The 115,343-nt window shown below is 40.9% G+C and carries 101 protein-coding genes and 2 tRNA genes (2 of these 103 cut by a window edge); 70 read left to right on the top strand and 33 right to left on the bottom strand.

Going from position 1 to position 115,343, the window contains the following annotated elements:
- A protein-coding gene (locus HUS61_RS02765; RefSeq protein WP_175082236.1) for an OsmC domain/YcaO domain-containing protein crosses the window boundary here: on the bottom strand, nt 1-75 show its 5' end (the start). The gene continues 2,112 nt to the left of window position 1, outside the view; only the first 75 of its 2,187 coding nucleotides appear in the window; the start codon lies at nt 73-75; the stop codon falls past the left edge of the window.
- A gap of 193 nt (nt 76-268) precedes the next feature.
- Nucleotides 269-1,288 carry a LacI family DNA-binding transcriptional regulator gene (locus HUS61_RS02760; protein ID WP_055198756.1) on the bottom strand — a complete coding sequence of 340 codons (1,020 nt, stop codon included), beginning with the start codon at nt 1,286-1,288 and terminating at the stop codon, nt 269-271.
- 415 nt (nt 1,289-1,703) lie between these two features.
- Here HUS61_RS02760 and glk point away from each other — a divergent pair, with 415 nt between their 5' ends.
- From glk to HUS61_RS02725, 7 genes are all read left to right on the top strand, one after another.
- A complete protein-coding gene (glk, locus tag HUS61_RS02755) occupies nt 1,704-2,702 on the top strand; it encodes a glucokinase (RefSeq protein ID WP_062564510.1) in 999 nt (332 codons plus the stop codon).
- A 22-nt stretch (nt 2,703-2,724) separates the two neighbouring features.
- Nucleotides 2,725-3,738 (top strand): LacI family DNA-binding transcriptional regulator, encoded by a 1,014-nt coding sequence (locus HUS61_RS02750; RefSeq protein WP_175082237.1) that lies wholly within the window; start codon nt 2,725-2,727, stop codon nt 3,736-3,738.
- A 431-nt stretch (nt 3,739-4,169) separates the two neighbouring features.
- Nucleotides 4,170-6,020: a phosphogluconate dehydratase gene (gene edd / locus HUS61_RS02745; RefSeq protein WP_062564509.1), complete on the top strand. Its 1,851-nt coding sequence runs from the start codon at nt 4,170-4,172 to the stop codon at nt 6,018-6,020.
- A 34-nt stretch (nt 6,021-6,054) separates the two neighbouring features.
- The gene (locus HUS61_RS02740; RefSeq protein WP_054551439.1) at nt 6,055-6,675 is read left to right on the top strand and encodes a bifunctional 4-hydroxy-2-oxoglutarate aldolase/2-dehydro-3-deoxy-phosphogluconate aldolase; all 621 of its coding nucleotides are present in this window, start codon (nt 6,055-6,057) and stop codon (nt 6,673-6,675) included.
- 18 nt (nt 6,676-6,693) lie between these two features.
- Nucleotides 6,694-7,698, top strand: coding sequence for a type I glyceraldehyde-3-phosphate dehydrogenase (gap, locus tag HUS61_RS02735; RefSeq protein ID WP_062564508.1), 1,005 nt, complete (start codon nt 6,694-6,696; stop codon nt 7,696-7,698).
- A gap of 122 nt (nt 7,699-7,820) precedes the next feature.
- Nucleotides 7,821-8,165: a hypothetical protein gene (locus HUS61_RS02730; protein ID WP_138600582.1), complete on the top strand. Its 345-nt coding sequence runs from the start codon at nt 7,821-7,823 to the stop codon at nt 8,163-8,165.
- Nucleotides 8,166-8,186: 21 nt separating this feature from the next.
- Nucleotides 8,187-8,630 carry a hypothetical protein gene (locus tag HUS61_RS02725; RefSeq protein ID WP_062564507.1) on the top strand — a complete coding sequence of 148 codons (444 nt, stop codon included), beginning with the start codon at nt 8,187-8,189 and terminating at the stop codon, nt 8,628-8,630.
- 317 nt (nt 8,631-8,947) lie between these two features.
- Here the strand turns inward: HUS61_RS02725 and HUS61_RS02720 are convergent, their stop codons facing one another.
- The 3 genes from HUS61_RS02720 to HUS61_RS02710 form a co-directional block, all read right to left on the bottom strand.
- Nucleotides 8,948-10,222, bottom strand: coding sequence for a protein kinase (locus HUS61_RS02720; RefSeq protein ID WP_175082238.1), 1,275 nt, complete (start codon nt 10,220-10,222; stop codon nt 8,948-8,950).
- A gap of 53 nt (nt 10,223-10,275) precedes the next feature.
- On the bottom strand, nt 10,276-10,989 hold the full coding sequence (locus tag HUS61_RS02715) for a YebC/PmpR family DNA-binding transcriptional regulator (RefSeq protein ID WP_054561631.1): 714 nt from the start codon (nt 10,987-10,989) through the stop codon (nt 10,276-10,278).
- Nucleotides 10,990-11,063: 74 nt separating this feature from the next.
- A complete protein-coding gene (locus HUS61_RS02710) occupies nt 11,064-12,806 on the bottom strand; it encodes an ABC transporter ATP-binding protein/permease (RefSeq protein WP_175082274.1) in 1,743 nt (580 codons plus the stop codon).
- Between the two features lie 211 nt (nt 12,807-13,017).
- Between HUS61_RS02710 and HUS61_RS02705 the strand changes: the two genes are divergently transcribed.
- The 9 genes from HUS61_RS02705 to HUS61_RS02665 all read left to right on the top strand — a co-directional run bounded on the left by HUS61_RS02705 (nt 13,018) and on the right by HUS61_RS02665 (nt 22,049).
- Entirely contained in the window at nt 13,018-14,064 is a 1,047-nt protein-coding gene (locus HUS61_RS02705) for an NAD(P)-dependent alcohol dehydrogenase (RefSeq protein WP_058585149.1), read from the top strand.
- A gap of 198 nt (nt 14,065-14,262) precedes the next feature.
- Nucleotides 14,263-14,634, top strand: coding sequence for a hypothetical protein (locus HUS61_RS02700; protein ID WP_175082239.1), 372 nt, complete (start codon nt 14,263-14,265; stop codon nt 14,632-14,634).
- Nucleotides 14,635-14,708: 74 nt separating this feature from the next.
- Nucleotides 14,709-16,520, top strand: a complete 1,812-nt coding sequence (gene secD / locus HUS61_RS02695) for a protein translocase subunit SecD (protein ID WP_175082240.1) — start codon at nt 14,709-14,711, stop codon at nt 16,518-16,520.
- Nucleotides 16,517-17,437, top strand: a complete 921-nt coding sequence (gene secF, locus HUS61_RS02690) for a protein translocase subunit SecF (RefSeq protein WP_175082241.1) — start codon at nt 16,517-16,519, stop codon at nt 17,435-17,437. The genes secD and secF overlap by 4 nt, the downstream gene beginning before the upstream one ends.
- A gap of 76 nt (nt 17,438-17,513) precedes the next feature.
- Complete coding sequence (locus HUS61_RS02685) at nt 17,514-17,990, top strand: transcription elongation factor GreAB (RefSeq protein ID WP_175082242.1); 477 nt, start codon at nt 17,514-17,516, stop codon at nt 17,988-17,990.
- A gap of 239 nt (nt 17,991-18,229) precedes the next feature.
- Nucleotides 18,230-19,624, top strand: coding sequence for a RimK family protein (locus HUS61_RS02680; protein WP_175082243.1), 1,395 nt, complete (start codon nt 18,230-18,232; stop codon nt 19,622-19,624).
- Nucleotides 19,624-20,727, top strand: a complete 1,104-nt coding sequence (locus HUS61_RS02675; protein WP_175082244.1) for a GNAT family N-acetyltransferase/peptidase C39 family protein — start codon at nt 19,624-19,626, stop codon at nt 20,725-20,727. The genes HUS61_RS02680 and HUS61_RS02675 overlap by 1 nt, the downstream gene beginning before the upstream one ends.
- Before the next feature lie 30 nt (nt 20,728-20,757).
- Nucleotides 20,758-21,252 (top strand): MgtC/SapB family protein, encoded by a 495-nt coding sequence (locus HUS61_RS02670; protein ID WP_054551426.1) that lies wholly within the window; start codon nt 20,758-20,760, stop codon nt 21,250-21,252.
- A 356-nt stretch (nt 21,253-21,608) separates the two neighbouring features.
- Nucleotides 21,609-22,049, top strand: a complete 441-nt coding sequence (locus tag HUS61_RS02665; RefSeq protein WP_175082245.1) for a GNAT family N-acetyltransferase — start codon at nt 21,609-21,611, stop codon at nt 22,047-22,049.
- A gap of 10 nt (nt 22,050-22,059) precedes the next feature.
- On the opposite strand, the gene HUS61_RS02660 is transcribed toward HUS61_RS02665, so the two are convergent.
- Complete coding sequence (locus tag HUS61_RS02660) at nt 22,060-23,271, bottom strand: ATP-binding protein (protein ID WP_175082246.1); 1,212 nt, start codon at nt 23,269-23,271, stop codon at nt 22,060-22,062.
- Between the two features lie 105 nt (nt 23,272-23,376).
- On the bottom strand, nt 23,377-24,387 hold the full coding sequence (locus tag HUS61_RS02655; RefSeq protein ID WP_175082247.1) for a GlxA family transcriptional regulator: 1,011 nt from the start codon (nt 24,385-24,387) through the stop codon (nt 23,377-23,379).
- A 127-nt stretch (nt 24,388-24,514) separates the two neighbouring features.
- Here HUS61_RS02655 and HUS61_RS02650 point away from each other — a divergent pair, with 127 nt between their 5' ends.
- Both HUS61_RS02650 and HUS61_RS02645 read left to right on the top strand, forming a co-directional pair.
- Nucleotides 24,515-26,413 (top strand): beta-ketoacyl synthase, encoded by a 1,899-nt coding sequence (locus HUS61_RS02650; protein ID WP_175082248.1) that lies wholly within the window; start codon nt 24,515-24,517, stop codon nt 26,411-26,413.
- Between the two features lie 101 nt (nt 26,414-26,514).
- The gene (locus tag HUS61_RS02645) at nt 26,515-27,591 is read left to right on the top strand and encodes an energy transducer TonB (RefSeq protein WP_175082249.1); all 1,077 of its coding nucleotides are present in this window, start codon (nt 26,515-26,517) and stop codon (nt 27,589-27,591) included.
- Between the two features lie 4 nt (nt 27,592-27,595).
- Here the strand turns inward: HUS61_RS02645 and HUS61_RS02640 are convergent, their stop codons facing one another.
- Nucleotides 27,596-28,012 (bottom strand): MgtC/SapB family protein, encoded by a 417-nt coding sequence (locus HUS61_RS02640; RefSeq protein WP_054561617.1) that lies wholly within the window; start codon nt 28,010-28,012, stop codon nt 27,596-27,598.
- A 227-nt stretch (nt 28,013-28,239) separates the two neighbouring features.
- On the opposite strand from HUS61_RS02640, the gene HUS61_RS02635 reads away from it, so the two are divergent.
- From HUS61_RS02635 to HUS61_RS02625, 3 genes are all read left to right on the top strand, one after another.
- Nucleotides 28,240-29,733 (top strand): BCCT family transporter, encoded by a 1,494-nt coding sequence (locus HUS61_RS02635; RefSeq protein WP_258535974.1) that lies wholly within the window; start codon nt 28,240-28,242, stop codon nt 29,731-29,733.
- 75 nt (nt 29,734-29,808) lie between these two features.
- Nucleotides 29,809-30,153 carry a hypothetical protein gene (locus tag HUS61_RS02630; RefSeq protein ID WP_175082250.1) on the top strand — a complete coding sequence of 115 codons (345 nt, stop codon included), beginning with the start codon at nt 29,809-29,811 and terminating at the stop codon, nt 30,151-30,153.
- The gene (locus HUS61_RS02625; protein ID WP_175092367.1) at nt 30,143-30,451 is read left to right on the top strand and encodes a hypothetical protein; all 309 of its coding nucleotides are present in this window, start codon (nt 30,143-30,145) and stop codon (nt 30,449-30,451) included. Before HUS61_RS02630 ends, HUS61_RS02625 begins: the two co-directional genes overlap by 11 nt.
- Before the next feature lie 14 nt (nt 30,452-30,465).
- Here HUS61_RS02625 and fghA read toward each other — a convergent pair whose 3' ends face one another.
- Nucleotides 30,466-31,302, bottom strand: coding sequence for an S-formylglutathione hydrolase (gene fghA / locus HUS61_RS02620; protein WP_175082252.1), 837 nt, complete (start codon nt 31,300-31,302; stop codon nt 30,466-30,468).
- Between the two features lie 54 nt (nt 31,303-31,356).
- On the bottom strand, nt 31,357-32,478 hold the full coding sequence (locus tag HUS61_RS02615; protein ID WP_135924871.1) for an S-(hydroxymethyl)glutathione dehydrogenase/class III alcohol dehydrogenase: 1,122 nt from the start codon (nt 32,476-32,478) through the stop codon (nt 31,357-31,359).
- Between the two features lie 110 nt (nt 32,479-32,588).
- Between HUS61_RS02615 and HUS61_RS02610 the strand changes: the two genes are divergently transcribed.
- The 6 genes from HUS61_RS02610 (at nt 32,589) to HUS61_RS02585 (ending at nt 37,802) form a co-directional block, all read left to right on the top strand.
- On the top strand, nt 32,589-33,470 hold the full coding sequence (locus HUS61_RS02610; protein WP_175082253.1) for a LysR family transcriptional regulator: 882 nt from the start codon (nt 32,589-32,591) through the stop codon (nt 33,468-33,470).
- An 89-nt stretch (nt 33,471-33,559) separates the two neighbouring features.
- Nucleotides 33,560-34,777, top strand: a complete 1,218-nt coding sequence (locus tag HUS61_RS02605) for a lipoprotein-releasing ABC transporter permease subunit (protein WP_062564488.1) — start codon at nt 33,560-33,562, stop codon at nt 34,775-34,777.
- Nucleotides 34,770-35,468 (top strand): lipoprotein-releasing ABC transporter ATP-binding protein LolD, encoded by a 699-nt coding sequence (lolD, locus tag HUS61_RS02600; protein WP_175079576.1) that lies wholly within the window; start codon nt 34,770-34,772, stop codon nt 35,466-35,468. The genes HUS61_RS02605 and lolD overlap by 8 nt, the downstream gene beginning before the upstream one ends.
- Nucleotides 35,458-36,702 carry a lipoprotein-releasing ABC transporter permease subunit gene (locus HUS61_RS02595; RefSeq protein WP_175082254.1) on the top strand — a complete coding sequence of 415 codons (1,245 nt, stop codon included), beginning with the start codon at nt 35,458-35,460 and terminating at the stop codon, nt 36,700-36,702. Before lolD ends, HUS61_RS02595 begins: the two co-directional genes overlap by 11 nt.
- Before the next feature lie 9 nt (nt 36,703-36,711).
- Nucleotides 36,712-37,242: a DUF924 family protein gene (locus tag HUS61_RS02590; protein WP_175082255.1), complete on the top strand. Its 531-nt coding sequence runs from the start codon at nt 36,712-36,714 to the stop codon at nt 37,240-37,242.
- A gap of 113 nt (nt 37,243-37,355) precedes the next feature.
- A complete protein-coding gene (locus HUS61_RS02585) occupies nt 37,356-37,802 on the top strand; it encodes a DUF4826 family protein (RefSeq protein ID WP_054561606.1) in 447 nt (148 codons plus the stop codon).
- A gap of 54 nt (nt 37,803-37,856) precedes the next feature.
- On the opposite strand, the gene HUS61_RS02580 is transcribed toward HUS61_RS02585, so the two are convergent.
- The 12 genes from HUS61_RS02580 to HUS61_RS02525 all read right to left on the bottom strand — a co-directional run bounded on the left by HUS61_RS02580 (nt 37,857) and on the right by HUS61_RS02525 (nt 45,928).
- Nucleotides 37,857-38,315 (bottom strand): GNAT family N-acetyltransferase, encoded by a 459-nt coding sequence (locus HUS61_RS02580; RefSeq protein WP_054561605.1) that lies wholly within the window; start codon nt 38,313-38,315, stop codon nt 37,857-37,859.
- 12 nt (nt 38,316-38,327) lie between these two features.
- Nucleotides 38,328-39,473, bottom strand: coding sequence for a cupin domain-containing protein (locus tag HUS61_RS02575; protein WP_175082256.1), 1,146 nt, complete (start codon nt 39,471-39,473; stop codon nt 38,328-38,330).
- Between the two features lie 73 nt (nt 39,474-39,546).
- The gene (gene purB / locus HUS61_RS02570) at nt 39,547-40,917 is read right to left on the bottom strand and encodes an adenylosuccinate lyase (protein ID WP_054561603.1); all 1,371 of its coding nucleotides are present in this window, start codon (nt 40,915-40,917) and stop codon (nt 39,547-39,549) included.
- 33 nt (nt 40,918-40,950) lie between these two features.
- Entirely contained in the window at nt 40,951-41,553 is a 603-nt protein-coding gene (gene hflD / locus HUS61_RS02565; RefSeq protein ID WP_054561602.1) for a high frequency lysogenization protein HflD, read from the bottom strand.
- Nucleotides 41,553-42,653, bottom strand: coding sequence for a tRNA 2-thiouridine(34) synthase MnmA (mnmA, locus tag HUS61_RS02560; protein ID WP_175082276.1), 1,101 nt, complete (start codon nt 42,651-42,653; stop codon nt 41,553-41,555). The genes hflD and mnmA overlap by 1 nt, the downstream gene beginning before the upstream one ends.
- Before the next feature lie 177 nt (nt 42,654-42,830).
- On the bottom strand, nt 42,831-43,265 hold the full coding sequence (locus HUS61_RS02555) for an NUDIX hydrolase (RefSeq protein WP_175082257.1): 435 nt from the start codon (nt 43,263-43,265) through the stop codon (nt 42,831-42,833).
- A complete protein-coding gene (locus tag HUS61_RS02550) occupies nt 43,258-43,905 on the bottom strand; it encodes an rRNA large subunit pseudouridine synthase E (protein WP_175079583.1) in 648 nt (215 codons plus the stop codon). Before HUS61_RS02550 ends, HUS61_RS02555 begins: the two co-directional genes overlap by 8 nt.
- Nucleotides 43,905-44,234, bottom strand: coding sequence for a TusE/DsrC/DsvC family sulfur relay protein (locus HUS61_RS02545; RefSeq protein WP_175079584.1), 330 nt, complete (start codon nt 44,232-44,234; stop codon nt 43,905-43,907). The genes HUS61_RS02550 and HUS61_RS02545 overlap by 1 nt, the downstream gene beginning before the upstream one ends.
- 3 nt (nt 44,235-44,237) lie before the next feature.
- Nucleotides 44,238-44,453 carry a DsrH/TusB family sulfur relay protein gene (locus tag HUS61_RS02540; RefSeq protein WP_258535975.1) on the bottom strand — a complete coding sequence of 72 codons (216 nt, stop codon included), beginning with the start codon at nt 44,451-44,453 and terminating at the stop codon, nt 44,238-44,240.
- Between the two features lie 47 nt (nt 44,454-44,500).
- Nucleotides 44,501-44,857: a sulfurtransferase complex subunit TusC gene (tusC, locus tag HUS61_RS02535; RefSeq protein WP_058585115.1), complete on the bottom strand. Its 357-nt coding sequence runs from the start codon at nt 44,855-44,857 to the stop codon at nt 44,501-44,503.
- Nucleotides 44,854-45,207, bottom strand: coding sequence for a sulfurtransferase complex subunit TusD (gene tusD / locus HUS61_RS02530; protein ID WP_175082259.1), 354 nt, complete (start codon nt 45,205-45,207; stop codon nt 44,854-44,856). The genes tusC and tusD overlap by 4 nt, the downstream gene beginning before the upstream one ends.
- A gap of 55 nt (nt 45,208-45,262) precedes the next feature.
- Nucleotides 45,263-45,928, bottom strand: a complete 666-nt coding sequence (locus HUS61_RS02525; RefSeq protein WP_175082260.1) for a Bax inhibitor-1/YccA family protein — start codon at nt 45,926-45,928, stop codon at nt 45,263-45,265.
- Nucleotides 45,929-46,187: 259 nt separating this feature from the next.
- Here HUS61_RS02525 and HUS61_RS02520 point away from each other — a divergent pair.
- The 21 genes from HUS61_RS02520 (at nt 46,188) to HUS61_RS02420 (ending at nt 75,286) form a co-directional block, all read left to right on the top strand.
- Nucleotides 46,188-46,278 (top strand) — tRNA-Ser (locus HUS61_RS02520).
- 41 nt (nt 46,279-46,319) lie between these two features.
- A tRNA-Ser gene (locus tag HUS61_RS02515) sits at nt 46,320-46,410 on the top strand.
- A gap of 153 nt (nt 46,411-46,563) precedes the next feature.
- Nucleotides 46,564-46,959: a hypothetical protein gene (locus tag HUS61_RS02510; RefSeq protein ID WP_054561595.1), complete on the top strand. Its 396-nt coding sequence runs from the start codon at nt 46,564-46,566 to the stop codon at nt 46,957-46,959.
- A 125-nt stretch (nt 46,960-47,084) separates the two neighbouring features.
- Nucleotides 47,085-47,546, top strand: a complete 462-nt coding sequence (locus HUS61_RS02505) for a GAF domain-containing protein (protein WP_054561594.1) — start codon at nt 47,085-47,087, stop codon at nt 47,544-47,546.
- Nucleotides 47,543-47,821 carry a hypothetical protein gene (locus tag HUS61_RS02500; RefSeq protein WP_054561593.1) on the top strand — a complete coding sequence of 93 codons (279 nt, stop codon included), beginning with the start codon at nt 47,543-47,545 and terminating at the stop codon, nt 47,819-47,821. Before HUS61_RS02505 ends, HUS61_RS02500 begins: the two co-directional genes overlap by 4 nt.
- A 14-nt stretch (nt 47,822-47,835) precedes the next feature.
- Complete coding sequence (gene proQ, locus HUS61_RS02495; RefSeq protein WP_054551396.1) at nt 47,836-48,486, top strand: RNA chaperone ProQ; 651 nt, start codon at nt 47,836-47,838, stop codon at nt 48,484-48,486.
- Nucleotides 48,487-48,513: 27 nt separating this feature from the next.
- Nucleotides 48,514-50,538, top strand: coding sequence for a carboxy terminal-processing peptidase (gene prc / locus HUS61_RS02490; protein ID WP_058585112.1), 2,025 nt, complete (start codon nt 48,514-48,516; stop codon nt 50,536-50,538).
- A 178-nt stretch (nt 50,539-50,716) separates the two neighbouring features.
- Nucleotides 50,717-52,198, top strand: coding sequence for a Na+/H+ antiporter NhaC (gene nhaC, locus HUS61_RS02485; protein WP_175082025.1), 1,482 nt, complete (start codon nt 50,717-50,719; stop codon nt 52,196-52,198).
- 41 nt (nt 52,199-52,239) lie between these two features.
- Complete coding sequence (pepN, locus tag HUS61_RS02480) at nt 52,240-54,834, top strand: aminopeptidase N (protein ID WP_175082024.1); 2,595 nt, start codon at nt 52,240-52,242, stop codon at nt 54,832-54,834.
- Nucleotides 54,834-55,055 (top strand): DUF2835 domain-containing protein, encoded by a 222-nt coding sequence (locus HUS61_RS02475; protein ID WP_082401568.1) that lies wholly within the window; start codon nt 54,834-54,836, stop codon nt 55,053-55,055. The genes pepN and HUS61_RS02475 overlap by 1 nt, the downstream gene beginning before the upstream one ends.
- 298 nt (nt 55,056-55,353) lie before the next feature.
- Nucleotides 55,354-57,438 carry a DUF1302 domain-containing protein gene (locus HUS61_RS02470; RefSeq protein WP_175082023.1) on the top strand — a complete coding sequence of 695 codons (2,085 nt, stop codon included), beginning with the start codon at nt 55,354-55,356 and terminating at the stop codon, nt 57,436-57,438.
- A gap of 12 nt (nt 57,439-57,450) precedes the next feature.
- Nucleotides 57,451-58,815, top strand: coding sequence for a DUF1329 domain-containing protein (locus HUS61_RS02465; protein WP_175078403.1), 1,365 nt, complete (start codon nt 57,451-57,453; stop codon nt 58,813-58,815).
- Nucleotides 58,816-58,938: 123 nt separating this feature from the next.
- Nucleotides 58,939-59,943 (top strand): YCF48-related protein, encoded by a 1,005-nt coding sequence (locus tag HUS61_RS02460; protein ID WP_175082022.1) that lies wholly within the window; start codon nt 58,939-58,941, stop codon nt 59,941-59,943.
- Nucleotides 59,943-62,267 (top strand): RND family transporter, encoded by a 2,325-nt coding sequence (locus HUS61_RS02455; protein WP_175082021.1) that lies wholly within the window; start codon nt 59,943-59,945, stop codon nt 62,265-62,267. The genes HUS61_RS02460 and HUS61_RS02455 overlap by 1 nt, the downstream gene beginning before the upstream one ends.
- 212 nt (nt 62,268-62,479) lie before the next feature.
- Nucleotides 62,480-67,318, top strand: a complete 4,839-nt coding sequence (locus HUS61_RS02450; protein ID WP_175082020.1) for an NAD-glutamate dehydrogenase — start codon at nt 62,480-62,482, stop codon at nt 67,316-67,318.
- Nucleotides 67,319-67,432: 114 nt separating this feature from the next.
- A complete protein-coding gene (gene pyrD, locus HUS61_RS02445; RefSeq protein ID WP_054561585.1) occupies nt 67,433-68,443 on the top strand; it encodes a quinone-dependent dihydroorotate dehydrogenase in 1,011 nt (336 codons plus the stop codon).
- Nucleotides 68,444-68,563: 120 nt separating this feature from the next.
- On the top strand, nt 68,564-69,094 hold the full coding sequence (locus HUS61_RS02440) for a cell division protein ZapC domain-containing protein (RefSeq protein ID WP_055022164.1): 531 nt from the start codon (nt 68,564-68,566) through the stop codon (nt 69,092-69,094).
- A 178-nt stretch (nt 69,095-69,272) separates the two neighbouring features.
- Complete coding sequence (rlmKL, locus tag HUS61_RS02435) at nt 69,273-71,390, top strand: bifunctional 23S rRNA (guanine(2069)-N(7))-methyltransferase RlmK/23S rRNA (guanine(2445)-N(2))-methyltransferase RlmL (protein WP_062564474.1); 2,118 nt, start codon at nt 69,273-69,275, stop codon at nt 71,388-71,390.
- Nucleotides 71,383-71,616 (top strand): glutaredoxin family protein, encoded by a 234-nt coding sequence (locus HUS61_RS02430; protein WP_175082019.1) that lies wholly within the window; start codon nt 71,383-71,385, stop codon nt 71,614-71,616. The genes rlmKL and HUS61_RS02430 overlap by 8 nt, the downstream gene beginning before the upstream one ends.
- A 14-nt stretch (nt 71,617-71,630) precedes the next feature.
- On the top strand, nt 71,631-73,541 hold the full coding sequence (locus HUS61_RS02425; protein ID WP_175082018.1) for an ABC transporter ATP-binding protein: 1,911 nt from the start codon (nt 71,631-71,633) through the stop codon (nt 73,539-73,541).
- 11 nt (nt 73,542-73,552) lie between these two features.
- Nucleotides 73,553-75,286 (top strand): DUF3466 family protein, encoded by a 1,734-nt coding sequence (locus HUS61_RS02420; protein ID WP_175082017.1) that lies wholly within the window; start codon nt 73,553-73,555, stop codon nt 75,284-75,286.
- A gap of 79 nt (nt 75,287-75,365) precedes the next feature.
- Here the strand turns inward: HUS61_RS02420 and HUS61_RS02415 are convergent, their stop codons facing one another.
- Complete coding sequence (locus tag HUS61_RS02415; RefSeq protein WP_054561579.1) at nt 75,366-75,875, bottom strand: DUF2062 domain-containing protein; 510 nt, start codon at nt 75,873-75,875, stop codon at nt 75,366-75,368.
- Nucleotides 75,876-75,971: 96 nt separating this feature from the next.
- Between HUS61_RS02415 and HUS61_RS02410 the strand changes: the two genes are divergently transcribed.
- The 7 genes from HUS61_RS02410 to tcdA are packed head-to-tail and all read left to right on the top strand — an operon-like array spanning nt 75,972 to nt 83,306.
- Nucleotides 75,972-78,125 carry a DNA internalization-related competence protein ComEC/Rec2 gene (locus HUS61_RS02410; RefSeq protein ID WP_175082016.1) on the top strand — a complete coding sequence of 718 codons (2,154 nt, stop codon included), beginning with the start codon at nt 75,972-75,974 and terminating at the stop codon, nt 78,123-78,125.
- A 59-nt stretch (nt 78,126-78,184) separates the two neighbouring features.
- Nucleotides 78,185-79,927, top strand: coding sequence for a lipid A export permease/ATP-binding protein MsbA (gene msbA, locus HUS61_RS02405; RefSeq protein ID WP_175082015.1), 1,743 nt, complete (start codon nt 78,185-78,187; stop codon nt 79,925-79,927).
- A complete protein-coding gene (gene lpxK / locus HUS61_RS02400; RefSeq protein WP_175082014.1) occupies nt 79,927-80,904 on the top strand; it encodes a tetraacyldisaccharide 4'-kinase in 978 nt (325 codons plus the stop codon). Before msbA ends, lpxK begins: the two co-directional genes overlap by 1 nt.
- Complete coding sequence (locus HUS61_RS02395; RefSeq protein WP_036968654.1) at nt 80,894-81,091, top strand: Trm112 family protein; 198 nt, start codon at nt 80,894-80,896, stop codon at nt 81,089-81,091. The genes lpxK and HUS61_RS02395 overlap by 11 nt, the downstream gene beginning before the upstream one ends.
- The gene (gene kdsB, locus HUS61_RS02390) at nt 81,079-81,834 is read left to right on the top strand and encodes a 3-deoxy-manno-octulosonate cytidylyltransferase (protein WP_175082013.1); all 756 of its coding nucleotides are present in this window, start codon (nt 81,079-81,081) and stop codon (nt 81,832-81,834) included. The genes HUS61_RS02395 and kdsB overlap by 13 nt, the downstream gene beginning before the upstream one ends.
- Nucleotides 81,835-81,836: 2 nt before the next feature.
- Nucleotides 81,837-82,511: a TIGR01621 family pseudouridine synthase gene (locus tag HUS61_RS02385; RefSeq protein ID WP_063529407.1), complete on the top strand. Its 675-nt coding sequence runs from the start codon at nt 81,837-81,839 to the stop codon at nt 82,509-82,511.
- Nucleotides 82,512-83,306, top strand: a complete 795-nt coding sequence (gene tcdA, locus HUS61_RS02380; protein ID WP_054561573.1) for a tRNA cyclic N6-threonylcarbamoyladenosine(37) synthase TcdA — start codon at nt 82,512-82,514, stop codon at nt 83,304-83,306.
- A gap of 3 nt (nt 83,307-83,309) precedes the next feature.
- Here the strand turns inward: tcdA and HUS61_RS02375 are convergent, their stop codons facing one another.
- From HUS61_RS02375 to HUS61_RS02365, 3 genes are all read right to left on the bottom strand, one after another.
- On the bottom strand, nt 83,310-83,723 hold the full coding sequence (locus HUS61_RS02375) for a SufE family protein (RefSeq protein WP_175082012.1): 414 nt from the start codon (nt 83,721-83,723) through the stop codon (nt 83,310-83,312).
- A gap of 13 nt (nt 83,724-83,736) precedes the next feature.
- Nucleotides 83,737-84,951, bottom strand: coding sequence for an aminotransferase class V-fold PLP-dependent enzyme (locus HUS61_RS02370; RefSeq protein WP_175082011.1), 1,215 nt, complete (start codon nt 84,949-84,951; stop codon nt 83,737-83,739).
- 111 nt (nt 84,952-85,062) lie between these two features.
- Nucleotides 85,063-86,349, bottom strand: coding sequence for a citrate synthase (locus HUS61_RS02365; RefSeq protein ID WP_054551373.1), 1,287 nt, complete (start codon nt 86,347-86,349; stop codon nt 85,063-85,065).
- Nucleotides 86,350-86,758: 409 nt separating this feature from the next.
- Here HUS61_RS02365 and sdhC point away from each other — a divergent pair, with 409 nt between their 5' ends.
- From sdhC to argA, 9 genes are all read left to right on the top strand, one after another.
- A complete protein-coding gene (sdhC, locus tag HUS61_RS02360) occupies nt 86,759-87,136 on the top strand; it encodes a succinate dehydrogenase, cytochrome b556 subunit (protein WP_082401567.1) in 378 nt (125 codons plus the stop codon).
- Nucleotides 87,127-87,474, top strand: a complete 348-nt coding sequence (gene sdhD / locus HUS61_RS02355) for a succinate dehydrogenase, hydrophobic membrane anchor protein (RefSeq protein ID WP_054551371.1) — start codon at nt 87,127-87,129, stop codon at nt 87,472-87,474. Before sdhC ends, sdhD begins: the two co-directional genes overlap by 10 nt.
- The gene (gene sdhA / locus HUS61_RS02350; RefSeq protein ID WP_054561569.1) at nt 87,475-89,247 is read left to right on the top strand and encodes a succinate dehydrogenase flavoprotein subunit; all 1,773 of its coding nucleotides are present in this window, start codon (nt 87,475-87,477) and stop codon (nt 89,245-89,247) included.
- Nucleotides 89,248-89,257: 10 nt separating this feature from the next.
- Nucleotides 89,258-89,974 carry a succinate dehydrogenase iron-sulfur subunit gene (locus tag HUS61_RS02345; RefSeq protein ID WP_054551369.1) on the top strand — a complete coding sequence of 239 codons (717 nt, stop codon included), beginning with the start codon at nt 89,258-89,260 and terminating at the stop codon, nt 89,972-89,974.
- A gap of 84 nt (nt 89,975-90,058) precedes the next feature.
- Nucleotides 90,059-92,878, top strand: coding sequence for a 2-oxoglutarate dehydrogenase E1 component (locus tag HUS61_RS02340; RefSeq protein ID WP_175082010.1), 2,820 nt, complete (start codon nt 90,059-90,061; stop codon nt 92,876-92,878).
- A 3-nt stretch (nt 92,879-92,881) separates the two neighbouring features.
- Nucleotides 92,882-94,378, top strand: coding sequence for a 2-oxoglutarate dehydrogenase complex dihydrolipoyllysine-residue succinyltransferase (odhB, locus tag HUS61_RS02335; RefSeq protein ID WP_175082009.1), 1,497 nt, complete (start codon nt 92,882-92,884; stop codon nt 94,376-94,378).
- A gap of 177 nt (nt 94,379-94,555) precedes the next feature.
- Nucleotides 94,556-95,722 (top strand): ADP-forming succinate--CoA ligase subunit beta, encoded by a 1,167-nt coding sequence (gene sucC, locus HUS61_RS02330; RefSeq protein ID WP_175082008.1) that lies wholly within the window; start codon nt 94,556-94,558, stop codon nt 95,720-95,722.
- Nucleotides 95,722-96,594, top strand: coding sequence for a succinate--CoA ligase subunit alpha (gene sucD, locus HUS61_RS02325; protein WP_175082007.1), 873 nt, complete (start codon nt 95,722-95,724; stop codon nt 96,592-96,594). Before sucC ends, sucD begins: the two co-directional genes overlap by 1 nt.
- Nucleotides 96,595-96,787: 193 nt before the next feature.
- Complete coding sequence (argA, locus tag HUS61_RS02320) at nt 96,788-98,128, top strand: amino-acid N-acetyltransferase (protein WP_054561564.1); 1,341 nt, start codon at nt 96,788-96,790, stop codon at nt 98,126-98,128.
- Between the two features lie 25 nt (nt 98,129-98,153).
- On the opposite strand, the gene HUS61_RS02315 is transcribed toward argA, so the two are convergent.
- A complete protein-coding gene (locus HUS61_RS02315) occupies nt 98,154-99,224 on the bottom strand; it encodes a DUF3083 family protein (protein WP_175082006.1) in 1,071 nt (356 codons plus the stop codon).
- A 228-nt stretch (nt 99,225-99,452) separates the two neighbouring features.
- On the opposite strand from HUS61_RS02315, the gene glnS reads away from it, so the two are divergent.
- Nucleotides 99,453-101,120, top strand: coding sequence for a glutamine--tRNA ligase (gene glnS, locus HUS61_RS02310; RefSeq protein WP_175082005.1), 1,668 nt, complete (start codon nt 99,453-99,455; stop codon nt 101,118-101,120).
- Between the two features lie 85 nt (nt 101,121-101,205).
- On the opposite strand, the gene HUS61_RS02305 is transcribed toward glnS, so the two are convergent.
- The gene (locus tag HUS61_RS02305; protein WP_175082035.1) at nt 101,206-103,620 is read right to left on the bottom strand and encodes a TonB-dependent receptor domain-containing protein; all 2,415 of its coding nucleotides are present in this window, start codon (nt 103,618-103,620) and stop codon (nt 101,206-101,208) included.
- A 154-nt stretch (nt 103,621-103,774) separates the two neighbouring features.
- Between HUS61_RS02305 and HUS61_RS02300 the strand changes: the two genes are divergently transcribed.
- Nucleotides 103,775-104,302 carry a YaeQ family protein gene (locus tag HUS61_RS02300; RefSeq protein ID WP_175082004.1) on the top strand — a complete coding sequence of 176 codons (528 nt, stop codon included), beginning with the start codon at nt 103,775-103,777 and terminating at the stop codon, nt 104,300-104,302.
- Here the strand turns inward: HUS61_RS02300 and yfaE are convergent.
- The 5 genes from yfaE to ubiG all read right to left on the bottom strand — a co-directional run bounded on the left by yfaE (nt 104,299) and on the right by ubiG (nt 109,834).
- The gene (yfaE, locus tag HUS61_RS02295; RefSeq protein WP_055021952.1) at nt 104,299-104,571 is read right to left on the bottom strand and encodes a class I ribonucleotide reductase maintenance protein YfaE; all 273 of its coding nucleotides are present in this window, start codon (nt 104,569-104,571) and stop codon (nt 104,299-104,301) included. The two genes, HUS61_RS02300 and yfaE, sit on opposite strands and share 4 nt — an antisense overlap.
- The gene (gene nrdB, locus HUS61_RS02290) at nt 104,571-105,701 is read right to left on the bottom strand and encodes a class Ia ribonucleoside-diphosphate reductase subunit beta (protein ID WP_175082003.1); all 1,131 of its coding nucleotides are present in this window, start codon (nt 105,699-105,701) and stop codon (nt 104,571-104,573) included. Before nrdB ends, yfaE begins: the two co-directional genes overlap by 1 nt.
- 70 nt (nt 105,702-105,771) lie before the next feature.
- Nucleotides 105,772-108,057, bottom strand: coding sequence for a class 1a ribonucleoside-diphosphate reductase subunit alpha (gene nrdA, locus HUS61_RS02285; protein ID WP_054561557.1), 2,286 nt, complete (start codon nt 108,055-108,057; stop codon nt 105,772-105,774).
- Between the two features lie 392 nt (nt 108,058-108,449).
- Nucleotides 108,450-109,124 (bottom strand): HAD family hydrolase, encoded by a 675-nt coding sequence (locus HUS61_RS02280; RefSeq protein ID WP_175082002.1) that lies wholly within the window; start codon nt 109,122-109,124, stop codon nt 108,450-108,452.
- Nucleotides 109,124-109,834 (bottom strand): bifunctional 2-polyprenyl-6-hydroxyphenol methylase/3-demethylubiquinol 3-O-methyltransferase UbiG, encoded by a 711-nt coding sequence (gene ubiG, locus HUS61_RS02275; RefSeq protein ID WP_175082001.1) that lies wholly within the window; start codon nt 109,832-109,834, stop codon nt 109,124-109,126. The genes HUS61_RS02280 and ubiG overlap by 1 nt, the downstream gene beginning before the upstream one ends.
- A gap of 176 nt (nt 109,835-110,010) precedes the next feature.
- On the opposite strand from ubiG, the gene gyrA reads away from it, so the two are divergent.
- The 4 genes from gyrA to cmk all read left to right on the top strand — a co-directional run.
- A complete protein-coding gene (gene gyrA / locus HUS61_RS02270; RefSeq protein ID WP_175082000.1) occupies nt 110,011-112,707 on the top strand; it encodes a DNA topoisomerase (ATP-hydrolyzing) subunit A in 2,697 nt (898 codons plus the stop codon).
- Between the two features lie 69 nt (nt 112,708-112,776).
- Complete coding sequence (gene serC / locus HUS61_RS02265) at nt 112,777-113,865, top strand: 3-phosphoserine/phosphohydroxythreonine transaminase (protein WP_054561553.1); 1,089 nt, start codon at nt 112,777-112,779, stop codon at nt 113,863-113,865.
- Between the two features lie 2 nt (nt 113,866-113,867).
- Nucleotides 113,868-115,148: a 3-phosphoshikimate 1-carboxyvinyltransferase gene (gene aroA / locus HUS61_RS02260; protein ID WP_175081999.1), complete on the top strand. Its 1,281-nt coding sequence runs from the start codon at nt 113,868-113,870 to the stop codon at nt 115,146-115,148.
- Between the two features lie 104 nt (nt 115,149-115,252).
- Nucleotides 115,253-115,343, top strand: partial view of a (d)CMP kinase gene (gene cmk / locus HUS61_RS02255; protein WP_175081998.1) — the beginning only. The gene runs 617 nt beyond the window's last position; the window shows 91 of its 708 coding nt (coding positions 1-91); it begins with the start codon at nt 115,253-115,255; the stop codon falls past the right edge of the window.

The following is a 115,343-nucleotide window of genomic DNA, read 5'->3' as shown; positions in this document are numbered from 1 at the left end:
GTCTGCAATGACAGAAAAATCATCAAACTTGGCTTCAAGTCTGAGGTTGTCGAGAAAATTAACTTTAATTTCCATTAAAAAATTCCACCTTTGTGCGCGTTGTTATCTAAAGCTTTGTTTGCCAGATAAGCGTTTTCAACATAATAGGTGTAATTATCTGCTTTTTCGAAGTAATAGTCTTGGGTAAATCGAAAAAAAACTAATTTTAATGCAATAAGTTTCTGTTTGGGTAAGGAGTAGGCGATAACAAAGCTGTTATCGCTAAAAATTAAACACTCGAACCGCGAATAATTAAACGCGGTGGTAAAAGGGTATTCTCTACATCTTCACCACGAATGAGTTTGAGCAGGTTATCGACCAACATTTGTCCGGCGAGTGTGGTGTCTTGCTGTACGGTGGTAAGTGGTGGGTTTACAAAGCTGGCAACCGCAATGTTATCAAAGCCAACAACGTGTACATCATCAGGGACCTTGATTTTTGCTTCTTTCAAGGCGCGAATAGCACCAATAGCAATAAGGTCGCTGGCGGCAAACAATGAGTTAAAACGAATGTTATTTGCTATGAGGGAACGAGTCGCGTGATAGCCAGATTCTTCAGTTGAAATCGCATTTGCCATTTTACGTTCGTTTAAAGCCACGCCTTTGGCTAAGAATGCATCTTTAAAACCTTGGTAGCGAGCAAAAAACTCAGGGCTATGATCAGAAGCATCACCAATAAATGCACAGTCGGTTCTACCGGTTGCAAGTAAATGCTCAGCTGCTAATTTACCACCGCCGTAGTTATCGCAGCTGACCGTTAAGTCTGGGCGGTTATCTACGCTGGCACCCCAACAGACAAACTTAGTATGTTGGTCAATTAAGGTTTTAAATTTAGGTTGGTAATCGAGGTAATCACCATAACCAAGCAGTATTAAGCCATCTGCACGGTGGCTGTCCTCGTAATCGGCTTGCCAATCAGAGCTGCTCGACTGAAACGATACCAGTAAGTCGTAGCCTTCTTTTGCACAAGCTCTTGTAATACTGCCTAGCATCGCCAAAAAGAAAGGGTTTATTTGTGATTCATCCGAAGTGGGATCTTCAAATAATAACAGGGCGAGGGTGCTACTTTGTTGAGTTCTTAGGTTGCTGGCATTTTTATCAACTTTATAGTTGAGCTGTTTTGCTACCTCATGAACACGTCGACGCGTTTCTTCGTTGACCAAAGGGCTATTTCGAAGCGCGCGAGACACGGTTGACTGCGACACACCCGCATAATGTGCAATGTCAAAAGATGTCGCCTTACCTTTCATATGGTTACCAAATAACAGAAGTAGTAATTGCCATTTTCGGCTATTTAATATTTTTTTCAAGCTATTTGTGACAAGCGGCGTGTGTGTGGCTGTTCTGTACACAGCTAGGCATTTTTTATGCGTATATAAATGCTTTTTCGATACTTAATACGCAGGTTTTCTCATTAAATACGTATGCATGCACAAATAATGAAAATTTTTATTGATCCTAATCTGACACCGGTGTCATAATATCACTGTTTTATCATTTTGTTGTCAAAACGTATTTGGCTGCCCATTCATTTGGGCAGCATTTTTTTAATACCAAAGATAGCTTCTTTGTGGCAATGACCCAAAGTTTAGCAGACACAGTGGCTTTGCCATTGAAAACTAGAACAATAAGCGGCAACTAGCTTAGACAAATAGAGAAAACATCATGAACACACAGACAACTACAGAATTCGCTCCTATTCTTGTTGCCGATATTGGCGGCACTAACGCTCGTTTCGCTTTAATCACTGACTTTAATGCACAAACTAACCAGTTTGTTATCGAGCACAATTTAACTTTTCCAAGTGCTGACTTTGGCTCTTTAGAAAGTGCGATTAACCAGTACTTTAGTCAAATTTCGTTTCCAAAGCCAAGCCGCGCATGTTTAGCGGTAGCAGGCCCGATTAAAGCAGGCCAAGTTCACTTAACAAACCTTGGCTGGCACTTTAACGTTGCAGATTTAAAAGCAGAGTTTTCATTTGAGCAACTTGAAGTAATCAACGACTTTGCAGCATTTGCTTATGCGGCGCCTTATTTAGATGATTCGCAAAATATGGCTGTTAAAGCAGGCCAGGCTGATGAAAATGCGAATATCGCAGTTATGGGGCCAGGTACAGGTTTTGGTGCTGCGTGTTTAGTTCGTACATCACAAGGCAGTGCTGTACTTAGCTGCGAAGCAGGGCACATTACCCTTGCGGCAGTGACAGAGTTAGACCGCCAGTTAATCACTGAGCTTAAAAAGCAGTTAAATCATGTATCTGTTGAAACCGTGTTTTCGGGCCCTGGTATCGCGCATTTATACCGCGCTATGGCAGCGGTAAAAGGTGTTGAAGCAAAGAATCTAGATGCTGCACAAATCAGTGAGCTTGCAACCACTGGTCAGTGTGAAGTCTGTGATGCAACACTTAATCAATTTTGTGATTGGATTGGCAGCGTAGCAGGTGACTTAGCCCTGACATTTGGCGCATTAGGTGGCGTATTTATTGGCGGTGGTATTTTACCTCGCATGCAACAACGTCTATTATCTAGTCGATTTGTTGAGCGTTTTGCAGACAAAGGCATTATGTCGCAATATACTTCACAGATCCCCGTTACGCTTGTAACACAAGACAACATTCCATTCATTGGTGCTGCTGCGTGTATACATGTTAAAAGTAACGCGTAATTAGCAGTTGGATGTAGAGCGGATGAAGAAAGTTACCATCAACAGTGTCGCCAGCTATGCCGGTGTATCGAAAAAAACAGTATCTCGCGTGCTCAACAATGAGCCTAACGTGAGTGATGCAACGCGTGAAAAAGTACTTAAAGTATTTAAAGAGCTTGATTACACACCAAACCCAATCGCTCGTGGCTTGGCACAAAACCGCAGTTTTATTATTGGTTGCTTGTACGACAATCCGAGTAAAAGCTATATTACCCGTGTGCAAACTGGTGCTTTAGCGGCATGTCATGAGCTTAACTACAACTTATTGATCCACCCATGTGAATTACGCGGCGAAGAATTAATTGGTAACATTGAGCAATTAATTCAAACCTCACGTTTAGACGGCATTGTACTGACCCCACCATTTTCTGATTTTCCTGAACTTGTAAGCTTTTTAAAGTCGAAAAAGATCCCGTATGCTCGCGTCGCATCTGCGGTACTTGAAGACGATTCTATTTCGGTGAGAAGTAACGACGAGCAGGGGGCTTTTGAAATAACAGAGCATCTTATTAAGCTGGGTCATAAAGAAATTGCCTTCATTAAAGGTCACCCTGATCACAGTGCCACAGAGCAGCGTTTTAAAGGTTATCGAAGAGCGCTTGCGTCAAATGGTATTGAGTTTGATGAACGCTTAGTTGAAGAAGGTAACTTCAGTTATCACTCTGGTGTTGATAGTGCCCGTACAATTTTAGATTTAAACCCTCGCCCAACAGCGGTATTTGCTTCAAATGACTACATGGCAGCAGCAGTATTAAAGCTTGCTACGCAAATGCAGTTAAGAGTGCCAGATGATATTTCTATTGCTGGGTTTGATAACGCACCAATTGCACGCCATATCTGGCCAGGGTTAACGACCATTGCGCAACCGGTTGAAGAGATGACTCAGCAAGCAGTTAAGCAATTGATCACTCATATTGGTGATCCACAAGAGTCGCCTTATCAAGTAACCCTTGAAGCAAAACTCATTACTCGAGAGTCGACAGCAGCAATTAAATAAATTTCATCTTGTTTTTTCACAGTAGCCCGAGAATGAGTGACGCGTTCTCGGGCTTTTTTATTTATGACTTAAAAATTTCATAAAAGCGCTATAAGTTTCTGTTTTTAATTAAAACAAACCTCAAAGCTTGTCTTATCTATAGGCCTTTGATAGTGGTACTTCACATGAATTCTACTCATATTCTACTAAAATTAAATTGTTCATTATTTGGTCATTTAAAAAAATTAAACTAAATTTAACAGATAAGGTTGACACCGGTGTCACAGTCATGAGTTAATACAGTGACACCGGTGTCAGGTTGGTTGTGAGAGACAGCCTGTCAGCGTACCTTTGAACGGGTAAATCAAAGTTGCTCAGTACAATTATTTTCGTGGAGTCTGTAATTGTTACTGAGCCTTTATCCTCTAACTATAGAGATGAGTCGAATTTATATGTTGCATCCTCGTATCCAAGAAGTCACCGAACGCGTTATCGAACGCAGTAAAGAGACCCGCCAAGCTTATTTAGAGCGAATCGCGCACGCAAAAAAACAAACAAGAGTTCGTGCTGGTTTAGGCTGTGGTAATATTGCACACGTTATGGCTGCTTGTAGCAGCGATGACAAAGCTCGTTTAAAATCAGACGAGCAACCAAATCTAGCTATCATCAACGCTTATAACGACATGCTTTCTGCGCATGTACCTTACAAAGACTATCCAGAAATTATCAAAAGCCTTGCCACTAAGTTTGATGCTACAGCACAGGTTGCTGGTGGTGTACCTGCTATGTGTGACGGTGTTACACAAGGCCGTGATGGCATGGAGCTTTCATTGTTCTCGCGTGACGTGATTGCAATGTCTACTGCGGTTTCTTTATCGCATGACGTGTTCGACGGTGTTTTTTGTTTAGGTGTATGTGACAAGATTGTCCCTGGACTTTTAATTGGTGCCTTATCATTTGGTCATTTACCAACGTATTTCTTACCAGCCGGTCCAATGCAGTCGGGTATCCCGAATAAAGAAAAAGCCCGTGTTCGTCAAAAATTTGCACAAGGCTTAGTAAGTCGCGAAGAGCTTTTAGAAGCAGAAAGCGCATCATATCACAGTGCAGGTACTTGTACTTTCTACGGTACCGCAAACTCGAATCAAATGTTAATGGAAATCATGGGTCTACATTTACCAGGTAGCTCTTTCATTAACCCTTACACAGAACTACGTGATGGTTTAACAGGTCATGCTGTAGAAACCATGTTAAAGCAGTTAATCGAAACAAAAGATGCTAACTGCCTTGCAGACGTAGTAAGTGAAAAAACAATTATTAATGGTTTAGTTGGCTTGTTATCAACAGGCGGCTCAACAAACCACGCAATCCACCTAGTAGCTATCGCGAAAGCAGCGGGTGTAATCCTTACTTGGAAAGACATGGCTGACTTATCAGAAGTTGTGCCACTTCTTACACGTATCTACCCGAACGGCTCAGCAGATGTGAACCACTTCCAAGCTGCCGGCGGTATGGGCTTCTTAATGAAGCAACTACTAAGCAAGGGTTACTTACATAACGACGTGAAAACGATTGTGGGTGATGGCTTAGAAGCATACACAACAGAGCCAATGCTAGATAAAGATTCATCAGTGATCATGACTAACAGCACTGGCCCAAGCAAAGTTAAATGGGTAGCGTGTCCAGAAAAATCACACGATGAAGAAGTGTTACGTCCGATTGATAACCCGTTTAGCAAGCAGGGTGGTTTACAGCTTCTTACAGGTAACCTTGGTAAAGCAGTTATCAAAGTATCCGCAGTGGCTGAGTCACACCAAGTTGTTTCTGCGCCAGCTAAAGTATTTAGCTCACAAGGTGAGTTACAAGAAGCGTATAGCCGTGGTGAATTAAACACAGACTTTATTGCTGTAATTAAAGAGCAAGGTCCAAAAGCGAAAGGCATGCCTGAGCTTCACAAATTAACGCCAGTAATGGCAACACTACAAGACCAAGGTTACAAAGTGGCGATTGTGACTGACGGCCGTATGTCGGGTGCATCAGGTAAAGTTCCTGCTGCAATCCACTTAGCACCAGAAGCGGTTGAAGGTGGTGTAATCGCAAAAATTCACGAAGGTGATTTAGTGACGCTTGATGCACCAGCGGGTGTATTGAAAGTACACGTAAGCGATGAAGAATTAGCAAAACGTGAATTACAACTTAGCCAACCAAGCCAAACATATGGTACAGGCCGAGAGTTATTCGCAGGTTTCAGAAATATAGTAAGTAGTGCAGACCTAGGCGCAAGTGCCTTTGGTTTAGAATAATAATACGCCGTTACTGGGCTATGAGGAACAAACAATGAGCATTGAGAAAATTTTATCATCGGCACCTGTGGTACCGGTTGTTGTTATCGAAAAACTTGAAGATGCAGCACCCCTTGCACGTGCGCTTTATAACGGTGGCTTAAAAGCACTAGAAATTACTTTACGTACGCCGATTGCGGCAGAAGCTGTAAAGCTAATGAAAGAAGCCGTACCAGAAGCATACGTTGGCACAGGCACAGTGGTTGATAAAGCGACATTTAATGCATCTGTTGAAGCCGGTGCTGACTTTATGGTTAGCCCAGGTGTAAACGACGAATTATTAGCACTGGCTAAAGACACTGATATTCCATTTTTACCAGGTGCAGCAACACCAAGTGAAGTAATGAAATTAGCAAGCCATGGCTTTAAGTTCTTAAAGTTTTTCCCTGCAGAAGCAGCAGGTGGCACAGCAATGCTGAAATCAATTGGTGGCCCTTTACCACAAGTAACTTTTTGCCCTACAGGCGGCATTAGCCTTGAAACAGCACCTAACTACCTGGCACTTAAAAACGTAATTTGTGTAGGTGGTACTTGGATGTTAGATAAACAACTTATTGAAAACAAAGACTGGCAAGCCATTGAAGCGCTTGCTCGCCAAGCAAGTGAAGTAAAATAATTAACGGGAGATATTAGAATGATTAATGTTGCAATTAATGGCTATGGACGTATCGGTCGTAACGTATTACGTGCCCTTTATGAGTCAGCTCAAAACAACGAAATCAAAATCGTTGCAATCAACGATTTAGCACCAGCAAATGTTAACGCGCATTTAACTCAATTTGACTCAGTACACGGTCAATTTTCTCAAAAAGTAACACTTGCTGAAAACACTATGCTAATTGGTAATGACGAAATTACCCTTACACAAGAGCGTGATCCAGCAAACCTTCCTTGGAAAGCACTAAACGTAGATATCGTTTTAGAATGTACTGGTTTATTCACTTCACGTGACGCAGCGGCTAAACACATTGAAGCGGGTGCTAAAAAAGTAATCGTTTCTGCACCTGGTACTGACATGGATGCAACTGTTGTTCATGGTGTTAACAGCGAAGTATTAAACGCTGACAGCAACATCATTTCAAATGCATCTTGTACAACAAACTGTTTAGCGCCAATTGCAAAAGCAATCAACGATACAGTAGGTATCGAGCAAGGTAGCATGACGACAATTCATGCTTACACAAACGATCAAAACTTATCTGACGTTTATCACCCAGACTTATACCGTGCACGTAGCGCAACTCAATCTATGATCCCAACGAAAACAGGCGCAGCTAAAGCAGTTGGTTTAGTACTTCCTGAACTTGCGGGTAAACTTGACGGCATGGCAGTTCGTGTTCCAACAATCAACGTATCTTTAGTAGACTTAACGTTCGTTGCTAAGCGTGAAACATCTGCAGCAGAAATTAATGAAGTCGTTAAAGCTGCATCAGAAGGTGCAATGCAAGGTATTCTTGAATACAACGAACTACCGCTTGTTTCTATCGACTTTAACCACAACCCTGCGTCTTCAATCTTCGATTCTACCCAAACTAAAGTAGATGGTAAGCTTGTTAAAGTGATGGCTTGGTACGATAACGAGTGGGGTTTCTCAAACCGCATGTTAGACCAAGTTAAAGCGCTAGGTCAGTTCTTATAATAGAACAGTAAAAGTTTAAGCTTTATCCAACAAAGCCACGTTTATCGTGGCTTTTTTGGTTTTTGCTGGATAAAAGCATTTATTCACAGTATCTTGTCTTTAAACATTTTTAGGGACAGATGATGAATAAATTTTTAATACCTTTATGCCTCTTGTTAGTGTCTTGCTCATCAACACAAGATAAAAACCTACCCGATTTTAATATTCCCAAAGATGTGATAACAAAAGCAAAAGACGACTTCAGACGATCTGATGATAAAATTTTATTTATGATGATGGTTAATCAAGCGGGTGATGTAGTCAAAGTCAGTGTATTGGATAATAAGCTGCAAAATAAGCAATTCTTAAATATGTTTAAAAAGAATATGTATAACCTTAAATATCCAAAAGCTCAGCAAGGGGACCCTGAATTTAGAGAATTCATTTTACCATTTGGTGTAAAAACTGAAGTAGAATTCTATGGTTAATCCCAGTTTATGAGGAAAATAATGAAAAAAATCTTATTAACTACTTCACTCTTTGTAATGTCGTTACTGCCTAGTTATGCTTCAGCATCAGAAGAAGCTCAGCAACTTGCAGTGTGTTTAACTGATTCACTAAATGGCAAAGAACGGAAAAATCTCGCTAAGTGGATTTATCTGGGTATGTCGACGCATAGTATAATTAAGCCTTTCGCGAACGTGACAGAGCAAGATATGGATGACACTAATCGCTATGTTGGTGCGTTAGTTACGCGTTTATTAACTGAAGACTGTCCAAAGCAAGCTAAGGCGGCGATAGAAGTCGGCGGTCAGGGAGCAATGGAAAACGCATTCGGTATTGTCGGTGAAGTTGCAATGCAAGAGTTAATGGCTGAGCCAAGTGTGGGTAATGCTTTAGGTGCATTTGATAAATACCTTGATCAAGATAAGTTTGATAAAGCATTTCAGTAATAGTTAAGGGCTTATTCTTTTATAAGCCTAAATCGTTTTATAAGGATATGGATGTTCAATAATATTAGACAGTTCTTCGCTATTAATTCTTTATTTACACATTTTCGTGATGACTCAGCGTATATTTGTTCCTAAATTCTTCTATGTTAAGCTGCAAAAAATTGATAAATGGATTTTTATAGCATGGCACGTCTTTATCATCGGCTATTTAGGGCTGAGCAGTTTCAAGTGGCTGAAGGGATGTTAAAGCAGCAGGTGTTTCCGTTTAACAAGCAAAAATAAAGCCTCACTGAGGCTTTATTTATAATTACCTACACTCATAATCGCGAAACTAGCTCAGAAAAGCGAGGGCGTTTGTCTGAGTTGAGTCCTAAGCATTCTTGAGCTATGTCAGCAAGCATGTTGGTAATGTCGTTCTGTTCTGTGACTACAGTCAGTAAATCATCGATGAAATAACCAAGGGCACGTACTTCAATGCCTTCTAATAGCAGCTGTTGATTAGGCGGCAGTATTGATAAGTCAGTTGCAGCACCAAAGTCACCAAATAATAACTCGCCATGTGAATTGATCATGCTGTTATGGGCATAAATGTCACCATGGCTTACTTGTTTTTGATGCAAATGGGCGAGGGTACTTGCCATTTGCTTGACGATTTTTAGCACCATTTCTGGCGCGTACTGACAGTTGTCTTCGAATGTGTCTCGGGTACAAGTTGCAAGGGAGGGCGGCAAACCAAGATTTGTGAACTCTTTACTGATAAGCTCCATCACTAAACCAAGTTGTGATTTTTCTTCGACATAGCCTAATGCTTTTATGAGATTTGGATGCTCACTGGCTTTTAAACAGCAATTTAGCTCATCAAGTGGATAGCCATCACTGGTGATCTCGCCTTTAAATAACTTAAGGGCAACAGGACGTTGATGCCAGTTGGCCAAATGAATAACCCCAGATGCGCCTTGGCCAATCTGCTTTTTAACTTCGATTTCATCCAGTGCGATTTTGCTAAACTGCTCACAGTGTAAACTAGTTGAGCGATTTAAATCGTTACCAGAGAAGGCAAGCCAAGCAAGTTTCGGTAAAGCTAAAAGCCAATCTTCAACTTTTGTAAGCTTATTGGCACTTAAACGTATTAGCTCAAGCTCTTTACAATTAGCCATTGAGACTGGCAAATGTGTTAACTGATTACCTGCCAGTGCGAGCTTTTTAAGCTTACTGTACTCACCAAATGTATCAGGTAAAGCGGGGATTTGATTATCCGTTAAGATCAACCATTCAATCTGCGTTGGCAAACAGTGCGCTTTAAATTCAGTAATTTGATTACCTTTAAATGCCACCATGATTAAGTTTGGGCATTCTCTTAGCACGTCTGGAATATGTTTAAACTGATTAAATGATAAAAACAGCCGTTTGAGATTTTTTAGTTTGTAAAAATCGTCAGGTAAATCACTTAGCTGATTATTAGATAAATCGAGGATTTCTAACGTATCGGCTAGGGTATAAATTTCTTTTGGGAATTCGGTTAGTTTTGCAACAAGCTGAAGCCGTGTACAACCTTGTAGAGAACCGGCTTTTAACTCTTCGAGGGTATTCAATGTTGATTCCTTTGGGCTAAAAGGTAAAAGGCCAACTTGGTTGGCCTTTTTAATTAAAACTGTGCGTTGTGGTAAACGTTTTGTACGTCGTCACAGTCTTCTAGCATGGCTAAAAAGCGCTCCATGACTTCAACGTCTTCACCTTCAATGGGTGCTTCTACTTGCGGCACAAAAGCAATTAGATCTTCGTGGAAATCAGTAATTCCCATTTCTTCAAGTGCTGTACGGGTATTGTTGTACTCAGTATGTGGAGCGAATACAGTCACTTTACCGTCTTCAACTTCTACATCTGTTACATCAACATCAGCCATCATTAGTGCTTCTAAAACAGCCTCGTCATCATCACCATCAAATACAAAAATAGCGAGGTGATCAAATAAGTGTGATACTGAGTTTTGCGCACCAATTTTTGCATTCGCTTTTGTAAAACAAACACGTACGTCAGCAAAGGTACGTTTGTTGTTGTCGGTTAAACAGTCAACAATGATCATACAGTTGCCCGGGCCGTAACCTTCGTAGCGAGTTGCTACGTAATCTTCGCCGCCACCGCCTTTGGCTTTATCGATTGCACGCTCGATTACATGCGTAGGTACTTGGTCTTTTTTAGCTCGCTCAATTAAGCGACGAAGCGCTAAGTTGCCATCGGGATCAACACCACCATTCTTAGCGCAGATATAAATTTCTTTTCCGTACTTTGAATAAACTTTGGTTTTTGCACCCGCAGTTTTTGCCATTGAGTCTTTTTTGTTTTGATAAGCTCTGCCCATCTGCGTGTTGCCTTTTTGTTATAGATAAAAATAAAGCGGTTATTCTAATCATTTAAACTACTAGTTAACAGTGTTTATTCTTCGCTTTGCTGTAACTGCCACATTCGTGCGTATTCACTATTCGCTGCAAGCAGTTGATGGTGCTGACCTTGCTCAACAACCTGTCCTTGTTTCATAACAATAATTTTGTCTGCGTCAGTAATTGTTGATAAACGATGCGCAATGACTAAGCTGGTATGTCTTTGTGCAACTTCACGCATCGCGCTGAGAATGGCTTGTTCTGAATGCGAATCTAGCGCCGATGTTGCCTCATCAAATAATAAAATGGGTGAACCCTTTAAAATGGCTCTGGCAATTGCAATGCGTTGTTTTTCACCGCCTGATACTTTTAAACCGCGTTCACCAACAAGGGTTTTATCGCCTTTATCTAGGCTGGCAATAAATCCATCTAAATGGGCAAGGCTTATGGCTTGATCAATTTCATCTTCGCTTGCCGCTGGATTTCCGTAAGCGATGTTTTCGCGAATGCTGGTATTAAATAGCACGGTATCCTGCGGTACGATGGCAATTGCTTGGCGCAAACTTTCAAGTGTCACTGTGTTGATTGCTTGCTCATCGATATAAATTTTACCTGCATCAACATCATAAAAACGGTAGAGCAGGCGGCTTAGAGTACTTTTACCTGCGCCACTGGCACCCACAATCGCCACTTTGCTGCCAGAAGTAACCTCAAAGCTTAAGTTATTTAAAATTGGCCTTTGTTTGTCGTAACTAAATGACACATTTTCAAATCGAATAGCAGCTTTGGTTGCATTTAATGGTTTTGCATCTTTGTCATTGCTAATGGCGGCTTTTCGATTTAACAGCCCCAGCATATTTTCAAGGTCAGTCAGCGCACGGCGTATCTCGCGATAAACAAAACCTAAAAAGTTAAGTGGTAAAAATAACTGGATCATATAAGCATTGATCATCACAAGCTCACCTATTGTCAGCTCTTTATTGACCACTGAGCTGGCACCAAGCCACATTAGCGCTGTTATAGCCGTGGCTATAATAAGTGCTTGTCCTGAATTAAGCGCAAGTAATGATAAACGATTTTTAAGCCTTGCTTGCTCCCATTTAGCTAAAAAGCCGTCGTAGGTTCTCGCTTCATAGTGTTCATTGTTGAAGTACTTAACGGTTTCGTAATTTAGTAAGCTGTCGATTGCACGGGTGTTTGAGTTGTTATCGGCAGCATTTGCTTCACGAATAAATCGGTTACGCCACTGAGTTACAATCACAGTAAAAGCAATGTAACTAGCAACCGCAATTAATGTGACCAGTGCAAACCAAGGTGAAAACAAGGTTGCAAAAATAATGGCTACTGTGATTATTTCAAATAGGGTAGGTACGATATTAAACATCAAAAAGCGCATTAAAAAGCTGAGGCCACTTGTGCCACGCTCTATATCGCGACTGATACCGCCTGTTTGCCTGTCAAGATGAAAGGCAAGTTCTAAACTATGCAAGTGTTTAAATACTTTTAAGCCAATATGGCGCATTGCGTGCTCAGTAACACGGCCAAATAACGCATCGCGTACTTCACCAAAAAATACACTGGCAAAGCGCAGCAAACCATAAGCGATCAGCAAGGCAATAGGAACGCTTAATAGCGGGTTGATACTCGCATCAACCGCGTCAATTATTTCTTTTAGTGCCCAAGGCATCAGCAATGTGGCGCCTTTTGCAGCAATAAGCGCTAAGACGGCTAAAATAACCCGGCCTTTAAAGGTCATTAAATAGGGCCAGAGTGTTTTTATGCTTTGTGATAGGGTCATTGCATCAGGCGATCTCGTCACCTGTTCTTTGCGGCTCATTCCACGCATGGGGGTCTCTTAAAAATCAATTTGATAAAAATAGGCAAAAGCTTTCGTGTTTTAGGCAAGTGTAATTTGTTAATTTACCTCTATACTGAATGCATTATACACAAGCGCATTAGCAAATTAGTTAAATGCATGAGTAAAACACGAAGAAAACTAAGGAGTAAGCATGAAAACCGTCGGTTATGCAGCACATGATTCTGAAAAACCATTAGAGCCGTATCATTTTGAACGCCGTGCACTTCGTGATGAAGATGTATCAATTGAAATTCTATATTGTGGCGTGTGCCATTCAGACTTACACACCGCAGAAAACGACTGGGGCTGGACTCAGTACCCAGTGGTACCAGGCCACGAAATCGTTGGTCGCGTCCTTGAAGTAGGCAGCGGCGTTACTAAATATAAAGTGGGCGATAATGTTGCTGTGGGTTGTATGGTTGATAGCTGTTTAAGCTGTGATCAGTGTCATAACGGTGAAGAGCAGTTTTGTCGCGAAGGTATGGTAGGAACTTACTCAGGACAAGACCGCATTAGTGGTGAACTCACTCAAGGTGGTTATTCAAAACACATTGTGGTGCGTGAAGAGTTTGTACTAAGTGTGCCTGAAGGCTTAGACCTTGCTAAATGTGCACCAATTTTATGTGCGGGTATCACAACGTATTCGCCACTACGTACGTGGAATGTGGGCCCTGGTAGCCGTGTTGGTGTGATTGGTTTAGGTGGTTTAGGGCACATGGCAATTAAAATCGCAGCTGCAATGGGTGCACATGTTACGGCGATTAGCCGTAGTGATAAGAAAAAACAGCAGGTTTTATCTTATGGCGCAAAAGATTTATTGGTATCGAGCGATGAAGATGCCATGCAAGCGCATGCAAATCAATTTGATGTGATCATTAACACTATTCCGGTAAAACACGACTTTACGCCGTATATTCCGCTTTTAGATATTGATGGTACGCAAGTATTGGTTGGTCAAGTAGGTGAGCTTGAAGAGACTAACTCAGTGCCATTATTAATGGGGCGTCGCCGTGTTGCAGGCTCATTGATTGGTGGTATAGCGCAAACTCAAGAAATCTTAGATTTCTGCGCGTTACATAATATTTTACCTGAAGTTGAAATGATCAAAATGGACCAAATTAATGACGCTTTTGATAAGTTAAAGCAAGGTGATATGGCCTCACGCTTTGTTATCGATATGTCATCATTAGAAGTTTAACAAAGTTAAATTACTAAGCGGGCCTAATTAGGCCCGCTTTTGTTTTAGTCACTTTTATTTTAGTAATACCTTGTGTTTTATTTTTTTACCCCCATTATACCCACGGTATCTACTTAATTTATTGGTCAATTCTTGTTACGGTTTTTCTCAGTCATTATCTTGCTATTTACTGTGTTCTTTAGCGCACAGAGCATGGCTATGCCTGACACTCACTCACACTTTGCTGCGACAAAATTGTTCCAAGTCGAGCTGACTAAAACCCCAGTTATTTCACAAACTCATACAGTTGAACATCCTAAACCGGTAGAGCCGTCGGGGTTTGATACCCTAGTGCCGCGTTTAACTGCCAGTAATTCATCATTATTTCTTTATCACAGTCAGGTTGATCCTGATTACGAGCTATTAATTGAATTCTTTGCTGAAGACTGGAGAAAAGAGAACTTTTTAGCGCCGCCAGGTGCTGTGCGTGTGATCCCATGGTTTGCATTAGCCACTCAACGTAAATCCCGCATTAGTGGTTGGAAAGACGCTAATCTTTTGTACAAAGCCAATACGACCTACCATAGCTAAACGACTTCCTTCGTTACTTTTTATTTTTTGGAATTAAATTTTTACCGGCTGACAATGCCGGAAGGAAGTCATGTATGTCACATAAATCTAAGCCGGCGCTATGGCGTCGACTAAAAATGAGTTATGTCGCAATGATAGCGGCGTGTATTTTATTAGCGGTTAGCGCACTACCTAACCTTTACCCTAACAAATCTTGGTTGCACATTAGCTTGCCAGATCAAACAGTGACGCTGCAAAGTGTGACAACGTCACTAAATCAACACGGTTTTGAAGTGACTGAAGCCAATGATAGCCAAGCAAAACTGGCTATTTTATTAGCTGAGCCGACTCAAAGTGCTAATGCGCTGAGTTTTATAAAAACGCAATACCCTCAGCTAGAGGCTAAAATTGTTGAGCATGCGACAAGCCCTCAATGGCTTCAGCAGCTGGGTCTCTCACCGATTAAGTTGGGACTCGACCTAAATGGTGGGGTGTTATTTGTGCTTGATGTTGACCTAGATAAAGCAATGCAAGAGCACTTAAACAGTGTGTATCAACAAACTAAATTGACGCTTCGTAAAGACAAAATTCGTGGGATCCGTGCAAGTGAAGTAAAAGAAGGGGTTGAACTACAAATTTTACCAAGTGGCGAGGAGCAACTTGCAGGGCTCGTCTCAACGTTACAAGGTCAATTCAAAGGCCTGATGGAAACTAAATCAACAACGAATAACCTAACCACGGTATTACTACATTTTAACGAGCAAAGCCAAAACGAATTCAATAAACAAGTTATGGCGCAAAGCCTAACAACCCTGCGTGGTCGCATTGAAGAGCTTGGTATCACAGAAGCGGTAACGCAAAGACAAGGTAAGCAGCGCATTCGCATTGAGTTACCTGGTGTGCAGGACCCATCAGAAGCGAAACGTATTATTGGTGCAACTGCGACCCTCGATTTTTATCAGGTCGTCGAAGTAGGTGGTAAAGCGTTTAATGTACAAGGCGGTGGCGTTGTTAATTTAAATCCGATGGCTATTTTTTCAGGTGATCACATTAATAATGCCAGTGTTGGCAAAGATGAGTGGGGCAAGCCTTTAGTTCAGCTCAGTTTAGATTCGCAAGGTGGCGATGCGATGTCTACTTTTTCGAAGCACAACATAGGTAAGCCAATGGCCACGGTGTACTCAGAATACTCACGGGATGCAAATGGCGACGTTGTTAAAAAAAGCGAAGTGATCAATGTGGCAAACATTGCCCAGCATTTAAGTTCTCGTTTTAGCATTACTAATATGAAAAGCCCGCAAGCAGCCTACGATTTAGCGCTTTTACTACGCGCAGGGTCGCTCACAGCGCCAGTGACAATCGTTCAAGAACAAACCATAGGTCCAAGCTTAGGCAGTGAAAACATTGAACACGGTTTAGCTGCGTTAATGCTGGGTATCGGAATTACTCTTGCCTTTATGGCGCTTTGGTATCGTCGCTTAGGGCTGATAGCCAATATTGCTTTACTGCTTAATTTAACGGCTTTAGTTGGTTTAATGTCGTTATTACCGGGTGTTGTGCTGACCTTACCGGGTATTGCAGGGCTTGTACTGACCATAGGTATGGCAGTTGATACCAATGTGATTATCTTTGAGCGAATAAAAGAAGAGAAACGTAAAGGTCGACCTACTTACCAAGCGATTGAGCAAGGCTATAACCAAGCATTTACGACCATTTTGGATGCCAATGTAACAACCATGATCACAGCAATTATCCTATATGCCATTGGTTATGGGCCGGTGAAAGGCTTTGCAATCACCTTAGCACTTGGGCTATTAACCAGCGTCTTTACTGGCGTTTATATTTCGAAAGCGCTTAGCCAAACACTTTACATTAAACTAACCAATTTAACGGGGGCTAAAGCATGAGTTGGTCAACATTAACTGCAGCGAGTAAAGCACGCGTTTTAGGGCTAGTGCTAAGCTGTGTTTTAGTCATCGCGAGCCTAGTTGTTTTATCTGTAAAAGGACTAAATTTTGGCCTTGATTTTACAGGTGGCTACATCAGTGAAATTAACACAACGTCAGTCAAGACAATTGCTGATTTAAAGGCAAAGTTAAGCCCTGAGGTTGCGAGCAAATTAACCATCACTAAAGCGGGTGAATATCACTTTGTTTTAAGAGAAGCGCCAGAGGCTAGCAAAGCCAGTACTTGGCAAGCAGAGCTGAATGAGCAAGGTGTAGACTATAGCGTATTATCTAGCTCATTTTTAGGCTCACAAGTGGGTGATGAGCTTTTTGAACAAGGTTGTTTAGCTTTATTTGCGGCGCTGATTGCAATTATGGTTTATCTTGCCGTGCGCTTTGAATGGCGACTCGCAGTAGGTTCAGTGGTTGCACTGTTACATGATTTAACTTTAGTGCTGGGCTTGTTTTCCTTACTTGGGCTTGAGTTTAATTTAACCGTGCTGGCGAGTTTACTGGCTATTATTGGCTATTCATTAAATGACTCAATTATTGTTGGCGACAGAGTCAGAGAGCTTTTACGTATTCAGCCAGACAATCAACGCATTAACACCCATGTTGTGATTAACGATGCAATTGGTTCTACCTTAACACGTACGTTGATCACCTCAGGCACAACACTTGCGACCATTGCCTGTATTTGGTTGCTTGCTGGTGCTGCATTAACGGGCTTTGCCATTGCGTTATTTGCAGGCATTGTGGTGGGAACCTTCTCATCGATTTGTATCGCCGCTACCTTGCCGCAGTTATTGGGGTTAAGTTCAGAAAATTACACACAAACACTGGATGATAAAACCAAAGCCTATATGGATATGCCGTAAGTCAGTTTTATAACTTACTTTCATCAGCCGCTATTTTTCCATAGAATAGCGGCTTTTCTGTTTTAACTGCTTTGATATGAATAAAACACACGTAATTGAACATTTACGCTTTGCGCTAGAGGCACAACTGCAAAACGCCAAAGCAGCGGCAAAAGCGGCTCATGACGCTGCAACCCACGAAGAAAGTGTTGCTGAAACTCAATACGATACCTTGGGTTTAGAAGCCGCTTATTTAGCGCAAGGGCAAGCTGAGCGAGTTAATGAATGCTACCGTGACATACAAGCATTCAATACAGTGTTTAAAGAAAGCGAGTTTAATAAGGTTCGTGAAGGTGCATTAGTGTGTCTTATCGATGAGCAAGATAACGCAAAGTGGTTTTTTATGGGCCCAAGTGCTGGTGGCTTAGTGGTCACCGTAAAAGAGCAGCCTATTTATGTTGTAACCCGAGAAGCACCGTTAGGTAAGCAATTGATTGGAAAGAGCCTTGATGATGAAGTTGAACTCTCTATTGCTGGCAATATACAGTTGTACATCATAGATCATTTAATTTAATTAATGGTATTTTTAATCAGTAAATTTCATCTTCAAGTAAAAAATATCTCGTTGGTCACAAAGCAAAAAAACCTCTATAAATCACATCAAGCTTAAGGCTTATACCAATACGCTTAATTCCCAATTAATGCGTATTGGTATTTCAAGCACCCATCTAGTTAAGTGAAGTTTAGCCTCATGCGTTCACTTAATTGGTTGGGTGTTTTTCATTTTATTTATGGCTTCATTTAGGAAAAGTCGTGTTTAAAACCTTGATTGTGGTTGATAACAATGAGCAACGTATTGCTCAAAATTTCGAAAATGTCATTACCTTTGACACCTACTTACGTGATTACCCAAAACATAATGAGCCAAAAACACGCATTTTAAACTTGTGTGATACAGGGCAGTATTTAAGTAAAGGTTATTATTGTTCTTTGCTTGCTGAAGCAAGAAAGCACCAGGTATTACCAAGTGTAAAAACAATTAATGCGCTACGTAGCGATGAATACAGCACGCGTCATAAAGCGCTTGCTGGTGGCACTGTATTTTTTGGTCACACAGATAAAGAGCAGCAAAGTAAAGCAACCAAAGCGTTATTCTCGCAATATCCTGCGCCTATTTTGGTGTGTGATGAGCAAGGTGTTGTAAAACAAGGCACAATTGCATCATTAGATGACACTGGCTTTACAGAGTTTGTAAAACAACTCAGCAGCTTTACAGAGTCAGTGTGGCGTATTCACGATAAAAAACGTCGTTATCGTTGGGATATGGCTATATTGGTTGATCACCAAGAAAAAGTGCCGCCAAGTGATAAAGATGCCATTGCTAAATTTATAAAAGCAGCCGCTAAGCACGGTATTTATGCTCAAGCACTGACATTTGATGAAATTACCAATATTGCACAATTTGATGCGTTGTTTATTCGTCAAACCACAGCCATCGACCATCCAACCTATCGTTTAGCGAGTAAAGCGCAAAGCTTAGGGTTAGTGGTCATAGATGATGCAGAATCGATACTGCGCTGTTGTAATAAAGTGTATTTGCACGATGCCTTTAATTATCAAAAAGTGCCGAGTTTAAAAACTCACGTTGTCGCTGATACAAGTGAAGAGACAATTGAAAGTTTAGAAGCAAACTTCAGCTACCCACTGGTATTAAAAATGCCAGAAGGCTCTTTCTCAAAAGGCGTATTTAAAGTCGCTAATCGTGATGAGTTAGTTGCTAAGTTAACTGAGCTGTTTGAGTTCAGTGCACTTGTGCTTGCACAAGAGTACATGTACACCGAATACGACTGGCGTGTCGGGGTGTTAAATGGCCGTGCAATTTATGCGTGTCGTTATTTGATGGCCCGTAATCACTGGCAAATTTATAACCATGATGCAAAACGCTTCTTCTCAGGTGGCTTTGAGACCTTGCCAACCTTTGAGCTACCTAAAGTGGTACTTGATGCAGCATTAAAAGCCTGTAAAACAGTGGGTAAAGGTTTGTATGGTGTTGATGTTAAAGAGCATCAAGGTAAAGCATACGTGTTAGAAGTGAATGACAACCCAAGTATCGACCATAAAGTCGAAGATGCCTATTTAGGTGATGAGCTTTATATGATCATTATGGATGAGTTTAAACAACGCCTAGAAGCACGAGGCCGCGGTTAATGAACGCATCTGTTTGTCAAATCCGCTTTGCACAGGCTGCGGATTTGACAGCTCTTGTAGCCATTGAAGAGCAAAGCTTTAGCCAAGATAGATTAAGTAGCCGTAGTTTAAAACGCTGGATCAGCGCAACTCACGGCTTATTGATGGTGGCTGAAGTAGATAATCAACTAGTTGGTTATGGTTTAGTGTGGTGTCACAAAGGGACGCGCCTTGCCCGGTTATATTCACTGGCGGTTTTGCAATCGCAGCAAGGCAAAGGGATTGCTTCACAGATACTTCTTGCGCTTGAAAATGAAACGGCTAAACGGGGCCGTTTATACATGCGCTTAGAAGTTGCGGTAAACAACCAATCAGCAATTCGCTTATATGAAAAACTGGGTTATCAGGTGTTTGGTCATTACAGTGATTATTATGATGACCATAGTGATGCCCATCGAATGCAAAAAAACATTCGTCGTAATATCGAATTTAATGCTGATAAACACACGCCTTGGTACCAGCAAACTACCGAATTTACCTGTGGCCCAGCGGCGTTATTAATGGCAATGTCATCATTGAATGATACCGCAATGAGCCAACTCAAAGAGCTGGATATCTGGCGTGAAGCCACGACTATTTTCATGACTTCAGGGCATGGCGGTTGTCACCCTCTAGGGTTAGCACTTGCAGCAATGAAACGTGGTTTTAAAGCCGATGTTGTTTTAAATACCCGTGATACCTTGTTTATTGATGGTGTAAGAAGTGAAAAGAAAAAAGCCATTTTGCATACCGTACACAATCAGTTTGTAGCCGAAGCGATAGCTGCAAAACTGCCAGTACGCTATCAAGAGTTAACCTTGGCTACCATTGAAGATTGGCTTGCTGAGGGTAAAGCGGTGGTGTTATTGATCAGCACTTATCGATTTGATGGTAAAAAGTCACCCCATTGGGTGTGTGTAACGCATATTGATGAGCATTGCTTGTATGTGCATGACCCGTTTTGTGAAAACGAAAAACAATTGGCGATTGATTGTCAGCATGTACCAATAGCCAAAGCCGACTTTAGCAAAATGGCTAGTTTTGGCTCATCACGGCTCAGTACAGCGATGGCCTTTTATTTATAATTTTGATTGTTAGTTTGATTTGGAAGTGCAGTGACACTGAGTAGTTTATTTGATATTGCCCCTTATTCTTGGTCAGCAATTGGTAGCGCCGCTTTTTGCGGCGCAATTATTGGTATGGAGCGTCAATTACGCGGTAAACCTGTGGGTATTCGAACTTCAGCGCTCATTGTGTTGGGTACTTATTTGTTTCTATCAACAGCGTTTATGTTGCATGGGGAAGATATTGATCATTCACGTGTAGTTGGCCAGATCATTACTGGTATCGGCTTTTTAGGTGCAGGGGTGATGCTTGCAAAAGATGGTGCGGTAGTTGGTGTAACATCTGCTGCAACGATATGGGTATTAGCATCAATTGGTGTTGTTATTGCCACCGACAACTTACTAGCTGCAATAAAACTATCGGTGCTGGTGGTGGGTATTTTATATGGCGTAGATGTACTTGAAGCTAAGTTTAAGAGCTTAGGGCGCGGTGTACATGCTCGTGTAAAACGCTATTCAAAGTTGTATTATCGAAAAGAAAAGTGAAGTTAGAAGGTAATAGAGGTTAGAATTTAGAAGTTAGAAGTGAGTTTCTAACCATAGTATTTAAATGCTTTTTGGTATTGATATACTTTGTTTCATAAGGCATAAAAAAGGGACTTATATATATGAAATTATTCTTGTTTATTCTGACTTCACTCTGTTTTGTTATAAGTCATACGGTTAATGCGATTGTACCAAACACTGAATATTATCAATCAGCGCTAGTGTATATTACTAAGTTAAATGAACAGCTTTCTAAAGTTGAAATTGCATTAATCCAAAAGCGAGTTGCTCTATACAAACAAATAGAGCAACAAAATTTGATCATGTATTCAAGCACTCATACAACAAAGTAGCAAATGGAAAAAAGTTACATAATAAAGCCAGCTAGTTTAGACGATTTGTTACTTGTCGATAGTCAAATTCCTGAGTTTGATGGCCGAAATACCCTCAGTAAATTACAAACAAAGTGTGCGGATGTTGAGCATCTAGCTTTAGTGGCTTATATCGATAATGAGCCTGTGGCCTATAAGCTGGGTTATGCGTTAGATTCAAACACTTTCTATAGCTGGCTTGGGGCGGTTGCACCAAAATGTAGAGGGCAGGGCATTGCACAGGCTTTATTAAATGCGCAAGAAGCATGGGTTAAAGTCAACAATTACCGAGCCATAAAGGTTAAGTCTATGAACCGTTTTCCTGCAATGCTGAGTCTGCTTATCAAAAATGGTTATGCCATAGCGGGTTATGAAGACAGAGACAGCCCACAAACTAGCAAGATTTTATTTACGAAAGACATTTAAAGTTATTAGCTTACTTAGGCAAGCTAATTAAAAAGTGGGCGCCTACATCACTTTCTTGTACGCAAATATCGCCTTGCAGTTGTTGGCTAACTATTTTCTTCGCTATGCTGAGGCCAAGCCCTATACCTGATTGGTTGTTTTTACCTTTATAAAATGGGGTGAAAATTGAGCTTAGTTCAGTGCTGCTGATACCGGTGCCGTTATCTGTGTAGTGAATTTTTAACACCTCATCAAAATCAAAAATATCAATTTCTATTAAAGGGTCTGTAATATTGTTGAATGCATGCTCAATTGAGTTTTGTAATAAAATAAACAGCACTTGCTTGAGTAAGTCTATATCAACTTCAATTTGGCTATGAGGTTTTTGATAATTAATATCTAATTTGATACCGCGATGTTTTATTTGCTCATCTAAGTGCTTATACAATGACTCAGAGAGTTGCTCTAACGTCATGATTGTTTTACTTGATTGTGACTTGGTATAAAGCAAATCTTGTAAAATACGTATTTTATAAGCAGATGAAGTTAAGTTTCTGTCTAGGAGTTCGTTGGTATTTAATAAAGTCTCTAAAGTATTTTGCAGCGTTTGTTGGCTAAGTCGTTTTTTTATAAGTCTGGTTTGTGTTTCTTTGACAGCAAGCCGGGTAACATCAACTGCTGTAATACAGTTACCAAGTGGTGTGTTGAGCTCGTGGGCTATTCCTCTAATTAAAGTGGCCAGTTCAGCAAATTGTTGTTGTTCAAACGCTTGTTTTTGCTGATGCAATAATTTCAGTTGGGTTTCGAAGCTTTGCTTAATGGTTTCGAGTAGCTTTATCACGGGCTCGTTGTATTCATGGGGTTTGCTATCAAGGATACAGATTGTGCCAAATGGGGTGGTGTCTCCTGCACATATTGGTAAACCTAAATAAGAAATCATATTAAGCTTGATATCTGGATTTTCTTTCCAGTCTTCATCAATAAGTGCGTTGGGAATATTCAGTAAGTTTTGTGTTTTTACGACATGCTCACAATAAAGGCCTGAATCTTCTAACTCTTCACTATCACCAATTTCATAAGGGTTATCTTGGTTATTGTTTTTTGAAAACACACTAATAATATTATTTTCTACCTTCATTACTAAGGCGACGGGCACATCAGCAAAAAGGGCTAAAACTTCGAGGGTTTTATTCCAACTTTGCACTAACTCATCATAATCAAGCTGATACATTTTTAGACTCAAACAAATACCTATACAACTAACTAAAAGCTTAGTAATAATTTTTAATTCAGCAACTTAAATATGATTAATCTGACCTTGGCTTAGAACATTTCCGGCATTTTAGCTTTATCCAAATAGTTTTCGTCTAACGACTGTGCGATATTCACTAGGTGTTTGTGAAAGCACTTTCTTGAATACCCGTGTTAAGTGACCTTGGTCGTTATAACCAACTTCCAGTGCAACTTCTTGAATAGACAAATTTGAAGAGGCTAATAACTCTTTTGCAGTTTGTACCCGCAACTGTTGCCAATACTCCACAGGAGTTTGGCTGGTGGCTTGGCGAAAACGGCGAGTAAAAGTACGGTAGCTTAAACTAAATTGTGCTGCAATTTCTTGCAGAGTCAGTTCAGATGTTAAATTGTTTTTTAGCCAAAATTGAATTTGTGCGATGAGTTCATCTGGGTGTTTATCGACGGCACCCTCAAGGTAGCGCTGATCTTCATAGGGCTTACGAATTTCATGGGAGAAATTACGCTCAACATGTTGTGCCGCTTCTCGTCCGTAATATTGACTAATAATATGCACAATAACATCGGCAAGGGCATTTAAACTCGCAACTGTATACATGCGCTCAGATTGTGTGATGAAAAAATCAGGCTTAAGCTGCACTTTAGGGTAGTCACGTTTAAATTGTTCTGCGTAATGCCAGTGGGTGGTAGCCGGGTGGCCATCTAATAAGCCTGCTTCTGCAACTAAACAATTACCTGTGCCTACACCAATGATATGACTGCCTTGTTGCCAAGAATCACCAAGCCATTTCACCAAACTTTGCTGTTTGCTCACCACAGGACGCGGGTTTCGCCAAATCCCAGGCACAATAATCAAGTCACTAGCAGGCGCGGTGACGGTTTCGCAATCGGGCATAATTGAAAGCCCAGTACGATTAGGGATCGCTTTTAAACTACTTGCCACTAAATTGATGCTTAGAGGTTTAAATTCGTTCTGCTGACGATGGCTTTTTGCAAAGGCCTCACCAGCTCTGAGCATTTCGATAGGCAAGGTTAAACTGGTTATTAGTAAGTGGGGATAAACCAAAATACTAATTTCAATGGCTTTTACTTGTTGAAGTTTCGTCACTCAAATTGCTCCGACCAGTTGTTTTTGGCCTATTGTGCATGTTATTTGGCTATTTAAGCATAAAGCGTATTAATTAATCCATTTAAACTTGGCTTAATTCTCATAACACGTTTTTTCAAGGTTTTTTATGACAGCATTACCCGTTATTGTTGGTATGGGTGGTATTAATGCCGCTGGCCGCACTTCTTTTCATCAAGGTTATCGTCGTATCGTGTTAGACAGCTTGGACGCTAAAGCCCGTCAGGAGACATTTTTAGGCTTAGCGACATTAATGAACTTAGTCACTCTTACTGAAGGTGTACTTAAAGATGCCCAAGGCAATACCATTGCCGAATCAGACATCGAAGCTAAGTTCGGTGAAGAAATTTTAGCTGGCACACTTATTCGTAAAATTGAAAAAAACCACTTCGATGTGGATGCGACTCCATGGCAGCAAAAAATGACGTTAACAGCGTCAGGTGAACAGCAGATTGTTTTTGAAACGCGCCGCCGTGATTTACCAACTCCAGTACCAAGTGCTTGGCAGGTTGAAGAATTAAATGATAAAAAAGTTAAAGTCACAATTAGTGCTGATCTTGCTATTAAACATGACAGTACGCGCGATAATCCAATTAAAGCGGCCGGTCAATTACCAACAGGTTTTGAACCTTCGGCTATGTATAACAGCCGTTATCAACCAAGAGGCTTGCAAGCGACTATCTTTGCCGCAACCGATGCGATTCGTTCGACAGGTCTGCCATGGCAGCAGGTAATGAATAGCGTTGAGCCTGATCAAATTGGCACTTACTCAGCTTCTGTGGCTGGTCAAGTTGATAATGAAGGATTTGGTGGACTTATTCGTGCGCGTCAGCAGGGCGACCGTGTGAGTACAAAACAGCTTGCACTTGGCTTAAACACCATGTCGACTGACTTTATCAATGCTTATGTAACAGGCAATGTGGGCACAACCTTTACTACATCAGGTGCATGTGCAACGTTTTTATATAACCTGCGTGCAGCTGTAAACGATATTCAAGCGGGTCGTACGCGTGTAGCCATAGTGGCGTCTGTTGAGTGTGCAATTACACCCGAAATCGTTGAAGGTTTTGGCAATATGAGCGCACTTGCTAATGAAGAGGGCCTAAAGCGCCTTGATAATACAGATGTGGTTGATCATCGCCGTACCAGCCGTCCATTTGGTGAAAACTGTGGTTTTACAATTGGTGAAGGCGCACAAGTTGCTATATTAATGGATGATGCATTGGCATTAGAGTTAGGCGCTGATGTGTTAGGCAGCGTTGCAGATGTGTTCGTCAATGCCGATGGTATTAAAAAATCAATTACAGCCCCGGGCCCAGGTAACTACATCACGATGGCAAAATCTGTTGCACTAGCAAACAGTATTGTTGGCCAAGAGGCGGTACAAAAGCGTAGCTTTATTTTGGCACATGGCTCAAGTACACCACAAAACCGCGTAACAGAATCACTGATCTATCATAAAGTGGCAGAAACATTTGCAATTGATAATTGGAAGGTTGCTGCGCCTAAAGCGTATGTTGGCCATACCATTGCTCCAGCTAGTGGTGACCAATTAGCTATGGCATTAGGTGTGTTTAGTCACAACATTATGCCGGGTATTACGACAATCGATAAAGTGGCAGATGATGTGTATAGCGAGCATTTAGACATTCGTACTGAACATTATCAATGTGATGCAATGGATATTGCCTTCATTAACTCAAAAGGCTTTGGTGGTAATAACGCAACGGCGACTGTGTTATCACCAGCAATTACATTAAAGATGCTTGCAAAGCGTCATGGTGATGAGGTTATGGCGCAATATCAAGACCGTCATACTCAGGTAGCCAAAGCGCAAGCTGACTATCAACAACACGCTGATTTAGGTCATTATGAGCTAATTTATCGTTTTGGTGATGGCTTAATTGATGAAAATGGTATTGAAATTAGTGAAGATTCAATGACAATCCCAGGTTTTGATAAAAAAGTTTTATTATCTAAACCAAACCCTTACCAGGATATGTTTTAAGATCAAGGCATGTTTAAGCACATTCTTGACAGCAAGGCGCTTTTAAAGCGCCTTTTTTAGTGCTATAAATGTTCCTATCAAAGGGATTTGGAGCCATTATCATGATTAAATTCACTAAACTCGCAGCACTTTGTTCACTTATCGAATTACCAACACACGCCTTAGCACGAGACGTCAATGACTTAGGTGTTGATGTTCAAGCTGCTACCTCTGCCTATATTGTTAAAAATTCAAACAAACGTTACCCAGGTAGTTATAACGGCTCTCGTCTAGAAGGCTGGGCATTAATGTCTTATGTGGTTGATACACAAGGTAAGGCAAAAGACATTGAAGTGATCATGGCATCTGATACTCGGGGTAGTGAAGAAAATGCAGAGAAATACTTAACCAACTTAGAGTTTGCACCTGCCACAAAAGAAGGCAAAACCGTAGAAGGGGGTTACCTGTTTTCATTTGAAGTAGGTAAGTATTTTAATGGTTACTCAAATGATAAAGCGAGCCGTGGTTTTATTAATGAATACGATGAAATCAATAAAATGCTGCAAGCAAAAGAGTTTAAAAAAGCTGAGCAAGCATTGGTTGAATTATATAAAGACCATACTAAAAACACTTCAGAACAAGCATTATTTGCATGGTTGAAAAGCCAATATTATTATCATCAACAGCAATGGTTTGGCTTTGATGAGCAGTTGTCTGTAGCCTATTTACTGCGAGCTAAGTTACCAACAGATATACAATATCTAGTCGCTAAAAGTGCTCTACAATGGTACAGCTTCAAGGGCGATTTTAATCTTGCTTACAATGCTATTTATGCGTTAGATAATATCGAGGGTAAACAGTTTTCAGAAGAAAACAAACTTGCCACTATCAAGCAAATTGATGACCTATTGGCGCGAACACCGCAGATTAATTCACAAATCAATGTTTCAAAAGATAAGCTGTCATATTTATCTTTATCTCGCGGTTCAATCAAAATTGAAGGCGCGAGCGATGTTTCTAAATTACAGATCCGCTGTGCAGATCAAGTCATTGACCTTGAAGCAAGTGAATCGGTTAATTATGTCATTGATGAGCAAAGCAGACGTTGCGGTTTATTAGTAAAATCTGCAAACCCAGCTGAGATTAAAGTTAAACAAACTGGCTATGCTATCGTTAACTCAAAATATGACGCGAGTTAATTATTTACTTTAAGCGCTTAACATATCTTAGTGTTACGAAATTAATCAACGCCATTAAAAAGGCGATTTCGTAACGACTAAATGCCACAGCAATACCAATAAGTCCCATGTTCCAAATACTGGCTGCTGTGGCTGTTCCATAGGTAGAGTTTTTGTTCTTCAAAATGGCACCACCGCCAATAAAGCCAATACCTGTGATAATCCCTTCGAGTACTTTTGATTCTGCCTCTGAACTTGTTAAAACAGACATGCCCACTAATGCATAACCACATGATGCAACAGCGACTAATGGAAATGTTCGTAGACCTGCACCATTACTGGTTTTTTCTCGATCAAAAGCCATTGGAAGAGCAAGTAAATAGGCAATACCTAGATGAATTAAATTATCGAGAATTTCATACCAATCAATATTAAAGTCCATGCTTTGCTCCTTGCTATAAAGATTATGATAGCTTTGCAATTTCAATACCCGATCAACAAATTAAATAAAATGAGGAAACTAGGGACATGTAGCCGGGTTTTTAAAAGCATGCCTTGCTATAATTTGCGATTTTTACGCAGTGCTATGTCATTTTTTCAGCCTTTTGGCTGTTTGAATTTCAGCCATGCTAACAGTATGCTAAACACGCTGACAAAATAGGCTTCACATTGAAACATTCCATCTCCTCTGTTGAAAAAACCGCGCTTGTACTGTGTATGTTTGGTGCACTGATTGCTGTGATTTTGCCTGATGTTATCACTGAGCAAGTTCAGCCGTTTGTACAAATGCTGTTAAAATGGACTGGTAGTAGCTTTTTCTTATTGGTGAATTTTTTATTGTTTGCCATCATTATTTTAGCCATTAGCCCACTCGGTAGCCGTAAAGTAGGTGGTGAGCAGGCTGTTGTTGAGTATTCAAACTTTGGCTGGTTTGCCATGTTGTTTGCAGCAGGAATGGGCTCTGGCTTGGTTTTTTGGGGCGTAGCAGAGCCTGCGTTACATTCTCTTGACCCACCACTTAAACAAAGCTTATATCCAGATAGACTAGCCAGTAGCCTCGCTTTAACCCTAGTGAATTGGGGGGCTCATGCTTGGGCACTTTATGCTGTATTTGCGCTAGTGCTTGGGGGATTAACGCAATACAGTGGGAAGTCAGGAGATATTTGTGCCCCTGTTTTAACGGCGCTTGGTAATCGCATTGATAAGTCTGCAAAATTTACTGTGTCGTTTATTGTAAAGTTAATTGCGGTAATCGCTATTTTTTTTGGTGTCGTCGGCACCATAGCTAATTCCACTTTACTGATCAGTAAAGGCGTTGAAATAGAGTTGGGGGTTACTTCAACTTTATTAGTGGGTTCATTAATCGTTTGTTTGTTAGCAGTTATTTATTCGCTGTCGGTTAAATTTGGATTACGACGCGGGGTACAATCACTAAGTATATTTAACGTACTTCTGGCATTAAGTCTGCTTTTTTGGTTGCTACTAGTGGTGCCAATTGAGCCTATTACAAAGATTGCTTTAGATGGAACAGGCTACTATTTACAGTTGCTTGCAACTGGCACTTGGCAATTCGATAGCCAATTAAAAGCGCCGGACTGGGCGGCTCATTGGACATATAACTATTATTTTTGGTGGTTAGCGTGGGGGCCATTTGTTGGTGTGTTCCTAGCCAAAATTAGCCAGGGGCGTAAAGTTTGGCAATTTATTTTGGCGGTTGTGTGTATTCCAACTTTAGTGACTATTATTTGGTTTGCGACCTTTTCGGGGGCAGCAATTGAATGGGATAGACTTAACCAAGCGGGCATTTTAGTTGCTATAAAACAAGATTACAGCCAAGGCTTATTTGTATTTTTTAATCAACTAGACTGGCAAGGAACCGTGTTTATTTGGTTAAGCTTATTACTTCTGTTGATATTTGTTGCTACATCCGCAGACTCTGCAATTTTAGTCATAAGAGAGCTGGTTGGCTCTGAGCAAAATAACCGTGTGACACTCTACGCATGGTGTTTAGCATTATTTATATGTAGCTTTGCATTATTGCTGCTACAAGATGAGCCATTAAATCGTAGCGTTGCAATTTTAGGCGCTTTACCTTTCTTGTTAATATTCCTATTGCAGTTAGTTGGGTTTCTAAAAGAGTTTATTCGCGATATTTGTGATTAATCTACAGTTTTTTACAGTTAAATTACGCGTTTGTTATTATGCTTAGAAAATAAGCTTAAGTGTATTGGAGGACCGATGCTTAAATCTTTGTACGTAATACTATCAGTTAGTTTACTCAGTGGCTGTACTGCAGTTGGCTTAGTTGCAGATGGAATTGGCGGGCGCACGAGTCAAGCACAGCCGGCAAGCGCTTATTCAGATAAAAAAGATAATGACCGAATTAACTATGGTATGACCATGACGATGCTAGGTTATGAAATCGACAAAGCGATTATTGAAGGCCTAGAGAGCGATAGTAAAGACAAAGACGTTGAGCTTAAATGTCGTCAAATTAGTCGCGCAGTAAAAGAATGTGTTGAGGTTAAAGCTGAGCCAAAAAAAAGACCTACATTAATGGGTAGTTTTAACAATGAAGATTAGCTTTTCAAAACTTGTTATTTGCTTAGTTAGCTACCAATTAGTGGGGTGTACAGTGGCGGGGTCAATAGTTGATGGCTATGCAAAAAACTCACAACCAACAAATCTTGCAACTACAAATGCAAATCAAACTAACAATACTGTAACCGATGCTGAAGGCTTTTCATTCGCAAAGTTAGGCTTTGAAATTGATAGCGCTGTTATTGGTTTACTCAAACCAAAAGAACAACAACCGCAATTAGTTTGCAGGCAAATTACACGCAGTATTAAAGAGTGTGAGGAAGTTAAGCCCCCACACTAAAAATTAAGTATTAATCACAGATACTTTTGATGAAACATCAGGTGTTCGTCAATAAAGCTGCTGATAAAGAAGTAACTATGATCATAACCCGCGTGCATGTTGATCTCAGCTGGGTAATCTTTTTCGTTTACGACAGCAAATAAGTTCTCAGTTTTGAGTTGCTCAGTTAAGAAGTTATCGGCCTCACCTTGATCAATACGCATCGGTAAATAATCATCAGCGACGGCATTTTTCATTAATTCACAGCTGTCGTATTCAAGCCAACTTGCTTTATCACTACCTAGGTAATTACTGAACGCTTTTTCACCCCAAGGGCAATTAATCGGGTTCACAATCGGGCTAAAAGCACTGGCGCTGACGTATTGTTTAGGGTTTTTAAGTGCAATCATCAATGCGCCGTGACCACCCATAGAATGACCAGCAATGGCTTTTTTGGTCGTCACAGGGAAGTGCGCTTCGATAAGTGCAGGTAACTCAGAAACCACATAGTCGTACATGTTGTAGTGCACATTGTAAGGCGCTTGAGTCGCATTGACATAAAAACCAGCACCTTGACCAAAATCGTAATTTTCGTCGTCAGGCACATTTTCACCGCGCGGGCTAGTATCTGGAGCGACAATCGCAATACCTAGTTCAGCCGCTTTTTTAAATGCTCCGGCTTTTTGCATAAAGTTTTCATCTGTACAGGTTAAACCTGACAACCAATACATCACTGGCACTTTATTCGTTTCGCTGGCACCTGGCGGTAAAAAAATCGCAAAGCGCATAGCACAATGTGTGCTGCTAGCGTGGTGGGTATATTGTTTATGCCAGCCACCGCTGACTTTTGTTGAGCTTATGTTTTCTAGCATAACCAAATCCTTGAAACAAAGGCGCTAGGTATCAACCTAGCGCTAAATTAAAGATTAATAATGAATAACTGAGCGGATGCTCTTACCTTCGTGCATTAAGTCGAAAGCTTCATTGATATCTTCAAGTTTCATGGTGTGTGTGATGAAATCGTTTAACGCAAACTCACCGTTCATATAGCGCTCAACAATCTCTGGTAATTCAGAGCGACCTTTAACGCCACCAAATGCACTACCGCGCCATACACGACCTGTTACTAGTTGGAAAGGACGAGTAGAGATCTCTTGGCCTGCACCTGCAACACCAATGATTACTGATTCACCCCAACCTTTGTGACAACATTCAAGAGCAGAGCGCATTACATTAACGTTACCGATACATTCAAATGAGAAATCAACACCGCCGTCAGTCATTTCAACGATAACTTCTTGGATTGGTTTGTCGAAGTCATTTGGATTGATTAAATCAGTTGCACCTAGTTTAGTAGCAAGATCAAACTTACTGGTGTTGATATCAACACCAATGATACGGCTTGCACCCGCCATTTTTGCACCGATAATCGCCGATAAACCGATACCACCTAAGCCAAAAATAGCGACTGTATCGCCTTTTTGAACTTTTGCTGTTTTAGTAACAGCACCCATGCCGGTTGTTACACCACAACCAAGTAAACAAATTTCTTCAAGAGGCGCTTCTTTGCTTACTTTAGCAAGTGAAATCTCTGGTAATACAGTGTACTCAGAGAAGGTAGAGCAACCCATGTAGTGATAAATTGGTTGACCATCTTTATAGAAACGCGTTGTGCCATCTGGCATTAAACCTTTACCTTGCGTTTCACGTACCGCAGAGCATAAATTTGTTTTGCCCGATTTACACATTTTACACTCGCCACATTCAGCAGTGTAAAGAGGAATAACATGATCGCCTACTTCAACATGTGTTACACCTTCACCTACGGCTTCAACAATACCGCCACCTTCATGGCCAAGGATTGCTGGGAAAATACCTTCAGGGTCTTCACCAGATAAAGTAAATGCATCGGTATGACAAACACCTGTAGCAACAATCTTTACAAGCACTTCGCCTTTTTTAGGCATCATTACATCCACTTCTTCAATTGATAGTGGTTGATTTGGACCCCAAGCGATAGCCGCTTTTGATTTGATAAAATCAGTCATAACGTTCCCTTATAGTTGTTGGAAGTAAGTATTAAACTTAGTCTATTTTATTTGTTTCTCAATGAATGATAATCTTCGTTTTATTAAAACACTTTTACAGTATGGTAATAATGAATCGTTGGCACGGAATTGATGAGTTTTTAGCGGTAGCAGAAACAGGCAGTTTTACAAAAGCAAGTAAACTACTGGGTATGTCAGTGGCCCATGTAAGCCGGTATGTGAGTCAATTAGAAGAGCGATTAAACACACAATTGTTAACCCGAACAACCCGTAAAGTGGTGCTAACGCAAGAAGGGCAGGTGTTTGCGCATCAAACTAAACAATTACAGCATGCCATGGATGATGCCACGGCACTGCTTGCAGAGCAGCAACTGACACCAAAAGGTAGTATAAAACTAACAGCTCCTGTGATGTATGGTGAAAGTTTCATCATGCCTGCGGTACATTCGTTTATGCAAAAGCACCCAGATATTGAAGTGATCAGCCATTTAAGCAATGAACAAGTCAATCTACTAGAAGATGGGTATGATCTCGCTATTCGCCTTGGTCATTTAAAAGATTCATCTTTAAAAGCACGGCGCATTAGTCAGCGCAGGCTTGTTATTTGTTGTAGCCCTGAATATATCAATAAATTCGGCCAACCACACAGTGTGAGTGAATTACATCAGCACAATTGCCTGATTGGTAATAACAGTTACTGGCGGGTAAAAGAGCAGGGCCAAGATAAGCACATCAAAGTGGCTGGACGTTTAGCCTGTAACAGTGGTTGGGCATTGGTTGACGCTGCAATAAAAGGGTTAGGCATCGTGCAATTACCAGATTACTATGTCAATGATCACCTAGCCGATGGCAGGTTGACTGCTGTACTTTCGAATGTTGCACCGGCACCTGAAGGGGTATGGGGGGTGTATCCACCAAGGCAGTTTATCGCAACCAATGTAAAAGCATTACTTGACCATTTGGTTGCTACTGTTCAAGTATCAGATTTATAATTATTTTTTACAATTTCGCGCATCCCATGCTAGCTAAATCTATGCTAATATGAGCGCATATTTAGCCCTTGGAATACCCATAATTTATTATGTTTCAACCTGTTAGCCTTTTTATAGGGCTGAGATATAGTCGCTCCTCAAAGGGCAATGCCTTTATCTCATTTATTTCATTTTTCTCTATCGCGGGCATTGCTATTGGTTTAATGGCCTTGTTTACAGTCAGTTCAGTAATGAATGGCTTTGAAAATAACCTTAAAACCAACATGCTTGGTTTAATTCCCCATATTGAAGTATCAGCCGAAGATAATTCGAAAGAAACCATGTTGCAGTTAAAGCAGCAACTAGCAAATTCTCAAGATGTTAAACAAGTTAACCTATACCGCCATGGCGAAGCCATTTTACAAACTAACCAAGATTTGCACGGCGTATTGTTACAAGGCCTTTATGATGAAGGAAGCTCCATCTATAACGTAAAAGATAAAATTGTTGCCGGCAATTGGTCACAAGTAATGGACAGCAACTACCATATTGCAATTAGCCGCTACTTGAGTCGAAAATTGGGTATTTCGCTTGGGGATAAAGTACGGGTGATCATGCCTAATGCCAGTTCGTATACCCCACTTGGTCGAGTACCGAGTCAGCGCTTGTTTACCGTTGCTGCACTGTATGAAACACAGTCAGAAATTGATATGTCATTGGCATTTACCAGTGGCTATTCGTTAGGCAGAGTTTTAAAACTAGCAAAATCAGCAGCACCCAATTTGAGTGTATCGCTGTATGAACCATTTGCTGTTGAGCAAGTATTGCAATCTCAGTTAGCTATTTTAAACGATTACACAGTGACTGACTGGCGAGCTAGCCAAGGCACACTATTTGCCGCTGTGGCAATGGAAAAGCGCATTATGTCGATGTTACTTGGCTTAATTGTGCTCGTTGCGGTGTTTAATATCGTTTCAGCATTAACCATGATGGTCAGTGAGAAGCAAAGTGAAGTCGCTATTTTACAAACACTTGGCTTAACTCCGTTACAAGTACAGCATGTGTTTATGATCCAAGGCTTATATAACGGCCTTATCGGTACCAGTATTGGTGCGTTACTTGGTGTGCTATTAAGTAGCAACATTAATGAATTATTGAATATGTTAGGCATTAATTTACTAGCGGGCGTGAGTTTACCCGTTAAATTTGATGTTATGAGTTTGAGTTTTATTGCCGCAGGGAGTATTGCGATGAGCTTTTTAGCTACCTTGTATCCTGCCAGAAAAGCTGCAAAAGTGAATCCAGCAGAGGTATTACGTTATGAGTGATTTAGTTATCAATTGTCAGCAGTTAAATAAAGTATATCAAGATGGCGATAACGAGGTTGCGGTATTAAAAGGGGTTGATTTAGCACTTAATCAAGGCGAAATGTTAGCTGTTGTAGGGAGCTCTGGCTCAGGAAAAAGTACCTTATTGCATATATTAGGCACCTTAGATAACGAAAGCTCAGGCAAGGTTGAAATTAAAGGTCAGCAGGTTTCTAAATTAAACCGTAAACAACAAGCCAGTTTCAGAAATGAAAATTTAGGCTTTATTTATCAATTCCATCATCTATTAATGGAATTTACTGCCATCGAAAATGTTGCAATGCCATTATTAATTAAAGGCTTAAGCGCAAAAGCGGCAACCGAAAAAGCCCGTCACATGTTAGATAAAGTAGGGTTATCTCATCGCAGTGAACATAAACCTTCGGCGTTATCAGGTGGTGAGAGGCAGCGAGTTGCAATAGCACGTGCATTAGTAACCGAGCCTGCTTTGGTGCTTGCCGATGAACCAACCGGTAACTTAGATAAACAAAACGCAATTAAGATTTACGATTTAATTAAAGAATTAAATACTAGCTTAAAAACCAGTTTTGTTGTGGTAACCCATGATTTAGAACTTGCAGATAAACTAGGCAAAATTGCCTATTTAGATGATGGTAAACTCGCAATTAAAGAGTCTCAGCATGTTGCTTAGTGCCTTTATTTCAAAACGCTTTCGTGCCCATAGTGGCCAAAAAGACGGACAAAACGGTTTTGTTAGTTTTATCGCTAAAGCATCGACAATCGGCATACTTTTAGGTGTCGCTGTGCTAATTGTTGCTTTATCAGTTATTAATGGTTTTGAGCAGCAGCTAGTACATCGCCTTTTATCGGTTGTACCTCAGGTTGAATATGTTGCCCCTAACAAACCAATCAATAATTGGCAGTCAAAAGTTGCTCTACTACGCTCTCAAGCCGGTGTAACAGGTGCTGCGCCGTTTATTAGTGTCAACGGCATGGCGCAATATAAAAGTGAGTTAAAAGCAGTTGAAGTGCGTGGTGTAAGCCCTGAATTTGAAAACCAAGTGTCGGCGTTAAACCAATTCACAGAAGGGCGCTTAGTTAGCCAGCTACAACAAGAAGATGTGCTTTTAGGCCAACAAATCGTTACCCGATTGGGCCTTAAAATTGGCGACCCAGTTACCTTATTAATCCCACAGATAAACCAGCAAAGTAACACTTTATTGGCTCCAAAGCGTGTTAGCTTGAATCTTGCGGGTATTATAAAAATGGGTGGCCCAATTGATGAAACAGCGGCTTTCATTCGCCTTGATAAAGCGCAAAGCGTGTTGAGTTTTGAGCAAAACCAAGTAACCGGTTTACGATTACAAGTAGCTGATGTGTTCGCGGCCCATCAAACAGCGATGCGTGTTGGGCAAGTTATACCAGATTATGTCTATGTATCGAGTTGGTTTAGAACTCAGGGTAGCTTATATCAAGATATTCAAATGGTTCGCACTATTGTGTATATCGTGGTGTTTTTAATAATTGCGGTAGCGAGTTTTAATATTGTTTCGTCTTTAGTGATGGAAGTACGTGAAAAACAGGCAAACATCGCAATTTTAAAAACCATGGGCGCACAAGATAGCACCATTTTAGCAACCTTTGTGATGCAAGGTTTTACACAAGCTTTAATTGGTGTGATCTTAGGCACAGTTATCGGTGTAATGCTTGCGTTAAACATCAGTGAACTGTTCACTTGGGCAAGTAACTTATTTGGCGATAACCCGTTACAAGGGGTTTATTTTATTGAGTTTTTACCCAGTAAATTAGTTTGGCAAGATATTGTTATCACGGTGATTGTTACCTTTGTTCTCGCTATTTTGGCTACCTTATATCCTGCGTGGCAAGCAACCCGAGTTGACCCTGCAAAAGTACTGGGTAATTAAGGAGTGTTTATGGATAAGCAAAGGATTATCGATTTCTGGTTTAATGAATTAGGACCAGAAGCTTGGTATCAGCAATCAGATGAAGTTGATGCATTAATTACGGTTAAGTTTTCAGAATGCCTTTTGCAGGTTATCGCTGGCGAGCATGCTGCCTGGCGAGTTGATGCTCTAGGCACTTTAGCTGAAATTATCGTGTTAGATCAGTTTTCGCGCAATATTTACCGTAATACGGTGAAAGCGTTTAGCCAAGACCCACAAGCACTAAGCTTAGCGCAAAGAGCAATTGAACTTGGCTTTGATAAAAAATTACCTAGCTCTCAAGCTGCGTTTATTTATATGCCGTTTATGCACAGTGAATCGAAAGTCATTCATCAGCAAGCTGAGCAATTGTTTAAAGGCATGAGTAATTATGAATTTGAACTAAAGCACAAAGTGATTATTGATAGGTTTGGTCGCTACCCACATCGCAATAAAGTTTTAGGTCGTGAATCAACCTCTGAAGAGCTGCAATTCTTAACTGAGCCTAACTCTTCTTTCTGAGTTGACTGAATAGTACGCAAGTGAATTAAAATGCTCTTTGATTGCCCGTAAACACTTGCACAGCGCCATTTTAAACCTTAAAGTGTCAGAAATGTTGTAAAAGAGTAACCACCATGGAACAAAAACAAGCAAGACCATTAACACCAGAAGAACAAGCCGAAGCGCAAAAACAAAGTGTTATTTGGCAAAGAGAATGTTTCCAAAATGCACAAAAGCATTTAGCTGAAAAAGGCGTTATTCCGCAAACTGTTGTAGAAAAAGAAAGCCGTTTTATCGCGCCATTAGTAGCGATTTGGAAATTTAAAGCACAAAACGGTAAGAGCTATTGGGTGATCACCGGTCGTTTACCTACCGATCACGCTGAAGCAAGTGCAGCAAATAATGCACGTGAAGTATTACGTTATTTCTCAATGCAGTGGCAAATGAAGGCTGATCAGCTAATGCAATCAGGTGCGGTAGATAAAACCAAAGTTGATTTTGCTAACCTGTTAATCAACCGTGCTCATGGTTTATATGAGCTATTTGAAAAAGAAGAAATGTGGCAAAACGAGCCAGCATAACTTCTAATAAAAAAGCTGAATAATGTTATTCAGCTTTTTTATTTAACATATACCTTAATGCACCAAAGTGAATGGCCGCGTATCAAATTGCTTAATAGGGCAGAGCATTCGCTGCCTTGGAATACCAGCCTCCATAAATACTAAGCCATCAGCCGAAAAGCCATTTCGTTTAAATCTATCTACTTCGTTCAATATGCAATTAATGCTGACGCAATCACAGCCTTGCTTTTCAGCCATGCCTACTAAGTAATTCAATAATGATTTGTAAACCGAACGGTTACGATGTTCAGGTAAAACTGCAATTCGCCCAATGAGACCATCATTACATAAACGCCCAGTAGCAACTGGGCATTTACACTCGTCGGTCACGAGTACGTGATGTGCTGTTTTATCTAAATGATCAAACTCAATGTCTTTAGGAATATGTAGTTCGCATACAAATACTCGCTCTCTGATCTGTTGTAAGAGTTCCTTGTCGATACTCCATTCAACTTCATCTATTTGATAGCTCATAAACACACGCTCCTAACAAAACCAAATACCCTCATTTAAAAGTGTAGTAAAGGTTTTCAAGAAAATGTGATTATTTTTTGAACTATTTATGTCAGCAGAGGTCAAGCAGGTTTGATCTGTGAGCTTTGTTATTAATTCAAGGTCAGTTAAATCATGCATATAATTAACACCATTAATACTTAAAAGTATTTTATCGTCAATTACTTGATAAATGGCACGGGTACCACCTAAACGCTCAAAAACAACGTCTTCATCATTGAGTAAGTCATTTACGTCATCTAGTGTATATGGCTCCTCTAAAGGCGCTAAATCCATGTCATGTTTTGGCTGACTCATACTGTTACCAAGCCAAGTCTTGAATACTGCGTCATCATTAATCGCAGCAATCATAAGTTGCTTTACTTTTTCTGCTTCAGTTTGGTTAAGTTCACCTTTAGATGAACGCAACTTAAGCTCTGCATCACCATATCGTTGATTACCAAGCTCAGTATCGATGAGGTGATCGGCAAATTGTGATAATAAATCGCGTTGATTTGGCGCTCTAAAACCTACAGAGTAATTAAGTGCATTTTCAACTGCGTAACCTTCATGTGGGCAACCTGGTGGAATATAGAGAATATCACCCGGCTCTAACACACAGTCGATCACGGCAGGAAATTGCTCAACTTGTAACAGGCTCTTATTTTGTGCAAATTGCTTTAAGTTCGCATCAGGTAAACCAACTCGCCAGTGGCGCTTTCCTTCACCTTGAATAATAAACACGTCGTATTGATCTAAATGCGGACCCACGCCACCACCCGGGGTAGAGTAGCTGATCATTAAATCATCGATACGCCAGTTTGGAATAAAGCGAAATGGCTCCAGTAGTTGTGCTGCATCGCTATGCCAATGGTCAACTGCTTGCACCAGTAATGTTGAGTGCTTTTCAGTTAGCAAGTTAAAGTCTTCAAAAGGACCATGGTATGCTTGCCAATCATCTGAATGATTGGTCACAATACGTGATTCAATACTTTCTTCCATAGCAAGACCGGCCAATTCTTCGGCCTCAATCGGATCTGCAAAATCCTTGAAGCCTTGCTTTATAAGTAATGGTTTTTTCTGCCAATACTCAGCTAAAAATTGCTCTTGGGTTAATGAATTGATGGTTAATTGATACATAACGTGACCTAAGCGAATTGATATAAAAAAAGCGAAAGGAAGGCCTTTCGCTTTTTTAAGTCTTAATTTGAATTTAAGCTAAGTTGTCGATGAACTCAACAGCACGACCAATGTAATTAGCCGGAGTTAATTTTTTCATTTCTACTTTTGCTTCTTCAGGTAACTCAAGACCATCGATGAAATCAGCCATGATTTCTTGGTTTACGCGCTTACCACGAGTAAGGTCTTTAAGTTTTTCATATGGCTTTTCGATACCATATTTACGCATAACCGTTTGGATTGGCTCTGCTAGTAATTCCCAGTTTTGGTCTAGTTCTGCTAATAAACGCTCTTCGTTTACTTCAAGCTTGCTAACACCTTTTAATGTCGCTTGGTAAGCGATAAGTGTGTAGCCCATACCAACACCTAGGTTACGTAACACTGTTGAGTCAGTTAAGTCACGTTGCCAGCGAGAAACAGGTAGTTTTTGCGCAAGGTGAGTAAAGATAGCGTTAGCAATACCTAAGTTACCTTCAGAGTTTTCAAAATCAATCGGGTTTACTTTGTGAGGCATAGTTGATGAACCAATCTCACCTGCGATTGTTTTTTGTTTGAAGTGGTTAAGTGCAATGTAGCCCCAAACGTCACGGTCAAAATCAAGTAATACAGTGTTGAAACGTGCAACTGCATCGAATAACTCAGCAATGTAATCGTGTGGCTCGATTTGTGTTGTGAACGGGTTGAACGTTAGACCTAGGCTCGTTACGAACTGCTCAGCGTGGCTGTGCCAATCGTAATCTGGGTATGCACTTAGGTGAGCGTTGTAGTTACCTACAGCACCGTTGATTTTACCTAACATTTCTACGTTAGCAATTTGGTCACGTTGACGCTTTAAGCGCATGTAGACGTTTGCAAACTCTTTACCCATTGTAGAAGGAGTAGCTGGTTGACCGTGGGTACGTGTCATCATTGCAACTGACTTGTACTCAACTGCTTTTTCTTTTAATGCATTTAGAAGTTGGTCACAGTATGGAAGTAATACTTTGTCACGCGCTTCGGTAAGCATTAAACCGTGAGACAGGTTATTGATGTCTTCTGAAGTACATGCAAAGTGAATGAATTCGTTAACTGCGTTAAGCTCTGCGTTATCAGCTACTTTTTCTTTAAGTAGGTATTCAACTGCTTTTACGTCATGGTTAGTTGTGCGCTCGATCTCTTTAACGCGTGCTGCATCAGCTTCGCTAAAGTTATCAACAATGGCATTAAGTAAAGCATTAGCCTCGTCGCTAAATGCCGGTACTTCTTTGATTGCGCTAGCTGCAGATAAAGCTTGTAACCAACGAACTTCAACAGTTACACGGTATTTGATTAAACCAAATTCGCTGAAAATACTGCGTAGTTCCGTGGTCTTGCTGCCATAGCGACCATCTACCGGAGAGATAGCGGTTAACGCTGAAAGCTCCATAATGACTCCTAAATTGTCTAGTTTGAACGATAATTAAATTGATTGTTTAGCAATGGCGAGGATTTTTCTTTTTGCAAAGAAAAAGTGACGGCGTTTACCGCCCATTTGTCGCCATAACACGGCACTACGAATTCCGGCCAATAATAGGGCACGAATTTTGTTTTGCGTGAGCTGCTGTTTTAATAACTCTGGCTTGCCATACACTTGAATACGATGCCCAAGGGGGCTTAGCACCGATGAGTAAATATCAGCAAGCGCTGCTACTACAGTATCATCTGTGATAGCAAAGTGGTCGAGGCGACGTTTAACATCATCAATGCGACGACCTAATTCATTTAAGCTGTTTTGTTTTGAACTTAATGCACGTTCTAATTGCATTAAACCACCCACATATTTTACGATTTCGACGTCTTTGTCTGCGCCAGCAGAAAGCTGTGCAATCAAAATGCGATAGCCTTCACGTAAATTATGTTTACCCTGATACACGTCTTCAGGGCTATTTGGTGATGTTTCGACAATACAGTTTAGTAATTTTTCTAATTCGTGATCACTGCCTTGGCCATATTGCGCAACTTTTTGTACTTGTTTAGCAACTTGACACATGGCAGCTAAAGCCATGACTTGGTGCTCTGTCATTATTTGATCACCGAATCAATAATACCACCACCTAAACAGACTTCGTCAGCGTAGAATACGGCTGATTGGCCCGGTGTCACTGCTTTTTGTGGCTCATCAAATAATACGCGTGCCATACCATCTTCACCAACAAGTAAAGTACAGCTGATATCTTCTTGGCGATAACGAGTTTTAACAGTACAGCGTGTGGTCCCTTTAGGGCCTTCGCGGTCAACCCAGTGAAGCTGGTTTGCATTTAAACCATTGCTGTACAGGCGAGGGTGGTCTTTACCTTGACCAACCACTAATACGTTACGATCAACGTCTTTATCAACTACATACCAAGGTTCACCCGAACCTTCTTTCATGCCGCCAATTAATAGACCTTTACGTTGACCAAGTGTGTGGTACATCAAGCCTTCGTGCTCACCCACTTCGTTGCCATCGGTATCTTCAATTTTACCTGGCTGTGCTGGTAAGAATTTTTGTAAGAAGTCTTTAAATTTACGCTCACCAATAAAACAGATACCGGTACTGTCTTTTTTATCGTGAGTGATTAAGTCTTGCTCTTCAGCGATGCGGCGTACTTCAGGCTTAGCAATATCGCCAACAGGGAAAAGTGTTTGCGCAATATGCTCATGGCTTAGAGTGTATAAAAAATAGCTTTGATCTTTGTTGTCATCAAGGCCACGACACATTACAAATTTTTCACCGCGCTTTTCACGGCGAACATAGTGGCCAGTAGCGATGTAATCAGCACCAAGTGCTTGTGCTGCAAATTCTAAAAATGCTTTGAATTTGATTTCTTTATTACACATGATGTCTGGGTTTGGTGTACGACCTGCCTTGTACTCTGCTAAAAAGTATTCAAACACGTTGTCCCAGTATTCGGCTGCAAAATTTACAGTGTGAAGCTCAATACCTAGCTTATCGCACACAGCTTGTGCGTCTTGTAGGTCTTCAGCTGCAGCGCAATATTCATCATTATCGTCTTCTTCCCAGTTTTTCATGAACAGGCCTTCAACTTGATAGCCTTGTTGCTTTAATAAATACGCTGATACAGAAGAATCAACACCGCCGGACATACCCACGATGACTTTAATGTGACTATTTTCGCTCATAATATTCGCTGTCATTTTTTAACTGCTATGGAAAGGCCGATATTATATACCCAAACCACCTCAAGATGCGAGTTTCAGTTGGAATTAAAAGCGATTTAGGCAAGGCATTGATTGCAAGTAATAGTGGTTTGGGCATAGCAAACCTTTAGACACCCAAACCAGCCAAAATCACAGTGGTTATTGGTAAATCAAACTAAGTGGGTAGGCTTTACCAGCTAAATAATCTTCAATGCATTTTAAAACCAGAGGGCTTCTAAGCGGCAGGCTTTTAATTTGCTCAAGGCTAAACCAATTTGCGCTAAGAATGTCATCATCTTGGGGAGATGGTTCAAATAGCTCTGGGCTATTAAAAGCAAAGCTAAAACGCATATAGTGAACGCCATTTGCGGCATGCAAATTATAAATGCCAACAAGGTGACTGGCATTAAGGCTAATGCCTGTTTCTTCAATAAGTTCGCGATGAGCTGCTTCTGCTAAGGTTTCATTGGCTTCTAGATGACCCGCAGGCTGGTTATAGCAAATATCACCTGTGTGTTTATCGCGCTCTTTAACAAGTAAAAATTTGTCTTGGCATGTGACGATGGCGGCCACTGTGACATTGGGTTTATGCATCAGGGTTGTTCACTACTTTAAACTGGCCATTCTCTAATCCATCAAGGGTATAGTTACCAATGCTGTAACGAATTAATCGCAAAGTAGGGAAGCCAACATGCGCTGTCATACGGCGAACTTGGCGATTACGGCCCTCAGTGATAGATATTTCTAACCAACTGGTTGGTATGTTTTTACGCTCGCGAACGGGCGGGGTACGTGGCCAAATTGACGGCTCGTCAATACGCCTAACCTTGGCAGGCTTGGTCATTCCATCTTTGAGCTCTACGCCTTTGTTAAGTGCAAAGATAGCCTCATCAGTAACATCACCTTCTACTTGCACCCAATAAGTTTTAGCTGTTTTTTTATTGGGTTCAGTGAGTGTGTGTTGTAATTTACCGCAGTTGGTAAGTAGCAACAGTCCTTCGCTATCTCTATCTAAGCGTCCTGCTGCATACACGTCTTTAATAGTAATAAAGTCGGCAAGCGTTTTTCGGTTTTGGTCATCGGTAAATTGGCAAAGCACATCAAATGGTTTGTTAAATAGCACCACTTTTCGCTGCTCAGGGCTAATTGCTTTTTTAACTTGGCGTTTTTGAGTCGGCCTTGAATAAGTTCGACCGCTGCTGCGACGTGGTTTGCTATTGGCTTTATTAACCATTAAATACACCTAGCCGGTTTAGGTAAACCTGCAATTTTAGTCGCTTGCTTTGCTGGGCCTTTCGGGAATAGCTTATACAAATACATGCTATTACCTTTTTCTTCACCTAGCTTTTGGGCCATTGCTTTGACCAGCATGCGTATTGCAGGGCTGGTGTTGTACTCTACGTAAAAATCACGCACAAAATGCACAACTTCCCAGTGCTGCTCACTTAAGGTAATGTTCTCTTGCTCAGCAATAATGGGTGCAAGATCTTCACACCAATCGTTTGAATCAAGTAAATACCCTTGTTTGTCTGTTTCTATCTGTTTGTTATTAAATTCAAGCATGGTTTACCAAGTAATCGTGTTTTTTGCGTTTAAAGTCATTTCTACAAACTGCGCGTAGTTTATTGCGATATCGCCTTGATTAAATGAAATATCACGGGTTGCAGCATCTTCTTCAAGTAGATGAATTGCTGAAGAGAACTGCTTAAACTGCATGTTGTTATAACAAGCGTCACTAACAAGTAGCACTGTATCTTCTGAAGAAATTAAATTTGCCAACATATTATTGCAATAGTGAGCTAAGGGTTTTGAAAAAATATGCAAGGTACTCATAAGGTCACCACTTGATGCTGTTGGCTAATTAAGTCTCGCTGTTGCTCAAAGTTAGCTACTTTAACATCGATAATCAGACTATCTTCTGAAAGGTTAAAATCCATCAACGACTTTTCACATACATATATGTTTTCAACATCGTATAACTCAAGGGTTTTAATGGTTTTAAAATAGTTTTTAATGCCAAGTTGCTCTGGTTGTTGATTTTTTTTCAAAGCTAAAACTGCCTCACCACTTAGAAGCCAACTAATATTTTGTTCAATAGCGGCAAAAATTAGTGTCGTGTCGAGTGATTCACGAATATGTTGATCGTCAAATGGGCTATGTTGGCTTATTACTAAAATGTTTTTCATTTAAATTGCACCCATTTATCCGCTTCACTGACAAGCATCGCAAATTCTGCAAGCCCAGCGACGGTAAACACGCCTGTGTTATCGATATCTAAGCCACGCTTTTCAGCAGCAGTGACACATAGCAGTAGAGGGATCTCTTGCTCACTTAACGACTGCCACAAACGATTAATTGGAAGCTCGTCGCTGGCAAGTTCTAAATGGTTACTTGCGTGGTAAACACCAGCTTGATAAAGAAAGATAGCTGCAATTGAGTGACCAGATTCAAGACAGGCCTGTGCAAATTTAATTAGCCGTTGAGTTGTGTCGTGATCGGTCGGCGCGGTATGAAGAGAAAGTACAAATTGTGCCAAAACGCATCCAATAAAAAAGCCCCTAGAAAGGGGCTATTTTAGCAGAACTATTTAATTAGTCATCACTTGCACCAAGTAGGTGAAGAAGAGACGTAAATAAATTATATACGTTAAGGTATAAAGCAACTGTTGCGCGGATGTAATTAGTCTCGCCGCCATTAATGATACGGCTAGTGTCAAATAAGATTAATCCAGACATAATTAGTACAACAGCGGCATTGATAACCATAAAGGTAATTGAGCTGCCAATAAATAAGTTAACTAGGCTTGCAATAATAACCACGATTAAACCCACAGTTAAAAAGCCACCCATAAATGAGAAGTCTTTTTTAGTGGTAAGCGCATAAGCCGACAAACCAAAGAAGATTAACGCAGTAGAGCCTAACGCTTGCATAATAAGCATAGGGCCATTTGGCATTGCAGCGTAGTAGTTAAGCATAGGACCAAGTCCTGCGCCCATTAAACCTGTGAAAACAAATACCCAAGCAACACCTGAAGCACTGTCAGCCTTTTTGTGAACAACAAAAAGCACACCAAGTGAAATCAAGCTAAATACTAACCCCATAAAATAAGGTAGATTCATTGCCATTGATATACCTGCTGTCACTGCGCTAAATGCCAGTGTCATCGCCAGTAAGAAATAGGTATTCTTTAAAACTTTATTGGTTTCAATAGTCGACATTACTGGTCTTGCAGTATTGTACGATTGATTAAACGCCATTGTTAGAGCTCCTTTAAATGAACTTATACGTTCGTTAGTTCCAATTATTAAACTGAACTAAGCCTATCAAGAGTTATATATTTGGGCAAACTATTGTGGATCAATAGACAAGATAAATAATCGAAAAGTTCAATGTTGCGCACAATCTAAACGCTGTTGTACTAATGCTGAGCAAATTAATTGTTTTTTAATCACTTAAACAGTTTTTTGAAAAAAAAGCTTCACAAGCACGGCCGCTTTATCTATTATGCACGCCGTCGGAGAGATGGCAGAGTGGTCGAATGCACCGGTCTTGAAAACCGGCAGGGGTTTGTAGCCCCTCTAGGGTTCAAATCCCTATCTCTCCACCATTATTTTTACTACTGGCGCAAGCGGGTAGGTTTTTGCATTCGGAGAGATGGCAGAGTGGTCGAATGCACCGGTCTTGAAAACCGGCAGGGGTTTGTAGCCCCTCTAGGGTTCAAATCCCTATCTCTCCACCATCATTGAAGCCGCTGAATTTATTCAGCGGCTTTTTTGTTTCTTTTGCTTTTCCATTTGTTCTGCAAATTACGACTATTGTCGATATTTCGCATTTTAACTAGTTAGTCCATGCTTAACACTTCTCGTATTATCTTTGTGACATTAGGGAATTTATGAAACATCGTTTAGCAAAGAGTGTAGGACTTTCTTTATTATCGCCTGTGATCATCGGTTGTATCTTAGGCCTTTATTATGCGTTTACACTTGAAGGAAATGGTTTAAACATTTTCTTTAACTTATTCGTTAGCGCAATCGCCAATGCCCACATTGTAGGTCTTACTATGGCAGCGTTTGTGGTACCTGGTTATTTACTTATGTATAAGTATGCAAAGGTTAATTATTCAGGTGTTCTGACACTTGGCTTACTAGGTGGCGCTATTTTCAGCTACTTACTTAGCGCTACAACAGGTATGGCTTTTATAGTCAATGCTGTGATGTCTGCTCTGGCAGCTGGACTGTTTTTATTTGGTTTAAGACAGGGCCTTACAACACAATCTTCTCATCAATAGCAGAATATTTAATCAAGCTGACTGAAATTGAGGGCAAAATGTTTTTTTTTGCCCTTAAAAGGTTTCATTTGTCGTCTACAAAGAGTACCTTTAGCTACTGTATGTTTAATAAGAAGTAGTTTGGTATGCAAAAGCAAGATTTTTACCAGTCATTAGTTAAACAAACTGAGTCGCTAATCACTGGTGAATCAAATGTTATTGCCAACATGGCAAATATTAGTGCGCTGTTATTTACCTCTTTAGAGGATATCAATTGGGCGGGCTTTTATTTAATGGATTCACCTGAAGAATTAGTGCTAGGGCCGTTTCAAGGTAATCCTGCATGTATCCGTATTCCAGTAGGTAAAGGGGTATGTGGAACTGCCGCGCAAACACAACAAACACAACTCATTGAAGACGTGCATGCATTTGCTGGTCATATTGCCTGTGATGCTGCATCTAACTCAGAAGTAGTTGTGCCGATTTTCAAAGACGGTAAAGTATTTGCTGTACTTGATATCGACAGCCCAAGCATTGCGCGATTCGATGCTGATGATCAAGCTGGTTTAGAAGCATTGGTAAAATGCTTTGAGGCAAATCTAAAATGAAAGATCTGCTAAATGTGCAAGATTACCTCTTTGCAATCCAAGATGTTGGTGATTGGGAAGGGGAAGAAGAAGTTGTTGCCGAAAGGCTCAACGACTTGATTCATATGGCATGGGAACGTCTACCAGATGACCTTGACTGTGAATCAATTGATGAAATTATAAATGGTATTTGGGAACACCTTCGTGGTGATTTAGCGCTTATTGAAGCGGACTTCGAAGAGTTGACCGACTGGGTAACACACTATGTCGATTCATCACTTGATGAAAAGATGTAATAAAAGGTTCTAACATGGAAACCACAAACAAGCTAAAAGATATTAATGAAGTACTGGATTTCTTATACCAAGAATTTCCACAATGTTTTAAACAAAAAGACGGTATTCAGCCGCTTAAAGTAGGTATTTTTAAAGATATCGCTGAGCGTATTGAAGGTTCTGAGAAAGTAAGTAAGACTCAGGTTCGTCAAGCACTAAGAAAGTACACCTCAAACTGGCGCTATTTAGAAGCTGTGACTAAGTCTGAGTTCCGTATCGATCTTGATGGTAATCAAGACGAAAAAGTAGAACAAGAGCACATTGAGCACGCACAAAAAGCGTTAGAAGAAAGCCGCGCAAAAATGGCGAAGCGTAAGAAGCCACAACGTCCACGTAAAGACGGTGACACAAAATCTTACAAAAAGAATAGTGGCCACCACGCTAAATCTGGCGAAAAAGGCGCTAAAGTAAATAATAAGCCTGCTAAAGCTGCTCCTGCAAAACGTTCAGGAAAAGTTGAACCTTTACCTGCCTCAGAGGTCAAGGTTAATAGCAAAGTTAAAGTTAAACTTGGTCAAGCACTTGTAAACGCGGTTATTACTGAAGTGAATAAAGATGAAGTTCACGTTGAGTTAGTAACAGGGATGCAAGTTAAGACCAAAGCAGACAGCCTGTATATCATTTAATAGCTGTAAAAAATAAAGGAGTTGTGTATGAGTAAAAAGTTTACGCTCATTCCGTTAGTCGCTGCCCTGTTTTCAGGTTCATTATTGGCATCTTCAGACAATCTGACTGAAAAAGACCTGCCAGTACTCAAGCAAGAAAGCCAACATAGTACGGCAAGCAAACGGGTGACAAACTTATTTACTCGTGCACACTACAAACCAATTAAATTTAACGATGAATTATCTGAGAAGGTTTTTGATCGTTACATTGAATCTCTCGACTACAATAAAAATGTGTTTTTAGCCTCTGACATTGCCTCGTTTGAGCAATATAAAGACCAATTTGATAATGCATTGTCGACAGGTAAATTGGGATTTGCCTTTGATATTTTTAACTTAAGTTTAAAACGTCGTTTTGAACGCTATGACTATTCTTTATCGTTACTTGAAAACGAAATGAAGTTCGATAAAGAAGATGAGTATCTGTTTGACCGCGAAGACGCTAATTGGGCAACAAGCCAAGCTGAGCTTGATGAACTTTGGCGTCAGCGCGTTAAATACGATGCTTTACGATTAAAAATGACTGGTAAAGATTGGCAAGGCATTAAAGAAGTCTTGACCAAACGTTACCACAATGCGCAAAAGCGTTTAGTACAAACCAACAGTGAAGATGCTTTCCAAATCGTGATGAACTCATTTGCACGAAGCATTGAAGCGCATACCTCTTATTTATCACCTCGTCGCGCTGAGCAATTCAAGATGGACATGGATCTTGAATTAGAAGGTATTGGTGCGGTACTTAGCTATGATGAAGATTACACGGTAATCCGTAGCTTAGTACCTGGCGGCCCGGCTGATAAGTCTGAACAAATTAAAGCAGATGACCGCATTATTGGTGTTGCCCAAGAAGGTGAAGAATTTGTTGATGTGATTGGCTGGCGTTTAGATGACGTCGTTGATTTGATTAAAGGCCCGAAAGGGACAAAAGTTCGCCTGCAATATCTAAAAGGGGCAGATGCTCACGGCACACCAAAAGTGGTTGAAATTACGCGTGATAAAATTCGCTTAGAAGACCGCGCTGCAAAATCTGAAGTATTTGAAGCAAAATATTCAGACTTAACCAGCAAAATTGGTGTGATTGAAATCCCAGGGTTCTATAACAACCTATCACAAGACGTTAAAGTTGAAATTGCAAAATTAAAAGAAGCCAAAGTAGACGGTATAATCATCGACTTACGTCAAAACGGCGGCGGTTCACTTTACGAAGCGACGCAGCTTTCTGGCTTATTTATCGATCAAGGTCCTGTAGTACAAATTCATACGCTAAATAATCGTATTGAAGAGCAAAAAGACCGTGACGGCGTCACTTTTTATGATGGCCCACTTACTGTGTTGGTTGATCGCTACAGTGCATCTGCCTCAGAGATTTTTGCAGCAGCGATGCAAGATTACGGCCGTGCTATTGTGATTGGTGAGCAAACCTTTGGCAAGGGTACTGTACAGCAGCACAAACCACTTGGCCGTGCTTATGACTTATATGACCATCCATTAGGTAGCGTGCAGTACACCATTGCAAAATTCTACCGAATTAATGGCGGAAGCACACAACACAAAGGCGTGATCCCAGATGTATCGTTCCCATCGGCAATTGAGCCATCAGAGTGGGGCGAGAGTCAACAAGACAACGCGCTACCTTGGGATAGCATCATACGTGCTAAGTACAACTCTGTTGATAACCTAAAACCAGCGATTGCTTACGTTAATAAGCTTCATGATGCGCGTATTGCAGATGAGCCTGAATTTGGTTATGTGTTTGCTGACATTGAGCGCTATCAAGAAGAGAAAGACCGTAAGACTATCTCATTGGTTGAAGCGACCCGTCTAAAAGAGAAAGACGAAGGTGAAGAACGTGCGTTAGAACGTGCTAATGAACGACTTGTTCGCCTTGGTGAAAAGCCAGTAGAGAAGCTTGACGATTTACCTGATAGCCTTGACGAGCTAGACCCTTTCTTAGAAGAAGCGGCATTAATCACCCAAGATTATATAAAATATGGTCGTATCGCTAAGAAATAATTAGCAATTAAATAGCAATATCGATTAATAAAAAGGCGCTTAAGCGCCTTTTTTGCTACCTAAAACAGGTTAGATTGGTATAATCACAAAATCTGCCTGCATAAGGCCACTGAAGTTTTGCGTCAAAGCTTACAATAATAATTAAACACGCCACATAAGACGTGTAGGAGACTATCTTTTGAATTCAATTGAAGAGAAGCCAATTAAACAGGCCAGTTTTTTAGATGCCTTAATCCCAATTACTGTGCTCGTGTGCCTACTAGGCGCTGCTGTTTATTTATTCGGTGATAACTCATCATCGGGTCCTAACCAAATCGCTTTATTATTCGCTACATTTACCGCGGCATTAATTGGCTTAAAAAATGGTTACACCTGGAAGAAACTAGAACAAGCCATGATTGAGGGGATCACCTTATCCCTTGGAGCAATCATTATACTGTTAATGGTGGGTGCCTTAATCGGTACTTGGCTGTTATCAGGAACTGTACCCACTCTAATTTACTATGGCTTACAAATTATCAATCCTAGCTGGTTCTATGCCGCTAGCTGCTTGATTTGTGGCATTGTCGCGATGAGTATCGGTAGCTCTTGGACAACGGCTGCGACTATTGGTGTGGCGCTATTAGGTGTTGCAACTGGTCTTGGTCTTGAACAAGTTGTCACGGCGGGTGCGGTTATCTCAGGTGCCTACTTTGGTGATAAATTAAGCCCGCTTTCTGAAACAACGAATTTAGCGCCGGCAGTGGCAGGGGCTGATTTATTTGACCATATTCATCACATGCTTTGGACAACGGTACCAAGCTTCATTATTGCGTTAATTATTTTTATCTTTATGGGTTTTAATGCCGGTGGTTCTGCTGAAGCTGGCCGTATTGATGAAATCGTTAATTTATTAGAGCAAAACTTTAATATTGGTTTTGAAATGCTAGTACCACTGGTGGTGTTATTGTTTTTAGCAATTCGTAAAATGCCAGCTTTCCCTGCTATTTCGATTGGTGCGGTGCTAGGTGCGATTTGGGCTATGTTATTTCAATCAGATTTAATAAATACCCAAATTGATGCATCACAAGGCCATGCAATTGGTTACTTTAAATTAGTTTGGACAACGTTCTTTGATGGTTTCAGCATTGACACTGGTGATGAAAAAATGGATTCATTATTGAGCGGTGGTGGCATGGCTGGCATGCTAACAACCACTTGGCTGATTATGACGGCCTTGATGTTTGGCGCTATCATGGAAAAAACTGGCTTACTTGATATGTTCGTTAAGAGCATCTTAAAGATTGCTAAAAGCACGGGTTCTCTTATCACTGCAACGATTGCAACGTGTATTGGTACCAATGCGGTTGCAGCTGACCAATATATCGCGATTGTTGTTCCTGGTCGTATGTTTAAAGACGAATATGAAAAACGCGGTTTAAAGCCTGTAAATTTATCTCGCACATTAGAAGATGGTGGCACAATTACTAGCCCACTTATTCCTTGGAATACCTGTGGTGCCTATATGCAAAGTGTTTTACTAATCAATCCATTTGACTATGCAATGTACGCGTTCTTTAATTTAATTAATCCATTCTTAGCGGTTGTTTATGCCTATTTGGGTATTAAAATTTTACGTATTACCCCAAAACATCTTAAACAAGAAGCTAACGCCGAATAAACTATTTAGGCCCTGCTAAGCAGGGCCATTTGGAGTCAGTAATGTCTGCTACGAGTAAACCTCAAGCTCAATATTTAAAAGATTACCAAGCCCCACAATTCTCAATCCAACACATCGATTTACGCTTCGAATTAGCCCCTTTAAAAACATCAGTGCAGTCAACAATGACAATCAATCGTACCGATGAAAGCAATGCTGATCTTGCGCTAGATGGTGTTGATTTAACTCTTATCTCAGTAAAGGTTGATGACAAAGCGTATGATGATTACACGCTTGAAGATGAAAAGCTGATCATTCATAACTTACCTGAAAGCTTTATTCTGAAAATTGAAAACCATATTGATCCGCAAACGAATACCTCGTTAGAAGGTTTATACTTGTCGGGTGGTGCTTACTGTACGCAATGTGAAGCTGAAGGTTTTAGAAAGATTACCTATTACCTTGACCGCCCAGACGTACTTGCCAGCTTTTATGTCACAATTATTGCCGACAAAAAGTACACTCACTTGCTGTCTAATGGTAACCAAATTGAATCAGGTAACTTAGATGACGGTCGTCATTTTGTAAAATGGCAAGACCCATTTAAAAAGCCTAGCTACTTATTTGCATTAGTCGCCGGTGATTTTGACGTATTACGTGACCATTACACGACGCAGTCTGGACGAAAAGTTGAATTAGCTTTGTTTGTTGATAAAGGTAATTTATCAAAAACGCCTCATGCCATGACTTCTTTAAAGAAATCAATGCAATGGGATGAAGAGCGCTTTAACCTTGAATACGATTTAGATATTTACATGATTGTTGCCGTTGATTTCTTCAACATGGGCGCAATGGAAAATAAAGGCCTGAATATCTTTAACTCTAAATGTGTTCTGGCGAATCAAGAAACAGCCACAGACAAAGATTACCATACGATTGAATCTATTGTAGGGCACGAGTACTTCCATAACTGGACCGGTAACCGTGTGACTTGCCGTGACTGGTTCCAACTGTCGTTAAAAGAAGGCTTAACAGTTTTCCGTGACCAAGAGTTTAGTAGTGATTTAGGCTCACGTGCACTTAATCGAATTGATGCGGTTAAAGTCATGCGTACTCACCAATTTAGTGAAGATGCAGGGCCGATGGCTCACCCAATTCGCCCGGAAAAAGTTATTGAAATGAATAACTTTTATACAGTGACTGTGTATGACAAAGGGGCTGAAGTTATTCGTATGATGCACACCTTACTGGGAGAAGAGAAGTTCCAACAAGGTATGGCATTGTATTTCGAGCGCCATGACGGACAAGCAGTTACTTGTGATGATTTTGTCGCTGCCATGAGTGATGCGTCTGGCATTGATTTAACGCAATTTAAGCGCTGGTATAGTCAAGCGGGTACACCTAAGCTCAATGTAGAACAAGCGTATGATGAACAAAACCAGACTTTCACATTAAATATTGAGCAGTTTGCGCCAGATAATCAGCCTAACAATGCCTTACTGCATATTCCTTTTGCTATTGAACTTTTAGATAGTGAAGGGCAGTCGCTACCACTTGTGATTGATAATCAGCCACAAGATTCGGTATTGAATGTCACAGAAAAAACACAGCAGTTTGTTTTCGAGGGCATTAAACAGCGCCCAGTCGCAGTGCTACTAGAAGATTTCTCTGCGCCATGCATCGTTAATCAAAATACATCTGCCGCTGAGCTGTTACATATTATGCGTTTTGCTCGCAGTGACTTTTCACGTTGGGATGCTCAACAGCGCTTATTTACTAATGAAATGAAAGCGGCGATTGCCAGTGGTGAAGCTTGCTTATCGGATGATATCTTGTCGGCATTAAAGCTACTAGTTGATAATCGTGAAGGTGACCTCGCACTGATTGCTGAGCTGTTAAAACTACCTAGCTACGATACTCTTGCAGCAGAATATGCCGTCATCCCTGTTGACGACATTATTGCTGTTCAAAATGCATTTGAATCGCAAATTGCCAACTTCCTAACAGAATCATTGGTTAATTGTTATAACGCGCTTGAAGATGATGGTTCAACATCTGCTACAGCCGTTGCAGTGCGTGCTCTTAAGCAACTTTGTTTACACTATTTAGCGAAAACAAATCACAGCGACGTTAATAGCCTTATCGAAGAGTCTGCCCACAGTAATAATATGACCAATGCACTTGCTGCATTAAGTGCTGTTGTAAAAGCAAATCACTCACTATGTGATACGCTTTTAACAGAGTTTGATGCTAAATGGCGTCATGATGTGCTCGTTATGGATAAATGGTTTGCACTGCAAGCGATGAAAGATTCAGCAACGAGTATCAGCGATATTAAAGCGCTTTATGATCACCCCAGTTTTGACTTTGGTAACCCTAACCGTGTGCGTGCTTTGGTTGGTAGCTTTAGTCACTTTAATATCACTCAGTTCCACCGTGCTGATGGTAAAGGGTATCAGCTATTAGGTGACTTATTAGTGAAGCTTAACGATATTAATCCGCAAAATGCATCACGCATGCTAACGCCATTTATGTCATGGAAACGCTATGATGAAAATCGTTCTGCGGCAATGAAAGCACAACTTCAACGTTTAGCTGATTTAGACGGTCTTAGTGATGATCTGTTTGAAAAAGTAGAGAAAGCACTCGAAAGTTAATGACAGAGTACTATTTTGCCTTGTATCTGAGTTACTCAGAGTGTCTTGATTACTATCATGGTAAATATAAATCTGTGCAAGTTACAGAGGATGGTGGCAAGACAGTTCGCTTTGACGCTCACCATTTGCGTCCTTTTATTTCTTCACTAGGAATAAGAGGGCGCTTTAGGTTGACATTAACGGCTGAAAATCAGTTTTTAAAACTCGAGAAAATTAGTTAAAAAAGCAGCATTAGCTGCTTTTTTTGTAATATTTGTCGTCCAAAATGCTAAATTTCACTGTCCCCAATTCGCTAAATTTATTATATTTTTGTTAATTCGATTTGTTCTATTGTTAATTTACGTGTATAAAATATCTGGTATGACGTCTTACCAATACGTAAACGTCACATTTTTAAATAAATATTAACCGATTGAACGCGTTCTATATTGTAATTTTACTGTTTCGCTTCTATCGTTAGAAAGATACTAAAAACAACAATTTGATCACAAAACAACCCGTTACAGGGGGATGAACACAATGATAAAACGATCGCTTTTTGTTAAAAACAAAATAGCTTTGGGACTCGCGGCGGCTACACTCGGACTCTCAAGCACATCTTTGCATGCGGCAAACTTTGAGTTAGGTGACTTCGATATACGTTTTGACTCTAACTTCTCTTATGGCCAAAGCATTCGTGTTGAAGACCGAGATTTTCAACATATAGGTAAGAGTAATAATCCTTCATTTGACTGGACGGGTTATCATTCTGCTTTAAATCCAATTTATTCTTCTGCTGATGTATGGAACCAACCAGGTGCATACTCAAATAATGGTGATGCAGGTAACCTCAATTTTGATAGTGGTGATTCATTCTCAAAATTATTAAAAGGTAACCATGAGTTATCAATCAGCAAAGATAATTTTGGTTTCTTCACTCGCTTTATGTACTTTTACGACTTTGCCTTGATGGATGGTGATTACGCTTATAGCAACCCAACATCAGGTAACAAAGTAGACCCATGTGACGATGACGACACAAAAGAACAAGTGTGTGCTGATTTACGTTTACTAGACGCTTATGTATGGGCAAACTTTGATTTAAATGAAGGCCGTAACCCGCTGTCTATTCGTTTAGGCCAACAAGTTGTGAACTGGGGTGAGAGTACCTTGATTTCTCATGGTATTAACGTTAACCCAGTTGATATCGATCGTTTAAAAGCGCCAGGTGCAGAGTTAAAAGAAGCTTTCATACCTGTTGGTATGCTTTGGGCATCATTAGGCATCACAGATAATTTAACGCTAGAAGGTTTCTACCAATATGAATGGCATGAAACACGTCTTCCAGCGGCTGGTACATACTTCTCGACGAACGATTTCGCGTCAGAAAATGGTTATCAGCAAAATATCCAATTGGGCTTCACGTCTAACCCGGATATCGATTTAGCATTCTTAACTGAAAGCTTAAATAATTTAGATGACATTGTTCGCTCGCAAGGTGTTGATCCTACATCAGCACAAGGCCAAGCAATGATGGCGCAAATGTACTTAGCTTACCCAACCAAAGTGGCGTTAAAAGGCAAAGGTGGTGCAGGTAAAAACGAGCCAGACGATGGTGGCCAGTATGGTTTACGTTTAGGTATGTACTTACCTGAATTAAACGACACTGAAGTGGCGTTATACCACATTAACTATCATAGCCGTCGTCCGGTAATTTCTGGTCAGGTATCAAACTTCACTGATGCGGCAATCGCTGCTGATATCGGTATGTTATTAACAACAGATATCACAGAAGATAATGTAACTAATCTTCAAGCATTCACTAAAGGCCAGTTACAATACCCAGAAGATATTAAACTGTACGGTCTTAGCTTCAATACATCAGTAGGCGAAACCGCACTTGCTGGTGAATTTGCATTTCGCCAAGATGAGCCTCTGCAAATTGATGACGTAGAGCTTTTATATGCGGGTATGCCAGAGCAATTAGCAGTTGCAGGTATTCGTCCTGACTTTGCTGGTATTTCACAAATGAGCCCAGGCGATGCTACAAGCGTTGTAGGCCCTGGTGAAGTAGCACAAGGGTTTATCCTACGTAACACTGCACAATTACAATTTACAGCTACACACCTATTTGGCCCTTCACTTGGAGCTGATAGCTGGGCGGTAGTTGGTGAAATTGGTGGTGTACGCATTAACGATATGCCAGATTACGATGAGCTTCGTTTAAATGTTGCTGGTACTGGTCGAAGCGGTATTATGCAAGGCCCATTAAGTGATGATTATTCAACACTACACTTAGGTCTTTCTAATGGTCCTGAAACGAATCCGTTCCCAACGGCTTCTGCGTGGGGTTATCGTTTAATTGCGAAAGGTGATTATTATAACTTCTTCAGTGGTGTTAACTTCTCACCACGTTTTGTGTTCTCGCACGATGTGAATGGTATTACACCTGACCCAATGTTCTTATTTGTTGAAGACCGTAAATCGCTCGGTGTTACCATGAACTTCAACTATCAAAATGCGTGGTCGTTCGACTTTAGCTACAACTCATTCTGGGGTGGTGGCGCAACGAATACTTTCTCTGACCGCGATTATGTATCTTTCAATATTAAATATTCAATCTAAGGGTAAATTATGATTATTAGAAAACCTACCCTCATTGCTGCAGCATTTTGTGGCGTTTTCGCAAGCTCAAGCGTACTTGCAAAAATTACCGCTGATGAAGCGGCACGTTTAGGTAAAGATTTAACACCTATTGGCGCAGAAAAAGCTGCGAATAAAGACGGTTCTATCCCAGCTTGGGATGGTGGTATCACAACACCACCTGCTGGTTATAAACCGGGAATGCATCATCCTGATCCGTATGCTGATGATAAAATCTTATTCACGATTGATAAATCGAATGTAGCTGAGTACAAAGATTTCTTAAGCCCAGGTCAAATTGAATTATTCAATACTTATCCTGATACGTTTAAGATGAACATCTATCCAACACGTCGTAGCGCGTCTTATCCTCAGTTTGTATATGATGCAACTAAAAAGTATGCAACGACAGCTGAGTTAGTAGAAGGCGGTAACGGTATTAAAAACACTGCTGTGGGTGTTCCGTTCCCAATCCCTAAAGATGGCTTAGAAGCTATTTGGAACCACTTATTACGTTTCCGTGGTTTATCAATTGAGCGTTCTGGTGGTCAAGCAGCACCAACAGCATCTGGTTCATATAACTATGTAGGTTTTGATGAGCAACTGTTAGTTGAGTATTCATCACCTGAAGCAACGCCTGAAAAGCTACAAGAATCTAATATCTTGTTTAAGTTTAAGCAAAAAGTAACTGAGCCAGCGCGTCTTGCCGGCACTGCGTTATTAGTTCATGAAACAATGGACCAAATCTTAACGCCACGCCAAGCATGGACATACAACTCAGGTCAGCGTCGTGTTCGTCGTGCACCTAATGTTGCCTATGATGCACCGGGAACAGCTGCAGATAGCTTACGTACAACTGATGACTTTGATATGTTCAACGGTTCTCCAAATCGTTACAACTGGACATTAAAAGGTAAGCAAGAGCTTTATATTCCTTATAACAGTTATAAGCTTCACAGTGACAAACTTAGCTACGATGATATTCTGCAAGCAGGTCATATCAATCCTGAACATGTTCGTTATGAAAAACACCGTGTTTGGGTAGTTGAAGCGAACCTGAAAGAGGGCACGCGTCATATCTATAAAAAACGTGTTTTCTATATTGATGAAGATAGCTGGCAAGTACATGTAACGGATATCTATGATAACCGTGATCAAATGTATCGTGTAGCGATGGCGCATGGTCTTAACTACTATGAAGTACCAACTCATTGGAGTACATTAGAAGTTTACCATGACCTTAACTCTCGTCGTTATTTAGCAATTGGTTTAGACAACCAAGAAAAAATGTATGATTTCTCACAATCATTCAACGATAACGAGTTTACTTCAAGCGCATTACGCCGCGAAGGTCGTTAATCAAATTAAGGCACCTGACCCCAGGTGCCTTTTGCAATTCGCGTAAGTCATCAGTACACGCAATAGATTTCTCAGTGGCTTTTTTGACTTCTCTTTTTATTTTTTCGAAGGCGATTTATCTTTATGAAGTATTTGCTTTATGCCTGTCTTGCTTATAGTGCTTCATGTTTTGCTCAAGACATGCCTATGCCGCAACAAGCGATTAGCGCTGTTAACGCAAACAAAACTCTTCTCACCGACATTGAACTAGCTGGCCCAAATCTCATTGCAGTTGGCAAACACGGTGTGGTTATCACAAGTACAGACGCTCAAACCTGGCAACAAGCCAGTGTGCCTACTCAAGTGCTGCTAACAGCCGTTGATTTTTATAATAACGATTTAGGCTGGGCATGTGGTCATGATGCAACCATCATTAATACTGTAGATGCAGGAAAAACCTGGCAGTTACAGCAATCTTTACCAAACATGGATAAGCCATGTTTAGACATTTTATTTACTACTGAAAAACATGGCTATGCAGTTGGTGCATATGGAATGTTTTTTGAAACTAACGATGGTGGCCAAACTTGGCAGAAGCGTTTTTTAGATAGTCTGTTATTTGAAGAAGACCGTGAATACCTCAATGATTTAAAAGACAGTGACCCAGAAGGCTATGAAATTGAAACTGCTTCAATACTGCCGCATTTTAATCGCATCGTTAAAACCGAGAAGAGTCTATTTCTAGCCGGTGAAATGGGTTTAATGGCACAAAGTTTCGACAATGGTCAAACATGGCAGCGTCTTGAAGAGATCTATATGGGCTCTTTCTTTACGTTTGCGTCAACTGCAGATCAAGGTGGTGAAGATCTAGTTGCAGGCCTTCGAGGCAATATTTTCACTCGCCAAGCTGGCAGTGATCAATGGCAACAACTACCACACGACAATTATGCAACCGTGAATAGCGCGATTAAATACAACAACCAGTGGTTATTATTTGCCAACAGCGGGGTGATTTTCCAAATTGAGGATGGCCAATTATCAGAACAACAAATGGCCGATGGTAAATCGTTACTTGATGGTGTTGTGTTTCAAGACAAACTAGTTATGGCTTCAGAAAATGGCATTAAAGTGAAGGAGTTGAATCCGTAATGCGTGGTTTTTTAGATATTTTAGAAAGAGCGGTGTTTCGTCATCGCTTATTCGCAATTATTTCCTTTGCTTTGATCAGTTGTTTCTTATTATTCAAAGCAACACAAATTCAATTAGACGCGTCGTTTAATAAAAATATTCCGCTTAATCATGACTACATGAAAGTTTACACCAAACATGAAAAACAGTTTGGTGGAGCAAACAGCATTTTGATTTCTGTCTGTGATGCAGATGGTGATATTTTTAATGAGGAATTTTTCACCCAACTTAAAGCAGTTCATGATCAGCTTTACTTTATTCCGGGTGTAAATCGCCCATTGGTAAATTCAATCTTCGCACCGAGTGCGCGTTTTGTTGAAGTGGTTGAAGATGGTTTTGCTGGCGGTCCAATTATTCCAGCAAACTTTACCGCTGATAAACGTGGTCTTGCGGTTGTAAAAGAAAACATCGAAAAAGCAAAAGTCGTTGGCCGTATGATTGCCAGTGACTACTCATGTGCGATGGTGACAGCCCAGCTACTCGAAACTGATCCACAAACGCAAGAAAAACTAGATACTTTAGCGTTTGCAGAAAAGCTAGAAACACAAGTTCGTGAACCGCTAAGTACTGACAAGGTCAGTATTCATATTATTGGTTTTGCGAAAATGGCAGGGGATGTAGCAGAGGGTGCTAAAGGCGTACTGTTATTTTTTGCTATTGCCATTGCTTTCACATTCGTAATGGTTTGGCTGTTCTGCCATTCATTAAAACTGACTATTTTACCAATTGCCTGTTCAATCATTGCTGTTGTTTGGCAGTTAGGCTTGCTTTCAAGCTTAGGCTTTGGTTTAGACCCTATGTCAATTTTAGTGCCGTTTTTAGTGTTTGCGATTGGTGTAAGCCATGGCGTGCAAATGATTAATGACATCGGTAAAAAAGTGTCTACGGGTAGTTCAACTCGGGTTTGTTGTCAGGCAAGCTTTAGAGCACTTCTGATCCCAGGTGGTATTGCACTGCTATCAGACACAATTGGTTTCTTAACTTTACTCACCATTGATATTGGTATTATTCGTGAACTTGCTATCACAGCAAGTTTAGGTGTGGCGGTAATTATTTTTACTAACTTAATTTTATTACCTGTATGGGCATCGTACATGCGCTTTGAAGGCTCTGTGCATATTCAAGCAGGGACCCACACAGACAAACCAAATCTACTAGACAAGTTACGCGAGCTATTAGTAAAAGCGACTGATCGTAAAACAGCGGGTTTTATTATCGTCTTTACGGCTTTGTTATTTGCAGTGGGTTACTGGCAAGCTGACAAAATGCGTATTGGTGACTTGCATGCTGGTGCGCCATCTTTGCACCAAGATGCCCGCTATAACCAAGACACCTTTTTGATTTCTGATAAATACACCATTTCATCAGATATCCTAAAAGTGATTGTAGAAGCGTATCCTGCTGCGTGTACTGAGCATGATGTTATGGAGCGTATTAGTCGTTTCCAATGGCAGATGGAAAACGTTGCAGGGGTACAATCGGCTGTGAGCTTAAGCTCAGTTGCGCAATCTGTGAATGCCGGCTTCAACGAAGGTAACTTAAAATGGCAAAGCCTGCCGCGCAATACGGCAAGTTTAGTGCAAGCTACTTCACGCGTTGAAACAAGCTCAGGTTTACTTGATGGTAACTGCTCTGTAATGCCTGTGATTATTTTCTTAAATGACCACAAAGCAGAAACAATTGACCATGTGGTAGCTAAAGTTAAAGAGTTTGCTAAGGCTGAAGAAACCGATGAATTAAAGTTTAAGCTAGCGTCAGGCCCTGTCGGTGTGATGGCTGCAACGAACGAGTCGGTATCGGCTGCACAGCTACCTATGATGCTTTACGTTTACGGCGCCGTAATCCTGCTATGCTTAATTAGCTTTAGAAGTGTTAAGGCAACGGTCGCGGTTGTATTACCTCTGTACATCGTATCAACCTTAGCGCAAGCGTTGATGGTACAACTTGAAATAGGTTTAACAGTGTCGACATTACCAGTTATTGCTTTAGGTGTTGGTATTGGTGTCGATTACGGGATTTACATACTTTCATCAATGATGGGGCAGCTAAAACAAGGTGTGGCACTCGAAGTGGCTTATCGTAATGCGTTAGCAGAGCGTGGTAGTGCAGTGCTGTTCACAGGTATTACCTTAGCCATTGGTGTTAGCACATGGATTTTCTCTGATCTGAAGTTCCAAGTGGATATGGGTATTCTTCTGACCTTCATGTTTTTGGTTAACATGTTGGGTGCAGTACTACTTTTACCTGCAATTGGTAGCTTCCTCTGGACTGACCAGAAAAAATAATGTGAATAATTGTGCTCCAATATGGCTAGTAATGGCCATTTATATCTATATTTTGTGAATAGATGACCAAATAGCTGAAAAGCTTAAAATGATTTCATCGAAAAGGCTGTTTATTAGCTGTAAAAGAGTTAGAATTTACCTGACTCCACGCTAATAAATGGCTGTACAAATATTCTACTAATCGATAAGTAGTATAGATTAAGGAACATACAATGACACGAAATGAAGGGCAAGCCTCGGTTATCTTAGATAATGTCTGTAAGCTGATCCAGAAAAAAGTTCACGCTGATAATGTGTTACTCGTTGAGAAATTCGCCAAAGCCTTGTACAGCAATATGTCTAAAGAGGATTTGGCTCATCGCAACGATAGTGACTTATATGGCGCTGCACTAAGCCTATGGAACTCGCTAGAAAAAAATAATTCTGATGACGCGGTTGTCCGTGTTTTCAATCCTGAAGTAGCAAAAGATGGCTGGCAGTCATCGCACACTATTGTTGAAATCATCGCGAAAGACATGCCTTTCCTCGTTGATTCTGTGCGCATGGCCATGACTCGCGCAAACATCGCTTCTCACTTATTACTTCACTCTCCGCTGAAAATCCAACGTGATAAAAATGCTAAAATCACCGGTATTTCAAGCTTAAAAGCAGAGCAAGAATCAACGTCGACAAAAACTGTGTTCTTTATCGAAATTGATCGTCAAACAGATGCAAAAGTAATTGAGTCTTTCAAAAAAGAACTTGAGTCTGTGTTAGTTGACGTATCTATCGCTGTAGAAGATTGGCAGCCAATTCGTGAAAAGCTAATTGCGGTTACGAAAGACTTACCTAAACGCCACCATAATAATAACGAAAGCGAAGTTGCAGAGACGGTAGAGTTTTTAGACTGGTTAGCTAAAGATAACTTTACGCTAATGGGTTACCGTGAGTATGAACTTTCGCCTGTGCAAGGTGATTACCAGTTAAAAGGTAAAAAGGGCACTAGCCTTGGTCTAATGAAAAACACAGACGAAGAGCATAGCCGTTTACTTTCTGAGTTACCTGAAGTAGCGCGCCAAGAAGCGCGAAGCAGCAACTTATTAATTTTAACGAAAACAAATTCAGTGTCTCGTGTACATCGACCTGCATACATCGATTACGTGGGTATTAAGCGTTTTGATGATGAAGGCAATGTAATTGGTGAAGATCGCTTCCTTGGTTTATTCTCATCAAGCTTTTACAACAACAGCGCCGCTGATGTACCTGTACTGAAAAGTAAGATTAACCGCATTATGGAAATGTGTGACTTTGCTAAAGGCACCCATGCATACAAAGCGGTATTAAATATTTTAGAAACGTATCCACGTGATGAGCTTGTGCAAGCACGTGAAGCTGAACTACTTGAAGTTGCCATGGGCGTATTACAAGTACAAGAGCGTGATATGTGCCGTATTTTTGTGCGTAAAGACGCATATGGCCGTTTCTTCTCTTGCATGGTATATGTTCCGCGTGAGCGCTATAACACGGCACTACGTCGTGAAACGCAACGTATCTTAGCCAATGCATTTAATTCTGACGACAAAGTCGAATTTACTACTTTCTTCTCTGAGTCAACATTAGCCCGTACACATTACACGGTGCGTGTGACTGACAATAATATTGAATATAACGTGAAAGACATCGAAAACAACCTAATTGAAGCTGCCCGTACTTGGGAAGATAGACTCCAATCTGCACTACTTGAAAGCGCAGGTGAAGCACGCGGTAAAGAACTAAACCGTAAATATGCACAAGCGTTTGCAAGTGCGTATAAAGATCAGGTTTTACCAAGTGCAGCGGTTGTTGATATTGAAAAGCTAGAGCTTCTGAATGACGAGAACAAACTTGAAATGTTGTTCTACCGTCCACAAGAAGAAGCAAACACCAATGTTGTTCGTTTAAGCTTATTCCATAAAGATGTGCCAATCCACTTATCTGACGTAATGCCGATGTTAGAAAACTTTGGTTTACGCGTAGTGGGTGAAACGCCTTACTCAGTGAAAACGACTGACGGTAAAGTTAATTGGATCATGGATTTCACCATGCTAATTGACAACAAGGGCATTGCTGACTTTGATAAAGTCTCAGCGCGTTTCCGTGCAGCGTTAACGAACGTGTGGAATAACCGTTTAGAAAATGATGGTTTCAACCGTTTAGTATTAATGGGTGGCTTAACAGGTCGTGAAGCGTCTATTCTTCGTGCCTACGCTAAATACATGCGTCAAATTGGTGTAACTTTCTCGCAAACTTACATCGAAAGCACATTTGCAAATTACCCACACATTGCATCGCAAATCGTTAACTTATTCACTAAAAAGTTCTCAGTTAAGAACCCTGGTAGTGAGAAGACACTTGAGAAGCTAGTTGCACAAGTTAATCTTGAACTAGAAAACGTAGCAAACCTAGATGATGACCGTATCATCCGTTTATACGTTGATATGATCAATGCAACTCTTAGAACGAACTTCTTCCAAAAAGAAGCGGATGGCCAATTTAAGTCATACGTATCGTTCAAAGTTCAGCCTTCTATGATCCCTGAAATGCCATTACCACTGCCTGCGTTTGAGATCTTTGTATACTCGCCGCGCGTTGAAGGTGTTCATTTACGTGGTGGTAAAGTTGCTCGTGGTGGTTTACGTTGGTCTGACCGTCGAGAAGACTTCCGTACTGAAGTACTGGGCCTTGTTAAAGCTCAACAAGTTAAAAATACAGTTATCGTGCCAGTAGGTTCTAAAGGTGGTTTCGTATGTAAACAGCTACCGACAGACCGTGAAGCATTCTTCAAAGAAGGCCAAGAGTGTTACAAGATTTTCATCCGTGGTTTATTAGATATCACAGATAACATTGAACGTGGTGAGATTGTGCCACCAGTTGATGTTGTTCGTCATGATGAAGATGACCCGTATTTAGTTGTTGCTGCCGATAAGGGTACTGCGACTTTCTCTGATATTGCTAACGGCATTGCAAATGAATATAACTTCTGGCTAGGTGATGCATTCGCATCGGGTGGCTCAGTAGGTTACGACCACAAGAAAATGGGTATCACTGCAAAAGGTGCTTGGGAATCTGTTAAGCGTCATTTCCGTGAAATGGATATTGACTGTCAAACAACAGATTTCACTGTGGTGGCAATCGGCGACATGGCAGGTGACGTATTTGGTAATGGTATGCTGCTTTCTAAGCACATTCGCTTACAAGTAGCGTTTAACCACATGCACATCTTTGTTGATCCAAATCCAGATGCAGCGACATCTTATCCAGAGCGTGAGCGTTTATTTAATTTACCGCGTTCTTCTTGGGAAGATTACAACAAAGACCTTATTTCACAAGGTGGTGGCATTTTCTCTCGTGCGGCTAAATCAATTAGCTTAAGCCCAGAAATGAAGAAAATGCTTGGCACTAAGAAAGCGAGCATGACACCTAACGAGTTAATCAAAGCAGCTCTAATGATGGAGTTTGATTTACTTTGGAATGGTGGTATCGGTACTTACATCAAGAACTCTAAAGAGACTGATGCTGATGTGGGTGACCGCGCGAATGATGCACTTCGTATTAACGGTTCTGAGCTTGGTGCGAAGATCTTAGGTGAGGGCGGTAACTTAGGTGCGACTCAATTAGGTCGTATTGAATTTGCGGCTAAAGGCGGTCGTGTTAACACCGACTTTATCGATAACGTAGGTGGTGTTGCGTGTTCAGATAACGAAGTAAACATCAAGATCTTACTTAATGGCCTAGTTGCTGAAGGTGACTTAACACGTAAACAGCGTGATGAGTTACTTTATTCAATGACTGATGAAGTGTCTGAGTTAGTATTGAAAGACTGTTATCGTCAAACGCATACCTTATCGATTACTCAATCAAAAGGTACGTCAACGCTTAAAGAAAAAGTACGTTTCATCCATGCCCTTGAAAAAGATGGCAAGCTTAACCGTGCAATCGAGTTCATTCCAACGGATGAAGAGCTTGCAGAGCGCGCAGCAGCGGGTAAAGATTTAACTCGTCCAGAACTTTCTGTACTTGTTTCTTACGCGAAGATGGTATTAAAAGAGTCTCTAGTGGTTGATGAAATCACTGAAAACCCTTACTACCGTCAGTTATTAGTTAAGTCGTTCCCTGTGCCACTTCGTGAGAAGTTCAACGATGCAATGGATAACCACCCACTTCGTAAAGAGATTATTGCAACGAAACTTGCAAACAACATCGTTAACGATATGGGTCTTAACTTTATGGTTCGTATGCACGAAGAAACAGGTGCTAACGAAGCTGAAATCGCACTTTGCTACTCAATTGCAAAAGAAGTGTTCCAGATGCCAGAAACATGGTCATCGATTGTTGCACTTGATAATAAGATCCCAGCAGCTGTACAAACAGAAATGCTATATCAATTACGTCGTACGGTTCGTCGTGCAACACGTTGGTTCTTACGTCATCGCAATAAAGCACAAACAATTGAGCAAGCAATTGAATTCTTTGCACCAACATTTGCTGATTTAAGTGAAAACTTAAACAGCTACATGGTTGAAAAAGAAAGCGAGCGCTTAGTTAAAGCGGCAGATAAGCTAATTGACAGCAATGTACCAAAAGCACTTGCAACACGTATTGTGTCACTATCAAGCTTATTCTCTGTAATGGACTTAGCTGAAATCGCTAACAATTCAGATCGTAGCATTGATATGGTTTCTAACACCTACTTCAAGCTAGGTGCGCGTATGGGCTTACATTGGTTCCTTGACCAAATCACCAACCAACCAGTTGCGAACCACTGGCAAGCACTTGCTCGTGCTTCTTACCGTGAAGAGCTGGATTGGCAACAACGTACATTATCAGCTGTGGTACTTAATAGCTTTGCTGCAGACAGCAAAGACATTGATGCACAAATTGATGAGTGGATGGATAACCAAGATCTACTATTACAACGTTGGAAGCAGATGCTTTCTGAGTTCAAAACATCGCAAAGCCATGATTTTGCGAAGTTCTCAGTGGCACTTCGTGAACTAATGTTGTTAAGCCACAACTGTGACACTTCCAAATAAGTGAAAAGTCGTTAAAATACATACCCCAGCTCGCTGGGGTATTTTTTTGCCCTTAATTTGCAATGGTCCGTTTATAAACGGCTACCTTGTTTATTTTTACCTAAGGAACAAACCATGTTTTATGATCTAGCTCGCCGTTTTATGTTTACCCGTGATGCGGAGTGGGCTCATGAATTTGCACTTAATAATTTACGCCGATTTGCTCATACGCCATTGAGTGCTGCGTGGTCTCAATCTGTCCCTAATAAACCCGTCAACTTTTTAGGTTTAGAGTTTAAAAACCCAGTAGGTTTAGCGGCTGGCTTAGATAAAAATGCCGAGTGTATTGATGCATTTTCGCAAATGGGTTTTGGTTTTGTAGAAGTAGGTACTGTTACACCACGTCCGCAAGCGGGTAACGATAAACCGCGAATTTTCCGCTTACCTGAATCAAATGCGATTATTAACCGCATGGGCTTTAACAATAAGGGCGTTGATAACCTAGTTAACAATGTTAAAGCAGCGAAATACGACGGTATTCTAGGTATTAATATTGGTAAAAATAAAGATACACCAAACGAGCAGGGTAAAGATGATTACATTCACTGTATGCGTAAAGTATTTGAGCATGCATCGTATATCACAGTAAATATTTCTTCACCGAATACCCCAGGTCTTCGTGATTTACAGTACGGCGAAGCGCTTGATGACTTATTGCAAAGCTTAAAGAATGAACAACTTGATCTAGTTGCTAAACATAACAAACAAGTGCCTATGCTAGTTAAGATCGCCCCTGATCTTGATGAAGTACAAATCGGCCAAGTTAGTGAGTCATTGATCAACAATAAGATCGATGGTGTTATTGCTACAAACACCACACTTGAGCGTGCAATGGTACAAGGTCAACAATACGCAAATGAAGCGGGTGGTTTATCAGGCCAGCCTGTGCGTCAGCGTTCAACCCACGTGGTTAGTGAGCTTAAGCGTTTAACCGAAGGTAAACTACCTATCATTGGTGTGGGTGGTATTGACGATGCTGATTCGGCAAAAGAGAAATTTGCAGCTGGTGCAGACCTTGTACAAGTTTACACTGGTTTCATTTATAAAGGCCCAGAATTGGTAAAAACGATCCTAAACAGCTTATAAGGATCAGTTATCTAAGCAATTGATCATTAATAAAATGTTCTAAGAAATCATTTTATTAATGGTCTGCTTTAGTTATAATTTGTGATTATGCGCACAGTATTTATTCGTTAGGGAGGGGACATGTTACAAGCATCTAAGCAATGGAAATGGCTTGCTTGTGCAAAAAATAATCGTCTTTTGGTTGACCTAGACCAAGATATGCAACTGTGCACGCCTTACAAACTTCGCCAACTCACTGATGCTGTTTTACAAGAGCCTAACTTTAGCCTTGAAGACGCTGCATTTTATCAGCAAGTTTATCAATACCTCGAAACTTTCTCACTATGGAACCCTGCAGAGCTTTGCCAAATCGCGCTAAATGCTACTGCGGTAAAATTTCATTTAAAGCCAGTACTTGCAAAAAGTTGGTTCTTTCATGAGTATCATGGCAGCCAGCCAAGTGTCGAAGCTGTAGTGAAGTTGTGCTCACAGGCACAAGAAGGTGAGTTTTTAATTGTTGACCACTCAAGCGAAGCCTCAGTGTGTATTAACCTAAGCCAACACTTTCAACTAGACGAAAACCTTTCTCTTGAACAGTTTGAGGCTATTAAGGTTTTAAATAACCGTATCCATCCTGTTTATATTCAACAAAAACAGTTTAAATCAGCCTAGGGCGTGTTGACCTTTGTGAATTAAAATTTGTTCACTTTAGGAGCTATTTAATCGCGGCGCGAGATTTGTAACCTAGTGAGCTAAGTAAAAATCCAGCTAATATCCCTGCAAATGTTGGCGTTTTTGTTCGCCAAGCTATGCTATAATCCTGCGCAATTAGAATTTAAGGGTTTTTACTTTGCAATTTATCGCACTTACTTCTATCGGAATAGAAAATTTACTTGTTGATGAGCTTACAGCACTAGGTGCAGAAGTCTCAAAACAAACCGTGGGCTCTGTACGTTTTGAAGCAGATAGCTTATTAGCACAAAAGATTTGTTTATCGAGCCGTTTTGCGACTCGTATCATGATGCTGATAGAAGAAAAAGAAGGCGTAAAAGACAAAGACAGCCTTTATCAATTTGCGCGCTTGCAGCCTTGGCAGGAATGGTTTGGCCCTAAACAAACCTTTGCTGTTGATTTTAGTGGTACAAATAACGATTTAAAAAATACGCAATTTTCAGGTCTAGTTGTAAAAGATGCGATTGTTGATTACTTCGCGGATTTATTCGAGCAACGTCCTGATGTTGATAAATACAATGCCAATGTACGTGTTGTAGCAAGATTGAACCGTCAAGGTGTTGCGCTTTACATCGATTATTCTGGCCCGCGTTTATCTGAGCGTGGTTATCGTCAAGATCAAGGCAAAGCGCCGATTAAAGAGCATTTAGCTGCAGCCCTTGTGAAACGAAGTGGTTGGCTTGAAAACGTACAACAACCTTTATTCGATCCATGTTGTGGCTCTGGTACCATTTTAATTGAAGCTGCAAGCATGGCACGCAATGAAGCGCCGGGCTTATTCCGTGAAGGTTTTGCCTTTGAGCGATTGCCTAGTTTCCGAATTCAAAAATACAAAGAATTAAAAGCAGAACTAACGGCCCAAATTACAGATCCTAAACTTTGGCTTATTGGCCATGATATTGACGCCAGTGTGATTTCAAAAGCGCAAGAAAACGCAGAGCGTGCTGACCTTGGTAATGTGATTAAGTTTAAACAAAGTGATGCCACTAAGTTAACCTCAGTTGCGAAACTACCTGGTGTGGTGATTTCAAACTTACCTTATGGTGAACGTTTAGGCTCAATGGCTGAGCTGGTGAACTTACATCGTAGCTTAGGTGTAGGTTTTAAAAAGCACTTTAATCATTGGAAACTTGCTTTACTTGGCACTGACGAAAGCTTATTTAAGTTATTAAAGTTAGTTAAGTTAAAACGCTATAAGTTTAAAAATGGCCCTTTAGATGTTGTATTAAATCTATACCAACTTGACGATAAACAAGTAGAACTTAGCAAAGAAGATAAGCCGGCTCTTAATTTTGAAGGTTCAACTGCCTTTGCAAACCGTTTAAAGAAAAATAAGCAAAATTTAAAGAACTGGTTAAAGCAAAATGAAGTAAGCTGCTACCGTGTTTATGATGCGGATATTCCAGAATATAACGTAGCTGTTGATGTATACGATGATTCAGCGGTTATTTTTGAATATGCTGCACCGAAAGAAATCGATGACAATACGGCTCAAAAACGTTTGCAAGATGTGATCAGCTTGACCGCTGAGCAATTAAAGATAGCACCAGAAAATATTGCAGTTAAAGTGCGTAAAAAGCAAAAAGGTGAAGAGCAATATACCAAGGTAGCAAAACAAAATCGTACTCAAGTAGTTGAAGAGTTTGGCGCTAAATTCAAAGTAAACTTATTTGATTATTTAGATACTGGTTTATTTTTAGATCACCGTTTAGCTCGTCGTTATATCCAACAAAACGCACAAGGCAAACGTTTCTTAAACTTGTTTGCTTATACAGGCAGCGCATCTGTGCATGCTGCTGTGGGTGGTGCTAAAGCGATTACCACGGTTGATATGTCAAAAACCTACCTAAAGTGGGCGCAAGAAAACTTTGCTCTGAATGATATCAGTAATACACGTTATCGTTTTGAGCAAGCAGACTGCTTGAAGTGGCTTGAGTATGCACAAGGCCAATATGATTTAATTTTCTTAGATCCACCGACGTTCTCAAACTCAAAACGTATGAAAGATGCGTTTGATGTACAACGCGACCATATCAAATTACTTACCTGGGTTAAGAAAATTTTAAGCCCTAACGGTACGCTTATATTCTCAAATAATAAGCGTGGCTTTAGCATGGATGAAGTAGGGCTAATGGGTCTGGGTTTAAAAGCAGAAAACATTTCTGACAAGACTTTATCACCAGATTTTAAACGTAATAAGCAAATTCATAATAGCTGGCTTATTACCCATGGCTAACTTTACCCTGTACTACACTGATGGCTGTCATCTGTGTGAAATGGCCGATGAATTATTAATTGCTGCAAACGCTTCGTTTGTAGCAAAAGATATTATGGACAGTGAACAGCTGATTGAACTTTACCAAACCAGTATTCCGGTTGTGGAATCTCATCAAGGCAAGAAATTATTTTGGCCTTTTGATGCTGAGCAATTAGCGCAATTTATTGCTGATAATAAAGAATAAGAGTAGTAATCACGATGGATTTAATCAGAATAGCCAAAGCTCAACTCGCTTATGGTACGCATCCGCTACTAGATGATGCCGATGCCGTTATTGAGTCAGGTGAGCGCGTTTGTATCGTTGGTCGAAACGGTGCAGGTAAATCAACACTATTAAAAGTGCTTGATGGCCAAGTGACATTGGATGATGGTGAAATCAACCAATTAGGCGGTATTCGTATTTCACGTTTAGAGCAAGATCCACCAAAAGGGGCGGCAGGCTCAGTATTTGATTATGTCGCGCAGGGCATGCCTGACATTGCTAACTTACTGATAGAATATCACCAAGTTAGTAATCAAATGCAAACAGACTATAACGATAAATTGCTTAACAAATTAGAGCGTTTATCTAATCAATTAGAAACCGTTGATGGCTGGCGTTTTGATACCCGTATTCAGCTCGTTTTATCTCGCTTAGAGCTAGACCCAGAAGCCAAGCTTGAATCATTATCGGGTGGTTGGCTACGTAAAGTTGCTCTTGCACGAGCCTTGGTTAGTGAACCTGATTTACTGCTACTTGATGAGCCTACCAACCACTTAGATATGAGTAGTGTTATTTGGCTTGAGCAATTTTTAAAAGAGTTTAAAGGCGGCATCGTTTTTATTTCTCATGACCGTGCATTCATTCGAGCAGTTGCAACCCGTATTCTTGATTTAGACCGTGGTAAGCTGGTTTCATACCCTGGCGATTATGCGACATATCTTGAACAAAAAGCGCATGATCTAAAAGTAGAAGAAACACAAAACGCATTATTTGATAAGCGCTTAGCAGAAGAAGAAGCGTGGATCCGCCAAGGTATTAAAGCACGTAGAACGCGTAATGAAGGCCGTGTACGTGCTTTAAAAGAGTTACGTAAAGAGCGTAAGCAGCGTGTTGATCAAGTCGGTAAAACTGATTTCAATATTGAAACAGCGGATCGTTCAGGTAAATTAGTATTCGAAGCGAAAAACATCTGTCATGCATTTAAAGATAAAGTCATCGCAAAAGACTTTTCAACCCTTGTTATGCGTGGCGATCGTGTTGGCCTTATTGGGCCAAATGGTATTGGTAAAACAACACTGCTTAAAATTTTATTTGGTGACTTAACACCTGATAGCGGCAGTGTTAAGCAAGGTGTTAACTTAGAGTTTGCTTATTTTGACCAGTATCGTCAAAAACTTGATGAAGAAGCAACAGTACAAGATAACGTAGCTGAAGGTAAGCAAGAAGTGATGATGGGCGGGCGCTCACGTCATGTACTAGGTTACTTACAAGACTTCTTATTTCCACCGGCAAGAGCGCGTACGCCAGTAAAAGCGCTTTCAGGTGGTGAGAAAAACCGCTTATTATTAGCAAAGTTATTTTTAAAGCCATCTAACATTATTGTTCTCGATGAGCCTACCAATGACCTCGATATTGAAACTTTAGAGCTTTTAGAAGAGATCATTAACCAATATCAGGGCACTGTACTGATTGTAAGCCATGACCGTGAATTTATTGATAATACCTGTAATTCTGTATGGGCATTTGAAGGTAACGGCAAGATCACCGATATTGTCGGAGGCTATAGCGACTATGAAGCGTATGCAGCTCATTTAGCTGAGCAAGAAAAACAACAACAGCAACAAATTAAGCAAGAAAAGCCGGCCGTTGTTAGCCAAGATAAAACACCAAAGAAAAGTAATAAACTCTCTTACAAATTAAAACTTGAATTAGAAGAATTACCCAGTAAAGTGGAACAACTTGAAAAAGCGTTAGACGCTCAGCAAGTTGTGGTTAATGACCCTGACTTTTTTAAGCAAGATGCTGCAATTACAACAGAAGCATTGAACCATTTAGCCGAGTTAGAGTCTGAGCTTGAAGTCGCTTTTGAGCGCTGGGAAGAACTCGAAGATTTAAAGAATCAGTAGTAAGGATTAAAATGAAATACAAATTACTCGCTGCCAGTATTTTAGCCACCCTAAGTACCTCAGCGATGAGCGCAACCTATAAATTAGAAGAATTAGGTGGAATTGATGGCGCTAAATTTAACTACGTAACAGATGTTAGTGAAAACGGTCACATCATAGGCTTAGCAAATGGCCTTTACAAATTACCCGTTGATGTCTCTTATATCGATTTTACAGATTCGTTGATCAAAGATGCTTATGATACAGCTAAAAAGCAGTATGAACTCATTGATAAAGAAATTACATTCACCCTTGATGATATTGAGAATAACGATGCGGTAAATACAAATGCCGATGCTCATGCATTTATGGTAAGTTTTTTAACAGGTCGTTCAACTGACTCAGAATATCAAAAATTATCAAGTGCAATTACAACACTTTACACATCTGAAGGTGCTTCAGAACAAGTTTTATTTGATGAACAGTCTCTTGATTTTGATGGCTTAACACGCTCGACTTCTAATTTATTAAATGCTGTAACAGATGACGGTGTGATGGTTGGTTGGGGCAGTGCACCTTACGAAAAAACATCGTTCACTCAAACAGATGAAGACGAAGAAGAAACCCACTTTTTAAGAGACTTCATTAGCCGTGCAATTGTTATCAGCGAAGACGGTGTGAAAGTTGAATTAGCACCAGAGTTTGATGAGTATGGTGGTGTTAGCTCAGCAAATGATATTATCAAAACAGCAAATGGCTATGAAGTAGTAGGCACTGTCTCTACTGATATTGCGGTTGATCCACTGGATGATATTACTGATAACTGTGACGGAGAAGATGAACCAGTTTCAGACTGTGTAGAAGCGTACAACCGTACTTATTCAACGGGTATTTATAATAAACGTGCTGTTAAGTGGACATTAGACAGTAATCTAAACATCACCAATACAGAAATGTATGGCTTAGGTTTAACGCCTGAAGATGATGAAGATTTCGCGTTTCGTAGTAACGCACTTGCAATCAACGAAAATGGTTTAGTGGTTGGTACGTCTGATGTGCGTTACAAGAGTAATAGTACACGTATTACTATGCCTGTTATTTTCGAAAATGGTGAAGTAAAAGAATTTATCGACCAAGAGGATGATTGGATTTCGGGTCAGCCTTTAGCGGTAAATAATGATGATGTTATTGTTGGCTACGCGAGCAAGCGTATCGACGGTACAACGCGTACAAAGTTTTTCTACTACGATAAAAATAGCGATAGCGTTGTTTTCCCAACGGATTACTTTTCAAGCTCAAGTTCATTAGCTAACGATATCAATGACAATGGTATTATTGTTGGTGAGGGCGAAACAGATATTTACAATACTTCTACCCGTCGTCGTGAAGGTTTCATGTACACCATCGGTGAAGATTCAGTTGTTAACTTAAACGATTTATTACCTTGTTATGAAGAAGATGGTGAGACTCGCTTCAAATACACGGTTGCTGAAGCGAAATCAATTAACAACAATAATGAAATCTTCGGTGTTGCGACTAAAACTGTTGAAAAGACAGATTCATTCGGTAACGTTGTAGTCGATGTTAATGGCAATATCGAATATGAAAGTGTCGCAGTGGCTGTTAAGTTAACACCAATTGACGGCAGTGTTGAAGAATGTCCTGCAGAAGAGATTGAACAATACGAGCGTCAATCAGCAAGCTTCCCTTGGTATGCATTATTGCTATTACCATTTGCAGCAGCACGTCGCTTCTTTAAAAAGTAATCGTTTCGTAATCGAGACTTACTAATCAATATTAAAAAACCCAGCTTCAAGCTGGGTTTTTTGTCTATACTGAAATCAGTTATTTTTTATGGCGGTGTATCCATGCTTTACGGACTGAGCGTTTCCAAAGCATGTCGGTACCAAAATAACCAATGATTGCCGCAGCTGTTGCACATATAAATGAGCCAACTAAAAATGCAGGGCCAATTGTTGTAAGGCTATCTATAAACCATTGCCAGCTTGGTTCAAATTGGAAGTGCTGCTGTGGTTGAGCAAGGGCAATGGTGCCTACAATATATGAACAATAGAAAATAGGAGGCATGGTCAGTGGGTTAGTGATCCACACTGTTGCAACAGAAATCGGTAAATTTACTCGAAATGGAATAGCCAGGGCGGCTGCAAGGACCATTTGAAAAGGAACAGGGATGAACGCAAAAAATAAACCAACAGCAAATGCACCGCGTGCTGAGCGTCTATTTAAGTGCCATAAATTGGCATCATGCAATAAACGACCAAAAATTCTTAAATACTTGTGTTCTTTTACCTTGTTATGATCAGGTAAAAAGCGTTGGATCGTTTTCTTAGCCATTTAAAGCAACCATTTACATCTATTTGGTTATGCAGCGGCTTTGTTATAGGCTGTTTTTTCACCCTATATACATTTGGCACTGCGGCGTTTTATATAATGAGTTTTGCTGTATTGCTAGCAGGTGCCTATTTTAAGCCTTTTTTAACTCTATTGTCAGGGTTTATTTGCGCTATTTTAGTAGTGATTTTTCATTACTTCATCTTTTATTCAATCTCTGACTGTCAAATCGATTATCAACAAAGCAGATTAGTTCTATTTGAGGTAGTTGAAACTTACAGTGAACAAAGCCCTTATTACATTAAAGCAAGTCTTAAAAATATTGAATCTTGCTCTACAGGCATGCGACCTGCTCCTAATGCGATGCTAAGCATTACTTCAGATAAACCTGTTACTAGTGGAGATAAATTAAGCGCAGAACTCAAACTTAAACCTTACAGATCGGTAAAAAATTTCTATAGTTTTGATAGAGAGCGGCAAGCATTACTTGAGCGAGTATTTTATAAAGGCCGAAGCGTAGGGGAGATAAGCTATTTAAATCATCATCGATATGACTCCCTTCGAGTGAGTTACCACACATATATTGAAAAAGTGACGGCAAACACCCAATTACAATGGCTTTATTATGCGCTTTTAACCGGTGACAAAAGTAAAATAAGCTATGAAGATAGAAAACACCTACGTGAATTAGGCTTGTCGCATCTGCTTGCTATTTCAGGTCTTCATATCGGACTTATCTTTGCAGTCGGCTTTTATAGTAGTAAGTGGCTGTTAAGAGTGAGTCATTTACGCGTAAGACAATCAATTCAATTAAATAAGTTATTTGTTTTTGTAGGGTTCTGTTGCTCGTTCATCTATGTCTACTTAAGTGATTTTATAGTTTCCGCAAGCCGAGCGCTGCTGATGTTAGGCTGTTACCTTGTTATTTATAACCTAGGGAAAAACCCAGTGCGTTGGCGTTCAATTTTGTACGCCTTGAGTGTTGTGTTGTTTATAGACCCATTTGCACTTTTAAACCCCGGGCTCTATTTCAGTTTTTTGGCTGTTACGATCATCTTTCTACTGACTAAAAACACAGTTAATTTGTCACTTGGTTTTTTAAAGCGATTTGCACAGCTACTGCAAGTTCAGTGCGCTTTATTTGTCGGTTTACTGCCTCTATCCTTATATTACTTCTCAGGCACTAGCGTCATAGGTTTATTGATTAACCTCATTGCCGTGCCCTTGGTAGGTTTACTATTATTGCCTTTGTTACTTTTTTATAGTTTGGTTTCTAGCCTACTGGATGTTTCTGGTTTGTTATCAATCGTCGACAGTGCGCTGTATTATGGCTATCAATTACTACTCTCTATCCCTAATGGCTGGCGTTGGTTCTCGCTCAATGAGTTTAGTTTTTCATTATTGATCATAAGTTACATATCACTTCTGCTGTTGTACTTTAGTCCAAATAAATATGTGTGCTTAATTCCTGTTTGTATCTATGTCGTTGATAGTGAATTACAGCCAGAAGCTAAGTTTCAGTTAGATGTGTTTGATGTAGGGCATGGCTTAATGGTGATGGTAAGCCACAAAAACAAAGCGATAATTTATGATTTAGGGCCACAGTACTTTGGCCGTTATGATTATGTACGCCGTGTATTACTCAACAACATCATTAAACAACAGTTATCTGTTATCGCAACAATAATAAGCCACTTAGATAACGACCATTCTGGCGGTTTAACAAGTTGGCAAATGGCAGGGTTTCAAGACACTCTAGCTATCTTTCATCCTCAGGGGCTGGGAAATAAGTGCAAAACAACAACACTCAAGCTTGATGAGCTTAATATCAGAAGTTTTACAGCAAAGGTAGAAAACGCGAGTCGTAATGATCAGTCGTGTTTATTAAAAGTAACGGGTTTTAATTACTCAGTGTTACTGACTGGGGATATATCCGCAGCGGCAGAAACTAAGCTTGTTGAAGCGGGGAAGGATTTACGAGCGACTATTTTAATAAGCCCCCATCATGGTAGTAATACTTCTTCCAGTTATAAATTTATAGGTGCAGTAAACCCTGAAGTAGTTATTCATTCATCTGCTTATCAAGGGCAATGGCGCTTTCCTCATCCTGAGGTTGTAAATCGTTATAACCAACACCATATACAGCAGTTATCGACGGCAGAATATGGCCATATACGCATAAAATTTTACGAAGATAAATATCGCTTAGAATTTGCGCGAGAGCAGGAAAGTTATTGGTTCGAACAAGATTGACGTTTTGTTTTTACCCCCTAAAGGCTACAATAGTCGAAGTCTATGAATAAGAGAGTGTTATGGATCAAACTACATCCCAAATCTATAAGCGATTAATCAGTTATGTGGGTGATTATAAGTTAATCGCGTTTTTCGCCATTGTAGGCATGATTGGCTATTCAGCCATGGATGCATTGTTTATAAATTTAATGAAGCCCTTCATTGATGAAGGTTTAAATGATCGTAACACTGATGTTTTAACTTATGCACCATTTGTTGTAATTGCATTGGTATTAGGTCGTGGCATGTTTAACTATATGTCGTCGTACTGTTTAAGTTATGTAGGCTCTCAAGTTGTAAGAACGTTGCGCCAACAATTATTCGAACATATTTTACATCTGCCGGTGTCTTTTCATGATAAAAATTCAAATGGCGATTTAATCTCTAAAATCACCTTTGATACTGAGCAGGTTCAACAAGCCATTACTAAAGCCCTGTTAATTGTTGTTAGAGAAGGGGCGTTTGTTGTTTTCTTACTTTTCAATATGTTTTATACCAGTTGGAAGCTATCACTGATATTTTTAGTCATTATTCCGCTGGTGGCCGTGATCGTTGCCTTTGTATCGAAACGTTTTCGTATGATTTCGAAAAAAATCCAATCTGCTATGGGCCAAGTAACTCGCAGTTCAGAGCAAATGCTATCTGGTCACAAGGTGATTCATGGCTTTGGTGGTCAACAGCAAGAGATATCGCAATTCTCGGCTATTAATAATCATAATCGTCAGCAGCGCATTAAAATGGATGCAACTAAAGCGTTAAGCGTTTCTGTTATCCAAATTTTGGCAGCAAGCGCGATGGCCGTGATTTTATGGGTTGTGTCTTTGCCGTCGATGATTGATACCATCAGTTCAGGTGACTTCGTATTACTTATTTCATCAATGATGATGTTATTACGTCCTCTGAAGCAACTTTCTAACGTTAATAGCGATTTACAACGTGGTATTTCGGCAGCGCAAAGTATCTTTTTAGTACTTGATGAAGAAGTAGAAAAAGACACTGGCACTTACAGCGTTGACAAAGTAACTGGGAAAATTGAAGTGAACAATGTGACCTTTAAATACCCAACGAAAGATGAGCCTGTATTAAAGAATTTATCTCTTTCGATTAATGCAGGCGAAAGCATCGCATTGGTTGGCCGTTCTGGCTCAGGTAAATCGACCATCTCAAATTTATTACCGCGTTATTATGAGCTTGAAGGTGACAGTGAAATTTTGCTTGATGGCGTCAACATTGCTGATTACAAACTGACAGACTTACGTAAGCAATTTGCACTGGTATCTCAGCAAGTGGTTTTATTTAACGACACTATTACGAATAACATTTGCTATGGCCTTGACCGCGAATTAACAAACGAGGAGTTAATGGCGGTTGCCAAGCAAGCCCATGTTTGGGAGTTTGTTAAAGACTTACCAGAAGGTTTAGATACCATGGTGGGTGAAAACGGCGTTATGTTATCAGGCGGTCAGCGTCAGCGAATAGCCATTGCTCGTGCAATATTAAAAGATGCCCCTATTTTGATTCTTGATGAAGCGACATCTGCGCTTGATACTGAATCTGAAAAACTGATCCAGCAAGCACTTGATAGCTTAATGAAAGAAAAAACATCGATTGTGATAGCACACCGTTTATCAACAATAGAAAACAGTGATTGCATTTATGTCATCGACCATGGTCAAGTTATCGAAAAGGGCACGCATGGCGAGCTACTTGAAAAAGACGGTACCTATAGTGCGTTATGTAAGATGCAGTTTGGTGAGCAGTAGTGAGTGTTATTGAAAAAAGCTGGTATAAAAAGCCAGGCTTACTCAGCGTTCTGCTGTTACCTTTCAGTGTGCTTTTTTGGCTTATCTCAACGCTTCGTGCTTTGTTATATAAGCTTAATATACTAAAAGCATTTAAAGCGCATCTTCCTGTCATTGTTGTGGGTAACATTAGTGTGGGTGGAAACGGCAAAACGCCATTTGTTATTTGGCTCGCTGAATACTTACAGCAGCAAGGTTTAAAAGTGGCGGTGATCAGTCGTGGCTATGGTGGTCAGTCTGATTCGTATCCTTTGTTAGTGACTGAACAAACGACGACAGCGCAAGCGGGTGACGAACCAGTACTTATTAAGCGTCGCCTAGGTTGTGTTGTAATGGTTGGCCCTGACCGACAAGCGAGTATAAAAAAATTAGAACAACATGGTGTCGATGTCATTATTTCTGATGATGGCATGCAGCATTATAAAATGGCGCGTGATATCGAATGTTGTATCGTTGATAGTGAACGCCAATTTGGTAACGGTTTATTAATGCCTGCAGGTCCACTTCGTGAAACCAAAGCGCGCTTAAAATCGGTTGATTTAGTCATAGAAAATGGTGGCAGCGCTCAAAGCCGCTATGATTTAACATCAAGCCCATTTCGTACCGTGAGTAATTCAGAACTCGCCAATTCAGTTCAAGATAAAGGCCATGCGGTCAGTGCTATTGGTAACCCCAAACGCTTTGAAATAAGTCTTGAGCAGCAAGGCATTAACTTACTATCAACTCATCATTTTCGTGATCATTATGCCTACCAAGCAAATGACTTTAGCGATTTTGCAGATGACGCTGTATTTATGACAGAAAAAGATGCAGTTAAATGCTTTAGTTTTGCTAAACCAAATTGGTATTATTTACCTGTTGATGCAAAGCCAACAGCAGCAGTTATCGAAAAACTTAATTTATTATTAAAACAAAAAGGGATCCTCAATGGCCTTTGATACAAAATTACTTGAAATTATCGCTTGCCCAGTGTGTAAAGGTAAACTACGTCTTGATAAAGAAAATCAAGAGCTTATCAGTACTGCTGCGAAACTAGCGTACCCAATCAAAGACGATATCCCGGTGCTTTTAGAAAATGAAGCCCGTGAATTAAGCCAAGAAGAGGTTGATAAGTGGAATTCGTAGTCGTTATCCCAGCTCGCTACGCATCGACGCGTTTACCAGGTAAACCACTTGCTGATATTTGTGGTAAACCAATGATCCAACATGTTTATGAAAAAGCGGTTGCATCAGGTGCATCACAAGTTTATGTAGCGACTGATCATCAAACAGTGTTTGATGCAGTAAAGAAGTTTACTGATAATGTATTGATGACACGAGAAGATCACCAATCAGGCACAGAACGTTTAGCTGAAGTTGTTGAACAGTTAAAACTTGAAAGTGACACTATTGTTGTCAACGTGCAAGGTGATGAGCCTTTATTGGCAAGCGAAAACGTATCTCAAGTTGCCATGCTACTTGCTGATTCTGATGCGCCAATGGCGACTTTGAGCACCAGCATTGATGAGATTGATGATATATTTAATCCCAACTGTGTAAAAGTCATTAACGATGCAGACAACAATGCACTGTATTTTTCGCGTTCGCCAATCCCTTATCACCGTGATGCGATGATGAATGATGACCGTGATAAGCTAGATCTTGCTGATTTTGCACGCCATATTGGTATTTATGCTTATCGTGCTGGCTTTATTAAGGACTACATCGATTTACCAGAATCTCGATTAGAGCTTTTAGAGTCTTTAGAGCAGCTTCGCGTACTTTATCATGGTCACAAAATTAAAATCGCAAAAGCTCTGTGTGCACCGCAAGCAGGCGTAGATACCCCTGAAGACTTAGCGCGCGTTATTGCAGTGCTTGGCAACTAAAAATGCATGATGTAAACAATGTTCATCTTCATGCCAGTGAAGATGACTTCTTTGTTTTTTATAAACCAGCAGGTGTGAGCTTTCATAGTGAACAATGTGCTGGTTTTGTCGTACTTGCTGAAGAGCTTGTTAATGAGAAGCTCTATCCGGTTCATAGGCTAGATAAAGTAACATCAGGTTTAATTATATTAGCCCGTAACAAAGAAGCAGCAGCCGAATTCACTTCGCTATTTTCTGATCATAAAATAAATAAGTTTTATCTAGCCGTAAGTGATGCTAAGCCTAAGAAAAAGCAAGGTTGGATAAAAGGGGATATGCAGAAAAGTCGTCGTGGTGCATTTAAGCTGTTAAAGAGCCAAACGAATCCTGCTATCACACGCTTTTACTCAAAAAGTATTCGACCAGGGCTTCGTGCATACTTGTTAAAGCCATTCTCTGGTAAGACACATCAGCTTAGAGTCGCGATGAAAAGCTTAGGCGCTCCAATTCTAGGTGATAGTACGTATGCTGGTAGTAAAGACGAGCGCACAAACTTGCATGCCTATGCACTACAATTTAGTTATAAAGAGCAGCTTAAAGAGTATCGATGTGATTACACTTTAGGTACTCATCTTAATGAAGTTTTTAACTCAGACGAATTCAAAGAGTGGACAGCTCCTTGGACGTTGGATTGGTAAATGAAAGAAACAACACAAGACATTCGTTTTGGTGGCATTAAACGTTTATATGGTCATCAACAATTTGATTGGTTACAACAAGCACATTTTTGTGTCATTGGTATTGGTGGCGTAGGTAGTTGGGCTGCTGAAGCATTGGCTCGAACGGGTGTAGGGCAACTAACCCTCATTGATTTAGATGATATTTGTGCAACCAATGTTAATCGTCAAATTCATGCTTTAACTGGCACCGTAGGCGAAGCAAAAGTAGAAGCGATGAAAACACGTTGTGAGCTTATAAATCCAGATATCAAAATTAATGTTATTGACGATTTCATTACGCTAGATAACATTCGTGAGCATATTCAAGGTTTTGACTATGTGATTGATTGTATTGATGCTGTAAAAGAAAAAGCTGCGCTTATTGCTCACTGTAAACGCATAAAACTACCGGTTATTACAACCGGAGGCGCAGGCGGGCAAACCGACCCTAGTCAAATCAGTTTTGGTGACGTTGCAAAGACAACCCATGATCCATTGCTTGCAAAAGTACGTTATATTTTGCGAAAACAGTACAACTTTAGTAGCAATCCAAAGCGAAAATTTAACGTCGATTGTGTTTATTCTACAGAGCAGCTTGTATATCCAACCTCTGAAGGTGAGGTTTGCCAAGCAAAACAAGGTGCAGATGGTTCAATGAATATGGACTGTAATAATGGTTTTGGCTCTGCAACCATGGTGACAGGCAGCTTTGGCTTTTTTGTTGCAGCCAAAGCGATTAGAAAATACCTTGATAAAAAACAGCGTAGTTTATAAAACTTATTGTTTTTGTTCAGCCATGGTTTGAATTTTATCAACCATGGCTTTAATACCATTACCACGAGAAGGGCTCAAATGGCTAATTAGACCGAGTCGTTCAAATTCATCATAGGCATTAATTTGCGTTGCTTGCTCCGGTGTTAGGCCATTGTATAAGGCTAAAATTAAAGCCAATAGTCCTTTAACGATACGAGTATCTGAATCGCCCGCTAAAACTAGGCTGTTTTCTGTATGATCAAAGTCGATATACAGCCACACTTTACTTTCACAGCCTTTAACAAGGGCATCATCTACTTTGAGTACTTCAGGCATAACAGGTAATTGCTTACCTAAGAGCATTATTTGGCGATATTTTTGCTGCCAGCCTGCAGCTGTTTCAATGTTTTTACTAACGGCTTCAAACGCTGAATTCATAACTTATCCAAAATTAATCTAATAACTCAATACTACTTTTAACAGCACTGATAAAGGCGTCTACATCAGCTTTATTGTTATATAACGCAAAACTTGCTCGTACAGTCCCAGGTATACCTAAATGGCTCATTATAGGTTGTGTACAATGATGGCCACTACGCACGGCAACGCCAAATCCATCAAGTAGGGTGGCTAAATCAAACGGATGTTCATCGCGATAATTAAAACTAATGTTACCGATGTTATCTGTTTGGTTTGAATAGATATTAATACCATCAATAGCTGATAATTGTTTTATCGCATAGTCAAAAACTGTATGCTCATGTTGACGCATTTGCTGAAAATCTAACGATATTAAATAATTTATTGCCTCACTAAAGGCAATGACACCTGCAATATTCGGTGTTCCTGCTTCAAATTTACCCGGCGCATCACGAAAAGTGCTGTGTGTTAGGTTCACTGTTTCGATCATTTCGCCACCGGTTTGATATACATCGAGCGAATTTAACAGCTCAAATCGGCCATATAGGCCTCCTAAACCTGTCGGCCCGAGCATTTTATGGGCAGAAAATACGTAAAAATCACAGGAAATTTCTTGTAAATTAGGGCGTAAATGCATCGCTGCCTGCGCACCATCAATAACAGAAATAGCATTAATGGCTTTACATGCGCTAATGATTGGCGCTAAATCAGTGATATTCCCAAGGGTATTTGATGCATGGGTAATAGCGACTATTTTAGGCTTTTGTTGCTTGATAAATTCACTACAGTGCACGCTATTAATAGTTAAATCATTTTCTATCGGAAAAATAATGACTTCTGCACCGGTACGCTGAGCTAGCTGTTGCCAAGGGACGATGTTGGCGTGGTGTTCAATAGCAGATAGGGCGATTTTATCGCCAGGATTAAGCCTCGAAGCCAGACCATTTGCGATTAAATTAATCGATTCGGTTGCCCCTTTGGTCCACACTATCTCATTATTTTTTACAGAAAAATAATCTGCAAGTAGCGTTCGGGTATGTTCATATTGGCGTGTCGCGTTTTCACTGAGTGTATGGCGGCCGCGGTGCACATTAGCGTTCTCGTGGCTATAAAAACGGCTAAGAGCATTAATAACTGCCTGTGGCTTTTGCGAGGTAGCTGCTGAGTCTAAATACACCAAAGGCTGCTCATTGACTGTTTCATTCAGTATGGGAAAGTCAGCACGTATTTTTGTGATATCGAACATGAAAGGCCTTAAGCTACAAGAATGCGACGATTTTAATTACTTTGCACAAATAGACAAGTGCAGGGCAACAAAAAAGGCCGCATAGCGGCCTTTTTTAAACGCAAATTCGTATTAACGCTTGTCTGTTGGTACGTAATCGCGTGAAGTTTCACCAGTGTATAACTGACGAGGACGGCTGATCTTATGACCAGGTTGAGAAAGCATCTCATCCCAGTGAGAGATCCAACCAACAGTACGTGACATTGCAAAGATTACAGTGAACATGCTTGTTGGAATACCGATTGCTTTTAAGATGATACCTGAGTAGAAATCCACGTTAGGGTAAAGTTTCTTCTCAACGAAGTATGGGTCTTCAAGTGCAATTTGCTCAAGCTTCATAGCGATATCAAGAAGTGGATCTTGAATGTTTAGCTCAGCAAGTACTTCGTGACATGTTTGACGCATTACTGTCGCACGTGGGTCGAAGTTTTTGTATACACGGTGACCAAAGCCCATAAGACGGAAAGGATCAGACTTATCTTTTGCTTTAGCAACGTACTCGTCGATACGGTCAACAGAGCCGATTTCTTCTAACATGTTAAGACATGCTTCGTTAGCACCACCGTGCGCAGGGCCCCATAAAGATGCGATACCAGCCGCGATACACGCGTAAGGGTTAGCACCTGAAGAACCAGCTAGACGAACAGTTGACGTTGATGCGTTTTGCTCGTGGTCAGCGTGAAGCATGAAGATTTTGTCCATTGCTTTAGCAAGAACAGGGCTTACTTTGTATTCTTCAGCTGGTACTGAGAACATCATGTGTAAGAAGTTTTCAGCGAAGCTTAAGTCGTTACGCGGGTAAACAAACGGTTGACCTACATTGTATTTGTAAGCCATCGCAGCGATAGTTGGTAATTTAGCAACTAGCTTGATTGCACTTGTTTTACGTTGTGTTGCGTCAGTGATGTCTAAATCTTCGTGGTAGAAAGAAGAAAGAGCACCTACAACACCACACAGCATTGCCATTGGGTGAGCGTCAAAGCGGAAACCTTGGAAGAAGTTTGCGATTTTAGTATCAAGCATTGTGTTGTGCGTGATTTCTTGAGCAAACGCTTCGTATTGTTCTTTAGTCGGTAATTCGCCGTTTAATAGTAAGTAGCAAAGCTCGATGTAGTTTGATTCATCAGCTAATTGCTCGATTGGGTAACCACGGTGTAATAAAACACCTTTGCCGCCATCGATGTAAGTGATTGAAGATTCACAAGAACCGGTCGACATGAAACCTGGGTCGTAAGTGAAGTGACCGTGTGAACCTAACGTACGTACGTCGATTACGTCTTGGCCAGCAGTGCCTTGGTAAATTGGAAGTTCGATTGGATCAAGACCATCAATATGGACCGTGGCTTTCTTATCCGCCATCTATTTATCTCCTATTAAGATAACAACTCTGATTGTTATGTTCTGAATCTGTTTAAGCACATTCTTTTCATTTTAACGTGAAAGAGGGGTATAAAGTCAATTTTTATAAACATTATGCACAAATGGATAATAAATATTCTGCCAGGATTAAATATTATACTATTGGCTAATTCGCAAACGTCTCTTACTAAACAAGAATTGTAAAAAGACCTTTGGCTATATATACTATCCAAGGTTTTATACCGTATTGTCTGTAGGTAAACTTTATTTTTACATTTGAGTTTTGCATAAGTGTGAACTTTTTGTGTATCAACACGGTTTACTTAGATAGTTCCATCGAAATTCATTTTGATGGGTTTTAGAAAAACAAGTAGATGAGCTCCTTAGTGGGCAAGATGGGCAAGTAACTGTGAAAAAGCAAAGACCTGTAAATCTAGATCTAACAACTATATCTATGCCGGCAACGGCTAAAGCATCAATTTTTCACCGCGTCACCGGTGTTGCATTATTTTTTGCTTTAACGTTTGTCATTTGGGCTTGGTCTGAGTCTCTTTCTTCTGCAGAAGGTTTTGAATTCGTCAAGGGTCTGTTCAGCGGATTCATTGCCAAATTCATAGCATGGGGCACCATTTCTGTATTGGCGTATCACTTAATCGGTGGTATCCGTCATATCATTATGGACATGGGTCACTGGGAAGAACTTGAATCAGGTAACTTCAGCGCTAAAGTTGCATTAGCTTTAGGTGTTGTAGCTGCAATTCTAGCAGGAGTGTGGATATGGTTTTAAATCAAGCAACTCTTAAACGTGATGGTGTACAAGATTTCGTATCACTACGTGCAACAGCATTAATAATCAGCGCTTACGCGATTTTTATTATCGGCTATTTTTTATGTACGCCAGAAGTCACTTTCGAAGCCTGGCAAGGCCTATTCTCTAACCTAGCAATGAAAGGGTTTACCTTAATTACCCTAGTTTGCATTATGGTTCACACCCGTATCGGCCTTTGGCAAGTTCTTACTGACTATGTTAAATGCGCTAAATTACGTGCTGTTTTAGGCTTTGTATTAAACCTTATGGCTGTTGCTTACGTAGCAATTGGTCTAATCGTTTTATGGGGTGTTTAAGTGAATTATTCTGTTCGTGAATTTGACGCTGTAGTGATTGGTGCAGGTGGTGCGGGTATGCGCGCAGCACTAGCTATCACTGAATCAGGCAAAACCTGTGCACTTATCTCAAAAGTTTTCCCTACACGTTCTCACACTGTGTCTGCACAGGGTGGTATTACGGTTGCTCTGGGTAACTCACATGAAGATAACTGGGAATGGCACATGTACGATACTGTTAAAGGTTCCGATTTCATCGGTGACCAAGACGCTATCGAATATATGTGTAAAACAGGCCCAGAAGCTATTACTGAATTAGAAAACATGGGTTTACCATTTTCTCGTTTTGAAAATGGCCGTGTTTACCAACGTCCTTTCGGCGGTCAGTCGAAAAACTTTGGTGGTGAACAGGCTGCACGTACTGCAGCAGCAGCTGACCGTACTGGTCACGCGCTATTACACTGTTTATACCAACAGAACGTTAAAAACAAAACTAACGTATTCTCTGAGTGGTACGCACTAGATTTAGTTAAAAACAGCGACGGTCACGTTGTTGGTTGTACAGCAATCGACATCGAGTCTGGCGAAGTTGTTTACTTCAAATCAAAAGCTGTTGTTTTAGCAACAGGTGGTGCAGGCCGTATCTACGCATCGACAACGAATGCACACATCAATACTGGTGACGGTGTTGGTATGGCTACACGTGCTGGTGTTGCAATGCAAGATATGGAAATGTGGCAGTTCCACCCAACAGGTATCGCCGGTGCCGGTGTACTTGTAACTGAAGGTTGTCGTGGTGAAGGTGGTTACCTTCTTAATAAAGACGGCGAACGCTTCATGGAACGTTACGCACCAAATGCAAAAGACTTAGCGTCTCGTGACGTTGTTGCTCGTTCAATGATGACTGAGATCCGTGAAGGTCGTGGTTGCGATGGTCCTTACGGTCCTCACATCAAGCTTAAGCTTGACCACTTAGGTGAAGAAACACTTAACTTACGTCTTCCAGGCGTATGTGACCTTGCGAAAACATTCGCACACGTTGATCCAGCTAAAGAACCAATTCCAGTTATCCCAACATGTCACTACATGATGGGTGGTGTTCCAACTAACGTAAATGGTCAAGCATTACAAATTGATGCAAACGGCCAAGAGAAAGTAGTTGAAGGTTTATTCGCTGTTGGTGAGATTGCATGTGTATCTGTACACGGTGCTAACCGCCTAGGTGGTAATTCACTACTTGACTTAGTTGTATTCGGCCGCGCAGCTGGTAACTTCTTAGGTAAGTACCTTAACGGTGTTGAAGCAGGTAAAGATGCGTCTGATTCAGACCTTGAAGCATCACTTGCACGCTTTAACCGTTGGGAAAACTCTAAAGCTGGCCAAGGTGAAGACCCAGTACAAATCAAGAAAGACCTACAAATGTGTATGCAACTTAACTTCTCGGTATTCCGTGAAGGTGATGCAATGGCAACAGGTCTTAAAGAGCTTAAAGAAATTCGTGAACGTCTTCAGTACGCTCGTCTTGACGACAAGTCGACTGAGTTCAACACTGCACGTATCGAATGTCTAGAGCTTGATAACTTGATGGAAACAGCATACTCAACAGCAGTAGCTGCAAACTTCCGTACAGAAAGCCGTGGTGCACACTCTCGTTTTGACTTCCCAGATCGTGATGACGATAACTGGCTATGTCACTCTATCTATAACCCAGTTACAGATGAAATGACAAAACGTGAAGTAAACTACGCGCCGAAACTGCGTGAAGCTTTCCCACCTAAAGCACGTACATACTAGGAGCGAGACGATGGCACAAGTACAATTTTCGGTTTATCGTTACAATCCAGATGTTGATAATGCACCACGTATGCAGGACTTCTCGCTAGAAACGCAAGAAGGCCAAGATATGATGGTATTGGATGCGCTTATGCAATTAAAAGAGCAAGATCCAACATTATCATTCCGTCGTTCATGCCGTGAAGGTGTGTGTGGTTCTGACGGTATCAACATGAATGGTAAAAACGGTTTAGCGTGTATTACTCCTTTATCAACGCTACTAAAAGGTGGCAAAGGTAAAATCGTAATTCGTCCTTTACCAGGTTTACCTGTGGTACGTGACCTTGTTATTGACATGAGTCAGTTCTACACTCAATACGAAAAAGTTAAGCCTTACCTAATCAACGACACGCCTGCGGCGGGTGAGCGTCTTCAGTCAATCGAAGAACGTGATAAGTTAGATGGCTTATATGAGTGTATCTTATGTGCATGTTGTTCAACATCGTGTCCTTCGTTCTGGTGGAATCCAGACAAGTTCATCGGTCCTGCGGGTCTTCTTCATGCGTATCGTTTCTTGGCTGATAGCCGCGATACAGCTACTGAAGAGCGTCTTGCTGACCTTGACGATGCGTTCAGCGTGTTCCGTTGTCACAGTATCATGAACTGTGTTAGCGTGTGTCCAAAAGGTCTTAACCCGACCAAAGCAATTGGACAAATCAAATCAATGCTTTTAAACCGCGCTGTTTAAAGCTTGAATATGTAAGGTGGTTAAGTGATTAACCACCTTGTTTTTACAACAATTAATTTCTGCGCTAAAGAAAAGGGCTTATAAATGCACGAAGGTGTGATGAAGGCATGGCTAGAATCTTCTCACTTAAACGGCGGTAACGTTGCTTACGTAGAAGAGCTTTATGAAGCGTACTTAGATGATGCGACTTCTGTGCCAGAAGAATGGCGAGAAGTGTTCGAACAATTACCAAAAGTTGATGGTGTGGATGTTGACGTTAAACATTCAGAAGTTCGTTCACAATTTGCACAGCTTGCTAAAAACAAGCATAGAGAAGTAGTGGTAGCAGAGGGTGGTTCTGGCGATCCTAAACAGGTCAAGGTGCTACAACTTATTAATGCTTTCCGTTTCCGTGGTCACCAAAATGCCAACCTAGATCCATTAGGAATTTGGCAACGCGAACGTGTTCGTGATCTAGAATTAGAGTACCACGATTTATCTGAAGCTGATTTTGACCGTGAATTCAATGTGGGTTCGTTTGCTGTCGGTCGCGAAACCATGCCATTAGGTGAGCTATATCAAGCACTCAAAACGACTTATTGTGGGTCGGTAGGTGCTGAGTATATGCACATCACTTCAACTGAAGAAAAACGTTGGCTACAACAACGTTTAGAATCAGTGCAATCACGTCCAACGTTCTCTAAAGAAGAAAAGCTACGTATCCTTAAAGGATTAACAGCTGCAGATGGCCTTGAAAAATATTTAGGGGCTAAGTTCCCTGGTGCAAAACGTTTCTCACTTGAAGGTGGTGACGCATTAGTACCAATGCTTAAAGAACTAATTCATCGTGCAGGTGAAAGCGGACAAAAAGAAGCTGTTATTGGTATGGCTCACCGCGGTCGCTTGAACGTACTAGTGAACGTTTTAGGTAAAAACCCATCAGAATTATTCGATGAGTTCGCTGGTAAACACAAAGACACATTAGGCTCAGGTGATGTTAAATATCACATGGGTTATTCATCTGACTTTGCAACGAACGGTGGCAACGTGCACATGGCACTTGCATTTAACCCGTCTCACTTAGAAATCGTTAACCCAGTGGTTATGGGTTCGGTACGTGCTCGTCTAGACCGTCTAGGTGATAAGTCAGGTATTAAAGCATTACCAATTACTATTCACGGTGACTCTGCAATCGCAGGTCAAGGTGTTGTACAAGAAACATTTAACTTATCGCAAACTAATGCATTTAGTTGTGGTGGTAGTATCCGTATCGTTGTCAATAACCAAGTTGGTTTTACAACGTCTAAACAGTCTGATGTACGTTCTACACCATACTGTACTGATATTGCGAAAATGGTTCAGGCACCAATTTTCCACGTTAACTCTGACGATCCTGAAGCGGTTGCATTTGTTACTCAAATCGCACTTGATTTCAGAAACCAGTTTAAACGTGATGTAGTGATTGATTTAGTATGTTATCGCCGTCATGGTCATAACGAAGCGGATGAGCCGAACGCGACTCAACCACTTATGTACCAAAAAATCAAAAAGCATCCAGTACCTCGTCTAATTTACGCAGACCAATTAGTTGCTGAAGGTTCATTCTCAGAAAATGAAGTAAAAGCACTTGCTGATGATTACCGTAACGGTTTAGACAAAGGCAACTGTGTTGTTGAAGAAATTCAACTAGAAACATCGCACTCTTCTGATTGGGCTAAGTTTGTTGGTCACGATTGGGATGTTGAGTACGATGCAACAGTATCGGTTGAGAAGTTAAAAGAGCTTGGCGAAAAAGTAGCAAGCTTCCCAGAAAGCCACAAAGCACAGTCGCGCGTTAAGAAAATCTACGACGACCGTAAGCTAATGGCGACAGGTGAAAAACCACTTGACTGGGGTATGGCTGAAACACTTGCTTATGCAACCCTTGTTGATGCAGGTACAGATATCCGTTTAACCGGTCAAGATTCAGGCCGTGGTACATTCTTCCACCGTCATGCTGTTGTTCATAACCAAAAAGATGCATCAACATACTTGCCGCTGCAAAATATCAGCGCAAAGCAAGGTGCATTTGAAGTGTATGACTCAGTTCTTTCTGAAGAAGCGGTACTTGCATTTGAATATGGTTACGCAACAGCTGAACCTACGTCACTTGTAATGTGGGAAGCACAATTTGGTGACTTCGCTAACGGTGCACAAGTTGTATTTGACCAATTCTTAAGTTCAGGTGAGCAGAAGTGGGGCCGTTTATGTGGTCTTACATGTTTACTTCCACACGGTTATGAAGGTCAAGGTCCTGAGCATAGCTCGGCACGTTTAGAGCGTTTCTTACAGTTGTGTGCTGATCACAACATGCAAGTATGTGTTCCTTCAACACCTGCGCAAGTTTATGCAATGCTTCGTCGTCAATCAGTACGTCCACTTCGTCGTCCATTGATTGTTATGACGCCTAAGTCGCTACTTCGTCACCCGTTGGCAACATCTACACTTGAAGAGTTATCTGAAGGTGTATTCCACAATATGATCGATGAAATCGATGATATTGCTGCAGATAAAGTAGAACGCGTTGTATTCTGTAGCGGTAAAGTTTACTACGAGCTACTACAAGAGCGTCGTAAGCAAGAATTAAATAACATTGCTATTGTTCGTGTAGAACAATTATATCCATTCCCACACGCTGAGATGGATACAATCATGCAGCGTTACCAACACGTTAAAGATTTTGTTTGGTGTCAAGAAGAGCCACAAAACCAAGGTGCATGGTATTGTTCTCAACACCACTTTGTTGATGCAATCCCAGCCGGTGCTAAATTAACTTACGCAGGTCGTAAAGCATCAGCATCACCAGCGTGTGGTTACATGTCAGTGCATAATAAAGAACAACAAGCGCTCGTTGCAGATGCGCTTACTATTGAAAAGAAAGGATAAGCAATGAGCACAGAAATTAAAGTTCCTGTACTTCCTGAGTCGGTTGCTGATGCTACTGTTGCAACATGGCACGTAACTGTTGGCGACAAAGTAAGCCGCGACCAAAACTTAGTAGATATCGAAACAGATAAAGTTGTTTTAGAAGTTGTTGCACCAAATGACGGTGTAATTACTGAAATTTCACAAGAAGAAGGTGCAACGGTACTTGGCGAACAAGTAATTGCATTACTTGGTGATGCAGATGCTGCACCAGCAAGTGACGAATCAGCACCAGCTCAATCAGAAGACGCGCCAGCGGCGCAATCAGCACCAGCATCAGAAGGTAAAGAAGTGGACATTAAAGTACCTGTACTTCCAGAATCAGTCGCAGACGCGACAATTGCTACTTGGCACGTTCAACCAGGTGAAGCGGTAACGCGCGACCAAAACCTTGTTGACATCGAAACTGATAAAGTTGTTCTTGAAGTTGTTGCTCAAGAAGACGGTATCATGGGTGAGCACATTCACGCTGAAGGCGAAACAGTACTTGGTGAGCAAGTAATTGGTACAGTTAAAGCGGGTGCAGCACCGGCAGCAGCTCCTAAAGCTGAAGCAGCACCAGCAAGCGATTCAAATGATAGCTCTGACGTATTAACGCCGTCAGTTCGTCGTTTAATCGCTGAGAAAGGCCTTGATGCATCAAAAATCAAAGGTACTGGCAAAAATGGCCGTGTAACTAAAGAAGATGTTGATACATTCTTAAAAGCACCGGCAGCAGCGCCTAAAGCGGAAGCAGCAGCGCCAGCAGCACCTATGGGTGACCGTACGCAAAAACGTGTTCCTATGACTCGTTTACGTAAAACAATCGCTAATCGTCTTCTTGAAGCGAAAAACTCAACTGCAATGTTAACGACGTTCAACGAAGTTAACATGAAGCCAATCATGGACCTTCGTAAGCAGTACCAAGAAGTATTCGAAAAGCGTCACGGTATCCGTTTAGGTTTCATGTCTTTCTACGTGAAAGCAGTTACTGAAGCACTTAAGCGTTTCCCTGAAGTAAATGCGTCTATCGACGGTGATGACATTGTTTATCACAACTACTTCGACATCAGCATCGCGGTTTCTACACCACGTGGTCTTGTTACACCAGTACTTAAAGACTGTGACAAGCTATCAGTTGCTGAAATCGAAAAAGGTATCCGTGAGCTAGCGCTTAAAGGTCGTGACGGTAAATTATCAATTGATGACATGACAGGTGGTAACTTCACTATCACTAATGGTGGTGTATTCGGTTCATTACTATCTACACCAATCATCAACTTACCACAGTCTTCAATTTTAGGTATGCACAAAATCCAAGAGCGTCCTATGGCTGTAAATGGTAAAGTTGAAATCTTACCAATGATGTACTTAGCGTTATCTTATGATCACCGCCAAATCGATGGTAAAGAATCAGTAGGTTTCTTAGTAACAATTAAAGAGTTACTTGAAGATCCGACTCGTTTACTACTAGATGTTTAATCTGGTTGTATGAAAACTAAGCTGTGAACCTCGTTCACAGCTTTTTTTTTGCGCCTTTGGTCTAACTGGGGTTTTCATGTGGAGCCTTGGGATTTATACTAAGTGCGCAATTTGGGATAGCTGTTTATTTTGCATAAATATTCAGCTCTTTTAGTATAAAAAATTGGATAAAGCATCATGAATTTGCATGAGTATCAGGCAAAACAACTTTTTGCCGAATATGGTTTACCAGTTTCTCAAGGTTTCGCTTGCGATACACCTGAAGAAGCTGCAGCAGCTGCTGAGAAAATCGGCGGTGATATGTGGGTTGTTAAAACACAGGTTCACGCAGGTGGCCGTGGTAAAGCTGGCGGTGTTAAGCTAGTTAAAACAACTGACGAAGTTAAAGAGTTCGCTGCGAACTGGTTAGGTAAAAACTTAGTTACTTACCAAACAGACGAAAATGGTCAGCCAGTATCAAAAATTCTTGTTGAAAGCTGCACTGACATCGCTAACGAATTATACCTTGGCGCTGTAGTAGATCGTGCTTCTCGTAAAGTTGTTTTCATGGCATCTACTGAAGGTGGTGTTGAAATCGAGCAAGTTGCAGAAGAAACTCCAGAACTAATTCACAAAGCTGAGATCGATCCACTAGTTGGTCCTCAAGCTTACCAAGCTCGTGAGTTAGGCTTCAAACTAGGTTTAAACCCTACTCAAATGAAACAGTTCGTTAAGATCTTCATGGGTCTTGCTAACATGTTCAACGATTTCGATTTCGCTCTATTAGAAATCAACCCGCTAGTAATCACAGACGAAGGTAACCTTCACTGTCTAGACGGTAAAATCGGTGTAGATGGTAACGCGCTTTACCGTCAACCTAAAATCCGTGAAATGCACGATCCTTCACAAGAAGATGCGCGTGAAGCTCACGCTGCAAGCTTCGAGCTTAACTACGTTGCACTAGACGGTAACGTTGGTTGTATGGTTAACGGTGCAGGCCTAGCAATGGGTACTATGGACATCGTAAACCTACACGGTGGCAAGCCAGCTAACTTCCTAGATGTTGGTGGCGGTGCAACTAAAGAGCGTGTATCTGAAGCATTCAAGATCATCTTATCTGACGACAACGTTAAAGCTGTTTTAGTTAACATCTTTGGTGGTATCGTACGTTGTGACATGATCGCAGAAGGTATCATCGGCGCAGTTAAAGAAGTAGGTGTTAACGTTCCTGTAGTAGTACGTTTAGAAGGTACTAACGCTGAACTTGGTCGTGAAGTACTAGCTAAGTCTGACCTTAACATCATCGCTGCTGAATCACTAACAGACGCAGCTGAAAAAGTTGTTGCTGCTGCGGAGGGCAAATAATGTCTGTATTAATCAATAAAGATACAAAAGTTATCTGTCAAGGTTTCACAGGTGGCCAAGGTACTTTCCACTCTGAGCAAGCGCTTGAGTACGGTACACAAATGGTTGGTGGTGTAAGCCCAGGTAAAGGCGGTCAAACGCACCTTGGTCTTCCAGTATTCAACACTGTACGTGACGCTGTTGAAGCAACTGGCGCAACTGCATCAGTTATCTACGTACCAGCACCTTTCTGTAAAGATGCAATCTTAGAAGCTATCGATGCTGGCATCGAGCTAATCGTTTGTATCACTGAAGGTATCCCAACACTAGACATGGTTGACGTTAAAGTTAAGCTTGATCAAACTGGTGTTCGTATGATCGGTCCTAACTGCCCAGGTGTTATCACTCCGGGTGAAACTAAGATCGGTATCATGCCTGGTCACATCCACAAGCCTGGTAAAGTAGGTATCGTATCACGTTCTGGTACTCTTACTTACGAAGCGGTTAAGCAAACTACTGACGCTGGTTTCGGCCAATCAACATGTGTTGGTATCGGTGGTGACCCAATCCCTGGCACTAACTTCATCGACGTTTTAGAAATGTTCGAAAAAGACGAGCAAACTGAAGCTATCGTTATGATCGGTGAAATCGGTGGTACTGCAGAAGAAGAAGCTGCAGAATACATCAAGCACAACGTGACTAAACCAGTTGTTTCTTACATTGCGGGTGTTACTGCACCTCCAGGTAAGCGTATGGGTCACGCTGGTGCAATCATCGCAGGCGGTAAAGGTACTGCTGATGAGAAATTTGCTGCATTAGAAGCTGCTGGCGTAAAAACTGTACGTTCACTAGCTGACATCGGTGCTGCACTTAAAGAGAAAACAGGCTGGTAATCAGTTTTAATCTCTTAAAAAGGCTCGCTTTTGCGGGCCTTTTTTGTATCTATCACTTTTTTGTTCCCTACAAGAAAATTCCAATCACAAATTAAGAATAATAATGCTTTATTTGTGAATATAAATTCTCTACACTTGTGGCTTGTATATCTGTTTTTATTAAAACATTCGACTTTAATAAGGTAAATATTACGTGCGTACCACAGAATTGGTAGATGGATTTCGCCAGTCAACCCCATACGTTAATGCTCACCGCGGTAAAACATTCGTTGTTATGCTTGGCGGAGAGGCGATCGATCAGTCTGGTTGTCGCAGCATCATCAACGATGTCGCGCTATTAACTAGTCTTGGTATTAAGATTGTTTTAGTGTTTGGTGCTCGCCCACAGTTTAACGCAGCGCTTGAACAAGTTGGCATAACTAGTCAGTTTCATAATGAGATACGGGTAACTGATAACGCAACATTTGATGTGATCAAAAAAGTAGCGGGTGCGATGCAGTTCGATATAACGGCGCGTTTATCTACGTCTTTAAGTAGTACACCTATGTCGGGCTCATTTTTAAATGTGGTGAGTGGTAATTTTGTTATTGCTCAGCCTTTAGGTGTTGATGAAGGTGTGGACTATCATCATTCAGGTAGAGTGAGACGTATCGATGTTGCGGGTATTCGCCACCAGTTAGATAACAACGGAATTGTTCTGCTTGGGCCAATAGCGGCATCTGTCACAGGTGAAAGTTTTAACTTAACTGCTGAAGAAATTGCTACGCAAGTAGCTCTCAAACTACGCGCCGATAAAATGCTTGGCTTTTGTAAAGAAGCCGGTATTTTGGATGAAAATGGTGAGGCGATTGCAGAGCTAATGCCAAATGAAGCTGAGCAGCTACTAGTAAACTATCGCAAGCAACCTGACTCATGTGTAAGCGCAACCGTATTCTTACAAGCTGCAATTGATGCTTGTCGAGGTGGCGTACATCGTTGCCATCTTGTTAGTTACAAAGAAGATGGCGCCTTATTACAAGAGCTGTTCTCTTTAGATGGTATTGGTACACAAATCGCACCACAAAGCTCTGAGCAATTACGAAGTGCAAGTATTGCTGATATTACCGGAATCATTAACCTTATAAGACCCCTTGAACAGCAAGGCTATTTGGTGCGCCGTTCTCGTGAACAGCTAGAAATCGAAATTGAACAATTTACGGTTATTGAGCGTGATGGTCTTATTATAGCGTGTGCGGCTTTGTATCCGTTTGCTGATGAACAAGTAGGGGAGTTTGCAAGTTTGGCTGTTCACCCTCAGTACCGAGATGCCGATCGCGGCAGTTATCTACTGAGGTTTATTATTAATAAGGCTAAACGTGCGGGTTATTCGCATTTATTTGCACTCACTACACGCAGCATTCACTGGTTTTTAGAGCAAAGCTTTGAAATAGTGACAGTTGATGAACTACCTGCGAAGAAAAAAGCGCTTTATAACCATGAACGCCGCTCTAAAGTATTACGTCTAGATTTAACTAAGCTAGGAAATAAGAGGTGACGCATGCGCATCACCTCTTATACTTTTAATATTGATAGTTAATGTGCTGATAAAAACGCACGCGTAAATCTTGGCGAGTTGGATTAAATGCCAGCTCGTCAGTAACTTCATTTATCGCATTTTGCACTTGATTCATAAACTTACCATAACCAATGTCATGCTTGTCTTTACCGGCTGCGGCAATCACAAAATGGAGTGAATCTACAAGTTGATCTGCATCCCAATACTGTTGTAATTGCACCTGCTCAGAGCTGCAATCAAAGGTCAGCTTTTGCAGTTCGCTGTTACTTTGTGCGTTATCAATATTGCTATTACGAACAATAGGGCGGGTACCGTTAGCGATGAAAGCGCCGAGTGTTAATCCGCGTTTATCACATGCTCGTTTGAACGCATCAAAGATATATTGATAAAACTGCGTATAATTCTCTTCATTCAACATATGCTGAAATTGCGTTTTAATGGCGCGAGTTACTGGAATCGAAAACCCAGCGTATGTCATCTCACTGTGTTCATTTGGTAAATGACATTGGCGAGACTGGTAACGTGGATATAAGCTACGTAATTTATAGCCATAGCTTTCTTTGTGACCTTTTGCTTTAGCAAATAAATCATATGTTAGATGTTGGTGGTCACGAATTTTAAGAGGTGGTTGGCCGCTTAGTAGTTTTTCTTGTAGCGAGTTGATCACTCTTTGCACATTATGATGAAAACTAGCCGCATAAGCGCGAATATCTTCACCTGTTGCTAAGAATAATAAACGAATTTTTTTGCATTTTTGCTCACCATCAGCAAATACATTATGTGCTTCATGGTATTGTGGGTTATAGAAAAACAAAATTTGCTTAGCGGTTTCTAAGCTATATGCCTCATCATGGTAACGGACCACTGGCAGTTTATCGTTGGCGATTAGGTGTACATTATGTAATTCATACTCATCACATAGTGCAAATAACTCCCTTGCAAGACGCTTATAAGCACAGCTCACATTGGTGAACTGGGCAAAAAACTCATCAGTAGGTTTAAATTCAACTAACACATACTGGTTTGCACGTGCTGAGCTTGGAATATAGACTCGATGTTGATTGAGCGAAGCCATCTTTTTTCCTTATTGGTAGTGAAACTGACGGCACTATATCGCTAGTCAATGATCATTTTATTGCGTTAGAACAATTTTTTTACCGATTTTGTCGAGTCTGTGAACTATGTATTCAACAATCGACGTAATATCTTCAATAAACATGAAGCAACCACTGTATGTTAGGGTTTGTTTTTGTAATAATGCATTAGTTTTGTCACCATGCAATATTCAGAGGATTATGCTCCTATGGCGGAAATTGAGAATCGCCCAAGTAACTTTATTAGAACGCGTATCGACGAAGATCTAGCAAGCGGTAAGCATGCGACTACACACACGCGTTTTCCACCAGAACCAAACGGTTTTTTACACATTGGTCATGCAAAGTCTATTTGTTTGAATTTTGGTATCGCCCAAGATTATCAAGGTCTTTGTAACTTACGTTTTGATGATACGAATCCAGAAAAAGAAGACATCAACTACGTAAACTCGATTAAAGAAGATGTGCAGTGGTTAGGTTTCCAGTGGGATGGTGAAATTAAATATTCATCTAACTATTTCGATGCGTTATATGGCTATGCTGTTGAGCTTATCGAAAAAGACCTAGCATATGTGTGTTTCTTATCGCCAGATCAAGCCCGTGAATACCGTGGTACTTTAAAAGAGCCAGGTAAAAACAGCCCATACCGTGATACGCCAGTTGAAGAAAACCTAGCGTTATTCGAAAAAATGCGTAATGGTGAATTCAAAGAAGGTGAGTGTGTACTGCGTGCTAAAATCGATATGGCAAGCTCATTCATGGTACTGCGTGATCCGATTATTTACCGTGTACGTTTTGCTCATCACCACCAAACAGGTGACAAGTGGTGCATTTACCCAATGTACGACTTCACGCACTGTATTTCAGATGCGCTAGAAGGTATTACACATTCATTATGTACGCTTGAGTTCCAAGATAACCGTCGCTTATACGATTGGGTATTAGATAACATCAGCCTTGAGTGTCATCCGCAACAAATCGAGTTCTCACGATTAAATCTTGAGTACACCATTATGTCTAAGCGTAAATTAAACGACTTAGTGGTAAATGGTCATGTTGAAGGCTGGGACGACCCACGTATGCCAACGATTGCTGGTTTACGTCGTCGTGGTTATACACCTGCATCAGTACGTGAGTTCTGTTCTCGTATCGGTATCACTAAACAAGAGAACATGGTTGAAATGGGTATGCTAGAAGCCTGTATCCGTGAAGACCTAAATGAGCATGCACCTCGTGCGATGGCTGTTCTTGATCCTGTTAAGATTGTTATCGAAAACTATGACGCAGATAAAGTAGAGACGTTATCTGTTGCTAATCACCCGAATAAAGAAGAGATGGGTCGCCGTGACGTACCTTTCACTCGTGAACTTTATATCGAGCGTGAAGACTTCCGTGAAGAAGCAAACAACAAGTTTAAGCGTTTAGTTCTTGATAAAGAAGTACGTTTACGTGGTGCTTATGTAATTAAAGCTGAGCGCGTTGAAAAAGACGAAAACGGCGAAATTACGACTATCTTCTGCTCTTATGATCCTGAAACTCTCGGTAAAAACCCAAGTGATGGCCGTAAGGTTAAAGGTGTAATTCACTGGGTATCAGCGAGTGAATCTATCACAGCTGAAGTTCGTTTATACGACCGTTTATTTAACGTGCCAAACCCAGCGGCAGCAGAAGACTTTAACGCAACACTAAACCCTGAATCACTTGTGGTTCTTGAAAATGCGAAAGTTGAGCCATCACTTGCAAATGCACAAGCAGAGCAGGGCTTCCAGTTTGAGCGTACAGGTTACTTCTGTCGTGATAGCAAAGCAGAAACATTAGTATTCAATCAAACTGTGGGTCTTCGTGATTCATGGGCAAAGATTGAACAAAAGGGCTAATAGCTAATTTTATTTAGTTTCTATACTAATAAAAAACCCTTTCACTTTAAAAGTGAAAGGGTTTTTTTATAACTATTAAAAGCGATTAGAAATAACCGCGAATACCCAAGCTGAAGTTACGACCAGGTAGTGGTGCTTTTTCTTTGATGAATGAGCTGTGTACGAAACCAAGTTCATCGGTTAAGTTGTCAACATTGATGTAAAGCTGTGTATCAACAGGTCCTAAGTCAAGTTGGTAGTTAGCTGATGCATCAAACAGGGTATAACCGTCAGTTTTTGTCTCGTAAGCAGTGATGTCAGATTGCTCAAAATAATGAGTACCGGTTAGGCTAAACTTCCAATCAGACACTGTGTACTGTAACTCAGAACCCAGTTTATTAGCAGGGATACGAGGCAAGTAACCTTCATCATCTTTTAGCTTAGCCGTTGTTGAATCACCAAACACTTTAACTAGCGCACTTGGCGTCACTTGATAATGTACGTCAAATTCAATACCGTATAATTTCGCATCTTTACTTGTGAATTGGTAAACCGCCATTGCATCTTCATCTGCATCTGCTGCTGATTCTAAGCCATGCTCTTCATCAAAAACTAAACCGGTATTTTGCTGGTAGTAGTAGTTTTCAATGTCGTTATAGAAGAAGTTAATTGTGTAACCAAAGTCACCAATAAAACGACGGAAACTTAAATCAAAGTTCGTTGCAGTTTCTTGCTCGATATCTTCTGGCTCAAAATGAATTTCGCCATCTTCAATATGATAACCAAGGCCTAGCTCGTAAGTACCTGTTGCGATATGAATACCGTTTGAAAGTAATTCAGCACTTAGCGGCGCACGTTCTGAACGAGATACACTTAAAGCAACACTTTGGCCTTCTTGATATTGCCAAATTGCACCTGCAGATAAGCTTAAGTTTGTGAAATCTTCACTGTAGTTAATGATTTCAGCTTCTTCTTCGTCATGGTGCTCTTCTTCCTCTTCATGATCGTGATCATGATGATGCTCAGCCATGCTTACAGCAGAGTCGATTTGGTAATCTTCAAGGCGTGCACCTAGCTCAACGGTCACATCACCAAACTGGCGTTCTTCAAGAACGAATAACGCGTTTGTTTTAGTAACACTTGCTGGCGTAAAGGCTTCTTCACCATCTGCATCATAGTCAGACTCAGTGTAGTGATAACCAGCCATACCGTGCCAAAGGCCTAACTTGTGCTCAACAGTTGCACGTGCTTCGGTTGTTTTGTTTGTAAACACCGTGCCCACTGCACCATCTTCAATTTCAGCGTGTTTGTAGTCTGTGTAGCCAACGCGTAGTGAGATATTTTCAATCCAGTTATCATGAAGTGCATAGCTCATGTAACCTTGCCAGCGGTCTTGCTCTAGCTGTGCAAATACTGATTCTTCGTGCTCTTCTTCACCTTCATGCTCATCATGATCTTCCTCTTCTTCATGATGATGATGCTCATGAGCAGGAATACCGTAATCTGTTTCGATGCGGCCGAATGACACACCTAGCGTTAGGTGATCGCCTACGTAACTAGTACCAAAGTTAACTGTTTGGCTATCGATAAAGGTGTTTTCTACGCTGTTAGCTGTTTCGTGTTCTTCATGCTCTTCACCTTCATGCTCCTCGTGCTCTTCATGTTCCTCAGGAAGCTCAAAGTTTGGCGTGTCGTAATCGTGACCTTTGCGCTTTGTACCATCAAAATGGAAGTTGAAACCATCATTACCGGTTTCAAGTTTTGCAGCATAAGTGTTTGTATTTGATACTGTATCGTGTGTGTATTGTGCAGCACCGGTTAAAGACTCGATGTTATCGGTAGGAATACGGTTATCAACAACGTTCACCACACCACCGATAGCACCAGAGCCATAAAGTAGGGTAGCAGGGCCGCGAAGTACTTCGATTTGCTCTGCTGCTAGGCTGTCATTTGATGTTGCGTGGTCAGGGCCGATACGAGATGCATCACTGCTATCAAGACCATTTTGGGTGATCTTCACACGCGGACCATCTAAACCACGAATAATCGGGCTTGATGAAACTGGGCCAAAGTAGCTTGCATTAACGCCCGGTAAACCTTTTAGTGTTTCGCCTAAAGTCGGTTTTGCTTTGTCTTTTAACTCATCACCGGCTAAAACATTCACAGGCGAAATCATTTCAAGACTATTTTTATGAAGTGCTGATGCATAAACAACAACAGTTTCAACTGATGTTGGTGTAAGCGTTACCACAACATTTTGGTCTTCGCCATTAATAGCAACACGCTTATCGATGAAATTGTTTTTACTGATGTGAAGCTGACCTTTATTGTCTACATCAATTTTAAACTGACCTTGTTTGTCAGTGACAACGCTTTGTGATTTGCCGTGTACATGTATTTCAGCATTGCTGATAGGTTGTTGGTTTTTATCTAATACTTGACCTGTGATCACAGCAGCCATTGTTGATTGAGAAAACAGCGCAGCGGCAACAGCACTAGAAAGAATTGAAACTTGTTTCATCATTACTACTTCTAAGTTTGTTGTTGAGTGTGGTGATATAATATAACACTACAATTTTTTAACTGCAATAACGTTATACTATAACTTTACCTTAAGTCGCGATTTTAACACCATACACTATACTTAGACTGTTACACTGAGATGGCCAAATCTTATGCCTGATAAAAATAGGGTATTCAAAGCAAATTTTACCATTGCTGATTTAAGAGAGCACCGTAATCACAAAGAGGTGTTTACCACTGCTTGTGACCGTCGTGAAAGCTATCAACACTTTGTACTTAAGCTTTTAAGTTATTGCTTATTTTCACACAACGAAACAGCCATATTGAATGCAAGGTTCAGTCATGCTGAACCAGATGTATCAATAAAAGCGCTTGATGACCATTATCAAACATGGCTTGCTGTTGACCAACCGGATATTTTACAGCTCAACAAAATTGCAAAGCGGGTTGATGAGCTATGGGTCGTGACAACTTTAAATAACGATTGGCTTAAAGAAAATGAACACCAGTTAGAGCTTATCAATAATGGTCATTTAATTGCGTTTGATAACAATTTCATTGAGCAGTTAGCGAGTCATCTAACTAAAAACTTACAGTGGGATGTTACGATTGATCAGCAAATGGTGAGTGTGTCAGATAAAGAAAATTTCTACCAAACCAGTGAGCTTATTTGGCATTAAAGCTCAATTTTTATCTTTCCATTGGGTTTACTACAACATAGCAATACTTCGCCTGTACGAACGAACGCAAGCGGCTCTTGATTGTAGCTCACATCACCTTCGACTAATTTTGCACGGCAAGCGCCACAATAACCTTCACGGCATTGGTAGGGGACATCTATTTTATTTTGTTCTAGGCATTCAAGGAGAGATGAACAGCCAGAATCAAATTCAAGATTCTGGCTGTCTGTTCCTGCAAGGATAACCTCTGCAGTGTTGTTTGAGCTCATTACAGGTCGAAGTCACCAAAGTCAGATGCATCAACTTGAGAGTCAATTTGACCAACAAGGTAAGAGCTAATTTCAGCTTCTTGCGGCGCAACCTGAACATTGTCAGATACTAACCAAGAGTTGATCCACGGAATAGGGTTACTCTTACTTTCGAACTGTGCAGGTAGGCCTACCGCAGTCATACGTGCATTTGTAATGTATTCAACGTATTGGCATAAGATATCTTTGTTAAGACCAATCATAGAACCATCTTTAAATAGATACTCAGCCCAATCTTTTTCTTGTTCAGCGGCCTCTTTAAACATCTGGATCGCTTCTTCACGGCATTGTGCTGCAACGATTGCCATTTCTGGGTCGTCTTTACCTTCTTGCATAATGTTCAAGATGTGCTGTGTACCAGATAAGTGTAACGCTTCATCACGGGCGATTAGCTTGATGATTTTTGCATTACCTTCCATTAATTCACGCTCAGCGAAAGCAAATGAACAAGCAAAGCTTACATAGAAACGAATCGCTTCTAGGATGTTAACCGACATCATTGCTAGGTAAAGTTGCTTTTTAAGGTCAAATAAGCTGATTTTAACTTCTTCACCGTTGATCACATGTTTACCTTCACCGTATAGGTTGTAAACAGAAATGATGCTGATTAAATCATCGTAGTACTTAGTTACCGCATCAGCACGCTCACTGATTTTCTCGTTGCTTACGATATCGTCAAAGATAAGTTCAGGAGATTGCGTAACGTTACGGATAATGTGTGTGTATGAACGGCTGTGAATGGTTTCACTGAACGCCCATGTTTCAATCCACGTTTCTAGCTCAGGAATAGACACAATAGGTAGTAACGCAACGTTAGGCGAACGACCTTGCACACTATCAAGTAGCGTTTGATATTTTAAGTTGCTTAAAAAGATGTGCTTTTCGTGCTCTGGTAACGCTTGGAAGTCAAGACGGTCTTTACTTACATCAACTTCTTCAGGACGCCAAAAGAACGAAAGTTGCTTTTCAATTAGCTTTTCGAAGATAGGGTACTTTTGTTGGTCGTAACGTGACACGTTTACCGTTTGGCCGAAAAACATCGGTTCTTGTAATTGGTTATTATGATTTCGGCTAAAAGTTGTATATGACATAGTGATTTCTCAAAAAACAGTCAGGACAAAGCGGGCTAATGAGCCCGCTTTTGTTATGTTATTAATTTAATTAGATTTTACAAGCGCCGCCTGCACAACCGTCATCTTCTACCTCTGGTGTTAACTCATCTTGAGAGTCTGATGCACCATCACGTGTGTTGTGATAGTACAGAGTTTTAACACCAAGTTTATACGCAGTCAGTAGGTCTTTTAATAGCACCTTCATAGGTACTTTACCGCCTTCGTACTTAGATGGATCATAGTTAGTGTTTGCAGAGATCGTTTGGTCAACGAATTTTTGCATAATACCAACAAGTTGTAGGTAACCATCGTTTGAAGGAATATCCCACAGTAGCTCGTAGTTATCTTTCAGATTTTCATAATCTGGAACTACTTGCTTTAAGATACCATCTTTACTTGCTTTAACGCTGATATGACCACGTGGTGGTTCAATACCATTTGTTGCGTTAGAGATTTGCGATGATGTCTCTGAAGGCATTAGGGCAGATAGCGTAGAGTTACGCATACCGTGCTCTTTAATGCTTTCGCGTAATGAGTCCCAATCTAAGTGAAGCGGCTCTTCACAGAACTGATCTAGGTCACGCTTGTAAGTATCTGTTGGCATAATGCCTTGAGAATACGTTGTCTCGTTAAATTTAGGACACGCACCACGTTCTTTCGCTAACTCATTTGATGCTTTCATTAGGTAATATTGAATTGCTTCAAATGTTTTGTGAGTTAGGGCATTTGCGCTGCCATCTGAGTAACGCTTACCATTTTTCGCTAAGTAGTATGCGTAGTTAATAACACCAATACCTAGCGTACGACGACCCATAGTCGCGTTTTTCGCCGCAGGAACAGGGTAGTCTTGGAAATCAAGTAAGTTATCAAGGGCACGTACTGCAAGTTCAGCAAGCTCTTCTAATTCGTCAAGTGACTCAATTGCACCTAAGTTAAACGCCGACAACGTACAAAGTGCAATTTCACCTTCTTCATCCATTACATTGCTAAGTGGCTTAGTTGGTAATGCAATTTCTAAACATAAGTTAGATTGACGAATTGGTGCCACAGTCGAGATGAACGGGCTGTGCGTATTACAGTGGTCAACGTTTTGTAAGTAGATACGACCTGTGCTCGCACGCTCTTGTGCAAACATTGAGAATAACTCAATCGCCTTAATACGTTTTTTACGAATTGACTCGTCTTGCTCATATTTGATGTATAGCTCATCAAACTTCGCTTGATCTTCAAAGAAAGCATCGTATAGGCCCGGTACATCTGAAGGGCTAAATAATGTGATGTAATCGTCTTTGATTAAACGGCTATACATTAATTTGTTAAATTGCACACCGTAGTCAAGGTGACGTACACGGTTATCATCAACACCACGGTTGTTCTTAAGAACAAGTAGGTTTTCAACTTCTAAGTGCCAAAGTGGGTAGAACAGCGTTGCTGCGCCGCCACGAACACCACCTTGTGAACAGCTCTTAACCGCTGTTTGGAAGTGCTTATAAAACGGAATACAACCTGTGTGGTACGCTTCGCCGTTGCGAATAGGGCTACCAAGCGCACGGATGCGACCGGCATTAATACCAATACCCGCACGTTGCGAAACGTATTTAACAATCGCAGACGATGTTGCATTAATAGAATCTAGGCTATCACCACATTCAATAAGTACACATGAGCTGAACTGACGTGTAGGAGTACGTACACCTGCCATGATAGGTGTAGGTAATGAAATTTTGAATGTAGATACTGCATCATAAAAACGCTTGATGTAATCAAGACGTGTCTCTTTTGGATAATCAGAGAATAAGCTTGCAGCCACTAAGATATATAAAAACTGTGCACTTTCGTAGATTTCACCAGTAACACGGTTTTGAACTAAATACTTACCTTCAAGTTGCTTAACAGCAGCGTAGCTGAAGTTTAAGTCACGGTTGTGATCGATGTAAGCATCTAACTCGTCAATTTCTTGCTCGGTATAATCAACAAGTAGGTGTTGATCATAACGCTTGTCTTCAACTAATTTAGTGATGTGATCGTATAAGCGTGGTGGCTCAAATTGACCGTACGCTTTTTTACGTAAATGGAATACAGCTAAGCGAGCAGCGAGGTATTGGTAATCAGGCGTATCTTTAGAGATCTGATCAGCTGCAGCTTTGATGATTGTTTCATGAATGTCATCGGTACGAATGCCGTCATAAAATTGAATATGTGATTTTAATTCAACTTGTGAGACAGACACATTCTCTAGACCTTCTGCGGCCCAAGCGATCACGCGATGGATCTTATCTAGATCAAGTGACTCTTTACGGCCGTCACGTTTGCTTACAGATAGCTGTTGGTTCATAGTTTTGCCTGTATTCCTTGGGAAATTATAGTTGTAAAGACAAAGGTATTCTTTATGTAATTATTATTATTAAACGCCAGGGTGATCTAATTGAATAACATTTAGCCACAATATCTGGTGTTGTTTAAATTGCAGATCACAAGATAGTGTGGTCTGCGCTGTTTTGCAAGGGATAGAATTGCCCCATTTTGTGGATAACTATTGGATAAGCGCATTGTGTTAGTGACCATTAACCTTTGAACATTCATAGACGACGAAATTTGTAGAAATCAACAAAAGATCCGGAAAATTTACCGTATTTAAAAATAAATTTTGGCTGATTTTTTTATCATCAATGAATGCTCAAAAGTAAATCAAATCACAATATATGGTGTTTAAGTTATCAAATAACACTATATATGGTTAAAACCATCTATTGGCGTTTGCCAATTGAAATCCGCTTGCCAGCCAAGTGCAGCGTCTACACTGGGTATATAACCCCATAACGCTGTTGCGCTGAACATATTGGCCGCTTTTGCAGCTTGAATATCACGTTCAGCATCACCGATATACAAACAACGGCTCGGATCAACGTCTAAGATCTCAGCGGTGTGTAGTAGTGGTTCCGGTGATGGTTTTGACACAGCTAATGTATCGCCACTCACAACTGCCTTTGCATCACGCAAAGAGGGAATAGCTTGCACTAAGGGCTCAGTTAAAAAGCCGGGCTTATTAGTCATAATACCCCACTTAATATTGTTTTGATCAAGTGCAATTAAAAGCTGTTCTATGCCATTGAAACATTTACTGTGTACAGCAATATCCTCGGCGTAGTAATCAAGAAGCTGTTGGCGCAAGGCGAGTTGTTCAAGTTCAGGCCATTTATCACCAAAGCCCACTTCTAATAATGCATTTGCACCGTTAGAAGCCGCAGGGCGATAAACATGCTCAGCAACAGGCGCCACATTGGCATCTGCTAACACGCGGTTTAATGCGCCACCTAAGTCATCTGCGGTATCGAGTAGTGTGCCATCTAAATCAAAGATAAAAGCATCAAAATCGATAGAGGGTGTTTGTACACCACTCATCAGGCTAGTTTCTCAAAGTGCAGGATGTAATTAACACTTACATCATCATTTAAGCTGTACTGCTTAGAAAACGGGTTATAGTTTAGGCCGGTACTGGTGCGTACTTTTAACCCCGCTTCTTCTGCCCATGCAATAAGCTGTGCAGGCTTGATGAACTTTTTATGGTCATGAGTACCTTCAGGGACCATCTTTAAAAGCTTTTCAGCACCGACAATAGCAAACAAATAAGCTTTTGGTGTTTTATTTAATGTTGAAAAGAATACATCGGCGCCCGGTTTAGCAAGCTCTGCTACAGCACGAATAATAGAAGCAGGATCTGGAACATGCTCAAGCATTTCCATACAGGTCACAACATCAAAGCGAGCAGGGTGCTCAGCTGCGAATTGCTCTGCAGGTACTTTTATATAATCAACAGGCACGCCTGTTTCTAAACTATGTAACTTAGCAACGGTTAGTGGCTCTTGGCCCATATCAATGCCGGTTACTTTAGCGCCCATTCGCGCCATACTTTCACTTAAGATGCCGCCACCACAGCCAACATCTAAGGTTTCCTTATCAAATAAGCCGCCTACTTTATCAGCGACAAAATCCAAGCGAAGAGGATTTATTTCATGAAGGGGTTTGAACTCTCCGTCGCGGTCCCACCAACGTTCTGCGATGGCTTCAAACTTTGCAATTTCTGCATTATCTACATTTTGATGCTCGGTCATAAAAAACTTCCTCGTTAATCTGAGGCCATTATATAGGGGGAAATTAATAAATCGCAAAGATTTAGCGCCTGTAAATCTAAATAAATTGTGATAGCATGGTCTGGAAATAATAACTAAAGCTCTTAAGACGGCGGTTTGCCTCTTAATGAGTCAATACTGAAGGAATGTGAAATCAAATGACTGATCTCGCCAATGAAATTCTGCCAGTCAATATTGAAGATGAATTAAAAAACTCCTACCTTGATTACGCGATGAGTGTAATCGTAGGACGTGCATTGCCAGACGTACGTGACGGCTTAAAGCCAGTTCACCGCCGCGTTCTATTTGCAATGAACGAACTCAATAATGATTGGAATAAACCTTACAAGAAATCAGCACGTGTTGTTGGTGATGTAATCGGTAAGTACCACCCACATGGCGACAGCGCGGTATATGACACCATCGTTCGTATGGCGCAGCCTTTCTCATTACGCTACATGCTTGTTGACGGCCAAGGTAACTTTGGTTCTGTTGACGGTGACTCTGCGGCAGCAATGCGTTATACGGAAGTCCGTATGGCGAAAATGTCACATGAATTATTAGCTGATTTAGAAAAAGAAACGGTTGATTACGTACCGAACTACGACGGTACTGAGCAAATTCCTGACGTATTACCTACTAAAGTACCTAACTTATTAGTAAATGGTTCTTCGGGTATCGCGGTTGGTATGGCGACGAACATTCCACCTCATAACTTAACAGAAGTTATCAATGGTTGTTTAGCGCTTATTCAAAACCCTGATATGTCAATTGCTGACCTTATTGAATATATCCCGGGTCCAGATTTCCCGACTGCGGCGATTATCAATGGCAAAAAAGGCATTGAGCAAGCGTACTTAACCGGTCGTGGTAAAGTATATATCCGTGCTCGCGCTGAAATCGAAGTTGACGAAAAAACCGGTCGTGAAACAATCATCGTTCACGAAATCCCTTATCAAGTTAACAAAGCACGCCTTATTGAAAAGATCGCAGAGCTTGTTAAAGATAAGAAGATTGAAGGTATTAGCGCACTACGTGACGAATCAGATAAAGACGGTATGCGTATCGTTATCGAAATCAAACGTGGTGATGTTGGTGAAGTAATCTTAAACAACCTATACGCACAGACTCAGTTACAAACTGTGTTTGGTATGAACATGGTTGCACTTGATAACAACCAACCTAAGTGTTTCAACTTAAAAGAAATGCTTGAAGCGTTTATCGTACACCGCCGTGAAGTTGTTACACGTCGTACAGTATTCGATTTACGTAAAGCCCGTGACCGTGCACACACACTTGAAGGCTTAGCGATTGCCCTTGCGAATATCGACCCAATTATCGAACTGATTCGTAAGTCACCAACACCAGCAGAAGCAAAAGCTGCACTAACAGCACGTCCTTGGGAACTAGGCACTGTTAAAGCAATGCTTGAAAAAGCAGGTGAAGATAACGTAGCACGTCCTGATTGGTTAGCGGCTGATCTAGGTATCCGTGACGGTCAGTACTATTTATCTGAGCAACAAGCACAAGCAATTCTAGACCTACGTTTACACAAACTAACGGGTCTTGAGCATGAGAAGATCTTAGACGAGTACCAAAACTTACTTGATCTAATTGCTGAGCTTTTACATATTCTTTCAAGCCCAGAGCGTCTAATGGAAGTTATCCGCGACGAGCTAGTAGAAATTAAAGAGCAATATGGTGACGAACGTCGTACTGAAATCAGTGCAGCTGCTCACGATATTAGCCTTGAAGACCTAATCAATGAAGAAGACGTTGTTGTAACGCTTTCTCACGAAGGCTACGTTAAGTATCAACCATTATCTGACTACGAAGCACAGCGTCGTGGTGGTAAAGGTAAATCAGCAACGAAGATGAAAGATGAAGACTTCATCGAACGTCTATTAGTTGCAAATACACACGATACAATTCTGTGCTTCTCAACAGCGGGTCGCTTATACTGGCTGAAAGTGTATCAGTTACCTTTAGCAAGCCGTGCAGCGCGTGGTAAGCCAATTGTTAACTTATTACCACTTGAAGCTGATGAGCGTATTACTGCTATCTTACCAGTACGTGAGTACGAAGAAGATAAATACATCTTCATGGCAACAGCGTTTGGTACAGTTAAGAAAACACCACTTACAGCTTACAGCCGTCAACGTGCGAGCGGTATCATCGCTGTTAACTTAAATGAAGGCGATAGCCTAATTGGTGTTGATATCACTGATGGCACGAATGAAATCATGCTATTCACTGATGCTGGTAAAGTTGTTCGCTTTAAAGAAGCAGAAGAGTCAGAAGTTGTTGATGAAAACGGTAACCCAGTTCTAGACGAAAACGGTAACCCAGAAATCCGCTTCAAAGGTGTACGTCCAATGGGTCGTACAGCAACAGGTGTTCGTGGTATTAAGATGGCTGACGACCAACGCGTTGTGTCGTTAATCGTACCTAAGTCAGATGGTGCAATCCTAACTGTGACAGAAAACGGTTACGGTAAGCGTACAGCACTTGAAGATTACCCATCGAAGAGCCGTGCAACACAAGGTGTTGTATCAATCAAAGTAAGCGAGCGTAATGGCGCTGTGGTTGGTGCAGTACAAGTTGACGATAACGACGAAATCATGATTATCTCGAATCGCGGTACCTTAGTACGTACCCGTGTAAACGAGGTTTCTACGGTTGGTCGTAATACTCAAGGCGTTATTTTGATACGAACTATTGACGAAGAGCAAGTAGTTGGTTTACAACGTATCGAAGAAATCGAAGTTGATGAGCTTGAAGCCATCGAAGGCGAGGCCGTTGAAGTAGTCGATACCAATACTGAAGAAACGGGTGATAACCCACCTTCAGAATAACATTGATTTAAAAAGCGGCTTCGGCCGCTTTTTTTATCCGCACTATAATTACTGGAATGAGGCAAAGTAATGACTAAGTATAATTTTTGTGCAGGACCGGCAATGCTACCGCCGGCAGTTATGCAAAAAGCACAAAAAGAATTTATAGATTGGCAAGGTTTAGGTGTCTCTGTGATGGAAATTAGCCATCGCAGCAGCGACTTTTTAGCGCTTACCACTAAATGTGAAGCAAGCCTGCGTCGTTTAATGAATATTAGCGATGAGTTTGAAGTGTTATTTATGCACGGCGGTGGCCGTGGTCAATTCAGTGCTGTACCACTGAATCTTCACCTTGATGATAAGCCAGCTGTGTACTGTGAAAACGGTGTATGGTCTAAAGGGGCTACTTCAGAAGCGGCAAAATTCACTGCAGTTGAAAGCATCAATGTGCGTGATGATGAGCAGCAAAATGGCCAGTTCTCTATAAAACCAGCAAGCAGCTGGGAATTACCAGCTGACGCGTCATACATTCACTATTGTCCGAATGAAACCGTAGATGGCATAGAAATTTTTGACGTACCATCACACCCATCAGCACCGATTGTGGCTGATATGTCATCAACTATTTTATCGCGCGAGTTTGACGTAAATCAGTTTGATCTTATTTACGCTGGCGCACAAAAGAATATTGGCCCATCTGGTTTATCGATTGTTATTGTACGTAAAACGCTATTAGAGCGTGAAGGGCTTGCAAAGCCAGGTATTCTTGATTACGCATTAGAAGCAAAACAAGGCAGCATGTATAACACACCACCTACATTTGCGTGGTATTTAGCTGCTGAAGTATTTGAGTGGCTTGAAGCAAACGGCGGCGTTAAAGCGATGGAAGAACAAAACATCGCAAAAGCAGAACTTCTTTACAGCTACATTGATAGCTCAGATTTTTATAGCAACAAAGTTGCTAAGCATTGCCGTTCGCGTATGAACGTACCGTTTTGGTTAAACGACGAATCACTGAATGATAAATTCATTAGTGAGTCAAAAGAAGCAGGCTTATTAGCCCTTGAAGGTCACCGTATTGTCGGTGGTATGCGCGCAAGCATTTATAATGCGATGCCACTTGAAGGTGTTCAAGCCTTGGTTAATTTTATGGAAAAATTCGCCAAGGAGAACAGCTAATTATGGAACAGCTTCGTCTTGAACCGATTACAAAGGTAAATGGTAGTGTGACACTACCGGGCTCAAAAAGCTTATCAAACCGTATCTTACTGCTTGCTGCTCTTGCAGAGGGCACAACGGTTGTTGAAAACCTATTAGATAGTGATGATATTCGTCACATGCTAGGTGCATTAAATCTTTTAGGCGTAAATGTTTCGCTTAACGAAGACAAAACAGTGGCCACCGTAGAGGGGGTTGCAGGTAAATTTAAAACTCCGAGCGAGCCTTTATTTTTAGGTAATGCCGGAACTGCTTATCGACCACTAACAGCCGTTTTAGCTGCTGTAGAAGGCGAGTACCAGCTGGTGGGCGAGCCTCGTATGGAAGAGCGCCCAATCGGCCATTTGGTAGATGCACTGCAAGCACTGGGTGGTGATGTTGAATACCTTAAGCATAAAGATTATCCACCACTGGCCATAAAAGGCGGCAAAATCAACGGTGGTAAAGTTGAAATTGATGGCAGCATTTCTAGCCAGTTCTTAACAGCGTTACTAATGGCAGCACCATTATTTAATGGTGATACAGAAATCACCATTAAAGGCACGCTGGTATCAAAGCCTTACATTGATATTACCTTAGATGTAATGAAGCGCTTTGGCGTTACTGTAAGTCATGACAATTACGAAATATTTTACGTTAAAGGCTGTCAGCAGTATCAAGCACTTGAGCGTATTATGGTTGAAGGTGATGCATCAAGCGCCTCTTATTTTGTTGCGGCGGCTGCAATAGCAGGTGGCGAAATTGAAATTAACGGGGTAGGTGCGGCATCTGTTCAAGGTGATATTGGTTTTGCCAAAGTTATGGAGCAAGTAGGCGCCAAAATCGATTGGTACGATGAAAAGCTGGTGGTACGTAAAGGCGAGCTAAACGCGGTCGATATTGATGCCAATGCAATCCCTGATGCGGCAATGACACTAGCCACTGTTGCGCTTTTTGCTAAAGGTAAAACAGCAATTCGTAATATCTATAACTGGCGTGTAAAAGAAACAGATCGCTTATATGCCATGGCGACTGAGCTTCGTAAAGTTGGTGCAGAAGTGGTTGAAGGTGAAGATTTCATCGAAATTACACCACCAGACACATTTAACGATGTAGCGATTGATACCTATAACGATCACCGTATTGCCATGTGTTTTGCAATGGTTGCCGTTGGCGGAAAGCCGATAACCATTAACGATCCTAAGTGTACATACAAAACTTTTCCAACGTTTTTCAAAGTACTAGAGTCTGTCTCAAGTCAATAAAACAGAAGAAAATATAAAAAGTTACATTCTAAATGCGGATCTATTTCTAGAACTGGCGTATAATATCGCGGTTTTATTTTGGTGTGCATTGCAGGAGGTTATAAATGCAGGCGTTATCAATGCCCGTAATCACCATCGATGGCCCAAGTGGTTCAGGTAAAGGAACTGTTTGTCGCTTGTTAGCCGAGAAATTAG

The organism is Pseudoalteromonas sp. 0802 (assembly GCF_013350085.1).
GTDB lineage: Bacteria > Pseudomonadota > Gammaproteobacteria > Enterobacterales > Alteromonadaceae > Pseudoalteromonas.
Note: the sequence above shows the minus strand (reverse complement) of the source record. Positions and strands in the feature narration are given on the sequence as shown.

Excerpts from the sequence above, each read along its gene's own strand:
- HUS61_RS02370 (WP_175082011.1), bottom strand. The coding sequence starts at position 84,951 with ATGTTCGATATCACAAAAATACGTGCTGACTTTCCCATACTGAATGAA.
- HUS61_RS02575 (WP_175082256.1), bottom strand. The coding sequence starts at position 39,473 with ATGTATCAATTAACCATCAATTCATTAACCCAAGAGCAATTTTTAGCT.
- glnS (WP_175082005.1), top strand. The coding sequence starts at position 99,453 with ATGGCGGAAATTGAGAATCGCCCAAGTAACTTTATTAGAACGCGTATC.
- HUS61_RS02590 (WP_175082255.1), top strand. The coding sequence starts at position 36,712 with ATGGATAAGCAAAGGATTATCGATTTCTGGTTTAATGAATTAGGACCA.
- HUS61_RS02650 (WP_175082248.1), top strand. The coding sequence starts at position 24,515 with ATGACAGCATTACCCGTTATTGTTGGTATGGGTGGTATTAATGCCGCT.
- HUS61_RS02525 (WP_175082260.1), bottom strand. The coding sequence starts at position 45,928 with ATGGCGTTTAATCAATCGTACAATACTGCAAGACCAGTAATGTCGACT.
- HUS61_RS02645 (WP_175082249.1), top strand. The coding sequence starts at position 26,515 with ATGATTAAATTCACTAAACTCGCAGCACTTTGTTCACTTATCGAATTA.
- purB (WP_054561603.1), bottom strand. The coding sequence starts at position 40,917 with ATGGAGCTTTCAGCGTTAACCGCTATCTCTCCGGTAGATGGTCGCTAT.
- HUS61_RS02605 (WP_062564488.1), top strand. The coding sequence starts at position 33,560 with ATGTTTCAACCTGTTAGCCTTTTTATAGGGCTGAGATATAGTCGCTCC.
- secF (WP_175082241.1), top strand. The coding sequence starts at position 16,517 with ATGAGTTGGTCAACATTAACTGCAGCGAGTAAAGCACGCGTTTTAGGG.
- HUS61_RS02460 (WP_175082022.1), top strand. The coding sequence starts at position 58,939 with ATGAAGTATTTGCTTTATGCCTGTCTTGCTTATAGTGCTTCATGTTTT.
- sucC (WP_175082008.1), top strand. The coding sequence starts at position 94,556 with ATGAATTTGCATGAGTATCAGGCAAAACAACTTTTTGCCGAATATGGT.
- HUS61_RS02505 (WP_054561594.1), top strand. The coding sequence starts at position 47,085 with ATGCAAAAGCAAGATTTTTACCAGTCATTAGTTAAACAAACTGAGTCG.
- HUS61_RS02630 (WP_175082250.1), top strand. The coding sequence starts at position 29,809 with ATGCTTAAATCTTTGTACGTAATACTATCAGTTAGTTTACTCAGTGGC.
- glk (WP_062564510.1), top strand. The coding sequence starts at position 1,704 with ATGAACACACAGACAACTACAGAATTCGCTCCTATTCTTGTTGCCGAT.
- gyrA (WP_175082000.1), top strand. The coding sequence starts at position 110,011 with ATGACTGATCTCGCCAATGAAATTCTGCCAGTCAATATTGAAGATGAA.
- secD (WP_175082240.1), top strand. The coding sequence starts at position 14,709 with ATGTCACATAAATCTAAGCCGGCGCTATGGCGTCGACTAAAAATGAGT.
- HUS61_RS02760 (WP_055198756.1), bottom strand. The coding sequence starts at position 1,288 with ATGAAAGGTAAGGCGACATCTTTTGACATTGCACATTATGCGGGTGTG.
- HUS61_RS02440 (WP_055022164.1), top strand. The coding sequence starts at position 68,564 with ATGTTACAAGCATCTAAGCAATGGAAATGGCTTGCTTGTGCAAAAAAT.
- HUS61_RS02675 (WP_175082244.1), top strand. The coding sequence starts at position 19,624 with ATGAACGCATCTGTTTGTCAAATCCGCTTTGCACAGGCTGCGGATTTG.
- HUS61_RS02545 (WP_175079584.1), bottom strand. The coding sequence starts at position 44,234 with ATGCTTGAATTTAATAACAAACAGATAGAAACAGACAAACAAGGGTAT.
- HUS61_RS02740 (WP_054551439.1), top strand. The coding sequence starts at position 6,055 with ATGAGCATTGAGAAAATTTTATCATCGGCACCTGTGGTACCGGTTGTT.
- hflD (WP_054561602.1), bottom strand. The coding sequence starts at position 41,553 with ATGACAGAGCACCAAGTCATGGCTTTAGCTGCCATGTGTCAAGTTGCT.
- HUS61_RS02610 (WP_175082253.1), top strand. The coding sequence starts at position 32,589 with ATGAATCGTTGGCACGGAATTGATGAGTTTTTAGCGGTAGCAGAAACA.
- HUS61_RS02315 (WP_175082006.1), bottom strand. The coding sequence starts at position 99,224 with ATGGCTTCGCTCAATCAACATCGAGTCTATATTCCAAGCTCAGCACGT.
- HUS61_RS02410 (WP_175082016.1), top strand. The coding sequence starts at position 75,972 with ATGAGTTTTGCTGTATTGCTAGCAGGTGCCTATTTTAAGCCTTTTTTA.
- nrdB (WP_175082003.1), bottom strand. The coding sequence starts at position 105,701 with ATGTCATATACAACTTTTAGCCGAAATCATAATAACCAATTACAAGAA.
- HUS61_RS02615 (WP_135924871.1), bottom strand. The coding sequence starts at position 32,478 with ATGACTGATTTTATCAAATCAAAAGCGGCTATCGCTTGGGGTCCAAAT.
- HUS61_RS02430 (WP_175082019.1), top strand. The coding sequence starts at position 71,383 with ATGGCTAACTTTACCCTGTACTACACTGATGGCTGTCATCTGTGTGAA.
- HUS61_RS02710 (WP_175082274.1), bottom strand. The coding sequence starts at position 12,806 with ATGACCCTATCACAAAGCATAAAAACACTCTGGCCCTATTTAATGACC.
- HUS61_RS02375 (WP_175082012.1), bottom strand. The coding sequence starts at position 83,723 with ATGAATTCAGCGTTTGAAGCCGTTAGTAAAAACATTGAAACAGCTGCA.
- HUS61_RS02500 (WP_054561593.1), top strand. The coding sequence starts at position 47,543 with ATGAAAGATCTGCTAAATGTGCAAGATTACCTCTTTGCAATCCAAGAT.
- HUS61_RS02595 (WP_175082254.1), top strand. The coding sequence starts at position 35,458 with ATGTTGCTTAGTGCCTTTATTTCAAAACGCTTTCGTGCCCATAGTGGC.
- HUS61_RS02625 (WP_175092367.1), top strand. The coding sequence starts at position 30,143 with ATGAAGATTAGCTTTTCAAAACTTGTTATTTGCTTAGTTAGCTACCAA.
- HUS61_RS02395 (WP_036968654.1), top strand. The coding sequence starts at position 80,894 with ATGGCCTTTGATACAAAATTACTTGAAATTATCGCTTGCCCAGTGTGT.
- HUS61_RS02470 (WP_175082023.1), top strand. The coding sequence starts at position 55,354 with ATGATAAAACGATCGCTTTTTGTTAAAAACAAAATAGCTTTGGGACTC.
- HUS61_RS02585 (WP_054561606.1), top strand. The coding sequence starts at position 37,356 with ATGGAACAAAAACAAGCAAGACCATTAACACCAGAAGAACAAGCCGAA.
- HUS61_RS02425 (WP_175082018.1), top strand. The coding sequence starts at position 71,631 with ATGGATTTAATCAGAATAGCCAAAGCTCAACTCGCTTATGGTACGCAT.
- aroA (WP_175081999.1), top strand. The coding sequence starts at position 113,868 with ATGGAACAGCTTCGTCTTGAACCGATTACAAAGGTAAATGGTAGTGTG.
- tusC (WP_058585115.1), bottom strand. The coding sequence starts at position 44,857 with ATGAAAAACATTTTAGTAATAAGCCAACATAGCCCATTTGACGATCAA.
- HUS61_RS02580 (WP_054561605.1), bottom strand. The coding sequence starts at position 38,315 with ATGAGCTATCAAATAGATGAAGTTGAATGGAGTATCGACAAGGAACTC.
- pepN (WP_175082024.1), top strand. The coding sequence starts at position 52,240 with ATGTCTGCTACGAGTAAACCTCAAGCTCAATATTTAAAAGATTACCAA.
- HUS61_RS02365 (WP_054551373.1), bottom strand. The coding sequence starts at position 86,349 with ATGGCGGATAAGAAAGCCACGGTCCATATTGATGGTCTTGATCCAATC.
- HUS61_RS02300 (WP_175082004.1), top strand. The coding sequence starts at position 103,775 with ATGCCTGATAAAAATAGGGTATTCAAAGCAAATTTTACCATTGCTGAT.
- HUS61_RS02450 (WP_175082020.1), top strand. The coding sequence starts at position 62,480 with ATGACACGAAATGAAGGGCAAGCCTCGGTTATCTTAGATAATGTCTGT.
- fghA (WP_175082252.1), bottom strand. The coding sequence starts at position 31,302 with ATGCTAGAAAACATAAGCTCAACAAAAGTCAGCGGTGGCTGGCATAAA.
- HUS61_RS02700 (WP_175082239.1), top strand. The coding sequence starts at position 14,263 with ATGCCTGACACTCACTCACACTTTGCTGCGACAAAATTGTTCCAAGTC.
- HUS61_RS02715 (WP_054561631.1), bottom strand. The coding sequence starts at position 10,989 with ATGGGCAGAGCTTATCAAAACAAAAAAGACTCAATGGCAAAAACTGCG.
- msbA (WP_175082015.1), top strand. The coding sequence starts at position 78,185 with ATGGATCAAACTACATCCCAAATCTATAAGCGATTAATCAGTTATGTG.
- lolD (WP_175079576.1), top strand. The coding sequence starts at position 34,770 with ATGAGTGATTTAGTTATCAATTGTCAGCAGTTAAATAAAGTATATCAA.
- serC (WP_054561553.1), top strand. The coding sequence starts at position 112,777 with ATGACTAAGTATAATTTTTGTGCAGGACCGGCAATGCTACCGCCGGCA.
- HUS61_RS02415 (WP_054561579.1), bottom strand. The coding sequence starts at position 75,875 with ATGGCTAAGAAAACGATCCAACGCTTTTTACCTGATCATAACAAGGTA.
- yfaE (WP_055021952.1), bottom strand. The coding sequence starts at position 104,571 with ATGAGCTCAAACAACACTGCAGAGGTTATCCTTGCAGGAACAGACAGC.
- HUS61_RS02305 (WP_175082035.1), bottom strand. The coding sequence starts at position 103,620 with ATGAAACAAGTTTCAATTCTTTCTAGTGCTGTTGCCGCTGCGCTGTTT.
- HUS61_RS02280 (WP_175082002.1), bottom strand. The coding sequence starts at position 109,124 with ATGAGTGGTGTACAAACACCCTCTATCGATTTTGATGCTTTTATCTTT.
- HUS61_RS02725 (WP_062564507.1), top strand. The coding sequence starts at position 8,187 with ATGAAAAAAATCTTATTAACTACTTCACTCTTTGTAATGTCGTTACTG.
- pyrD (WP_054561585.1), top strand. The coding sequence starts at position 67,433 with ATGTTTTATGATCTAGCTCGCCGTTTTATGTTTACCCGTGATGCGGAG.
- HUS61_RS02550 (WP_175079583.1), bottom strand. The coding sequence starts at position 43,905 with ATGGTTAATAAAGCCAATAGCAAACCACGTCGCAGCAGCGGTCGAACT.
- HUS61_RS02420 (WP_175082017.1), top strand. The coding sequence starts at position 73,553 with ATGAAATACAAATTACTCGCTGCCAGTATTTTAGCCACCCTAAGTACC.
- HUS61_RS02385 (WP_063529407.1), top strand. The coding sequence starts at position 81,837 with ATGCATGATGTAAACAATGTTCATCTTCATGCCAGTGAAGATGACTTC.
- HUS61_RS02665 (WP_175082245.1), top strand. The coding sequence starts at position 21,609 with ATGGAAAAAAGTTACATAATAAAGCCAGCTAGTTTAGACGATTTGTTA.
- HUS61_RS02750 (WP_175082237.1), top strand. The coding sequence starts at position 2,725 with ATGAAGAAAGTTACCATCAACAGTGTCGCCAGCTATGCCGGTGTATCG.
- HUS61_RS02705 (WP_058585149.1), top strand. The coding sequence starts at position 13,018 with ATGAAAACCGTCGGTTATGCAGCACATGATTCTGAAAAACCATTAGAG.
- HUS61_RS02555 (WP_175082257.1), bottom strand. The coding sequence starts at position 43,265 with ATGCATAAACCCAATGTCACAGTGGCCGCCATCGTCACATGCCAAGAC.
- nrdA (WP_054561557.1), bottom strand. The coding sequence starts at position 108,057 with ATGAACCAACAGCTATCTGTAAGCAAACGTGACGGCCGTAAAGAGTCA.
- ubiG (WP_175082001.1), bottom strand. The coding sequence starts at position 109,834 with ATGACCGAGCATCAAAATGTAGATAATGCAGAAATTGCAAAGTTTGAA.
- HUS61_RS02685 (WP_175082242.1), top strand. The coding sequence starts at position 17,514 with ATGAATAAAACACACGTAATTGAACATTTACGCTTTGCGCTAGAGGCA.
- proQ (WP_054551396.1), top strand. The coding sequence starts at position 47,836 with ATGGAAACCACAAACAAGCTAAAAGATATTAATGAAGTACTGGATTTC.
- prc (WP_058585112.1), top strand. The coding sequence starts at position 48,514 with ATGAGTAAAAAGTTTACGCTCATTCCGTTAGTCGCTGCCCTGTTTTCA.
- HUS61_RS02455 (WP_175082021.1), top strand. The coding sequence starts at position 59,943 with ATGCGTGGTTTTTTAGATATTTTAGAAAGAGCGGTGTTTCGTCATCGC.
- gap (WP_062564508.1), top strand. The coding sequence starts at position 6,694 with ATGATTAATGTTGCAATTAATGGCTATGGACGTATCGGTCGTAACGTA.
- sdhD (WP_054551371.1), top strand. The coding sequence starts at position 87,127 with ATGGTTTTAAATCAAGCAACTCTTAAACGTGATGGTGTACAAGATTTC.
- HUS61_RS02640 (WP_054561617.1), bottom strand. The coding sequence starts at position 28,012 with ATGGACTTTAATATTGATTGGTATGAAATTCTCGATAATTTAATTCAT.
- HUS61_RS02475 (WP_082401568.1), top strand. The coding sequence starts at position 54,834 with ATGACAGAGTACTATTTTGCCTTGTATCTGAGTTACTCAGAGTGTCTT.
- HUS61_RS02340 (WP_175082010.1), top strand. The coding sequence starts at position 90,059 with ATGCACGAAGGTGTGATGAAGGCATGGCTAGAATCTTCTCACTTAAAC.
- HUS61_RS02510 (WP_054561595.1), top strand. The coding sequence starts at position 46,564 with ATGAAACATCGTTTAGCAAAGAGTGTAGGACTTTCTTTATTATCGCCT.
- HUS61_RS02730 (WP_138600582.1), top strand. The coding sequence starts at position 7,821 with ATGAATAAATTTTTAATACCTTTATGCCTCTTGTTAGTGTCTTGCTCA.
- mnmA (WP_175082276.1), bottom strand. The coding sequence starts at position 42,653 with ATGAGCGAAAATAGTCACATTAAAGTCATCGTGGGTATGTCCGGCGGT.
- tcdA (WP_054561573.1), top strand. The coding sequence starts at position 82,512 with ATGAAAGAAACAACACAAGACATTCGTTTTGGTGGCATTAAACGTTTA.
- HUS61_RS02540 (WP_258535975.1), bottom strand. The coding sequence starts at position 44,453 with ATGTTGGCAAATTTAATTTCTTCAGAAGATACAGTGCTACTTGTTAGT.
- odhB (WP_175082009.1), top strand. The coding sequence starts at position 92,882 with ATGAGCACAGAAATTAAAGTTCCTGTACTTCCTGAGTCGGTTGCTGAT.
- edd (WP_062564509.1), top strand. The coding sequence starts at position 4,170 with ATGTTGCATCCTCGTATCCAAGAAGTCACCGAACGCGTTATCGAACGC.
- sucD (WP_175082007.1), top strand. The coding sequence starts at position 95,722 with ATGTCTGTATTAATCAATAAAGATACAAAAGTTATCTGTCAAGGTTTC.
- HUS61_RS02345 (WP_054551369.1), top strand. The coding sequence starts at position 89,258 with ATGGCACAAGTACAATTTTCGGTTTATCGTTACAATCCAGATGTTGAT.